We start from the raw sequence: 82,365 nt of genomic DNA, 5'->3' as shown, positions 1-82,365 counted from the left end.
TGCACGGGTCGTTCCCACGCGAGCGTGGGAACGACCACTATCAGGCCCTGCGGCTCTGCTGATACTCCGCCAGCGCGGGCAGCAATTGTTTGTCGATGGCCTGGCGCACGGCCGGCAGAATGGTCGCGCTGCTGGTGTACATCTGCTTGACCATGGTCCGCAGTGTCATCGCCCGTTCATCGTTCAAGCCTCGCACTGCACATTCGCAAGCCTGCTCGGCGGTGGAGCCACTTGGTACTTGAAAGCCCAACGATTTCAGCTGGCCCAACAGGTCTTCCTGGTCAATTAAATCGGCGTGCATCATGACGCAATCCTTCTTCAGGGAACGGTGTCTTGGCTCGATTCTCGTAGGGGTATGGAGTGGCGGCAAGGACGATTTGTCGCCATGGCCGCAATACCTATGAACAGGTCGTTTTCGGCTAACTTGGGCGCAAGCAGAGTGGGCACACTGGGATCAGCTGGCTTCACGAAGGTTTGGTCACCCTCGCGCAACGGCTCCTCAACAGTACCCACTTCTGCCCCGATCCTGTCACGGCTTGATCGGGGTTTTTTTTGCCTGTGAATCAGCGACTTTTGTGTTGCCGGGCCAGACGCCGTCGCGGTTTAACGTTGAAGAACGAGCACGCGCGACAACAATTCATCACGGTCGACATAGCAGCCCTGAAAATGCCGGGCGCCGGTGGCGGGGTCGAAGGCGTTGCGGGCGTGGAGGGTGCGGCGGTTGTCGAAACACCACATTTCGCCGGGGTTTAACCGCGTCATCACCCGGAATCGCGATTCCCGGGTCATCGCAATAAAGCGGCGGTAGGCGTGATAAAGCGCGGGCATCTGTTCGACCGATGCATCGAATGGACCACGCAGGAAATTCGCCATGCGGATTTCCGAAACCTGCCCAAAGGCATTCAGCGCGATGATCGGCGCGAGACAGCGGTAGTCGCTGTGGCGGTCTTTATTACGGAACTCCACCGGGATGTCGCAAAGGCTTTTAAACGCCTCGGGAGCTTCCTGGCGCAAGGCTTCGGCAATGGCAAAGCCGTCGACGAAAATACTCTCGCCACCCTCGGCGTCATTGACCAGGCAATGCAGAAACTGCAGCCCTGGTTGTAACTCCCGGGTCGGCAGGTCGCTGTGCAGCGGCAGGTTGAAAGCGGTGTAGGCATTGCTGTCGGCATCAGCCTTGGATTGCACGTTGAACAGCACGCCAAAATTGCTCTCGCGGATGAAGGAAATCCGCTGGGCAATCAACTTCAATGAGCCTGGCTCGGTGGGCACGCCGCGAACCTGGGTCAGGCCGATATCGCGCACGGCCAGCAGCCATTGCAGCAAGGCGTCGTTGTCGTTCATCAACGCCTGGTAGTCGAATACCGGCAGCGTCAGGTTGCTGTTCCACAGCTGGCTTTTTGGCTTGGATGCCCGGCGTTCGGCGCGGGACTCGTCATCGTAGGCGTGGGCCCGTAACCAGCCAGGATCGAAACGGCTGAGATGGCCGTCCTGCCAATCGACACGCAGGCAGCCTTGGGCATCAACGCTGACGTCCGAGGGCTTCAGGTTTTCGGCGACGTCGACGATTTCCAGCACTTGCTCGCGGGTTATGGTGTAGACGCACAGCGGGCATGGGCAGTTGTCCCGCAACCACTGATGATGAAAGGGACTGACACGGTCATCGGCCCACTTCACTTGAATTCGGTCCGCCAGGGTGTGTACGGCGGTCAACGCGCTGATCAACGGGTAGGTACGGAAGTCGGCAAAAGCGGCGGCGGTGTTCAATGGCGATCTCCTTGTTATTTTTTAGGGGGTAACGCGATCATTCGGCCAATGTAGGCAGGGGCGGGCAGGTCTGCTTGCTCGGCGACGATGGCTTGCAGCTTGCCCAAGGTGTCGTCGCTGAACGGCGCGGAGCGCGGTCCGGCAAGATCGACGTGCAGCAGCATTTGCTCGTTGCCCGCCAATTCCTTCTCATCACCCGCCAGGTGCAGGCTGTGATAGAGATGCAGGCGTTTGCTGTCGTGGCCGATGATTTGGGTGCGCACGTCGACGTCGGCGTCGAGCTTCACTTCGTGCAGGTAATTGAGGTGCAGTTCGAGGGTAAACAGCGAGTTGCCGCTGGCTTCGCGGTTGTTGCTGTCCATGCCCAGACGATCCATCAGCGCGTCGGTGGCGTAGCTGAAAATCAGCAGGTAGAAGGCGTCGCGCAGGTGGCCGTTGTAGTCGACCCAGTCGGGGATGATTTTGGTTTGGTAGGTGGTCAGGGAGGGCATGATTCTCTCCAGGCATGATCGGGGATGATCGTTCCGACGCAGGGCGAGGGAACGATCAGTGGGAAGCGTTATTCGCTGAAGGCCATCCCATGCTTCTCTTTGGTGGTCTTCACCGCCTCCAGCACCGCCAGCAAGCAATCATCACGATAGCGCTCCAGCGCTGAAATGCTGTGTGTACCCAACTGATCACGGGTGCCATCCACCACATCATCGATCAACTTGTCCGTCAGCTCCGGTGCCGGCAGATACGTCCACGGCAACTGCAACGCTGGCCCGAATTGCGCCATGAAGTGCCGCATGCCGGCATCGCCCCCCGCGAGCGTGTAGGTCAAAAACGTGCCCATGAATGACCAGCGCAGACCCGCGCCAAAACGGATCGCATCGTCGATCTCACCGGTGGTTGCCACACCGTCGTTGACCAGGTGCAGCGCCTCACGCCACAGCGCTTCGAGCAAGCGGTCGGCGATAAAACCGGGTACTTCCTTGCGCACATGCAACGGACGCATGCCCAACGATTCGTAGACTTTCATCGCCGCTTGAACCGCTTCCGGAGCGGTGTTTTTGCCGCCAACCACTTCCACCAGCGGTAGCAGGTAAACCGGGTTGAACGGGTGCCCGACCACGCAGCGTTCTGGATGCGTCGAACTCTCGTAGAACTCGCTCGGCAACAGGCCGGAAGTGCTGGAGCCGATCAAGGCATTGGGCTTGGCCGCCGCGCTGATTTTGCTGTGCAGTTCCAGTTTCAGGTCCAGACGCTCGGGGGCACTTTCCTGAATGAAATCCGCCTCGCGAACGCATTCTTCAATGGTTGCGACAAAGCGCAACCGATCCTGCGATGCACCGGGCGCAAGGCCCTGTTTCTCCAAAGCGCCCCAGGCATTGGCGACGCGTTTGCGCAGCGCCGCTTCGGCACCGGGCGCCGGGTCCCAGGCCACCACGTCGAGGCCGTGGGCGAGGGCGCGGGAGACCCAGCCGCTGCCGATGACACCGCTGCCCAAGGCGGCGAAGGTTTTGATTTCGGTGATAAAAGTCATGGCAATTCCAGAGTTTGAAAAAGTCGATTAGCCGCGCTTGGTCAGGCCCATTTTTGCCCGGCCTTGCGCCGGTGTCAGAACACGGGCGCCGAGACGGCTGAGGATTTCCGAGGCACGCTCGACCAGTTGGCCGTTGGTTGCCAGTACGCCCTTGTCCAGCCAGATGTTGTCTTCCAGACCGACCCGCACGTTGCCACCGAGCAGCACCGCTTGCGCAGCCATCGGCATCTGCATGCGACCGATACCGAACCCGGCCCACACCGCATTGGCTGGCAGGTTGTCGACCATGGCTTTCATGGTGGTGGTGTCGGCCGGTGCGCCCCACGGGATGCCCAGGCAGAGCTGGAACAGCGGGTCGTCGAGCAGGCCTTCCTTGATCATCTGCTTGGCGAACCACAGGTGACCGGTGTCGAAAATTTCCAGCTCGGCCTTCACGCCCAGCTCTTGAATGCGTTTGGCGCCAGCGCGTAGCTGGGCCGGGGTGGACACGTAAATGGTGTCGCCGTCACCGAAGTTCAGGGTGCCGCAATCGAGGGTGCAGATTTCCGGCAGCAGTTCTTCAACGTGGGCCAGGCGGGTCAGCGGGCCGACCAGGTCGGTGTTCGGGCCGAACTCCATCGGGTTCTCGCCCGCGCCGATTTCCAGGTCGCCGCCCATGCCGGCGGTGAGGTTGACGATGATGTCGACGTCCGCTTCGCGGATACGCTCCATCACTTCGCGGTACAGGGCTACATCACGGCTGAATTTGCCGGTTTCGGGGTTGCGAACGTGGCAGTGAACGACCGTGGCGCCGGCCTTGGCGGCTTCCACGGCGGCCGCGGCGATTTGTTTCGGGGTGACCGGCACGTGTGGGCTTTTGCTGGTCGTGTCGCCAGCACCGGTGAGTGCGCAGGTGATGATGACGTCGTGGTTCATGAGGCGGGTTCCTGTTCTTTATGGGAATGGCGGGCGTGATGATTCCGTTCGCAGCCCGGTCGGGCTGCGAGTCGGTGGTTCAATCGGGTTTATTTGGTGGTCAGTTGCAGGTGTTCAGCGGCTGGTTTGCCATCGAACGTGGTCACACCTTCGAGCCAGCGTTGTTTGTCTTGTGGGTGATCTTTCAGCCATAGCTTGGCCGATTCGAAGGCGTCCTTGTGATCCAGCAGCGGCTGCATCATCCGGCTCTCGTCTTCGGCGGTGTACGTCAGGTTGCTTAGCAAGCGACCGATGTTCGGGCATTGCTCGGCGTAGTTCGGCGCGGTGACAGTCCAGACCGTGGCCATGCCTTCGTTCGGGCCCAGAGCGTCGTCGCTGCCGGTGAGGTACGTCATCTCCACGTTGACGTTCATCGGGTGCGGCGCCCAGCCGAAGAACACCACGGCTTCATTGCGCCGTACAGCGCGATCCACCGCCGCGAGCATGCCGGCCTCGCTCGACTCGACCAACTGGAACTTGCCGAGGTCGAACTGGTTTTTGGCGATCATCGCCTTGATCTGGGTATTAGCCCCCGAGCCAGGTTCGATACCGTAGATCTTGCCGCCCAGTTCTTTCTTGAACTTGGCGATGTCGGCGAAGGTTTTCAGGCCTTTGTCGGCGAGATACGTTGGCACGGCGAGGGTGGCGCGGGCGTCTTTGAGGCTGGGCGCCTCAAGCACCTTGACCTGTTTGGCCGCGACGAACGGGGTGATGGTCTGGGTCATCAGCGGGTTCCAGTAGCCGAGGAACAAGTCCAGGCGCTGGTCACGGATCCCGGCAAAGATGATTTGCTGGGAAGCGCTGGTTTGTTTGGTTTTATAGCCGAGGCCGTCGAGCAGGACCTGGGTCATGGCGCTGGTGGCGATTACGTCGGTCCAGTTCACTACGCCCATGCGCACGTTCTGGCATGAAGCAGGTTCGGCCGCCATGACGCTGGCGCTCAGGAAAGCGGTACCGCTGAGTGCAAGAACACAGCTGCTGATCAGTCGTTTCATCTCAGGTTCCTCGGCAGATCGTTATTGTGGGTTCCGGCATCTTCGTGCGCCGGTGATGCCCAAGTTACGCAGCTTGAGGCCCGCTCAAGCGCACTGCGGCGACCAGCACTTGCACTGCAGCGACCTGCGCGCTTGAATGCCTCTTGCAAGTGGCGTATCAACGTCCATACGCTTCCCGCCCTCTCGTTACCTGCCAGTCGAGTGCGCTCCATGTCCCAGGATTTCTACTTCTTGTTGATGCCGGGTTTTTCGGCCATCGGTTTCATCTCGGCCATCGAGCCGCTGCGAGTCGCCAATCGCTTTCGTGGCGAGCTGTACCGCTGGCATGTGCTCAGCGCGGACGGCGGGGCGGTATTGGCCAGCAATGGCATGTCGGTCAACGCCGATGCGGCGCTGGAACCACTGAAGAAAGGCGCAACATTATTGGTAGTCGCCGGCTTCGAACCCCTGAAGTTCGCCACCCCGGCGCTGGAGTACTGGCTGCGCCGCCTGGACAACGAAGGCGTGACCCTCGGCGCCATCGACACCGGCAGTTTCGTCCTCGCCCAAGCCGGCCTGCTCGACGGCCATCGCCTGACCCTGCATTGGGAAGCCATCGACGCCTTCAAGGAGTCCTATCCGCAACTCAGCGTCACTCAGGAGCTGTTCGAGATCGACCGCCGGCGCATCACCTCTGCCGGTGGCACCGCGTCCATCGACCTGATGCTCGACCTCATCAGCCAGGCCCACGGCCCGAAACTGGCGGTCCAGGTCAGCGAGCAATTTGTGCTCGGCCGCATTCGCCCGCGCAAAGACCACCAGCGTATGGAAGTCGCCACGCGTTATGGCATCAGCAACAAGAAGCTCGTACACGTGATCGGCGAGATGGAGCAGCACAGCGAACCGCCGCTGAGCACGCTGGAATTGGCCGAATCGATCAAGGTGACGCGGCGGCAGTTGGAGCGCTTGTTTCGGTTGCACCTGAATGAGACGCCAAGCAATTTTTACCTGCGCTTGCGGCTGGAGAAGGCCCAGCAACTGTTGCGGCAGACGGACATGAGTGTGCTGGAGGTGAGTATCGCGTGCGGGTTTGAATCGCCGTCGTATTTCACCCGCAGTTACCGGGCAAGATTTGCCCGCTGCCCACGGGAGGACCGACGTACCGCCCAAGCATGATCATTACTTCTTCATCAACGCCGAGCAAGCCGCCTTAAACGCCTCATGCTGATACTTGTTCAGCGTGGCCGGCAGTTCAAAGTCAAACTTCTTGTTCTGCGCATTGATAGTCTGTGGCGACAGTAGTGTGACCTCGCAATTTTCCAGCAACTGGAAAACGCCCTCGATCTTGAACGTGGTCGGCCCGCCGGCGAACTCACCTTTCTTGCTGCGCTTTTTGATCGCGATACGGTCGATGGAATTCTCGCGCACAAACGACGCCACCTGAGCGGCAAAGGCTTTGACGTTCGCGGCTTCGTCGTCATCGTCGAGGGCAATTTTCTTGGTGGGTAGAGCGATGTGGCTCAGCGCCTGACCGTCGAGGGAGGCCACGGCGATGATCGCTTCGCTGCCTTTGATTTCGATGCCGCAGATTTTCATGTGAGTCCCTTTCCCGAATGGTGGCCTGCAGCTTACAGCTCAAGTTGATTGACGTTTGCGCTTACTCCTGCCCAATCGACTCCAAAAACTCCGACCGCTCGTCACTCATCCGCGCCACGCAATCATTTTGCGCAATGGTGAACGCCTTGCTACCGGCTGTCGCCGGGAATGCTTCAACCGCGCAATCCGCCTCCCGGGTCTTCAGCCATTGCTGTTGAGCGGCCTTGAGCTTGGCGGTGATGTCGGTCAGTCGCGCCGGGTTCTTGCCGTAGAGCGTTCGCATGCGCTCGGTCAGGCTGTTGTCGTTGTCTTTGAGCAGGTCTTCGGCGGTGGTTCTGCTGTAGGCCGAGCATTCCAGGGTCTGGACCTCGTTTTCGACTTTGTCGCAGGGGTTGTCGTCAGACTCCTGCGCCGCGTGTGCGCCGGTCGCTATCAGTACTAACGCCAGGGAGATCGATTTCATTGCGCCGCAGCCCCTTATTCCAGTAATGCATCCAGTAGTGGCGCGAATTCTGGCTCATGCGCAGGCCCTTGAACAGGTGACCCATGACGTCCGGCAACGACCCTTTGTCGCGGATTGACGCTTTCGGCAAACCCCTTGTCGTTTTTGCACCCGGCTGCCCCCTCCCTCAGGCATATGCTGGCCCCAAAGCGCCGACACACGATTCGGCGCATGAATCGCTAATAGGGGACAGCCTGATGAGCCCAGCCGAATTGCACGCCGACAGCATCGTTATCGACGGCCTGATTATTGCCAAGTGGAACCGTGAGCTGTTCGAAGACATGCGCAAGGGCGGCCTGACGGCGGCCAACTGCACCGTGTCGGTATGGGAGGGCTTCCAGGCCACCGTCAACAATATCGCCGCCAGCCAGAAGCTGATCCGCGAAAACAGCGACCTGGTGATTCCGGTACGCACCACCGCCGATATCCGCAAGGCCAAGGAGCAGGGCAAGACCGGCATCCTCTTCGGCTTCCAGAATGCTCACGCCTTTGAAGACCAGATCGGCTACGTCGAGGTGTTCAAGCAGCTGGGCGTCGGTATCGTGCAGATGTGCTACAACACCCAAAACCTGGTCGGTACCGGTTGCTATGAGCGCGATGGCGGCCTGTCGGGCTTCGGTCGTGAAATCGTTGCCGAGATGAACCGCGTCGGCGTCATGTGCGACCTTTCCCACGTCGGCTCCAAGACTTCCGAAGAAGTCATCCTCGAATCCAAGAAGCCGGTGTGCTACTCCCATTGCCTGCCGTCGGGCCTGAAAGTCCACCCGCGCAACAAATCCGATGAAGAACTGAAGTTCATCGCCGATCACGGCGGTTTCGTCGGTGTGACCATGTTTGCGCCATTCCTGGCCAAGGGCATTGATTCGACCATCGACGATTACGCCGAAGCCATCGAATACACCATGAATATCGTCGGTGAAGACGCCATCGGTATCGGCACCGACTTCACCCAGGGTCATGGCCAGGACTTCTTCGAATACCTGACCCACGACAAGGGCTACGCCCGCCGGCTGACCAGCTTCGGCAAGATCATCAACCCGCTGGGCATCCGCACCGTCGGCGAGTTCCCGAACCTGACCGAAACCCTGCTCAAGCGCGGCCATTGCGAGCGCGTGGTCCGCAAGATCATGGGCGAGAACTGGGTCAACGTTCTCAAGGACGTCTGGGGCGAGTAAGCCGCAGCGCCTGACGAATCTTTTCCCTCGGCCGTCCGCGCCGGGGGCAACACCAAAATTTTCTGGAGTTAAGTTTCCATGGCCAAGATCGCCCCGCAATTGCCAATCGAAGTCGACAGCGAAACCGGTGTCTGGACCTCCGACGCCCTGCCAATGCTGTATGTACCGCGTCACTTCTTCGTCAACAACCACATGGGCATCGAGGAAGTGCTGGGCGCCGACGCCTACGCCGAAATCCTCTACAAGGCCGGCTACAAGTCCGCCTGGCACTGGTGTGAAAAAGAAGCTGAATGCCACGGCCTGGAAGGCGTTGCGGTGTTCGAGCACTACATGAAGCGTCTGTCGCAGCGCGGCTGGGGCCTGTTCAAGACCCAGGACATCGACCTCGACAAAGGCACTGCCAGCGTCAAGCTCGAACACTCGGCGTTCGTCTACGTGTACGGCAAGGTCGGGCGCAAGGTCGATTACATGTTCACCGGCTGGTTTGCCGGTGCCATGGACCAGATTCTGCAAGCCCGTGGCAGCAAGATCCGCACCGTTGCCGAACAGGTTTACGGTGGCTCCGAAGAAGGCCACGACGACGGCCTGTTCACCGTCAAGCCGTTGTAAGTCGAGGAACCCGCCATGGCTTTCGAAGCAATGTTTCAGCCGATCCAGATCGGCAAACTGACCATCCGCAACCGCGTGCTCAGCACTGCGCACGCCGAGGTTTATGCCACTGACGGTGGCATGACCACCGATCGGTACGTCAAGTATTACGAAGAGAAAGCCAAGGGCGGGATCGGCCTGGCGATTTGCGGCGGCTCGTCCGTCGTGGCCGTCGATAGCCCGCAGGAATGGTGGAGTTCGGTCAACCTGTCCACCGACCGCATTATTCCGCACTTCCAGAATCTGGCCGACGCCATGCACAAGCACGGCGCCAAGATCATGATCCAGATTACCCACATGGGCCGTCGCTCCCGTTGGGATGGCTTCAACTGGCCTACGCTGATGTCGCCGTCCGGCGTGCGCGAGCCGGTGCACCGTGCGACCTGCAAGACCATCGAGCCGGAAGAAATCTGGCGCGTGATCGGCAACTACGCGCAAGCGGCGCGGCGCGCCAAGGCCGGTGGCCTGGATGGCGTCGAGCTGTCAGCGGTGCACCAGCACATGATCGATCAATTCTGGAGCCCGCGAGTCAACAAGCGGACCGACGAATGGGGCGGTAGCTTTGAAAACCGCATGCGTTTCGGCCTCGAAGTGCTCAAGGCCGTGCGGGCCGAAGTCGGACCGGATTTCTGTGTCGGCATCCGCCTGTGCGGTGACGAGTTCCATCCGGATGGCTTGTCCCACGAGGACATGAAGCAGATTGCCAAGTACTACGACGACACCGGCATGCTCGATTTCATCGGCGTCGTGGGTTCGGGTTGCGACACTCACAACACCCTGGCCAACGTTATCCCGAACATGAGTTATCCACCGGAGCCATTCCTGCATTTGGCTGCCGGGATCAAGGAAGTGGTCAAGTCCCCTGTCCTGCACGCGCAGAACATCAAGGACCCGAACCAGGCGACGCGTATTCTCGAAGGCGGCTATGTAGACATGGTCGGTATGACCCGTGCCCACATCGCCGATCCCCACCTGATCGCCAAGATCAAAATGGGCCAGATCGACCAGATCAAACAGTGCGTCGGCGCCAACTACTGCATCGACCGTCAATATCAGGGTCTGGACGTGTTGTGCATCCAGAACGCTGCGACCTCCCGTGAATACATGGGCGTGCCGCACATCATCGAGAAGTCGACGGGTGTGAAGCGCAAAGTCGTGGTGGTGGGTGCCGGTCCTGCCGGGATGGAAGCGGCTCGTGTATCGGCCGAGCGGGGTCACGACGTGACCCTGTTAGAGAAGAAAGAATTCATTGGTGGGCAGATCACTACGGCTTCGAAAGCCCCGCAACGCGATCAGATCGCCGGTATCACGCGCTGGTACCAGTTGGAGTTGGCCCGTCTGAAAGTCGATCTGCGCCTGGGCGTCTCGGCCGACGCGGCGACCATTCTGGATCTACGTCCAGACGTGGTGGTGCTCGCCGTCGGTGGTCATCCATTCATCGAGCAGAACGAACACTGGGGCGCGGCTGAAGGCCTGGTTGTCAGCAGCTGGGACATTCTCGATGGCAAGGTCGCACCGGGCAAAAACGTGCTGGTCTACGACACCATTTGCGAGTTCACCGGGATGTCGACCGCCGACTTCCTCGCCGACAAGGGCAGCCAGGTCGAGATCGTCACTGACGACATCAAGCCGGGCGTGGCGATTGGCGGCACCTCGTTCCCGACCTACTACCGCAGCATGTACCCCAAAGAAGTGATCATGACCGGGGACATGATGCTGGAGAAGGTCTACCGCGAAGGCGACAAGCTGGTGGCGGTGCTGGAAAACGAATACACCGGCGCCAAAGAGGAACGGGTGGTGGACCAGGTAGTCGTCGAGAACGGCGTGCGTCCGGACGAAGAAATCTACTACGGGCTGAAGGAAGGCTCGCGCAACAAAGGCCAGATGGACATCGAAGCCCTGTTCGCGATCAAGCCGCAACCTTCGCTGAGCCAGCCGGGCGACGGTTACCTGCTGTTCCGCATCGGCGACTGCGTGGCGCAGCGCAACACCCACGCGGCGATCTATGACGCGTTGCGGTTGTGCAAGGATTTCTAAGAGCTTGTGGATAACCCTGTGGGAGCGAGCCTGCTCGCGAATGCAATCGGTCAGCCAACAGTGATGTCGACTGACCCACCGCTTTCGCGAGCAGGCTGGCTCCCACGGGAATCGAGCAAGGCATCCAGCTAGTTAAGCCTGCAAGACCCCGAGGTCTTTGGGAGCTCCACCATGTTGAACACCCTTCTTCCAATCCTGTTGTTCGCAGCCCTGGGCCTTGCTGTCCTGGGCGCGTTGCGGCGGGTGGCTATGTGGCGCCGGGGCCGGGCTTCGAAAGTCGACCTGATCGGTGGCCTGTTCGCCATGCCCAAGCGTTACATGGTTGATTTGCACCATGTCGTCGCGCGGGACAAATACATCGCCAACACCCACGTCGCCACGGCTGGCGGCGCGGTGGCGTCCATTGTGCTGGCGATCCTGGTTCACGGTTTCGGCCTGCACAATCGCATGCTCGGTGTTGCCCTGTTGCTTGCCTCGGCGGTGATGTTCGGCGGTGCGATTTTCATGTTCCTGCGTCGTCGCAACCCACCGGCTCGTCTTTCCAAAGGGCCATGGATGCGTCTGCCGAAAAGCCTGTTGGCGTTCTCGGCGAGCTTCTTCCTGTTGACCCTGCCGGTCGCCGGCATCCTCCCGGAAAACTTCGGCGGTTGGGTGGTCGCTGCGATCCTCGGCGTCGGTGTGCTGTGGGGCGTTAGCGAACTGTTCTTCGGCATGACCTGGGGCGGGCCGATGAAGCACGCCTTCGCCGGTGCTTTGCACCTGGCCTGGCACCGTCGCGCCGAGCGTTTTGGCGGCGGCCGTTCCACCGGTTTGAAACCGCTGGACCTGAGCGATCCAAACGCGCCACTGGGCGTGGAAAAGCCTAAGGATTTCACCTGGAACCAACTGCTCGGCTTCGACGCCTGCGTGCAGTGCGGTAAGTGCGAAGCCGCGTGCCCGGCGTTCGCCGCCGGCCAGCCGCTGAACCCGAAAAAGCTGATTCAAGACATGGTCGTCGGCCTTGCCGGTGGCACGGATGCCCAATTCGCCGGCAGCCCGTATCCATCGCTAGACGGCGAAGGCAAGGCCATCGGCGAACACGCCGGCAACCCGCATCAACCGATCGTCAATGGCCTGGTGGACGCTGAAACCTTGTGGTCCTGCACCACTTGCCGCGCCTGTGTCGAGGAGTGCCCGATGATGATCGAGCACGTCGACGCCATCGTTGACATGCGCCGCCATCTGACCCTGGAAAGAGGCGCGACCCCGAACAAGGGCGCCGAGGTCCTCGAAAACCTCATCGCCACCGACAACCCTGGCGGCTTCGCCCCGGGTGGGCGGATGAACTGGGCGGCGGACTTGAACCTCGATCTGATGAGCGAGAGGCAATCGGTCGACGTGCTGTTCTGGGTTGGCGACGGTGCCTTTGACATGCGCAACCAACGCACCTTGCGCGCCTTCGTCAAAGTGCTGAAAGCCGCCAAGATCGACTTCGCGGTGTTGGGTCTTGAAGAGCGCGACAGTGGTGACGTGGCCCGGCGTCTGGGCGACGAAGCAACCTTCCAGTTGTTGGCCAAACGCAACATCCAGACCCTGGCCAAGTACAGCTTCAACCGCATCGTCACCTGCGACCCGCACAGCTTCCACGTGCTGAAAAACGAGTACAACGCCTTCGACGGCAATTACGTCGTGCAGCACCACAGCACCTATATGGCGGAAATCATTGGCGCCGGTGCCCTGAACCTTGGCCAGCACAAAGGCAGCAGCGTGACCTATCACGATCCGTGCTACCTCGGCCGTTACAACGGCGAATACGAGGCGCCGCGTGAAGTGCTGCGCGCCCTGGGGATCGAGATCAAAGAAATGCAACGCTCCGGTTTCCGCTCGCGCTGCTGCGGCGGTGGCGGCGGTGCGCCGATCACCGACATCCCGGGCAAACAACGGATCCCCGACATGCGCATGGAAGACATCCGCGAAACCGGCGCCGAACTGGTGGCCGTGGGTTGTCCACAGTGCACCGCGATGCTCGAAGGCGTGGTCGAACCCCGGCCGCTGATCAAGGACATCGCCGAACTGGTGGCGGACGCGTTGCTCGAAGACGCAGCCCCGAGCAAGCCGACCAAACCGGCCCAACGTGAACCTGCGGAGGCCCACTGATGAGCGACATTATCCGCCGCGACCCACGCGCCGAATGGATCGCCCGTAACCGCTTGCACCCGCTGCACGCGGCCATGCAACCGGCGCAACACAGCTGGATGGGGCCTAACGGCGTCATCCGCAAAAATCCCCATGGCATCGGTTTTATCGGTCCCAACGGCATCAAACGCATTGACCGCAGCGGCGCTCAACAGGGCGGGGCGAGCAAGCGCTCGGCGGCGGTTGAAGTGCAATTGCCACTGCATCAAGTGCCTGCACCTGCGTTTTACATCAGTGTGGTGCCAGACATGGTCGGCGGCCGCTTGAGCAGTCACGACCGCGATCTGCTGGGCTTGGCTCATCAGTTGGCCGGCAAGGACGGCGCGGTGTTGGCCGTGGTCTTCGGCGAACACAAAGAAAGCGCCTTCGCCACCGCTGGCGTCGATCGCTTGCTGGTGCTGGAGGGTGAAGAGTTCAGCGGTTATGCACCGGAACAACGGGTCCAGGGGCTGCGGGCTGTGGATAACCAATTCAGCCCGCATCACTGGTTGCTGCCTGACAGCCGTAGCGGTGGTGGTGAGTTGGGCCGACGCTTTGCCGCTGCACTGGGCGAACGCCCGGCCACACGGGTCTGGCAGGTCAAGGATCAGGCATGCATCGGCCGAGCCGGCGCCGGTTTGCAAGACCTTGCGCGCCCGGTGGGACGCTTGATTCTGGCCGCCGTCGAATGCGCCGAACCGGTCAGCGAAACCCGTCACGAAGCCTTGCCGGTGGAGTTATCCACAGTCGTGGCGCGCAGCTTGTCGCGCATCGAGGATATGGGCGCGGTAGCGGTGGACCCGGCGGCAATTCCGATGGCCGAAGCCGAGTTCATCTTCTCCGGCGGCAACGGGGTCAAGGACTGGGGACTTTTCCACAGGACCGCCGAAGCGTTGGGTGCTACCGAAGGCGCCTCCCGAGTGGCGGTGGACGATGGCTTCATGGCCCGCGACCGTCAGGTCGGTGCGTCCGGCACCTGGGTCACCGCACGTGTTTACGTGGCGGTGGGGATTTCCGGGGCGATCCAGCACCTGCAAGGCATCGGTGTCTGCGACAAGGTGGTGGCGATCAACCTCGACCCTGGCTGCGACATGATCAAACGGGCCGACCTGTCGGTGATCGGCGAGAGCGCCGAGATTCTTCAAGCCTTGATCGATGCGGTAGAGGCTTACCGCAATGAAGCCAAGCGCGATGCGGCTTAAGGGAAGGAAAGGGTTATGAGCACGAAAATCATCAGCCTGGTGTCCATCGGCGCCCACCCCACCTCCGGCCGGCCACGTCGTGCGGAGCAGGATGCGCGGGCGGTAGAGCTGGGCCTGCAACTCGCGGGGGATAACCTGCAAGTGTTGCATGCCGGCGACGTTGCGGAACCAGCGCTGCGCGCGTATCTGGGCATGGGCCTGGAACAACTGCACGTGCTTGAACAACCGTCCGGCGCCGATGCACTGCCGGCATTGACCGCGTATTTGCGTGACGCCGGGGCTCAGGTCGTGCTGACCGGTAGCCAGGCGGAAACCGGTGAAGGCTCGGGCATGCTGCCGTTCTTGCTGGCCGAAAGCCTGGGCTGGCCGCTGGTTGTGGGGTTGGCTCAAGTTGAATCCATCGACGGGAATTCAGCACTGGTGCTGCAAGCCTTGCCTCGTGGTCAGCGCCGTCGCTTGAAAGTACGGCTACCGTTTCTCGCCACTGTGGATAACGCAGCGCCTAAGCCTCGGCAGAGTGCTTACGGCCCGGCCCGACGCGGGGTACTGCAGGCGGATGAAGTCGAAGTGATCGACGATGAACTGCTGGCGGTCGCCACGCTGCAGCCGGCCAAACCACGGCCTAAACGCTTGAAGGTGATCAAGGCCAAGAGCGGCGCGGACCGGATGAAAGCCGCGACGGCCAAGGCCAGTGGCGGTGGCGGGCAGGTGCTAAAAGGGTTGAGTGCCGAGGCGGGAGCTGAGGCGATTCTCAAGTTACTGATCGAAGAAGGCGTGGTCCGCTAGCGGTCCCGTGGGGGGTAGGTAAATGGCAGTAGAATTTCGTTCGGCTCTGCGCAGTGATGCGCGAGAGATTGCCCGCTTGTTCCGGATTTCGTCAGAAGGGGCCGCAGATTACATCTGGAGCCAACTGATGCAACCCGGCCAGGATCTACTGGACGTGGGCGCCAGTCGGTATGCCCGTGAAGACGTGGATTTTTCCTGGCAGAACTGCCTCATTGCCGAGGCTCAGGGAAACGTCATTGGCATGATGCACAGCTACGTGATGCGTCACGATCCGCTGGCGGCTCCAGTGACCGACCCCGTCCTGGCGCCGTATGCCAAGATGGAAATCCCCGACACCCTCTACATTTCCAGCCTGGCGCTGCATGAAGGGTGGCGAAACCAGGGCCTGGGCAAGCAATTCCTCGCCTACGCTTACGACCGTGCCAACCAGCTGGGGCTCAATGGCATAAGCCTGATCGACTACGCCGAGAACACCGGCGCCCGTCGGTTTTACGAGCGACATGGCTTTCGTATCGTCGATACCTGCCAGATCATTCCCCATCCGATGATTCGGGTCACGGGGGAGGCCTATCTGATGTATCGGCCCTAGTTCACAAGCATCATTTTCAAGAATGGGTTGAACATAAACACGCTCAGTCGGCACCAGACATGCCCGATCTGCGGCGTAATGGTTGGTCGTGTTTCAACAAGACCTGATCGTGGTTACCCACAATCCCTGTTAGCGCTTCTGTGGATAACATGTTCGCCCTTCGCTGCACCCCCTACAGATCAAGCCCTGCAACCCATCGTACAAAAAGTAACCAGCCTAACCCACGGTTTTTTCAAGCTTTTTCCAGAGGATAACTTTAGGGGCGAGCCAAGACTTGCCCCCAATCTCTGTTAGCGTATCTGTGGATAAGATGTTCGCTGTCCTCTGCAGGCCATGTAAAACGGGCTTCTCAGGCAAATGATCAAAAAATGATCAATTCGGTGTTTTAAACCGATAATCTTCGTGAAAACCCCGATTTATCACGGCTTCCAGCGGTTTTCCACAGATCCGTCCAAGTTGCCCCCAAAGTCTGTTGGCGCTTCTGTGGATAAGGTGTTCGCGATCCTCTGTAAGCCACGGATAACGTGACTGACAGGCTTGTGATCAAAAAACAACCAATTGTTGCTTGAAGCCCTGTTTCTGGATAAGTCACGGATTTTCTTCAATTTCTGTGGAGAAAGTTTTCCGTAAGTCCGCACTTGTCCCCATTTACTGTGGGCGAAGGTGTGGATAACTTGTTCGCGAACCTCTACAGCCCCATGCCAGTCGCCGCTCTAAAGCGATTGATCGAAATGTGAGCAATAAAAAACCGCGAAACGTGTTCGCGGTTTTTTGTCGTAGCGGATCGGTCAGCCTTGAACCGGAACCCCTTTGAGGTAAGGCGCAGGTTCCGCCCCCAGATTGTTCAGCAAACGCTCGCTGTACCAGTCCACGAAGTTCACCACGCCAAACTCATAGGTCTGGGAGTAAGGCCCTGGCTGGTAAGCCGTGGAGTTGATGCCGCGCTGGTTCTCTTCGGCCAGGCGACGGTCCTGGTCGTTGGTCGCATCCCAGACCTGGCGCATGCGCTCCACGTCGTAGTCCACGCCTTCGACCGCGTCCTTGTGGACGATCCACTTGGTGGTGACCATGGTTTCCTGCGCGCTGATCGGCCACACGGTGAACACGATGATGTGGTCGCCCATGCAGTGGTTCCAGGAGTGCGGCAGGTGCAGGATGCGCATCGAGCCCAGTTCCGGGTTTTTGATCCGGCCCATGAGTTTGGCGCAGCCTTGTTTGCCGTCCAGGGTCATCGACACGGTGCCTTTGAGCAGCGGCATGCGCACGATGCGGTTGCGCAGGCCGAAGCTGGCGTGGGCGTAAGGAATCTTCTCGGCATCCCAGGCGGCGGCGGAGGCCGCAACGTGGTCCTTGAAGGCCTGGTCGGCTCGTGGGTCGGTGACATCGTCCCATTCCAGCAGGCTTTTCAGCAGTTCCGGGTGCGCCGCGTTGCAGTGGTAGCACTCGCGGTTGTTTTCCAGCACCAGTTTCCAGTTGGCTTTTTCGAACAAGGTGGTCTGGATCGCCACCTTGGTGTTCGCCATGTCGTACGGTTCCATGTAATGGTCCAGCGTCGACAGGAAGTCATCAATGGCTGGCGGGTTCTCCGACAGGCTGATGAAGATGTAGCCGCCCGCGGACTTCACGTTTACCGGTTTGAGGCCGTACTGCTTCATGTCGAAGTCGTCGCCCATTTCGCTACCGGCGAACAGCAGACGGCCGTCCAGTTCGTACGTCCACTGGTGGTAGTGGCAGACCAGTTTGGCGACCTTGCCTTTTTCACTGGTGCACAGCCGCGAACCACGGTGACGGCAGACGTTGTGGAACGCATGTATCACGCCTTCGGCGCCGCGAATCACGATGATCGGGTTCTTGCCGACTTGCAGGGTCAGGTAGTTGCCCTTGGTCGGGATTTCGCAGGTCATGCCGGCGATCAACCATTCTTTCTGGAAGATCTCCTGCATATCGATATCAAACAGCCGCTCGTCAGAGTAAAACGGCTGCGGCAGTGAGAAAGTGCGCTCGCGCTCTTGCAGCATCTGCGCAGTAGCCTTGCGTGCGGGTTCCAGCGGATCGCCCAGGCTGATTTTTGCGGTGACGTCCATCGATTTGATCCTCATGGCCATTCTGTGTGGCCGGCGAAAGTGGCTGATACGGTTTGCTACGCAAGGTGTAAAGAATCTGTCGTTGTAAGGAGCGAGTGTGGGGCCGGCGCTGCTCAGAACCTTATCCATGGGCGACATGGCCCAATCTGTTCCCGACGCGCCACCGCTGGTCGTTGGGGGCTGGTCGCGATAAGTATGTGAATGTCGCAGATAGGTAAATGCGAGACTCGCGCTATACGCAGAATCGCCAACATAAGGCCGACCATCGGCGGTGGAGAACAGCATGTCCAACAGCTTCCTGAATCCGGTAACCACCCAGACCTGGGCCAATGGTCGACACACCGTCCGTTGCGTCAAAGTCATCCAGGAAACCTGGGATGTGCGCACCTTCTGCTTTATGGCTGATCAGCCGATCCTGTTCTTTTTCAAGCCGGGGCAGTTTGTCACCCTGGAGCTGGAAATCGAAGGCGTGCCGATCATGCGCTCCTACACCATTTCCAGCTCACCGTCGGTGCCATACAGCTTTTCGGTAACCATTAAGCGCGTTCCGGGTGGCAAGGTCTCCAACTGGCTCCACGACACCCTGAGCGAAGGCCAGGAGCTGGCGGTGCACGGGCCGGTCGGGTTGTTCAATGCCATGGATTTCACCGCGCTGAAAGTGCTGTACCTCAGCGGCGGCGTCGGTATCACCCCGGTCATGTCGATGGCGCGTTGGTTCTACGACACTAACGCCAACGTCGACATGGTGTTTATCCACAGCGCCCGTTCGCCAAAAGACATCATTTACCACCGCGAACTGGAGCACATGGCATCGCGGATCGACAACTTCAGTCTGCACCTGATCTGCGAGAAGCATGGTCTGGGCGAGCCGTGGGCCGGTTACCGCGGTTACCTGAACCACAAAATGCTCGAACTGATGGCGCCGGACTTCATGGAGCGCGAAGTGTTCTGCTGCGGACCGACGCCGTACATGAATGCGGTCAAGCGCATGCTAGAAGCGGTCGGCTTCGACATGAGCCGTTATCACGAGGAGTCCTTCGGCGCGACGCCACCGGAAGCCCGGGCCGATGCAGTGGAACAAGCCGAAATCGCCGCCGACGCCCCGGACATTGATGTTGCGGACCTGCACCAGGTGGAATTCACCGCGTCGGGCAAGAGCATTCGTGTGGCGCCGGGCGAGACCGTACACGCGGCAGCGGCCAAGCTTGGCCTGTTGATTCCGAAGGCGTGCGGGATGGGGATCTGTGGGACGTGCAAGGTAATGAAGCTGGGTGGTGAGGTCGAAATGGACCACAACGGCGGGATCACCGAGGAAGACGAAGCGGAAGGGTTTATTCTTTCGTGCTGCAGCGTGCCGAAGGGCGATGTGCGCATCGAGTTTTAAGCAACATCGTGCCCATCCCGAGATCGGGATGGGCATCTTCCAGTCAGTCGGCAAACAGGTCCGGCATCAGCGGGTCGGCAGCTTTTAGCTGCAATCACAATGTTGGCCCCATCACGCGCCGCGCGATCTCACGGCCGATCCCGCGGCTGGCGCCCAAGCGTTGCGGCGCGATTGGAGTCCCTGTTGTATCGGGCGTGTGTCGCTGCAGACTGATCTGGGAATTAGCGGGACATGACTTCGCGAATATCCGCCGCCAATTCCCGTACGCGTTCTTCTTCGGTGTCCCACGAGCACATGAAGCGTGCGCCGCCGTTGCCAATGAAGGTGTAGAAGCGCCAGCCCTTGGCCGTCAGTGCGGCGATGGCCGGTTCCGAGAGTTGCAGGAACACGCCGTTGGCCTGCACCGGGAACATCAGTTCCACGCCTGGAATGTCGCTCACCAGCTCAACCAACAGCTGCGCGCAGTGGTTGGCGTGGCGGGCGTATTTGAGCCAAGCGTCGTTTTCCAGAATCCCGACCCACGGCGCCGACAGGAAACGCATTTTTGAGGCCAGTTGCCCGGCCTGCTTGCAGCGGTAGTCGAAGTCTTCGGCCAGTGTGTGGTTGAAGAACAGAATCGCTTCCCCCACCGCCATGCCGTTTTTCGTGCCGCCGAAGCACAACACGTCGACGCCGGCCTTCCAGGTCAGGTCGGCCGGCGAGCAGCCAAGGAAAGCGCAGGCGTTGGAGAAACGTGCGCCATCCATGTGCAGGTTCAGGCCCAGTTCTTTGCACGTGGCGCTGATGGCGCGGATTTCTTCCGGGGTGTAGACGCTGCCGACCTCGGTGGCCTGGGTCAGGGTCACGACGCGCGGTTTGGGGTAGTGGATGTCCTGGCGCTTGAGCGCTATTTCGCGGATCGATTCCGGGGTCAGCTTGCCGTTTTCAGTGCGGGCGACGAGTAACTTGGAGCCGTTGGAAAAGAATTCCGGTGCGCCGCATTCGTCGGTTTCGACGTGGGCGGTTTCCGAGCAGATCACGCTGTGGTAACTCTGGCACAGCGACGACAGGGCCAGGGAGTTGGCGGCGGTGCCGTTGAAGGCGAAGAATACTTCGCAGTCGGTTTCGAACAGTTTGCGGAAATCGTCGGACGCGCGTGCGGTCCATTCGTCGTCGCCATAGGCGCGTTGGTGGCCGTGGTTGGCCTGTTCCATGGCGGCCCAGGCTTCAGGGCAGATACCGGAATAGTTGTCGCTGGCGAATTGTTGGCTCTTATCGGTCATGGCCGGCTTCCGTGTTCGGGGGGCTCTTATGGTGAAGAGTTCCGTGGTCAATGAGGGTGCGCACTTTACCCAAGATCGTCAGGGGAGCACACGCGATGATGCTGTCAGAAAAATACAAAGACGACGGGCAATTATGCACATGAGGCAAAGGGATGGGGCGCTGGATCTGCTCAAGTGGCTGGCGCTGTTGAGTATGGTGTTCGATCACCTGCGATATGTCGGTTATTCCGTCGATCTGCTGTATGTGCCGGGGCGGTTGGCGTTCCCGTGGTTCTGTCTGGCGATGGCTGCAAACCTGGCGCGGGCCCGCGCGGTGACGACGGACGGCCAGTGGCGTTATCTGGGGTGGTTGCTGCTGTTTAGCGCCATCAGCGAAGTTCCCTACCGGATGTACATGCCTGATCCCGACACCTTGAACGTGCTGCCCACGTTGGTGCTGGGATTGCTGGTGGTCCGTGGCTGGCAGGGCCGAACCCTGCAAGCGCGGCTATTAGCAGCAGGCGCCTTGCTGCTGGCGGCGCTGTTCGCGGAGCGCCTGATGTTCGGCTTCTTCGGGGTGTTGTTGCCGCTGGCGATGTTGCTGGTGATCGGGCGGCCCTGGCACTTCAGCCTGTTGCCGGGATTGGTCTGTCTGGCAGCCAATCAGTGGGCAGTGCTGTATTCCTCCGCGCGGTTTCACAACAGTGAAGCCATCCTCGGTATCGCCGCTTGTCTGATCGCGCCCCTGGCCGGCCTGCTTTTGCTGCGCCACGCCGGTCAGCTTAAGCCGCCACCCCCGATGCGCCGCTGGGCGTATATGCTCTATCCCGGGCATTTCCTGCTATTGCTGGGGTTGCGCGAAGGGTTGGCGCGGGTGTTCGGTTGAGTCGATTTATCCCTGTGCGCCTGCCCATGTCGTAAACGCACCTTTGCGTGGCGTCCGTAGGCATTTGGCCTGTCTGCGCCGGTCATACCATCGCATTCAAAGGGCACGGCCGAAAGGTACGTGCCTTACCGAGACGAATGGCGCACCGCCGCCGCTGGGAGAGACGCGATGTTCAGCAAGCAAGACCAGATCCAGGGTTACGACGATGCACTGCTGGCGGCGATGAATGCCGAGGAGCAACGCCAGGAAGATCACATCGAGCTGATCGCGTCAGAGAACTACACCAGCAAACGCGTCATGGAAGCGCAAGGCAGTGGCCTGACCAACAAATACGCCGAAGGTTATCCGGGCAAGCGCTACTACGGTGGCTGTGAGCACGTCGATAAAGTTGAAGCGCTGGCCATCGACCGCGCCAAGCAACTGTTCGGCGCCGACTACGCCAACGTGCAGCCGCACTCCGGCAGCCAGGCCAACGCCGCGGTATTCCTTGCGTTGCTGCAGGCCGGCGACACCGTGCTGGGCATGAGCCTGGCTCACGGCGGTCACTTGACCCACGGCGCCAAAGTCAGTTTCTCCGGCAAGCTCTATAACGCTGTGCAGTACGGCATCGACACCGACACCGGCCTGATCGATTACGACGAAGTCGAACGTATGGCGGTCGAGCACCAGCCAAAAATGATCATCGCCGGGTTCTCCGCTTACTCCAAGACCCTGGACTTCCCGCGCTTCCGTCAGATTGCTGACAAAGTCGGCGCTTACCTGTTTGTCGACATGGCTCACGTAGCCGGTCTGGTCGCTGCTGGCCTGTACCCGAACCCGCTGCCGTACGCTGATGTGGTCACCACCACCACTCACAAAACCCTGCGCGGTCCACGTGGCGGTCTGATCCTGGCCAAGGCCAACGAAGCGCTGGAAAAGAAACTCAACGCGGCCGTGTTCCCCGGCGGTCAAGGCGGCCCGCTGATGCACGTCATCGCGGGTAAAGCAGTGTGCTTCAAGGAAGCGCTGGAGCCAGGTTTCAAGGCTTACCAGCAACAAGTGATCGACAATGCTCAGGCCATGGCCAGCGTATTTATCAAACGCGGCTACGATGTAGTGTCCGGCGGTACCGATAACCACCTGTTCCTGGTCAGCCTGATCCGTCAGGGCCTCACCGGCAAAGAGGCGGATGCAGCACTCGGTCGCGCCCACATCACCGTGAACAAGAACGCTGTCCCGAACGATCCACAGTCGCCGTTCGTGACCTCGGGCCTGCGTATCGGCACCCCGGCGGTGACCACGCGCGGCTTCAAGGTTACCCAGTGCGTTGAGTTGGCCGGCTGGATCTGCGACATCCTCGACAACCTCGGCGACGCCGATGTCGAGGCCAATGTTGCGCAGCAAGTTTCGGCACTGTGCGCGGACTTCCCGGTTTATCGCTGAGCGCGGTTTTGGAGTAAATGACTATGCAACGCTACTCGGGCTTCGGCCTCTTCAAGCACTCCCTCAGCCATCACGAAAACTGGCAGAAAATGTGGCGCACGCCGACCCCTAAAAAGGTCTATGACGTGGTCATCGTCGGCGGTGGCGGGCATGGTCTGGCGACCGCCTACTCCCTGGCCAAAGAGCACGGCATCACCAACGTGGCCGTGGTCGAGAAAGGCTGGCTGGGCGGCGGTAACACCGCGCGCAACACCACCATCGTTCGCTCCAACTACCTGTGGGACGAGTCGGCGCACCTGTACGAACACGCGATGAAGTTGTGGGAAGGCCTGTCCCAGGACCTGAACTACAACGTGATGTTCTCCCAGCGTGGCGTCTACAACCTGTGCCACACCCTGCAGGACATCCGTGATTCCGAGCGTCGGGTCAGCGCCAACCGCCTCAACGGCGTGGACGGCGAACTGCTCGATGCCAAACAAGTGGCCGACGAGATTCCGTACCTCGACTGCTCGAAGAACACCCGCTACCCGGTGCTGGGCGCTACCGTCCAGCGCCGTGGCGGCGTGGCCCGTCACGATGCCGTGGCCTGGGGCTTTGCCCGTGCCGCCGACGCCTTGGGCGTGGACCTGATTCAACAAACCGAAGTGATCGGTTTCCGCAAGGAAAACGGCGTGTGCATCGGCGTTGAAACCAACAAAGGCTTCATCGGCGCCAAACGCGTCGGTGTGGTGACCGCCGGTAACTCCGGGCACATGGCCAAACTCGCCGGTTTCCGTCTGCCGATCGAATCCCACCCGCTGCAAGCGCTGGTGTCCGAGCCGATCAAGCCGATTATCGACAGCGTGATCATGTCCAACGCCGTACACGGTTACATCAGCCAGTCCGACAAGGGCGACCTGGTGATCGGCGCCGGCATCGACGGCTACAACGGCTACGGCCAGCGTGGTTCTTACCCGGTAATCGAGCACACCGTTCAGGCCATTGTCGAAATGTTCCCGGTATTGTCGCGCGTGCGCATGAACCGTCAGTGGGGCGGCATCGTCGACACCACGCCGGACGCATGCCCGATCATCTCGAAAACCCCGGTACCGAACATGTTCTTCAACTGCGGTTGGGGCACCGGTGGGTTCAAGGCAACACCTGGCTCGGGCAACGTATTTGCCGCGAGTCTGGCCAAGGGTGAAATGCACCCGTTGGCTGCACCTTTCTCCATCGACCGTTTCCACAACGGTGCGTTGATCGATGAACACGGCGCTGCTGCGGTTGCCCACTAACAGGAGAAATCCCCATGTTGCATATCTTCTGTCCTCACTGCTTTGAGCTGCGCTCCGAAGAGGAATTCCACGCATCCGGCCAGGCGCACATCCCGCGTCCACTGGATCCGACCAACTGCACCGACGAGGAGTGGGGCGACTACATGTTCTTCCGCGATAACCCTCGTGGTCTGCACCACGAACTGTGGGATCACGTCGCCGGTTGCCGTCAGTACTTCAATGCCACCCGTGACACCGTGACCTACGAGATTCTCGAAACCTACAAGATCGGCGCCAAGCCGCAGTTCACCGACAAGACCGATAGCCCGAAAGCGGCCACGACGGCTCTGGGAGAGAAGGTATGAGCCAGATCAATCGCCTGTCCAACGGCGGACGGATCGACCGCAACAAAGTGCTGAGCTTCACCTTCAACGGCCAGACCTACAAAGGCTTTGAGGGCGATTCCCTGGCCGCGGCCCTGCTGGCCAACGGTGTGGATATCATCGGTCGCAGCTTCAAGTATTCCCGTCCGCGCGGCATCTTCGCCGCCGGTGCCGAAGAGCCGAACGCGGTGCTGCAGATCGGTGCGACCGAAGCCACGCAGATTCCGAACGTGCGCGCCACGCAACAAGCGCTGTATCAAGGCCTGGTCGCTACCAGCACCAACGGTTGGCCGAGCGTGAACAACGACATGATGGGGATTCTCGGCAAGGTCGGCGGCAAGCTGATGCCGCCGGGCTTCTACTACAAAACCTTCATGTACCCGCAATCGTTCTGGATGACTTACGAGAAGTACATTCGTAAAGCCGCTGGTCTTGGCCGCTCGCCGACCGAGAACGATCCGGACACCTATGACTACATGAACCAGCACTGCGACGTGCTGATCGTCGGCGGTGGCCCTGCTGGCCTGGCCGCTGCATTGGCGGCCGCCCGCAGCGGTGCCCGTGTGATCCTCGCCGATGAACAGGAAGAGTTCGGCGGCAGCCTGCTCGATTCCCGCGAAAGCCTCGACGGCAAACCAGCGGCCGAGTGGATCGCCAGCGTGATCGCCGAGCTTAAAGACACCCCGGACGTGCTGCTGTTGCCGCGCGCCACCGTCAACGGCTACCACGACCATAACTTCCTGACCATTCACGAGCGCTTGACCGATCACCTCGGCGACCGCGCACCGATTGGCCAGGTCCGTCAGCGCATTCACCGTGTTCGCGCCACGCGTGTGGTGTTGGCGACCGGTGCTCATGAGCGTCCACTGGTTTACGGCAACAACGACGTGCCGGGCAACATGCTCGCCGGTGCTGTGTCGACTTACGTGCGTCGTTACGGCGTGGCTCCGGGCAAAAAACTGGTGCTGTCGACCAACAACGATCACGCCTACCGCGTTGCTCTGGATTGGCTCGACGCCAGTCTGCAAGTCGTCGCTATCGCCGATGTTCGCAGCAATCCGCGCGGTGCGCTGGTTGAAGAAGCACGCGCCAAAGGCATCCGCATCCTGACAGGCAGCGCCGTGATCGAGGCGCGTGGCAGCAAGCACGTAACCGCCGTTCGCGTTGCCGCGATCGATGTCAAAGCACACACCGTGACCAGCCCAGGTGAGTGGCTTGAATGCGACCTGGTTGCCAGCTCCGGCGGTTACAGCCCGGTGGTTCACCTGGCCTCGCACTTGGGTGGCAAGCCGATCTGGCGTGAAGACATCCTCGGTTTCGTACCGGGCGAAGCACCGCAGAAGCGCGTGTGTGTCGGTGGCATCAACGGCGTCTACGGTCTCGGCGATTCCCTGGCCGATGGTTTTGAAGGTGGCGGTCGCGCAGCCAGCGAAGCCGGTTTCAGCGTGGTCGAGGGCACCTTGCCCAAAGCCCTGAGCCGTCTGGAAGAGCCAACACTGGCGCTGTTCCAGGTGCCACACGAAAAGAGCACCGCACGTGCGCCGAAGCAATTCGTCGACCTGCAAAACGACGTCACTGCGGCCGCCATCGAACTGGCGACCCGCGAAGGCTTCGAGTCGGTCGAGCACGTCAAACGCTACACCGCACTGGGCTTCGGCACTGACCAGGGCAAGCTCGGCAACGTCAACGGTCTGGCCATCGCCGCCCGTTCGCTGAACGTGACCATCCCGCAGATGGGCACCACCATGTTCCGTCCGAACTACACGCCGGTCACCTTCGGCGCCATAGCCGGTCGTCACTGTGGGCACATCTTTGAGCCTGTGCGTTTCACAGCGCTGCATCACTGGCACGTGAAGAACGGCGCGGAGTTCGAAGACGTCGGTCAATGGAAGCGTCCGTGGTACTTCCCGAAAAACGGTGAAGACCTGCACGCTGCCGTGAAACGCGAATGCAAAGCCGTGCGCGACAGCGTCGGCCTGCTGGACGCTTCGACGCTGGGCAAAATCGACATCCAGGGCCCGGACGCGCGTGAGTTCCTCAACCGCATCTACACCAACGCCTGGACCAAGCTCGACGTGGGCAAGGCCCGCTACGGCCTGATGTGCAAAGAAGACGGAATGGTCTTCGACGACGGCGTCACCGCCTGCCTCGCCGACAACCACTTCGTGATGACCACCACCACCGGTGGCGCTGCACGCGTGCTGCAATGGCTGGAAATCTACTCCCAGACCGAATGGCCAGACCTGAAGGTGTACTTCACTTCCGTGACGGATCACTGGGCAACCATGACCCTGTCCGGGCCGAACAGCCGCAAGCTGCTCAGCGAAGTCACCGACATCGACCTGAGCAACGAAGCCTTCCCGTTCATGACCTGGAAAGAAGGTCTGGTCGGCGGTGTTCCGGCGCGGGTGTTCCGGATTTCGTTTACCGGTGAACTGTCGTACGAAGTCAACGTTCAGGCCGACTACGCCATGGGCGTGCTCGAGAAAATCGTCGAGGCTGGCAAGCAATACAACCTGACCCCGTACGGCACCGAGACCATGCACGTGCTGCGGGCCGAGAAGGGCTTCATCATCGTCGGCCAGGACACCGACAGCTCGATGACCCCGGACGACCTGAACATGGGTTGGTGTGTTGGTCGCACTAAACCTTTCTCATGGATCGGCCAGCGTGGCATGAACCGCGAAGACTGCGTGCGTGATCAGCGCAAACAGTTGGTCGGCCTGAAGCCGATCGATCCGACCAAATGGCTGCCGGAAGGGGCGCAACTGGTGTTCAACACCAAGCAAGCGATTCCGATGACGATGGTCGGTCACGTGACCTCCAGCTACTTGCACAACTCCCTCGGCTATTCGTTTGCCATGGGTGTGGTCAAGGGCGGCTTGAAGCGTATCGGTGAGCGCGTGTTCGCACCGCTGGCCGATGGCAGCGTGATCGAGGCGGAAATCGTTTCTTCGGTGTTCTTCGATCCAAAGGGTGATCGCCAGAACGTCTGACACAGTGATTCCCTGTGGGAGCGTGCTTGCTCGCGATGGCGGCAACGCTGCTTCCACAGGGAGTACAAAAAGAATTCAGGACAGGTGCTTTATGACCGCAGCCAATGTTTACCAACAACGCCCAACCACTGGGGCCAAGGCCGAGTCGTCGCTGCATCACGCCGACCTGCCAAGCCTGGTGGGCAAGGGTCGCAAAAGCGCCGGCGTGATCGTGCGTGAGAAAAAACTCCTCGGCCACCTGACCATTCGTGGTGATGGCCACGATGCCGCGTTCGCTGCCGGTGTGCACAAAGCCCTCGGTATCGAACTGCCGGGCGCGCTGACCGTCGTCGTCAAAGGCGAAACCAGCCTGCAATGGATGGGGCCGGATGAATGGCTGCTGATCGTGCCGACCGGTGAAGAATTCGCCGCCGAGCAAAAACTGCGTGAAGCGCTGGGCGACCTGCACATCGCGATCACCAACGTCAGCGGCGGCCAGCAGCTCCTTGAACTGAGCGGCCCGAACGTGCGCCAGGTGTTGATGAAGTCCACCAGCTACGACGTGCACCCCAACAGTTTTCCGGTGGGCAAGGCGGTGGGTACCGTGTTTGCCAAGTCGCAACTGGTGATCCGCCATACCGGCGAAGACACCTGGGAACTGCTGATTCGTCGCAGCTTCTCGGATTACTGGTGGTTGTGGTTGCAGGATGCTGCCGCCGAATACGGCCTGAGCGTTCAGGCTTGATGAGCCACTGAGGTCCCTGTAGCCGCTGCCAAACGCAGCCTTCGGCAGCGGTTATACAAAGCGGCGTTGCTGCTACTTTCGAACAGGAGTCACCGCACTATGAGCCGCGCCCCAGACACATGGATTCTGACCGCCGACTGCCCAAGCGTTCTCGGCACCGTGGACGCGGTGACCCGCTTTCTGTTCGAGCAGGGCTGCTACGTCACCGAGCACCATTCCTTCGATGATCGGCTTTCGGGCCGTTTCTTCATTCGTGTGGAATTCCGCCAGCCTGTCGGCTTCGACGAACAAGCCTTTCGCGCAGAGCTCGAGGAACGCGGCCAAGCCTTCGGCATGATCTTCGAACTCACGGTGCCGAACTACCGCCCGAAAGTGGTGATCATGGTTTCCAAGGCCGATCACTGCCTCAACGATTTGCTCTATCGCCAGCGCATCGGCCAATTGTCGATGGACGTGGCCGCCGTGGTCTCCAACCACCCGGACCTCAAGCCGTTGGCGGACTGGCACCAGATTCCGTACTACCACTTCCCGCTGGACCCAAACGACAAACCGTCCCAGGAACGTCAGGTCTGGCAGGTGATTGAAGAGTCCGGCGCCGAGCTGGTGATCCTTGCCCGTTACATGCAAGTCCTGTCGCCCGAGCTGTGCCGCAAACTCGACGGCAAGGCGATCAACATCCATCACTCCCTGCTGCCGGGTTTCAAGGGCGCCAAGCCCTATCACCAGGCCTACAACAAGGGCGTGAAACTGGTTGGCGCCACGGCGCATTACATCAACAACGACCTGGACGAAGGCCCGATCATCGCCCAGGGCGTAGAGGCTGTGGACCACAGTCATTACCCCGAAGACCTGATCGCCAAAGGGCGGGATATCGAAGGGCTGACGTTGGCCCGGGCCGTTGGTTATCACATTGAAAGACGAGTGTTTTTGAACGCGAACAGAACGGTTGTTCTTTAACTGCCAAGTGATCTGCCCGAGCAATCAACGCGCCGCCGATCCATGGCGACGCGACCGTTACATAAAAACAACAGCGAGGTGAAAGCATGTCTGGTAATCGTGGTGTCGTGTATCTCGGCAATGGCCAGGTCGAAGTACAGAAAATCGACTATCCCAAAATGCAGGACCCGCGCGGCAGGAAGATCGAACACGCTGTCATCCTGCGCGTGGTCTCCACCAACATCTGTGGTTCCGACCAGCACATGGTGCGTGGCCGTACTACCGCTCAAACCGGCCTGGTACTGGGTCACGAGATCACCGGTGAAGTGATCGAGAAAGGCCGCGACGTTGAAAACCTGCAAATCGGCGACCTGGTCTCCGTGCCGTTCAACGTTGCTTGCGGACGCTGCCGTTCCTGCAAGGAAATGCACACCGGTGTTTGCCTGAGCGTTAACCCGGCGCGTCCGGGCGGTGCCTATGGTTATGTCGACATGGGCGACTGGACCGGTGGTCAGGCTGAATACGCGCTGGTGCCGTACGCCGACTTCAACCTGCTGAAGCTTCCGGATCGCGATCGTGCGATGGAAAAAATCCGCGACCTGACCTGCCTCTCCGACATCCTGCCGACCGGTTACCACGGCGCAGTGACGGCGGGCGTTGGTCCAGGCAGCACCGTGTACATCGCGGGTGCTGGCCCGGTCGGTCTGGCGGCGGCCGCTTCCGCCCGCCTGCTGGGCGCGGCGGTGGTGATCATCGGTGACGTCAACACTGTCCGCCTGGCGCACGCCAAGGCTCAGGGGTTCGAAATTGCCGACCTGTCCCTGGACACCCCGCTGCACGAACAAATCGCTGCACTGCTGGGCGAGCCAGAAGTGGATTGTGCCGTCGACGCCGTGGGCTTCGAAGCGCGTGGTCACGGCCATGACGGCGTGAAACACGAGGCTCCGGCCACCGTGCTCAACTCGCTGATGGGCGTGGTTCGGGTTGCCGGCAAAATCGGTATCCCAGGCTTGTACGTGACTGAAGATCCGGGAGCCGCCGACGCCGCCGCGAAGATGGGCAGCCTGAGCATCCGCTTCGGTCTGGGCTGGGCCAAATCCCACAGCTTCCACACGGGCCAGACGCCAGTGATGAAGTACAACCGCCAGCTGATGCAGGCGATCATGTGGGACCGTATCCATATTGCTGACATCGTCGGTGTGGAAGTCATCAGCCTGGATGACGCGCCACGCGGTTACGGCGAGTTCGATGCAGGCGTGCCGAAGAAGTTTGTGATTGATCCGCACAAGTTGTTTAGTGCGGCGTAAGGCTTCAGGCAAAACAAAACGGCGACCTTCGGGTCGCCGTTTTTTTGTCGAATCGTTGGTTTGCGAGTGATGGTAATTACATTTTTTTCTAATGAACTGTCAGATATGACAGGTGTTAATGGGCTTGGTTGTTATTACGATGGACTTGCGGTTGACATGCGCTATGTCAACCGCAAGGTTCGCCTTGAACCAATGATTTTTATTTCAGGGAGTGATGATAATGAACATTGTTAAGAAAGTACTGTTGCCGAGCGCATCGATATTACTGCTCTTGGTCAGTGTTCAGGGGTTTGCCGATGATGAATGTGCGAGGGCATTCATGAACAGTTCAGCAGCCGCTACTTGCTCGGGTAAAGAAGTGACAACTCAGTCCCCACAGGGTACGTGTAATCTGAACCAGGAGTGCATGGGAACAGGCGCCTTCACGGATGGCTCTGCTGGATGGCGTCGTGTTTCGGCGGATAAAGCAAGAAATATCATTTCAGTTCCATTGAGTGATGTAGGGAAACTGTCCAACTGTAATAGCAAGTTAACTGTTGGCGGTTGTTAGTTGCAGAAAGTGTTCGGCGCGTGCGGAACAAAGTAAAAGGGCGGCCCTCAGGTCGCCTTTCAATTCAACTACTTGCTGGCCGGTTTCAAGTAAGGGGCTGAAGTGAAGCCCCGCTCGGGGACTTTGGTACCGCCATAATTGCAGACACTTTCCCGCTCTGAAAGCCTACCCGGACGTTCCTGCGCCTCAACGTCGATCGTCAGCAGTGTGGTGTTGTAACGCGCGCTGTCGCGGTTATAAATCACGCCCACGTCACGGCGATCACCAGCGAGCAAACCGCAGCGGTCACTCGCAACCAACTCCAGAACCGACGTTTTCCGGCATGTGCAGCATTTGTGGCTCAATCCGTGCCATACCGCGGCGGGTCCAGGGGGCCAGGATGTGATCGATCCGCACAAACTGTTCAGTGCGGCGTAAATAAAAAAGGGCGACTCTTGAGTCGCCCGTTTTTCATTTGAATCAAGCCATTTCGCCTTAGCTTGCCTTGAGCTTCAAGTAAGGTACTGTCGTCTCGCCGTTCTCTACTACCTTCGTGCCACCGTAGCTGCAGATGGAGCCATCAAAGCTTTCGGCTGTCAGGTTGTATTTCTTTGCCAGATAGTCGTCGTCGGTACCCATCGTGACGCCCGCCCATGTTTTGCCATTGGCGGTCGCCGTGTATTTGTAACCCTCATTGAAAGGGGCAGGAATGTTTTTGTCGTCGCTTGTATAAGCCGACGATCTGATGTCGCTTACTTTGGGGCACACCTCCGTGCCTGCTGCATAAGCATTGCCTGCCAAGGCGCCAAAAATCAAAAAAGCCATCCCGATAGTGTTGCGCATGAATCACACTCCGTTGTGTTGTTTGAGCGCTCAGGGTGAGGATTTTCGAAGGGGTCGCCTACTGTCAAATCTGACAGTTTTTTAAATCATTTTGATATGGGTTTGCATTTTTTAATTCCTGTTAAATCGTCAGTGGCTCATTTACAGGGCAGCCAACGCCCCTTGATACAACACCGGCCCAGTCGGTTGCCCTGTCGGCGAACCTCCCTTCGGTTCAAGACTGACCGCCAGCGCAATCGGCTTACCGATCAACGTCTTCTGCGTATCGCTCAGCTCTACACGGCCCTTACCGTCAGCCGGAATCACACCCAGGGAAATTGGCTTGCCATCCGCCGGAATCGCCCACAATTCCAGACTTCGCCCCGGATCAACCGCCGCCAACGTCAGCGGCTCGACCTTCAGATAATGCTCATGCGCTTCAACCTTCAGCGCAGGTTGTGCGTCGGCGGTCAGTAACGTGGCGCTGTAACGCGCACTGTCGCGGTTGTAGAGCACGCCCAAGGTTACGGCGAGCACCAGCGAGCAAACCGCAGCCGTCACCCGCAACCTGTTCCAGAACCCACGCTTCTCTGGCAGATGAAGCACTTGCGGTTCGATTCGCGCGGTGATGCCTTTCCACACGCGGTCCGGCACCGGCTGTTCCGGCAGCGCTTCGGTCAGGCTCGCGAGGCTTTCCTGCCATTTCGCCAATTCGGCACGAAGCGCCGCATCTTCCAGCAACAACTGTTCAAACCGCCGACGAGCAGCCGAAGGCATCAAGCCAATGGCGTAATCGGCGGCGAGCGCGCGGCGCAAGGTTGGGGTTTGATAGTTCATGATTCAAGGCACCTGCGCAGTCGCTCCATACCGCGGCGGATCCAGGATTTCACCGAGCCCAAGGGCGCGGCCAGGTGTTCGGCAAGCTCAGCGCAGGACAACCCCTGAAAGTAAGCCACAGTGATCGATTGACGCTGCATGCCCTCGAGGCTTTCCAGGCAGCGGTTCAAGGCGTTGGCCTCACGGGCACTGCTGAGTTGTTCGTGAGCCGATGGGCTCTCGTCCACCAGCGCCTGTTCTTCAAGGTCGCTTAAAGGCCGCTCGCGATGTTTGCGCAACTGGTCGATGGCTTGGTTACGGGTGATGTTGATCATCCAGGTCAGCGGTGCCGACAAATGCGCCTCATAGCGCGAGGCGTTGTTCCAAATGCGCACGAAGCTTTCCTGTAGCACTTCTTCTGCCAGATCCGGTCGCCCCATGAAACGCAGCGCTACGCCATGCAGCCGCGGGCCGACGCGGCGGTAAAGCGTCTCGAAAGCGCGGCGGTCGCCCAGTGAACATTGGGCCAGAAGCTGCCTGAGCTGATCGGTGTCGGCGATGGGAATGGCCGTTCTCCAGGCAATCGAGGTGGGGGGAGTGAGCTGTCGGTTGCAGGCAGAGGTTAGTTCATGGTGTGCGGTTGTTCCATTCATGGGCGGCCACCTCGAAAAACCGCCGACCCCGATGCGCAGGATCGGCGGCATCCTTCAGCTTTTGGGCATCAGCACTTTGTCGATGACCTGAATCACGCCGTTGGACTGGTACACGTCATAGGTGGTGATGTCGGCGACGTCACCTTTTTCATCCTTGATGGTGATGTTGTGCGGGCCGTTCATCATCGCCCACAGCTTGCCGCCTGCGACGGTGGTCAGTTCGGCTTTGCCGCCACCGGCCTTGATCTTCTCGGCCAGGGTCATCATGTCGAGTTTTCCGGCGACCACGTGGTAGGTGAGGATGTGAGTCAGGGTCGCCTTGTTGGCGGGTTTGAGCAGGGTCTCGACAGTGCCGGCCGGCAGGGCGGCGAAGGCCGAGTTGACCGGGGCGAACACGGTGAACGGGCCTTTGCCCTTGAGGGTGTCCACCAGGCCTGCGGCTTTCACGGCGGCGACCAGGGTGGTGTGGTCGGCGGAGTTCACCGCGTTATCGATGATGTCCTTGCTCGGCATCATGCTCTGGCCGCCGACGATGACAGCATGGCTCGTGTCTGCCGCTTGCGCGGTGTTCAGGGCGAATCCACCGCCAAGGGCCAGGGTCAGCAGGCTGGCAATCAACGGCGTTTTGATCGAAGTGCGTGTCATGGTGATGATCCTCGTGCAGGGAATCGGCCAGGAATGTCTGTCCGTGCTTGATATACGTGGGAGGGACCAGACTGGATGCAGTGTCGGTAAATTCTTTTTTGACTGTCCGTCAGGCGGGTCGCCAAGGCTGGGAACAATCCCCCGGGTTACCAGTCCAACACACAGTTTTTCGCCGCCCGTTGCCGGGCGGTTTTCATGGCCCATGAGGATGTCTGGATGAAGATTTCACGCGGTTTTGCACTGGCTTCGCTGATGTGTCTGGCGGCCAGCCCGGTCTTTGCTCAGTTCAGCCTGAACGATGCGGCCAATGCCATCTCCGGTATGAAGGGCGATGACGCCGCCGTCGCGGCCGCTCCGACCTCGCAGACGGCCGGCCTGCTGAGTGCGCTCAGCCAATTGAACGTGACACCACAACAAGCCGTTGGCGGCACTGGGGCGATGCTTGGGCTGGCCAAGAATCAGTTGAGTTCGACCGACTATTCAGCGTTGGCCAAAAGCGTACCGGGGATCGACAAATTGTCTGGCGGTGGTGAGCTGGGCGCCCTTAGCGGTTTGCTCGGTTCGTCCGGTAAAGCGGCAGGTCTGGACAACGCCTTGGGCAACGTGAAGAACGCCAACGACTTGAACAACGCGTTCAGCGCGTTGGGCATGGACAGCGGCATGATCGGCCAGTTTGCCCCGTTGCTTCTGCAATACCTCGGTCAGCAGGGCGTCGGTGGTTCATTGCTGGAAAACCTGGGCGGAATCTGGGGCGCAGGGACTGGTAGTTGATTCAGCGGTGACGACGAATGTTTCACCTTGGGATCGTTAACCTTGTGGAAACGATCAACACCACAACGGTCTAAAATTCCGCTGCCCACTCCTCAAGGAAGCCCATTACGTGAAATCCCTCCTTGCGCTGCTTTCCCTCGTGGCCTTGCCGGTCCTGGCTGCTGAGCCGACCCTGTACGGGCGCTACGAATACATCGCGCTGCCGGAAATCGGCGGTGAAGTCCTCAAGGCCAAGATGGACACCGGCGCCCTGACCGCGTCGCTGTCGGCCAAAGACATCGAAACCTTTACCCGCGACGGCGACGAGTGGGTACGCTTCCGCCTCGCCACCAAAGGCGCGAGCAACAAGGTCTACGAACACAAGGTCGCGCGGATCAGCAAGATCAAGACCCGCGCCGAAGAAGATGAGGATGACAAGGAAACCATTGAGCCGACCAAGCGTCCGGTGGTTGATCTGGAACTGTGCCTGGGCAACGTCAAGCGCACGGTGGAGGTCAACCTCACCGACCGCAGCAGCTTCAACTACCCGTTGTTGATCGGCGCCAAAGCCTTGCGTGAGTTCGGTGCGGCGGTGAACCCGGCACGGCGCTTTACGGCGGACAAACCCGACTGCTGATTTCAAGTGGTCTCATTGACGTGACGTGAGCCTTGGGGCACCGTTCGCCCTCTTAACTCCCGGGCTCGGACGCCATGCCTCATATCCTGATTGTCGAAGACGAAGCGGCGATAGCCGACACCCTGATTTTCGCCTTGCAGGGCGAGGGCTTCACCACCACATGGCTGAGCCTTGGCGCCGCTGCACTTGAGCATCAGCGCCAGACTCCGGCCGACCTGATCATTCTCGACATTGGTCTGCCGGACATCAGCGGCTTCGAGACCTGCAAGCAATTGCGGCGTTTCAGCGAGGTGCCGGTGATCTTCCTCAGCGCCCGCGATGCCGAAATCGATCGTATCGTGGGCCTGGAAATCGGTGCCGACGATTACGTGGTCAAGCCGTTCAGCCCACGGGAAGTGGCGGCGCGGGTCCGGGCGATTCTCAAACGCATGGCGCCGCGAGCGAGCGCCGAGGGGTCATCGGCGCTGTTTCGCATTGACAGCGAGCGGGTGCAGATCAGCTACCGCGGTCAGCTTTTGAGCCTGACCCGCCATGAGTTCCGTCTGCTGCAATGCCTGCTGGACCAACCCGAACGCGTCTTCAGCCGCGAGCAACTGCTCGACGCGCTGGGCGTCGCCACCGATGCCGGTTACGAGCGCAGCATCGACAGCCACATCAAGAGCGTGCGCGCCAAATTACGCCAGGTGAAAGCCGACGCAGAACCGATCCAGACCCATCGCGGTCTCGGTTACAGCTACAGTCCGGGGCGTAGCTGATGCCTTTGGGCATTCGGATTTTTCTGGTCTATGTGCTGTTTATCGGCCTGACCGGTTACTTCGTGCTGAACACCGTGATGGAAGAAATCCGTCCCGGCGTGCGCCAGTCCACCGAAGAAACGCTGGTCGACACCGCCAATCTCATGGCCGAAATCCTGCGCGACGACTTCAAGGCCGGCACCCTCAATCAGAACCGTTGGCCCGAGCTGCTCAAGGCTTATGGCGAACGGCAACCGAAGGCGAGTATCTGGGGATTGCCGAAGAATCAGGTCAACCACCGCATCTACGTCACCGATGCCAACGGCGTCGTGGTGCTGGACTCCAGCGGTGCGGCAGTGGGGCAGGATTACTCGCGCTGGAACGATGTTTTACTGACCCTGCGAGGCGAATACGGCGCTCGTTCCAGCCGCAGCGATCCGAACGATCCGAACTCCTCAGTGATGCACGTCGGCGCCCCGATTCGCGACAACGGCCAAATCATCGGCGTGGTTACCGTGGCCAAACCCAACAGCTCGTTGCAGCCATACGTTGATCGCACCGAACGGCGATTGCTTGTCTGGGGGGCCGGGTTGATCGGCCTCGGTTTGCTCTTTGGCGCGCTGTTGTCCTGGTGGTTGAGCGCGGCGCTGCGGCGATTGACGGCTTATGCACAGGCAGTGAGTGAAGGCCGACGGGTCGAGGTTCCGCACTACCGTGGCGGCGAATTGGAGCAACTGGCGACGGCGGTGGAGCAGATGCGCACGCAACTCGAAGGCAAAGCCTACGTCGAGCGTTACGTGCACACATTGACCCACGAACTGAAAAGCCCGCTGGCGGCGATTCGTGGTGCGGCGGAGTTGCTGCAAGGCGAGATGCCGCTGGCTCAGCAGCAGCGTTTTGTCCGCAACATCGACAGCGAAAGCGCGCGGATGCAGCAGTTGATCGAGCGCCTGTTGAATCTGGCCCTGGTCGAGCAACGCCAAGGGCTGGAGGAGCGGGTGGCGGTACCGCTGGCGAAGTTGGTCGATGAATTGCTGAACGCTCAGGCGGCGCGCATCCAAGGCAAGCAGTTGCGCGTGGAACACACCCTTGCAACGGATCTGGTGCTGACCGGTGAACCGTTCCTGTTGCGTCAGGCACTGGGCAATCTGCTGGAGAACGCTTTGGATTTCACCCCGGCTCAGGGCTTGCTGCGATTCAGCGCCGAGCGCATTGGGGCGCAAATTGAGTTCACGTTGTTCAACCAGGCTGAGGCCATTCCCGGCTATGCGTTGCCCCGGCTGAGCGAGCGCTTCTATTCACTGCCGCGACCGGACAGCGGGCGCAAGAGCACGGGGTTGGGGCTTAATTTTGTTGAAGAAGTGGTCAAGTTGCATGGCGGAACGGTGAGCATCGGTAATGTCGACGACGGCGTAGAGGTCATGTTGCACCTGCCTTAACCTCCGTCTCCACACACTCTCCACATTTCTCCCATAAATCCCCCACACACCCCTTTCAGACTCGCCCCATCCAAACAGGGAGAGTCCCATGAACCGCAGCCTGACCCTAAAACTCGGGGCAATTGCCCTTCTGATTTTGTTGTTGCTGATCCCGCTCCTGATGATCAACGGCGTGATCCAGGACCGCCAGCAACTGCGCGACGGCGTGCTCGAAGACATCGCCCGCAGTTCCAGTTACAGCCAGCAACTGAGCGGGCCGCTGATGGTGGTGCCGTATCGCAAAGTGGTACGCACCTGGAAGCTCAATGAAAAAACCAACCAGCGTTACCAGGAAGTGGGTGAAGAGCGCGGCCGTTTGTATTTCCTCCCGGAGCGCTTCGAACTCGACGGCCAGGTTCAGACCGAGCTGCGTTCCCGGGGCATCTATGAGGCGCGACTGTTTCATGCGGACAACCGCATCAGCGGGCATTTTTCGGTCCCGGCTCAATTGGGTATCAAGGAGGATTTCGCCGATTACCAGTTCGCTCAGCCATTTTTGGCGGTCGGGATCAGCGACATTCGCGGCATCGAAAACGCCCTGAAACTCGAGCTCAATGGTCTGAAACTCGACTTCGTTCCCGGGAGCCAGGTGGGTTGGTTGGGGGAGGGTGTGCATGTGACGTTGCCGGCGCTCGACGCCAAGCAAGCCACGGAACTGGCCTTCGGTTTCGACCTGCGACTGCAAGGCACTGGCCAGTTGCAGATTCTTCCGGTGGGCAAAACCAGCAACGTATCGCTGGCCGCCAATTGGCCGCATCCGAGTTTCATCGGCAACTACCTGCCGGCTCAACGTGAAGTCAGCGATCAGGGTTTCACCGCCAACTGGCAGACCTCGTTTTTCTCCACCAATTTGCAAGAGGCCTTGAGCAGCTGCGTGTCCGGCGACGGTTGCGAAGCCTACACCGGCCGCAGTTTCGGGGTGAGTTTCATCGACCCGGTGGATCAGTACCTGAAAACTGATCGGGCCATCAAATATGCGTTGCTGTTTATCGTCCTGACCTTCGCCGGTTTCTTCCTCTTCGAAGTGCTGAAAAGCCTGGCGGTACACCCGGTGCAATACGCGCTGGTGGGCGTGGCCCTGGCGTTTTTCTACCTGTTGTTGCTGTCGCTGTCCGAGCACATCGGCTTTGCCCTGGCGTACTTGTTGTCGGCGAGCGGCTGTGTGTTGTTGATCGGTTTTTATGTCTGCCATGTGCTGCGCAGCGTGCGTCACGGCTTGAGTTTTTCGGCAGGATTGGCGGCGTTGTATGGCTTGCTCTATGGCTTGCTGAGTGCCGAGGATTACGCGCTGTTGATGGGTTCGCTGTTGTTGTTCGGGTTGCTGGGCGTGTTCATGGTGCTGACCCGCAAGCTGGACTGGTATGGGGTTGGGCAGAAGTCGGCCAAGCCGTTGGCGTTTGATATCGGAGCGGTGGAATGAGCCGGTCGTTGGGGTTGCGCGAGGACCAGCGGGAGGGGCAGGTGTTGGCGACGTTGATAGTCGGGCTGTTTCAGTTGGAGTGGGGGGGTGCCATCGCGGGCAAACCTTGCGCCTACGGACCGCGCGGGCCTGTAGGCGCAAGGCTTGTTCGCGATGACGGCAGAACGGTCAACGCAAAGATCAGCCCTTCGGCATCGTTGCCAGCATCGAAGCCCGCTGACTCACCTCAAAGTACCAATTGGCCAGCTTCGGATTCGTCGTGCGCCATTCCAGATCCGGATGGCGCAAATCGAGGTAACCCAACGCACAAGCAACACTGATCGCCGCCACATCGAAATGGCTGGTCAGCTCGGCAATCGCGTCCATTTCCAGCAGTGCCAGGCCGCGACGAATCTTCTCGCGCTGGCCATCGAGCCATGCTTGCCAGTGTTTTTCCGGGGCACGCAGGGCGACTTCATAACGAATCAGCACAGCGGCATCCATGATCCCGTCGGCCAGCGAGGCCAGGGTCAGGCGCCGCCAGCGGGCCGAACCGTCGCGCGGTATCAGTGGGTTGCCGACGTGCTGGTGGTCGAGGTAATCGAGGATCACCCGGCTGTCATGGATGACGTTGCCATCGGCCAGACGCAGGGCCGGGATTTTACCCAGCGGGTTGTCTTCGTTGAGCGTCAGGTCCGGGCTGACCGGTGTGAGCACGCAATCTTGCAGCGCCACGCGGTCCTGTTGACCGGTTTCGTGCAGCAGCACCATGACTTTGCGAACGAAGGGCGACAAAGGGTTGTGGAACAGGGTCATGCTGGGGGCGGACATGGCAGCGTCTCGGTATGGGCAGTGCTGGGCAGCATAACGCGTTAATCCGGGAGCTCAAGATCGACGTCAATACCTAAACCCTGCGGGAGCGGCGTTGCAGCAGGCCGCGCAAGGCGAGGATTGCGGGGATGCCCAACCCGAGCCAACTCAAACCGTCCCAAACGCCATCCCCCAGCAGTGCGGCAAACAACCCGGCGGCACTCAGCAGCGCGATCACCGTCGGGGTGGCGAAGACTTTCCAGAAATTCGACTGCCTCGGCTTCATGCCGTTTGCTCCACTTTTTCCGGCAGCGGTTTCGCCGCTTTGCGTCGTACTACCCACAGGTAAACGCCGCTGCCGAGCACAATTATCGTCAGCACATCCAGCACCGCCCAGAGGATCTTCATCGGCATGCCGCCGTAATCACCGAAGTGCAACGGTTGAGACATGCCCATGGCGTCCATGTACCACGGGCGTTCGGCCACGGCAGTGACTTGCAGGGTGCTGGCGTCGATCAGCACCGGTGTCAGCAGGTGCGAGGTCAGGTGAGTGCTGCCTTTCATGAACACCGCGTAATGGTGTTCGCTGGAGAAGCGGGTGCCGGGGAAGGCGATGAAGTCCGGTTGCATGCCCGGTGCGACTTCCTTGGCGATGTCGAGCAAACGAGTCGCGGGCGCCAGTTGGGTCAGGGGTGGCGCGTCGCGGTACGGCGCGACCATCGCGCTCAGACTATCGTTGCGCCAGGCGGCGATCAGCAGGTCGGCGCAGGCGCTGATGACGCCGGTGACGCCGACCACCAAGGCCCAGCTCAGCGTCACCACACCGATCAAATTGTGCAGGTCGAGCCAGCGCAGGCGGGTGGATTTGTCCTGGCGCACGGTGGCGAACTTCAAACGGCGCATGAACGGCAGGTACAGCACCGTCCCGGAGACAATCGCCACCACGAACAGAAGGCCCATGAACGCCAGCAGCAACTTGCCCGGCAGACCGGCGAACATGTCCACGTGCAGGCGCAGCATGATCATCATGAAGCCGCCGTTGGCCGACGGCATCTCCAGTGCTTCACCGGTGCGGGCGTCGAGCATGAAGGTGTGAGACGAATTCGGTTCAGTGCCAGCGGTGGCCGCCATGATCGTAATCGCGGCATTGGGCTCTTCTTCGTCAAAGCCGAAATACTGCATGACCTCACCGGGACGATGCTGTTCAGCCGCCTGCACCAACTGCTGCAAATTCAACAGCGGGGTGTCCGCCGGCATTGCCTTCAATTCAGCGGCATCGCCCAGCAAGTGGTCGATCTCGTGATGGAAGATCAATGGCAGGCCGGTCAGCGCGAGCATCAGCAGGAACACGGTGCAGATCAGGCTGGTCCAGGTGTGGATGAAGGACCAGCGGCGAATTGTTTTGCTTTTCATTTCATAGCCTTCAGCAATACCCAAGCCGTCCATGTCGGACGGCTCGGGACTTGGGCGTGTCAGGTCAGGCCATTACCACGCGTAAGTGGCACTGGCGACGACGCTGCGTTGGTCGCCGTAGTAGCAGTAGAAACTGTCGCACGTGGAGATGTAGTCCTTGTCGAGCAGGTTGGTGGCGTTCAGTGCCAGGGAGGCGCCTTTGAGGCTGTTGTCCAGGCGGCCCAGGTCGTAATGAACCGCGGCGTCGAACACGGTGTAGGCGTCAGCCTTGCCGAGCGAGGTATTGCCCTGGTCGCCGTAGGTATTGCCGGTGTAGCGAGCGCCGGCGCCGATGCCGAAACCGTCCAGCACGCCGTTGTGCCAGGTGTAATCGGCCCACAGCGAAGCCTGTTGGTTGGGCATCAGTTGCAGGCGATTGCCTTTGAAATCGCCTTTCTGCACGTCGGATTTGGCCAGGGTGTAAGCAGCGATCACCTTGAGGTTGTCGGTGACGTCGGAGACGGCTTCCAGTTCCAGACCTTTGACGTTCACTTCACCGGTCTGGCTGGTGATCGAAACGTTGTCCGAGTTGGTCGTGGTGACGGAGACGTTTTTCTGGGTCAGGGTGTAGACCGCGGCGGTCAGCAGGGTGCTGCTGCCAGGCGGTTGGTACTTGATGCCCAGTTCCCACTGCTTGCCTTCGGTCGGCTTGAACGAATCGGTCGGCGATGCCGTGGCGTTGCTGGTCGGCTGGAATGACTCGGCGTAGGACAGGTAGGGCACGAAGCCCGACTCGAACACGTAGCTGATCGCCGCGTTGCCGCTGAAGTTCTTGTTCCGTTCGGTGTTGGTGGCATCGCCCTTGTTGAAGAACTGGGTGCCGGTGTGGACCCAGTCTTCACGACCCCCCAGCGTCAGACGCCATTGGTCGAGGGCCATCTGGTCCTGGACGTACAGGCCGGTCTGGTAAGTCTTCTGGTCGTAGTCATAGAACGCCGTCGAACGTGGCGGACGAACGATGGGCTGGCCATAGATCGGGTTGTTGACGTTGGTGGTCAGACCGTCGCCGAAGATTGAGGTGTAGTGGGTGTTGGTGCGCTGGTGATCGAGGCCGATCAACAGGGTGTGGTGGATGTCGCCGGTTGCGAAGTCGCCCTGGAAGTTGTTGTCCACGGCGAACTGGCTGATGTCTTCGTCGACACTGGTACTCGAGCGGCCAACGTTGCCTTCGGCATCGACCTGGGTGAACGGGTAGGCGCCGGGGGTGAGGGCCTGGAAGGACAGGTCCGATTTGGTGTAGCGCAGGTTCTGCTTGAACTGCCAGACATCGTTCAAACGATGTTCAAAGGCGTAGCCCAGTGCGTAGTAGGTGCGGTCGTAGAATTCCCAGTCCGGATCGCCGAGGTTCTTGTGATGGGAAATCTTGCCGAGCGGCGAGTGGATCCTGGTGCCTTGCACCGGCAAGAACTGGCTGGTGATGCCGGTATCGTCGCGGGTGAATTGCGTCAGCAGGGTGAATTTGGTGTCTTCGTCGATGTTCCAGGTCAGGCTCGGCGCGATGTTGTAGCGCTTGTTGTCGACGTGGTCGATCTGCGTGCCGCTGTCGCGCACCACACCGCTTAACCCGTAGAGAAACTGGCCTTCGTCATCGATCTTGCCGGTGCTGGCGAAGTTGATCTGACGATGGTTGTCGCTGCCGTATTGCACCTGGATTTCGCTGCTCGATTCGGCGCTGGGGCGACGGCTGACCATGTCCAGCAAGCCACCTGGCGGGGTCTGGCCGTAAACCGACGAGGCCGGGCCGCGCAGCAGGGCGAGGCGGTCGAGGTTCCAGGTTTCCTGTTTCGGGTTGGCGTACACGCCTTTTGGCAGTGGCAGGCCGTCGAGGAATTGCGTCGGTTCGAAACCGCGCACACGCAACCAATCGGCGCGGGTGTCGCTGCCGTAGCTGCTGGCGGTGATGCCGGGCATGTAGCGCACCGCGTCATCGAGGCTATGCACATTGCGGTCGTCCATTTGCTCGCGGGTGGCGATCGAAATCGAGCGCGGTGCTTCGACCAGCGCGGTATCGGTCTTGGTGCCGGCGGCGGTGCGGGTCGCCAGGTAACCTTGCACCGGTCCCCAGGCACTTTCGGTGTTTTTCACGCCAATGATGGCGGTTTCCGGCAGGGCCATCACCCCTTCAGGCACGGCCACCAGGCTATAAGTGCCGGCGCTGCTTTGTTCCAGTTGCAGACCGCTGCCGCGCAAGGCTTCGCGCAGGGCTCCGGCAGCGTCGAACTGGCCTTTGACCGGCGCCGAGGTCTTGCCTGCCGCCAGCGCAGGATTCAACGACAGCGCCAGGCCGGCCTGGCTGGCGATCTGGTTCAGGGTATTGGCCAATGGCGCGGCCGACAGGGTGTAGGCGCGAACGCTGGACGCCTGTTCAGCGGCAATCAGCTGACTGCTGGCCAGAGGGGCGCAAAGGGCAATGGCGACTGCCAGCAAACTGGGGCGCAACAAGGTGTCTAGCGAACGGGACATACGGCGGCTCCTGAATGAAAATATTTCTCAATTGCTTAGGTGCCGAACGAGAATTCAAAAGTGATAGCGCTGATTGAAAATAATTTCGATTCAGTCAGTGATCGTTTGGGGCGCGATCACTTGACCTCAGTCTTCGCCGCCACCGTCACCCACCACGGCGTGTGCTGTTCGATCTGCACCGGCAGGGTCGGCAGCAGGGCGCTGAGGGCCAGATCGGTGTCATGCAGCGGGAAGCTGCCGGTGATGCGCAGGTCGGCGATTTCTGGCGCAACGCCAAGATGTCCGTGTCGATAACGACCGAGTTCATGGACCAGGTCTTCCAGCCGTGTGTTGTCCACCACCAGCATGCCGCGGGTCCAGGCATCGGCGCCGAGGTTGATCGCGACGATCGGCCCCAGACCATTGCTGCGCATCAGGACTTGCTGGCCTTCACGCAGAATCTGCTCTTCAGGGCTAGACTCGGGATGAACGGCCACCGCCGATTTCAGCACGCTCAGGCGCGTGCCTTCCTCGTCACGCTTGACCAGGAACCTTGTCCCCAGTGCCTGCATGCTGCCTTCGCGGGTTTCGACGATAAACGGACGAGCGTCGCCATGGCCGGTTTCGACGAGGATTTCCCCGTCCTGTAGGATGATCAGCCGTTGTTTTTCATCGAAACGCACATCCACGGCACTGTGGGTGTTGAGGTTGATCAACGTGCCGTCGGTCAGGCGCAGGGTGCGTTGCTCACCGGTGGCGGTGCGCTGGTCGGCTAGCCAATAGTCGATCGGCAGATAACGATCACCGGCGAACAACGCCAATCCGATCACCGCGACGATACTGGCCACGCCGCTGCCGAGTTTGCGCACACGCCGGCGAATGCTTTCGCGCGATTGCAGTAACGCGGTGCGTGCCGGGCCGCTGGCAACGCTGAAGCGCTGGTCGAGCATGCCCAGTTGGCGCCAGGCCCGCGCATGTTCTTCGTGGGCAGCGTGCCATTTGGCGAACTCTTCGCGCTCCACCGGGTTGCCGGACTCCAGGGACAACTGCCAGGCAATCGCGGCATCCAGCACCTGCGCCGAGACGGGTTTGGAGCTGACCGGACTCATACCGGCTCACCGTACAAGGCGATGTAGCACTGACGAATGCCTTGGGCCAGATACTGCCGCACCCGCGGTACTGACACACCCAGGCGCTCGGCGATTTCGGCGTGGCCGAGGCCGTCGAGACGGTTATAGAGAAACGCTGCCCGGGCTTTGCTTGAGAGGTTGCCGAGTAGGCGGTCGATGGCTTTGAGGTCTTCGAGAATCAGTTGCTGTTCCTCCACCGACGGTTGTTCACCCGCTGGGATCAGCATCAGTTCGGTAAGGTAGGCCTGTTCCAGCGCGGCGCGGCGGAAATAGTCGAACAGCAGACCCTTGGCAATCGCCACCAAAAACGCGCGCGGTTCGCGCGGCGCCTTCAGTTCTTCACGACCCAGCAAACGCACGAAGGTGTCCTGACTCAGGTCTTCAGCCCGTTGCGGGCAGGCCACATTGCGTCGCAGCCAGGCCAATAGCCAACCGCGATGGTCGCGATACAACGCACCAACGAGCTCACTTTGAGGGCTTTGGACTGACGACACGCAACCTCACCGATTGGGAAATATTAACTAACGAGAATTGTTCGCGATTGTGGCAGAGGCGGGGGAGGTAAGCAATTGGCGCTGGTCGGGTCGGGGGCAGAAGGGGATTGTGGGGCTGTTAGAAAGAAGGCGCTTGCTGCCGCCGCTTCCACTGATTCATCCGCTGCTGCAGGTCCAACGGGCTATTAATCTGTAACTGCCGCGCCCGGCTGAACAAAATCAACGCAAGTTCAGCGGTGGCCAACGCATCGGCACTGGCATTGTGGCGCTCGAATATTTCCAGTTTGAACCAGTCGATCCACTCGTCCAGCCCGGCATCGCGAATGTGCGCCTGAGGGCAAAGCAACGGGGCAATATCAGCCACATCCAGAAATGGATGCTGCAACTTGTAGCCCAGATGATCTTTCAAGGCGCGCCCGAGCATGTGCTGATCGAACGGCGCGTGAAACGCCAGCACCGGGCTGTCGCCAACAAACTCCATGAACTCGACCCAGGCCTGAGCAGGGTCGCTGCCCGCGGCAATTGCACTCGGCCCCAGGCCATGGATCAACACGCTGGGAGCCAACTTCATGTCGGCGCATTGCAACGTGCGTTCGAACTGCTGGCTGAAGTCGATCGCCCCGTCCTCGATCACTACCGCGCCGATGGACAGCACCCGATCCTTGTTCAGGTTCAATCCGGTGGTTTCCAGGTCGAGCACCACCCAGCGCTGTTCGCGCAGGCTGCATTCGCCGAGCTCTGCCGCCGAGGGTAAGCGTTGCAGACGTTGTTGGAGTTCGCCGGGAAGGCTCGGACCTGCCGGGCGCAGCCATGAAAACAGACTCATAGTTGATACCGCAGGGCCAGGCTGCTTTGCAGGCGTTGTGCCTGGCGCAGGGCTTCACGCAGGATCCGTCGATCCAGATGATTGAGGCTGTCTGGATCGACCCGGTTGGAGTAGGGCAAGTTCTCCCGGGTCTGTAGCTGATGTTGCTGCATGCGGGTTTGCTGGATGAAGTGATAGGCCTCTTCGTACGCCGCACCGTCCAGCCGTTCGATGACGTCTTTGTCCACCAGTTGGCGAAAGCGCTCCAGCGTGTTGTTCGCCTCGATCCCATGAGCCAACGCGAGCAGTCGGGCAGCGTCGACAAATGGCGTCAGCCCCTGGACCTTCAAATCCAGGGTGGCTTTCTCGCCATTCTTGCGAGCCAGTACGAACTCGCGGAAACGTCCCACGGGCGGACGGTTACGCAGGGCGTTCTCGGCCATCATCCGTTGGAACAGTCGGTTGTCATTCGCCTGGTCGAGAATGCCCTGACGCAGCTGCTCGCAGCTTCGCTCGTCGCCCCAAACCACGCGCAAGTCGAAATAGATGCTCGAACCCAACAGGTTCTCCGGCGTGGCCTCGCGGATAAACGCGGAAAAGCGTCGTGACCACTCGGCCCGGGACAGACACAGCTGCGGGTTGCCGGCCATGATATTGCCCTTGCACAGGGTGAAACCGCAGAGCGCCAGGCTCTGGTTGATCTGCTGGGCAATGGGCAGCAATTTGCCGCGAATCTCGGCGGCGTGGGCCGCGTCCCGGGCTTCAAACAGAATGCCGTTGTCCTGATCGGTGTGCAGCGTCTGTTCGCGACGGCCTTCGCTACCGAAGCACAGCCAACTGAACGCAATGGCGGGGTCACCTTTCTCGGCGAGGGTCAGTTCGATCACCCGGCATACGGTGTGGTCGTTGAGCAGGGTGATGATGTGCGTGATCTGAGTTGAAGACGCACCGTGGGCCAGCATGCGCTCCACCAGTTGGCCGATCTCGCCGCGCATCGCGACCAGGTTTTCCACTTTCTGGGCGCTGCGGATAGTCCGCGCCAGATGCACCAGATCGACCCGTTGCAGGGAAAACAGATCACGCTCCGAGACCACGCCACACAGGCGATGATCCTTCACCAGGCAGACGTGGGCGATGTGCCGCTCGGTCATGGCAATTGCCGCATCGAAAGCGCTGTGGTCCGGCGACAGGTAAAACGGCGCCTGGGTCATGTGGCGCTCGATAGCTTCGTTGAAGTCGTTAGTGCCGTCGGCCACCACATGACGCAGGTCGCGCAGGGTGAAAATCCCCAGCGGCGCTTTATGTTCGTCGACCACCACAATGCTGCCGACTTGCTGCTCATGCATCAGGGTCACGGCTTCACGCAGTGGCGTGGTCGGGCTGCAGGTTACCGGATGACGCATGGCCAATTCGCCCAAGCGGGTATTGAGCGAGTACTGGGTACCGAGCGTTTCCACGGCTTTTTGCTGGACTTGCTGGTTGACCTGATCCAATAAGCTGCTCACGCCGCGTAGGGAAAAGTCGCGAAACGCGTTGGAAAGAGCAAACAGTTTGATGAACGCCAGCTTGTTCAGCTGTAGGCAAAAGGTGTCTTCGGCCGCGAGGTGTTCGGTGCGGGTTGCACGCTCCCCCAACAGCGCGGCGAGGGGAAAACACTCGCCGGTGGTGATTTCGAAGGTGGTTTCGGTCCCGCCCTTGGCCGTGTGGGGACGTTCACCCACGACCCGCCCTTGTTTGACGATGTAGAAATGCTCAACCGGGCCGTCGGCGGGCTTGATGATGCTCTCGCCGGGCGCAAAAAAACGCAGCTGACACTGTTCGACCAGATACGCCAGGTGGGCGTGTTCCATTTGATTGAAGGGCGGGAAGCGCTGAAGGAATTGCAAAGTGCCCTGGATGTTCTGCAACACCGCGGTTTTCCCTGCCTGTGTGAAGGCGTCCGCTTTACTCATAACTAATACCGCAGTCTTTTTTGAATTGTTGTTGTCGGATGACTTTGCCATGGTCGGCCCCTGCGCGCGGGGTGCCCATTGGACGTAAGTCTAGGTAAGCAATGAAGCTGTCGGTATTTGGGAAATGTCTGACGCAACTGTCGGAAAAACCCCCTACATTGGCTATAGGAAACTTCTCTGACGAAGTGCACATTGAAGGTGTGCTTAGCGGTGTCTGACGGATGTGCTAGGGAATAGAAATGAAAACGTAGAGTAAGCCATGTCCGACCACGATATTTTGAGTGACGCCGAGCGCAAGGCGCTGAGTGACGTCATGCTGAAACCTGACCTGCCGTCTCAGCGAGTGCTGATTGTTGACGACGATAAAGACGCGCGCGAGTTGCTGTCGCAGATTCTGGCGCTGGACGGGGTGCGCTGCATGACTGCCGCCAGTGGCGAAACGGCACTCAAGATGTTGGCGACGATGCCATCGATTGGACTGGTGATTACCGATCTGCGGATGGGAAATGTCGATGGTCTGGACCTGATCCGACAGGTCCGTGAATCGGCTCGGGCGGCAATGCCGTTCATCATTGTTTCCGGTGACGCCGACGTGAAAGATGCGATCGCTGCGATGCACTTGAGCGTGGTCGACTTCCTGCTCAAGCCTGTCGATACCGGCAAGCTGTTGAAGTTGGTCAAGCATGAGTTGGGAATGGATGTGTAGGTACCGATTTGAAACAAAAAAGCCCTGATCTTTCGATCAGGGCTTTTTTTGTCCGGCGTCAACGCCTAGTTACAGGCCATTGGCAGCCTTGAACTCGCGGCGGCGACGGTGCAGAACCGGCTCGGTGTAGCCGTTCGGCTGCTTCGTGCCTTCGACCACCAGTTCGACCGCTGCCTGGAAGGCGATGTTGCTGTCGAAGTCAGGTGCCAGCGGGCGATACAGCGGGTCATTGGCGTTCTGACGGTCAACCACTGGCGCCATGCGCTTGAGGCTTTCCATGACCTGATCTTCGGTGACGATGCCGTGACGCAGCCAGTTGGCGATGTGCTGGCTGGAAATCCGCAGCGTCGCACGGTCTTCCATCAAGCCGACGTCATTGATGTCCGGTACTTTCGAACAGCCCACACCCTGGTCGATCCAGCGCACCACATAACCGAGAATGCCTTGGGCGTTGTTGTCCAGTTCATTCTTGATCTGTTCCGCGGTCCAGTCTGGATTGACGGCCAGCGGGACGGTCAGGATGTCGTCCACCGAGGCGTGCGCGCGTTTGGCCAGTTCGGCCTGACGGGCGAACACGTCAACCTTGTGGTAGTGCAGCGCGTGCAGCGCGGCGGCGGTCGGCGATGGAACCCACGCCGTGTTGGCACCGGCCATCGGGTGAGCGATTTTCTGTTCGAGCATCGCAGCCATCAGGTCGGGCATCGCCCACATGCCTTTACCGATCTGCGCGCGACCTTGCAGGCCGGTGCTCAAGCCGATATCGACGTTCCAGTTCTCGTAGGCGCCGATCCACTTCTCAGCCTTCATGTCCGCCTTGCGCACCATCGGGCCGGCCTCCATGGAGGTGTGGATTTCATCGCCAGTGCGATCGAGGAATCCGGTGTTGATGAACACTACACGCTCGCTGGCAGCCTTGATGCAGGCCTTGAGGTTGACCGTGGTACGGCGCTCCTCGTCCATGATCCCGACTTTCAGCGTGTTACGTGGCAAGCCAAGTACTTCTTCGATGCGACCGAACAGCTCGTTGGTGAACGCTGCTTCTTCCGGGCCGTGCATCTTCGGTTTCACGATGTAGACCGAGCCAGTTCGGCTGTTCTTGCGCGCATTGTTGCCGTTGAGGCTGTGGATAGCCGCGAGGCTGGTGACCAGCCCGTCGAGGATGCCTTCCGGCACTTCGTTGCCATCTTTATCGAGGATCGCGTCGATGGTCATCAGGTGACCGACGTTGCGCACGAACAACAGCGAGCGACCGTGCAGGCTCAATTCGCTGCCATCGAGGGCGGTGTAGGTGCGGTCGGCGTTCATGGTGCGGGTAAAAGTCTGACCGCCCTTGGAGACTTCTTCCGACAGGTCGCCCTTCATCAGGCCGAGCCAGTTGCGGTAGATCACCACTTTGTCATCGGCATCGACGGCGGCGACCGAGTCTTCGCAGTCCATGATGGTGGTCAGCGCGGCTTCCATCAGGATGTCTTTGAGGCCGGCAGCGTCGGTCTGGCCGACCGGGGTGCTGGCATCGATCTGGATTTCGAAGTGCAGGCCGTTGTTTTTCAGCAGGATCGCGGTCGGTGCGGCGGCATCGCCGTGGAAACCGATCAGCTGTGCATCGTTGCGCAGGCCGGTATTGCTGCCGCCTTTAAGAGCGACCACCAGTTTGCCGTCAACGATCTTGTAGCCGGTGGAGTCGACGTGAGTGCCGGCAGCCAATGGCGCCGCTTCGTCGAGGAAGGCACGGGCGAAGGCGATGACCTTGCCGCCGCGAACCTTGTTGTAGCCTTTGCCTTTTTCCGCGCCGTCAGCTTCGCTGATGGCATCGGTGCCGTAGAGCGCGTCATAAAGCGAACCCCAACGGGCGTTCGAGGCGTTGAGCGCGAAACGGGCGTTCATCACCGGAACCACAAGCTGTGGGCCGGCCATGCGGGCGATTTCGTCATCGACGTTTTGTGTCGTTGCCTGGAAATCAGCCGCTTCTGGCAGCAGATAACCGATGTCTTGCAGGAAGGCTTTATAGGCCACGGCGTCATGCACCTGACCGGCACGGGATTGGTGCCAGCCATCGATACGAGCCTGGAAATCATCGCGTTTGGCGAGTAGGGCTTTGTTCTTCGGCGCCAGGTCATGAATGACCTTGTCGGCACCGGCCCAGAACTTATCGGCGGTGAGGCCGGTACCGGGAATGGCTTCGTTGTTTACGAAGTCGAACAGGACTTTGGCGACCTGCAGGCCACCGACTTGAACGTGTTCAGTCATTGCTTGCCTCACTCTGCTCAGCTATTTCGCTTTTCAGCTCTTCAATTTAACAATGAAGCCTCTGGCATTTAAACCACAAACCTTTTGACCAGTACATGCCATTGCGGGCGGCTGGGTTATGACCAATCAACGGCGGTTAGGCCTTGCTGACGGGGCTTTCAGGGTTGTGGCTGCACCTGCGGCAGACATCGATCCAGCGTCATGTAGTGCGCGCTGCGGCATACTACATGATGAATTGCGCTTGTGAAAATTAGACTAATTACGTCGTTCTGCGACGCCATGACGCATTGCGGTCACGTCGGGGTACGGGATGTTCTCAAAAAACTATTGGATTGTTCCAGTTAAATATAAAAACTTGTACACGATTTGTTCTCGGCAGGTTCATTGCTCACGATGGCGTCAGACGTTTCAGCGAAGGTCCGGCCCTTGCCTATACTTGGTCTTCTATAACAAAAGTCATGACAAGAGGGCTGCGCCATGGACCACCTCGTACTCACTGTATTCGCTGCGGACAAGCCAGGGCAGGTCGAGCGCATTGCCCAATGCATCGCCGAGCACGGCGGCAACTGGCTGGAGAGCCGTATGTCGCGCATGGCCGGGCAGTTCGCCGGGATTCTTCGGGTGGGCGTGCCGGCTGAGGCCTACGATGAATTGGTGGATGCCCTACAGGCGTTGTCCGTCCATGGCATTCGCGTACTGATTGCCGAAAGCGGCATCGAGCAATCCTGCACCTGGAAACCGATAGCCATGGAATTGGTGGGCAATGACCGCCCGGGGATCGTACGCGACATCACGCGTCTGCTGAGTGAGCAGGGGGTGAACCTGGAACGTCTGGTGACCGAAGTACGTCCGGCGCCGATGAGCAGCGAGCCTTTGTTTCACGCTGAAGCGATTCTGGCCGTGCCGCTGACGTTGTCCCTGGACGTGCTGCAATCGCGCCTGGAAACCCTGGCGGATGATTTGATGGTCGAATTGGTGCTGCGCAGTGAACCCTGAACAGGTTATCCAAGTTATACGTGCACCTGCCTGTGGATAACCTTGGGAAAAATCGAGGCAGGCCACGGTAGCCGTGGCCTGCATGAACTTGTGCGTTTTTTGATCAGCTGCGGCGGCGCAGACTTATCCACGCGTCGACGCTGTAAACCGCCAGCCCCGCCCAGATAAAGATGAACGCTACCAATGTACTTGACGACAAATGTTCGCCAAACAGCAGAACGGCCTGTAACAGCACCAGCGTCGGTGCCAGGTACTGGAGAAATCCCAACGTCGTGTAGGGCAAATGCCGTGCAGCGGCGTTGAAACACACCAGCGGCACCAGCGTCACCGGACCGGCGGCCACCAACCACCAGGCTTCGGACGTGGTCCAGAATTCCGCTTGAGCGCTGCTTGCGGTGGGGTTGAACAGCAACCACGCAACGGCAATCGGCACCAGCATCCAGGTTTCCACCACCAGTCCAGGTAACGCCTTGACCGGTGCCTGCTTGCGAATCAGCCCGTAGAAACCGAAGGTCAGCGCCAGCACCAACGACACCCACGGCAGACTGCCGACTTGCCAGACCTGCTGCGCGACGCCGGCCGCCGCCAGGCCAACCGCCAGCCATTGCATGCGCCGCAGTCGTTCGCCAAGGATCAGCATGCCCAACAACACGTTCACCAGCGGGTTGATGTAGTAACCAAGACTGGCTTCGAGCATGCGCCCGTTGTTCACCGACCAAACGTAGGTCAGCCAGTTGGCCGCGATCAGCGTGCCGCTCAGGGCCAGGATCGCCAGGCGTTTCGGGTTATCACGCAACTCGCGCCACCAGCCCGGATGTTTCCACACCATCAGCAGCAAGGCGCCGAACAGCGCGGACCAGAGCACTCGGTGGATGATGATCTCCACGGCGGGCACGTTGGCGATGGCTTTGAAGTAGAGCGGGAAAAGTCCCCAGATGATGTAGGCACTCAGGCCCAGAATGTACCCGCGACGCGGGTTGGCGGCTTGCATGCAGAATCCTTGCTTAGGCAGCTAACAAAGAGGGGATTGTATAGACATGTCGAGTTTTTTGTAGGAGCGAGGCAAGCCTCGCTCCTACAGGGGTTAGAACAATTTCAGTGGCTCTTCGTTTAGCGCAGCCAACTGTTCACGCAACGCCAACACCTGATCCCCCCAATACCGCTCCGTACCAAACCACGGAAAACTGTGCGGGAACGCCGGATCGTCCCAGCGGCGGGCGAGCCAGGCGCTGTAGTGCATCAGGCGCAAAGCGCGCAGCGGTTCGATCAACGCCAGTTCCCGCGGATCGAAGTCGTGGAACTCACTGTAGCCGTCCATCAATTCCGATAACTGACCGAGACATTCCTGACGATCACCCGCCAGCATCATCCAGATGTCCTGCACCGCCGGGCCCATGCGGCAGTCGTCGAGGTCGACGATGTGGAACATCTCGTCGCGGCACATCATGTTGCCGGGGTGGCAGTCGCCGTGCATGCGGATGTTTTTGTGCGGCGTAACGCTGTAGACCTCTTCCACCCGCTTGAGCAGGTCGCGGGCCACGGACTCGTAGGCGGGCAGCAGGCTTTTGGGTACGAAATTGCCTTCAAGCAATGTCGTCAACGAGGCATGACCGAAGTTCTTCACACCCAGCGCTTCACGGTGTTCGAAAGGTTTTGTACTGCCGACGGCGTGCAGGCGACCGAGCAGTTGCCCCAGGCGATACAGCTGATCGAGATTGCCGGGCTCCGGCGCACGGCCACCCCGGCGGGGGAACAGGGTGAAGCGGAAACCGTTGTGTTCGTGCAGGCTGGCACCGTTGTGAATCATCGGCGCGACCACCGGCACCTCGCACTCGGCGAGTTCGAAGGTGAATTGGTGTTCTTCGAGAATCGCTTCGTTGGTCCAGCGCTGCGGACGGTAGAACTTGGCGATCAGCGGCTCGGAGTCTTCGATACCAACCTGATAGACACGGTTCTCGTAGCTGTTGAGCGCCAGAATGCGCGCGTCGCTGAGAAAACCGATGCTTTCGACGGCATCGAGCACGAGGTCTGGGGTGAGGGTTGCAAACGGGTGGGCCATGCTGACTCCTGCGCGCAGCAGGCTGCCGCGTCCGGCCAAGCATGGTAGCGCAGACGGGGTGTCTTTAGGGGTAACGCTTGAGATGAGTGTTTATCGGGATGACGCCCTCGCGAGCAGGCTCGCTTCCACATGGGATGTGTGAACCCATTACCTTGTGGGAGCCTGATCGCGAAGAGGCCCGATCAGGCGCCGACGATCCCGCCATCTTCCCTGGAAATCGCCATCACCGAAGACCGCGGTTTGCCATTCGGCAAATGCTCAGGGAACGTCGACCCGCCGTTCTCCCCGGGATGCTGAATCCCGACAAACAAGGTCTTGTGGTCTGGCGAGAAGCTGATTCCTGTCACCTCGCAGCCCACTGGCCCGACCATGAAACGACGAATCTCCCCGGTGACCGGATCAGCGCAGAGCATCTGATTGTTGCCCATGCCCGCGAAGTCGCCGGCGTTGCTCGAATCGCCATCGGTGAGAATCCACAACCGCCCAGCCTTGTCGAAACCCAAGCCGTCCGGACTGTTGAACATGTTTTGCGGCGTGATGTTCGATGAGCCACCCTTCGGTGTTCCAGCGTGGACGCCCGGGTTGCCGGCGACCACAAACAGATCCCAGGCGAAGCTTTTCGAGCCGTGATCGTCCCGGTCAGTGCGCCAGCGCAAAATCTGCCCGTAGACGTTCTTCTCGCGCGGGTTCGGCCCGCCCACGGGTTGCCCGTCCTCGCCGCGCTTGGCGTTGTTGGTCAGCGTGCAATAGACCTGGCCATCCTTGGGGCTGACGACGATCCATTCCGGACGGTCCATGCGTGTGGCTTTGACCACGCTGGCCGCGAGGCGAGCGTGAATCAATACTTCGGCCTGATCGGCGAAACCGCTGCTGGCGTCGATGCCGTTTTTGCCATGGGTCAGTTCGACCCACTCACCCTGGCCTTTTGGGTGATCGGCATTGCCGTCGCCCGCGTCGAAGCGCGCCACGTACAAGGTGCCGTGGTCCAGCAGGTCGCGATTGGCCTTGGGGGTTTTGTGGTTGATCTTGTCGCGGCTGACGAATTTGTAGATGAACTCGCCGCGCTCATCGTCGCCCATGTACACCACCGCGTGACCGTCACTGGTTTCAGCCAGGGCGGCGTTTTCATGTTTGAAGCGGCCCAGCGCGGTGCGTTTGACTGGCGTCGATTGCGGGTCGAACGGGTCGATTTCCACGACCCAACCGTGACGGTTGAGTTCGTTGGGATTTTTCGCCAGGTCGAAACGCTCGTCGTGTGGGTGCCAGTTGATCTCTTTGCTGGCCGCCACCGCGCCGTAGCGTTTCTGTGCGGCGTCGAATGCCTGCTCGGCATTGCTGCTGCCGAAGCAGTCAGTGAAGTTTTCTTCGCAGGTCAGATAAGTGCCCCACGGCGTCTTGCCGTTGGCGCAGTTCTGGAAGGTGCCCAGTACATTTTTGCCGTGCGGATCAGCGCTGGTTTTTAGCAGTTCGTGGCCGGCGGCCGGGCCGCTCAGGCTGATCGGCGCGTTGCCGTGAATGCGCCGGTTGTAGCGCGAGCCCTGGACGAACTGCCATTGGCCGTTCTTGCGCTGCACTTCGATCACCGACACGCCTTCACAGGCCAGTGCCTTGCGCACGTCAGCAGCCGATTGCGGCATGCCGCCGTGGGCGTAGAGGTAGCGATAGTTGGTGTATTCGTTGTTGATTGCCATCAGCGCCCGGTTTTTATCACCGGGAAATTCGAACAGGCTCATGCCGTCGTTGTTGTCGCCAAACTGGACTTCCTGATGTTCGGCGGAGCCGTTGCCGCTCGGGTCGAACGCCGGGCCGTTCTTCTGCAGGGGCTGGCCCCAACTGATCAATACCGACGATGTGTAGCCTGGCGGCAGGGTAATGGCGTCGCGGGTGGCGGCGGCAATACTGTCAAAACCCAACAGTTTGCTGGAGCCGGCGCTGACGCTGGCGGCCAGCACGCTGCGGCTCAGCAGGTTGCCGCCCAGGAACATTGCTGCACCGCAAAGGGCGCCCGCGCTGATGAAACCACGACGGCTGAGGCCGACCATTTTCTCAAGATCGGTGGATTGGTTGTCTTCTAATAGGCTCACATCAGGCTCCCTGCGGGTTTTTGCAGTCACCTTAATGAGCGTTAATGACACTTGTGTTTCAAAGCGGTGTACCGAGTAAAACGTTGGATGGCGCGAACTGCACCCGCACCGGTTTATCGGCGATCAGACCGAGGGTTTTTAAATGCAACGGTTCGGCCAGCGCGCAGAGTGTCTGGCCATTGGGCAGGCCGATGCGCACTTCGCTGGGGCCGTCCTCGGCGTCGAGAACTTCCTCGATGATCCCCTTCAGGCAATTATTGCCGGGTGTTGCTCCTTGATCGATGCCCAGCAACTCCAGCCAACCGGCCTTGATCAGTGCGACCACTTCGGTGCCAGTTTCGAGGTCCAGGCGCAGGGTGCTGTCGTGAGTGATCTGCGCATCGATGCTCAAGCCTTCGGCCAGTTCAAGGCGAATCCGGTCGTTGTGCCCTTGGTTATCAACCGCCACGACTTTGCCGTGCAGTTGATTGCGCGCGCTGGTTCGGAGCATCAGTCGGCCGAGCAGGTCGAGATCGCTGGCATCTTCGGCGGCTTCCAGCACCTGAGCCTGCAAGGCTTGCAGCTTTAGATACAGGCGCAATACGCGCTCGCCTTCGCAGGAGAGTTTGGCGCCACCGCCGCCCTTGCCGCCGACACTGCGCTCCACCAACGGTTTTTGCGCGAGGTTGTTCAGCTCGTCGATGGCGTCCCAGGCCGCTTTGTAACTCAGCCCTGCGCTTTTCGCGGCGCGGGTGATCGAACCCTGTTCGGCGATGTGTTGCAGCAACGCGATGCGCTGCGGACGACGGACAATGTGCTGGGACAACAACGTAGGCAAGGACATGGCGAGACGCTTTGGGCTATGGCGATGGGAAGGACGTTGGCGGCTTGGGGCTCGGGAGTCAAGTCAGGGCGCATCGCCGGGTTTGGGGGTGCGAGCCAGACAATAGACGTCGACACGTGTGGCGCCGGCGTCCATCAACAGACGAGCCAGCGCCTGGGCCGTGGCGCCGGTGGTCAGTACGTCATCCACTAGCGCCAGGTGACGACCATTGATGAGCGCATCGGGTGCCAGAGCGAAGGCGTTGCGCAGGTTTTTTTTGCGGGCCTCGGCATTCAGGTCCTGTTGTGCGCGGGTGTCCTGAATCCTCAGCAACAATGTTTCATCGCACGGAATGTCGAGGCGGGTGCTCAGCCAGCGGGCGAGCATGGCGGCCTGGTTGAAGCCCCGTTTACGCAGTCGTTTGGAGGTCAGCGGAACCGGGATGAGCGCGTCGGGTCGATGCAGGTCTTCATCGAAGCGATGTTGCAGGAACTGAGCAAGAAGTTCGGCGAGCAGGCGACCAAGCGGCCACTTCGCAGAGTGTTTGAAGCGTGTGATCAAGGTGTCCACCGGAAAGCCGTAAGTCCAGGGCGTAGCGACCTGTTCAAAGGCTGGCGGTTGTTTCAGGCATTGGCCGCAGGTCAGGCCAGCAATGGGCAACGGCAGGGCGCAGGTTTGGCATTGATCGCCGATCCAGGGCAACTCTGTTTCACAGGCCATGCAGATGGGCGTGCTGTCATCGGCGGGTTCTGCACAAAGCAAACAGGGTTGGTTGTTTTTTAACCAGATGTAAACCGGTCCTTCGTATCGTGGTTGACAGCGCATGAGTCTTCCTTAAATATGCCGAACATCCGTGTCGCGTCTGTGGGTATTCCATTCCCCAGCCGCTTGCCAAGCATAAAACAAAGGAAACACCCATGAGCGCCAGCACCACTGCAACCCTGCGTCATGACTGGTCTTTGGCCGAAGTCAAAGCACTCTTCGTTCAGCCATTCAACGACCTGTTGTTCCAGGCGCAGACGGTGCACCGCGCGCATTTCGACGCCAATCGGGTCCAGGTCTCGACGCTGCTGTCGATCAAAACCGGTGCCTGCCCGGAAGATTGCAAATATTGTCCGCAGTCCGGTCACTACAACACCGGCCTGGAAAAAGAAAAACTGATGGAAGTGCAGAAGGTCCTCGAAGAGGCCGCTCGCGCCAAGGCCATCGGTTCGACCCGTTTCTGCATGGGCGCGGCGTGGAAACATCCGTCGGCCAAAGACATGCCTTACGTGCTGGAAATGGTCAAAGGCGTGAAAGCCATGGGCCTGGAAACCTGCATGACTCTGGGTCGTCTTGATCAGGACCAGAGCGTCGCTCTGGCTGACGCTGGCCTCGACTACTACAACCACAACCTCGATACCTCGCCCGAGTTCTACGGCAGCATCATTACCACCCGCACTTACAGCGAGCGCCTACAAACGCTGGCCTACGTGCGTGAGTCCGGGATGAAGATCTGCTCGGGCGGCATCCTTGGCATGGGTGAGTCGCTTGATGATCGCGCCAATCTGCTGATCCAGCTGGCCAACCTGCCAGAGCATCCAGAGTCGGTGCCGATCAACATGCTGGTGAAAGTCGCCGGTACACCGCTGGAAAATGCTGACGATATCGACCCGTTCGACTTCATCCGCATGCTGGCTGTCGCACGTATCCTGATGCCGCAATCCCACGTGCGCCTGTCCGCCGGCCGCGAAGCGATGAACGAGCAGATGCAGGCCCTGGCGTTCTTCGCCGGCGCCAACTCGATTTTCTACGGCGACAAACTGTTGACCACCGCCAACCCGCAGGCTGACAAGGACATGCAACTGTTTTCGCGCCTGGGCATCCTGCCGGAAGCGCGCGAAGAGCACGCGGACGAAGTGCATCAGGCCGCGATCGAACAAGCGCTGGTTGAGCAGAAGAGCAGCGAGCAGTTCTATAACGCTGCCGTCTGAAGCCTCCACGGATTCCTCTGAAGGAATGCAAAACACTGTGGGAGCGACATCGATTTTGAGTTCTGATCCATGAGGCCTGCATGACTTTCGATCTCAGCGCACGCCTTGCTGCCCGCCGTGCCGAAAATCTCTACCGCCAACGCCCATTGCTCGAAAGCCCTCAAGGCCCTGAAGTGGTGGTCGATGGTCAGCCGTTGCTGGCGTTCTGTAACAACGACTACCTGGGCCTGGCCAATCACCCGCAAGTGATTGAAGCCTGGCGCGCCGGTGCGGCCCGTTGGGGCGTCGGCGGCGGGGCGTCGCATTTGGTCATCGGCCACAGCAGCCCGCATCACGCACTGGAAGAGGCCTTGGCCGATTTCACCGGTCGCCCACGCGCGCTGTTGTTCACCACTGGTTACATGGCCAACCTCGGCGCAGTCACCGCGCTGGTCGGACAGGGCGATACGGTGCTGGAAGACCGGCTCAATCATGCGTCCCTGCTGGATGCGGGTCTGTTGTCCGGAGCGCGCTTCAATCGCTATCTGCACAACGATGCGACGAGTCTGGCCAAGCGTCTTGAGAAGGCGAGCGGCAATACCCTGGTGGTCACCGACGGCGTGTTCAGCATGGACGGCGACATCGCCGACTTGCCGGCGCTGGCGCGTGAGGCCAGGGCCAAAGGCGCGTGGTTGATGGTCGATGACGCGCACGGCTTCGGTCCGCTGGGTGCCAATGGCGGCGGGATTGTCGAGCATTTCGGCCTGAGCCAGGAAGACGTGCCGGTTTTGGTCGGCACTCTCGGCAAAGCGTTCGGTACCGCCGGGGCCTTTGTGGCGGGCAGCGAAGAGCTGATCGAGAGCCTGATCCAGTTCGCCCGTCCCTACATTTACACCACCAGCCAGCCGCCGGCGCTGGCCTGCGCGACGCTGAAAAGCCTTGAGTTGCTGCGTACTGAGCACTGGCGACGTGAGCATCTGAAAACGTTGATCCGCCAGTTCCGCCACGGTGCCGAGCAGATCGGCCTGACGTTGATGGACAGCTTCACGCCGATCCAGCCGATCATGATCGGCGATGCCGGGCGCGCGGTTCGACTGTCGCAGAGGCTGCGTGAGCGCGGTCTGATGGTCACTGCGATCCGTCCACCGACCGTGCCCGCCGGCAGCGCCCGACTGCGGGTGACCCTGACCGCTGCGCACAGCGAGGCGCAGGTACAGCTATTGTTAAATGGACTGGCCGATTGTGTTCAACAACTGGGAGCGGAGCCAAGCCATGCGTGATCGTCTGATTCTGCTGCCCGGCTGGGGCCTCGGGATTTCTCCACTGGAGCCTTTGGCGGCAGCGTTACAAGGGCTGGATGAACACTTGCGGGTCGAAATTGAACCGTTACCGGAACTGGAATCGAGCGATCTTGAGGCGTGGCTCGATGAGCTGGATTCGACGTTGCCTCAGGACGCCTGGCTCGGCGGCTGGTCGCTCGGCGGCATGCTCGCTTCAGCGTTGGCCGCCCGGCGCGGCGATCGTTGTTGCGGCTTGCTGACCCTGGCGAGCAATCCTTCTTTTGTCGCCCATGAGCAATGGCCGAGCGCGATGCCTGCCGAAGTTTTCGATGCGTTTCTGGCCGGTTGCAAGTCTGATCCTCGCATGACGTTGAAACGTTTCTCGCTGCTCTGCGCTCAGGGGGCCGAAGACCCGCGTGGGTTGTCTCGGCTGTTGCTCGGTGGCGCGCCACACACTTCGGCAGAGGTATTGATGAGCGGCCTGGAGTTGCTCGCACAGCTGGATGCCCGCCAGGCTTTGCAGGCGTTTGGCGGTCCGCAACTGCACTTGTTCGCCGGCCTCGACGGACTGGTTCCAGCTGAAGCGGCGGGGGACCTGCTGACGTTGCTGCCGGATGTTGAAATCGGTCTGATCGAGCAGGCCAGTCACGCGTTTCTTCTGGAAGACCCTCACGGTGTGGCGGGGGCAATTCAGGCCTTTTTGCATGAGTCCGGTGATGACTGATTTATCCCTTCCCAGCCTGTCTGGCGGTTTGCCCGACAAACGCCAGGTGGCGGCATCTTTTTCCCGTGCGGCAGCCAGCTACGACAGCGTGGCCGAATTGCAGCGCGACGTTGGCAGTGAATTGTCGAGTCGTTTGCCCAAGGACTTCACGCCGGGTGTGTGGCTGGATCTGGGCTGCGGCACCGGGCATTTCAGCCGTGCGTTGGGCGAGCGATTTTCCGCCAGTCACGGCCTGGCACTGGACATCGCCGAAGGCATGCTCAGCCACGCCCGGCCGTTGGGTGGTGCAACGCATTTCATCGCGGGCGATGCCGAGCGGTTGCCCTTGCAGGATTCGACCTGCGATTTGATCTTCTCCAGCCTGGCGGTGCAGTGGTGCGCGGACTTTACCTCGGTGCTCAGTGAGGCACATCGGGTGCTGAAACCGGGTGGGATTTTCGCGTTTGCCAGTCTGTGCGTAGGCACGTTGTTTGAACTGCGTGACAGTTGGCGTCAGGTGGATGGCATGGTGCACGTCAACCGCTTCCGCGAGTTCGGGGTTTATCAACAGTTGTGTGCGGACAGTGGGTTGAGCGTCGCGAGTCTGCAAACCCGACCTCACGTGTTGCATTACCCGGATGTGCGTAGCCTGACCCATGAGCTGAAGGCACTGGGAGCCCACAACTTGAACCCCGGTCGCCCGGGTGGGTTGACCGGCAGGGCGCGGATCCTCGGTTTGATCGAGGCCTATGAGCAGTTTCGTCAGGCCGAAGGATTGCCGGCGACTTATCAAGTGGTCTACGCCGTTTTGGAGAAACCTTTATGAGCGCAGCCTATTTCATCACCGGCACTGACACCGATGTCGGCAAGACCACCATTGCCGCAGGTTTACTGTATGCCGCGCGGTCAGCCGGTTTGAGCACGGCGGCGGGCAAACCGGTCGCCTCCGGTTGCGAGGTGACGCCCAAGGGCTTGCGCAACGCCGATGCATTGGCGCTGTTGGCGCAGTGTTCGTTGCCTTTGACTTATGCGCAGGTCAACCCAGTGGCATTCGAACCACCGATCGCACCGCATCTGGCAGCGCGGGAGGCCGGCGTGGCATTGACGGTGCAATCACTGTTGACGCCCATGCAGGTAATTCTCGATAGGCAAGCGGACTTCACCTTGATCGAAGGTGCAGGAGGCTGGCGAGTGCCTTTGGCGGGTCAGGACAATCTGTCGGACCTGGCGATGGCGCTGGATCTGCCGGTGATCCTGGTGGTGGGCGTGCGGCTGGGTTGCATCAACCATGCGCTGTTGACCGCCGAGGCGATTGCTCAGGACGGTTTGCAGTTGGCGGGGTGGGTGGCCAATATCATCGATGCGAAGACTTCGCGCCTGGAAGAAAACCTTGCGACGCTCGCTGAGCGGATCCCGGCACCGTGCCTTGGACGGGTGCCGAAACTCAAGTTAGTGACGGCTGAAGCGGTGGCGGAGTATCTGCAGCTGGACCTACTGGACTGAATTTTCTGGCAAGGGTTTTAACTATGGCAAGGCACTGTGCCATTAGTGTTTTTGTCGGGCCTTTTGTCGATGGGTCTGGTTCAATGGCCGCTGTTGATCCTTTGTAGGACGAGTTCTCCCATGGAAATCTCAGGAAACACCGCTTTTTATGCCGGTCTGAGCACTATTCAGACAGGGCAGAACCGTGTCGATCAGGCTTCCGGCCAGATCGCCAACACGACGATCGAGCGTTCGGTGACGAGCCAGTCTTCCGAGGCTCAGGTTGATCGTCTGCGCTCGGTAGATCGCAGTCAGCAGTCAGCAGTCAGACCTGGCCAGCAATATGGTCGAGATGTCACAGGGCAAATTTCAGGTTGAACTGGGCGTCAAGGTCGCCAAGGCATCCGATGAAATGCTCGGTACGTTGATTGATACCTACGCTTGAACCCTCGCTGACCCCGCTCCCTCAACGCCGCGACTATTCGCGGCGTTTTTCTGCGTGAATCCTTCTCCCTCAACTAATCTTTCCTCCACCGCGTATTGCTCAGGCGACGGTGTTGCGTTGCTGTGGGTCTGGTATTGGCCTCAGATGATGACGAACGGCAAAAGATCGGTGCTTGACAAGATTTGGGCGTAAACGTATGTTTCAAACAACTGTTTGACCGTCACAACAAATCAACACGGTCGTTCATTCCCGGTTACATCAGCAGAGGTTTATCGCTATGCCTGACTACAAGGCCCCCTTGCGTGATATTCGCTTCGTACGTGACGAACTGCTCGGCTACGAAGCGCACTATCAGAGCCTTCCGGCTTGTGCAGACGCAACTCCAGACATGGTTGACGCCATTCTCGAAGAAGGCGCCAAGTTTTGTGAGCAGGTGCTGGCTCCGCTGAACCGCGTGGGTGACACCGAAGGCTGCACCTGGAGCGAGTCCGGCGTTAAAACCCCGACGGGCTTCAAAGAAGCCTACAAACAATTCGTCGAAGGCGGCTGGCCAAGCCTGGCCCATGACGTAGAGCACGGCGGCCAAGGTCTGCCGGAATCTCTGGGTCTGGCCGTCAGCGAAATGGTTGGCGAAGCCAACTGGTCGTGGGGCATGTACCCAGGCCTGTCCCACGGCGCGATGAACACCATTTCCGAGCACGGCACGCCTGAGCAGCAAGAGGCTTACCTGACCAAGCTGGTTTCCGGCGAATGGACCGGCACCATGTGCCTGACCGAACCGCACTGCGGCACCGACCTGGGCATGCTGCGCACCAAGGCTGAACCTCAGGCCGACGGTTCCTACAAAGTATCCGGCACCAAGATCTTCATCTCGGCTGGCGAACACGACATGGCCGACAACATCGTCCACATCGTGCTGGCACGTCTGCCGGATGCACCCGCTGGCACCAAAGGCATTTCGCTGTTCATCGTTCCCAAGTTCATGCCGAACGAAGACGGCTCGATCGGCGCACGCAACGCGGTGACCTGTGGTTCCCTGGAACACAAGATGGGCATCCACGGTAACGCCACCTGCGTGATGAACTTCGACGCGGCCACCGGTTTCCTGATCGGCCCGGCGAACAAAGGCCTGAACTGCATGTTCACCTTCATGAACACCGCACGTCTGGGTACTGCGCTGCAGGGTCTGGCTCACGCCGAAATCGGCTTCCAGGGCGGTCTGAAGTACGCTCGTGATCGTCTGCAAATGCGCTCCCTGACTGGCCCGAAAGCGCCAGAAAAAGCCGCTGACCCGATCATCGTTCACCCTGACGTACGTCGCATGTTGTTGACCATGAAGGCCTTCGCCGAAGGTAACCGCGCGATGGTTTACTTCACCGCCAAGCAAGTCGACATCGTCAAGTACGGCGTGGACGAAGAAGAGAAGAAGAAGGCCGACGCACTGCTGGCGTTCATGACGCCGATCGCCAAAGCCTTCATGACTGAAGTCGGCTTCGAGTCCGCCAACCACGGCGTACAAATCTACGGCGGCCACGGCTTCATCGCTGAGTGGGGCATGGAGCAGAACGTTCGCGACAGCCGTATTTCGATGCTGTACGAAGGCACCACCGGTATTCAGGCACTCGATCTGCTGGGCCGTAAAGTGCTGATGACCCAAGGCGAAGCCCTGAAAAGCTTCACCAAGATCGTCCACAAGTTCTGCCAGACCAACGAAGGTAACGACGCGGTCAAAGAGTTCGTTGAGCCATTGGCTGCGCTGAACAAAGAGTGGGGCGAGCTAACCATGAAGGTCGGTATGGCGGCCATGAAGGATCGCGAAGAAGTCGGCGCGGCGTCGGTGGATTATCTGATGTACTCCGGTTACGCCTGCCTGGCTTACTTCTGGGCGGACATGGCGCGTCTGGCTGCCGAAAAACTGGCTGCCGGCACCACCGAAACGGCGTTCTACACCGCCAAGCTGCAGACTGCGCGCTTCTACTTCCAGCGCATCCTGCCGCGTACCCGCACTCACGTTGTCACCATGCTGTCGGGCGCTAACAATCTGATGGACATGAAAGAAGAAGACTTCGCGCGGGGTTACTAAGCCCCACGCTGTCGCTTCATAAAGCCGCTGCTTCTTCGGGAGCAGCGGCTTTTTTGTGCGCGATATCTACGCGTAAATATTCCTGACTAAAACGCTAAGAAGAATGCCTTCGCTGCCGTTAAAGAAGATGGCGATGTGATATGTCGCTCGAAAAGAAGGCACAATGCCATCTTTGTTTGCCGGGTCGGAGCTTTACCCTTGCCACGTTCTTCCGCTGTACGTTTCAGCCATTTCCTACCGTCATTAGTGCTTTTGCTCGCGGGGCTTGCTGCTGCGTATGTGAAGGATCTGAACGTGTTTTTCACCTCGCTGTTTAACGTGCTGCCCACGCTGGTGCTGTTGCTCGGCGGTGCGTACTGCGCGGTTTACCGACGCCAGCGTGAGCTGTTTCTGATGGTCACGGTGTACATCGCCTACTTCCTGCTCGACACCCAGACTGACTATTACCGCGACAACGGTAACGTCCGAGAAGACGCGGCAGTGGTTTTTCATTTGTGTTGTCTGTTGCTGCCACTGATGTTCGGGGTGTTCGCTGCCTGGCAGGAACGCACTCACCTGTTTCAGGACATGGTGGCGCGCTTCGCAGTCTTGCTGGCCGTTGGCAGTGTGGCGTTGGGGCTGGAGCAAAGTTACCCACAGGCGTTGTTGATGTGGCTGTCGGAGATCCGCTGGCCAGCGTTGCATGGCGCCTGGATGAGCCTGATCCAGCTGTCCTATCCCGTGTTCGTTGCTTCGTTTGGGTTACTGGCCTGGCAATACTGGCGCAACCCTAGACCCTTGCATGCTGCCCAATTGGTGGGCCTGCTCGGGTTGTTCTGGATGTTGCCGAAAACCTTCATCCTGCCGTTCACCTTGAACATCATGTGCAGTCAGGTGATGTTGATGATTGCCGCAGCGGTCGCCCATGAGGCCTATCAAATGGCCTTCCGCGACGAACTCACCGGCCTGCCGGGCCGCCGCGCCTTGAACGAGCGGATGCAGCGGTTGGGGCGCAATTACGTGCTGGCGATGAGCGATGTCGATCACTTCAAGAAATTCAACGACACCCACGGTCACGATGTCGGCGACCAGGTATTGCGACTTGTCGCCAGCAAGCTGGCGAAAATCGGCGGAGGCGGTAGGGCGTATCGCTACGGCGGTGAGGAATTCGCTCTGGTGTTCGCAGGCAAGACCCTCGAAGAGTGCATGCCGCACCTGGAAGTCATCCGCGAGTCCATCGCCACCTACAACATTCAACTGCGCAATCAGGACAGCCGTCCTCAGGATGACCAGCAAGGTCGTCAACGTCGCGCGGGCTCGGGCGTCTCAAGTGTGTCGGTCACCGTCAGCATTGGCGTGGCCGAGCGACTGGAGCAACGCACCCCCGAAAAAGTGCTCAAGTCCGCTGACGAGGCGCTCTACAGTGCCAAGGGGGCGGGGCGAAACTGTGTGGTGGCTTTTGGTCAAAACCGTCGTGGCGCAGTGCGCATGGATGCCGTGACTGATTGAGTGATGATGGCGCATTCAGCGTCTGGACTGTGATTGTGCGGCGGGTGCGCGGCAGTAGGTTTGGGGCATCTGCGGCAACTTGCCAGCTGCGTGGCGCAGCTCAACGGCCTGAATCAGCAGTGGGGAGAGGTGACCACCGGATGAAGTCGGCGCGGGCTTCTTTAATGTTTGCCTGTCAGTGACTACAAATAACAAAGTAGTCATGAGCTGACCCTATGTGTCGTAAAAGTTGTTGGGTTACACTCGAACCCCACGAAAGCACCACTCCTACGAATCACCTGTTTAGATCTTGCGAGGTTTGCCATGGCTGACTACAAAGCGCCCCTGCGCGATATGCGCTTCGTCCTCAATGAAGTTTTCGAGGTCGCCAAACTCTGGGCCGAGCTGCCTGCGCTGGCCGAGACTGTCGATGCTGAAACCGTCGAAGCCATTCTTGAAGAAGCCGGCAAGGTCACCAGCAAAAGCATCGCGCCCCTGAGCCGCGCGGCTGACGAAGAAGGTTGTCACTGGGCCGACGGTGCCGTCACCACGCCGGCAGGTTTCCCACAGGCTTATCAGACTTATGCGCAAGGCGGTTGGGTCGGTGTCGGCGGCGATCCGACCTACGGCGGGATGGGCATGCCCAAGGCTGTTTCGGCGCAGGTTGAAGAAATGGTCAACTCCGCCAGCCTGTCGTTCGGCCTGTACCCGATGCTGACCGCAGGCGCCTGCCTGTCGATCAACGCCCACGCCAGCGAAGAGCTGAAAGCCGCGTACCTGCCGAACATGTACGCCGGCGTCTGGGCCGGCTCCATGTGCCTGACCGAGCCACACGCCGGTACTGACCTGGGCATCATTCGCACCAAGGCCGATCCTCAGGCCGACGGTTCCTACAAAGTAAGCGGTACCAAGATCTTCATCACCGGTGGTGAGCACGATCTGACCGAAAACATCATCCATCTGGTGCTGGCCAAACTTCCGGATGCTCCCGCAGGTCCGAAAGGCATCTCGTTGTTCCTGGTGCCCAAGTTCATGGTCAATGCCGATGGCAGTCTGGGCGCACGCAACCCGGCGACCTGCGGTTCGATCGAACACAAGATGGGCATCCAGGCGTCCGCGACCTGTGTGATGAACTTCGACGAGGCAGTGGGTTATCTGGTCGGCGAGCCGAACAAAGGCCTGGCCGCGATGTTCACCATGATGAACTACGAACGTCTGGGGGTTGGTATCCAGGGCCTGGCCACCGGCGAGCGCTCGTACCAGAACGCCGTCGAATACGCTCGCGACCGTCTGCAAAGCCGTTCGCCGACCGGTGCGCAGAACAAGGACAAGGTCGCTGACCCGATCATCGTCCACCCGGACGTGCGTCGCATGTTGCTGACCATGAAAGCCTCGAACGAGGGTGGTCGTGCCTTCTCGACGTACGTGGCCATGCAACTGGACACCGCCAAGTTCAGCGAAGACGCCACGACCCGCAAACGCGCGGAAGATTTGGTGGCCTTGCTGACCCCGGTGGCCAAGGCGTTCCTCACCGACCTCGGGTTGGAAACCACCATTCACGGCCAGCAGATTTTCGGCGGCCACGGTTACATCCGTGAGTGGGGCCAGGAGCAATTGGTGCGCGACGTGCGCATCACCCAGATCTACGAAGGCACCAACGGCATTCAGGCGCTTGACCTGGTAGGACGCAAGATCGTCGGCACGGGCGGGGCGTTCTACACCCTGTTCGCCGACGAAATTCGTCATTTCACCGCGACTGCCAGTGCTGATCTGGCTGAGTTCACCAAACCGCTGAACGATGCCGTGACCACCCTCGACGAACTGACCGCGTGGCTGCTCGACCGGGCGAAAAACAACCCGAATGAAATTGGCGCAGCCTCGGTTGAGTATCTGCAAGCATTCGGTTACGTGGCGTATGCGTACATGTGGGCGCTGATGGCGAAGGCTGCTTTTGGCAAAGAAACGCAGGACGATTTCTATGCCAGTAAATTGGGCACCGCGCGGTTCTATTTCGCACGTCTGTTGCCGCGTATTCACTCATTGAGCGCGTCGGTGACGGCCGGCAGCGAGTCACTATTCCTGCTGGAAGCGGGGCAGTTCTGACAATGTAACGTCATGTAAGCATTCTCTTACATGACGTGCTGCTCTTTTCCCATAGATGCAGATTGGATCCACAGTTAATCTACTTCACATGGACGTCGCGCAGGAAGCGCAAAGCAACAACACGGACACGTAGGAGTCTGCCAGGATGGCGGAGTGAAAAGGATGTCAGGGAAACAGTCTGCAAAGCCCCGCTTCGGCGGGGTTTTCTTTCGTCTGCAGAAAAGTGCTCAGCTCATTTCATCCAGTGTCGCCGGGCGGCTCAAACGCCCCTGCGAGCTATTCATCACTTCTTCCAGCAACGTACGCAATAAGGCCAGCGAGGCCTGTTGTCGCTGCACATCCCGACACACCAATCCGACTTTCAGCGGCACCCTCGGTTCGCTCAGTGGTTTCCACAACAGTTCCTTGTTGCCGTGTGCCTGTTGTGAACGTCCGGGCAGCACTGTCGCCAGTCGTGTGTGCGGCAGGCTGTCGAGAATCCCCGCCATGTTGTTCAGTTCTGCCTGTACCTGCGGACGTCGTCCCAGATTGGCCAGATGTGCCTGCCAGATCTGCCGTACTTGAAACTCTTCACCCAGCAGCAACATCGGCAAATCGGCGGCCTGACTCATCGAGACTTTCTTGAACTCCCGCAACGGGTGATCCGCCGGGATGACCAGGTTCAGCTCGTCTTCGTACAGCATCACGCCGTGCAACCCCGGCTGACGAGGTGGCAGATAGCTGATGCCGATGTCCAGCGAGCCATTGAGCAAGCGCCGCTCGATTTCCAGTCCCGTCAGTTCATAGATCTGCACCACCAGATGCGGCTGCGCCTTGCGCACGCGTTCGAGCATCTGCGGCACCAGGCTGGTATGGACGGTTTGCAATACACCGATGGCCAGTGCGCGCAGGGCTTGACCCTTGAAGTTGCCTAAGGCTTCCCGTGCCCGCTGCAATCCATCCAGCAAGGGCAGGGCATGGTTGTACAACGTATGAGCAGCCAGCGTTGGCAGCAGACGTTTGCTGCTGCGTTCGAACAGGCTCACATCGAGGTTTTGTTCGAGGTGGCGGATCTGCTGGGACAGGGCCGGTTGCGAGATTGAAAGCCGCTCGGCAGCCCGGCCCACATGACCTTCTTCGTAGACCGCGACGAAATAACGCAGTTGCTTGAAATCCATAAGGTGTGCTTATCGAAAATGCTGGGAAATCGAAATGGTTCAAAGCCGTGGCAGGGCCTAGTCTAACCGCATTCACAAGGCTTACAGGGCCACAGAGCGCGATGAATACCGTTTGCTTCGATGGTGTTTACATAGGTAAGGCAAAAAACCTCGCACGAGGTTTGATCCGATGAACTTGTTCAGCTTGCGGCGCAATCCTGCGAGTCTTGATGACTTGGCCGTGGACGCCTTCTTGCCGTCCAAGGACGACAATTTTTCCAGCGAGTGCCTGATGCCCAGTGTCGCGCGACCGAAACAGATATTCGTGCGCGGCCAGGGCTCATGGTTGTGGGACAGCGATGACCGCGCGTATCTGGATTTCTCACAGGGTGGTGGGGCCAATAGCCTCGGACACAGCCCTTCGGTACTGGTCAACGCCATGGCGATGCAAGCTCAGTCGCTGATCAATCCCGGTTTCGGCCTGCATAACCGCGGCCTGCTCAATCTTGCTGAGCGCTTGTGTTCCAGCACTGGCAGTGATCAGGCGTATCTGCTCAACAGTGGCAGCGAAGCCTGTGAAGCGGCGATCAAACTGGCGCGCAAATGGGGCCAACGGCATCGCGGTGGGGCTTCGCGGATTATCGTTGCCAACAACGGCTGTCATGGTCGTAGTCTGGGGACGATTTCGGCGTCGGACTGTTCGAATATGGCTAACCGATTTGAGCCGCTGCTTCCGGGCTTCAGTCACGTGCCGTTCAATGACCTTCCGGCCTTGCATGCGGCCGTCGACGCCCAGACCGTGGCGATCATGCTCGAACCGATCCAGAGCGAAGCCGGAGTGATACCGGCCACCGAGCATTACCTCAAAGGCGTCGAGCGCCTGTGTCGGGAACTGGGCATTCTGCTGATCTTCGACGAAGTGCAAACCGGTATCGGTCGTTGCGGCACGTTGCTTGCCGAACAATCCTACGGCGTGCGGGCAGATATCGTCGTTCTCGGTAAAGGGCTGGGCGGTGGCGTGCCATTGGCGGCGTTGCTGGCGCGGGGTAAAGCCTGCTGTTTCGAGGTCGGCGAAGTGACGGGTACTCATCATGGCAATGCGCTGATGACGGCTGCGGGGCTTGCCGTGCTCGACAGCGTGCAGGACAAGGGGTTTCTCGATCATGTCGGGAAAATCGGTCAGCACCTGCGTGAAGGTTTGCAGCGTTTATCCCATCGCTATGGTCACGGCGAGTTGCGCGGGCAAGGTCTGTTCTGGGGGCTTACCTTGTCCGACGAATCGGCTGACGCCGTCGTCAAAGCAGCGTTGTACGAAGGCTTGCTGCTCAACGCTGCGCAGCCCGATTGCCTACGCTTTACCCCGGCCTTGACCGTCAGCAAAGCCAACATCGACGAAATGCTCCTGCGCCTGGCCCGTGCCTTCTCCCGCGTGCGCACTGCGCAATTGCAGTGCCGCAAAGGGATTGCCGTCTGATCAAACCCGCTCTACACGAATTCCCGAACCGTCTCGCGGTATAACGCATCGCCCCATGCCTGACTCTTTTGGCGTGGGGCGTTTTTTTGTCTGCGAAATTCACCGCGATGGTTGGGTGCTCGCAAGTCACAGAACTGAACCCTGACGAACGGCAAAGGTCGATTAGCTGTGTGGCTCATGCGAGCCAACTTCAATCAGGAGCTGACCCCATGGACTTTATTCGCATTATCATCGCCATTCTCTTGCCGCCACTGGGCGTGTTTTTGCAAGTCGGTTTCGCCGGGGCGTTCTGGCTGAATATTCTGCTGACGCTGTGCGGTTACATCCCCGGAATCGTGCACGCGGTGTACATCATCGCCAAGCGCTGAGTTTCGCGGCGTCAGATAGATTGCATTCGCGGGCAAGCCTGCCCGCGAATGGAACCTGCAATCTCAGTCCACCAACGCCATCACCCTTCGATAAAACAACCACTCCTGCTCCAGCGCATGGGCCTGATTGCCGGCCTTGCGAAAGCCATGGCGTTCGTCGGCGTAGTAGTGCGCTTCGACCAGAATGCCGTTGTCCTGCAACGCCGTGACCATGTCGCGAGTCTGTTGCGGCACCACTACGGCGTCCCGTTCACCCTGAAAGAAAATCACCGGTTTACTGATGTTGCTCGCGTGCAGCAACGGCGTTCGGGCGGCGTAGCGTTCGGCATCCCGCACCGGATCACCGATCAGCCAATCCAGATAATCGCCTTCGAATTTGTGAGTCGTCCGGCCCAGCGCCACAGGATCACTGACGCCATACAGGCTGGCGCCTGCGCGAAAGACGTTGTGGAAGGCCAAGGCGCAAAGGGTGGTGTAACCACCGGCACTGCCACCGCGAATAAACGCCTTGTTGCCGTCGATCAGCCCGCGTTCGGCAAGGTGAGCGACGACGGCGCAGGCGTCCTCCACGTCCACTTCACCCCAGCTCAAATGCAGTGCTTGTCGATAAGCCCGGCCATAGCCACTGCTGCCGCGGTAGTTGAGGTCGGCCACGGCGAAGCCGCGTTGCGCCCAATACTGGATACGCGGATCGAGCATGGGGTAACAGGCCGATGTCGGGCCGCCGTGGATGAACACCACCAGAGGCGGTTTCGCATCACCGGTCATCGCTGGATAGAAGAAGCCGTGTGCCTCGCCCGAACCGCTCGGGTAGCGCAGGGTTTGCGGGACGCTGATCTGCTCGCCGGGCAACGGTGCAATACCGCCAGCCAGTGTTTTGACCTGCCGGGTCTGGCGGTCGATGGCAATGACTGAAGACGAACTGACTGGTGAAGCGGCAATGCAGTAAATGAACTGCTCATCGAGTGCGAGATGGCGGAAGCGGCTGTAATCACCCGTGAAGTCTTCACAGGCGTCACCACAAAGCCCCAATTTGCCAAACCCGTCCTCGGTCCAGCTCGCCAGATAGCGGCCTTCGCTCAGCGGCAACCACGTGCTGCCACCCAGCTGCCACGGCGCTGGCCCATGATCCGCTGCGGCACTTGGCAGCGGGATCAAACCGTCTGCCGATTCCATCCAAGGCTGCCAATAGCCGCTGCGATCCGTCAGGCAAAACAGACGGCCGCTGGTATCGAACCTCGGTTGTTGCAGTGATTCCTCAGCCTCTTCGCCCGCCACGCAACGTGGCGGAGCAAAACGGCCATCGCTCTGGCGTTCGGCAACCATCAGGCGAGTCGCGGTCCATGGCTGATCCGGGCGGCTCCACTCGATCCACGCCAGTCGTTGCGCGTCGGGACTCAACGTCGGCGCGGCATAGAAATCAGCGCCTTCGGCCAGCAGGTGACGTACTCCGTCAGCCACATCGATAGCCACCAGACGATGCCGATCGCGGTTTTCTTCAACCGCCAATATCTGCCCGTTAGCGAACTGCAGATCGCCATATCGGCATTCGCCTGAACTCAGCAGCTCAGGTGTCTCGCCGGCCAGTGACTGCCGATACAGCTGTTGGTCCGCCTCGTTGACGAACACTATGCCGTCATCGGTCAGACAGAACGCGCCGCCGCCATATTCGTACACGCGACTGCGCACGCTGAAGCCCGCTGGCGTCAGGTAGTGCGCCTGGCCGTCACGCCAATGCCAGATTCGGCAGGCGGCGTCCTCGGGCCGGTACTCGTTCCAGAACAAACCATGTGGGCCGACCTGCAACTCGGCGAAGTCGATGCCGGCCGCAACAGCCTTGGCAGCGCTGAAGGGTTCAGCTTTTAGCGATGAGTCGTGAATTTCGTTCATTGCGAAAGGCCAGTTGTTCAATGGTCTGGGTGGCGTGTTCGGCTTCTTCGCGAGCCTTGAGGATCACGCGGTGATGTTCCGACTTGCTGCACACCGGGTCGGCGTTACTCGCGTCCCCCGTGAGCATGAATGCCTGGCAGCGACAGCCGCCGAAGTCTTTTTCTTTCTCGTCGCAGGAACGGCACGGCTCGGGCATCCAGTCGTAACCGCGGAAGCGGTTGAAGCCGAATGAGTCGTACCAGATGTGCTGCATGCTGTGGTCGCGAACGTTGGGAAACTGCACCGGCATCTGTCGGGCTCCGTGACAGGGCAGGGCGGTTCCGTCCGGTGTGACTGTCAGAAAGATACTGCCCCAGCCATTCATGCAGGCTTTCGGGCGTTCTTCGTAATAGTCCGGGGTGACGAAGATCAGCTTGCAGGGATGCCCTTCGGCTGCAAGTTTTGCGCGGTATTCGTTGGTGATGCGTTCGGCACGGACCAGTTGTTCCTTGGTCGGCAACAGACCGACCCGGTTGAGCTGCGCCCAACCATAGAACTGGCAAGTGGCGAGTTCCACAAAGTCCGCCTCAAGGGCGATGCACAGCTCGATGATCCGGTCGATCTTGTCGATGTTGTGCCGATGAGTCACGAAGTTCAGCACCATCGGATAACCGTGGGCTTTCACTGCGCGGGCCATTTCCAGCTTCTGGGCGAAGGCTTTTTTCGAGCCGGCCAGCAAGTTGTTCACCTGCTCGTCGCTGGCCTGAAAGCTGATCTGAATGTGGTCCAGGCCGGCCTTCTTGAAGTCGCTGATTTTCTGCTCGGTCAAGCCGATGCCCGAGGTGATCAGGTTGGTGTAGAAACCCAGCTTGCGCGCCTCGGTAATCAGCTCGGCGAGGTCCTGGCGCACCAGCGGTTCACCGCCGGAAAAACCCAGCTGCGCCGCGCCCATTTCCCGCGCTTCGCGGAACACGTTGATCCACTGTTCGGTGCTCAGCTCTTTGCCTTGCTCGGCGAAGTCCAGCGGATTGGAACAGTACGGGCATTGCAGCGGGCAGCGATACGTCAGTTCGGCCAGCAGCCACAGTGGCAGGCCGATTTGCGGTTTGGGCGGTAAATTGTCTGACGCGGAATCAGGCAAGTTCAATCCAGTGCTGAGCACGGGCGACCTCCATGAATTGCTCGACGTCGTCACCGAGTTCGGTCACACCGGGAAATTGCGCGTCCAGTTCGGCGATGATCGTCGCGACGTCACGCTCGCCGTCGATCAAACCACCGATCAGCGCGGCGCTTTCGTTGAGTTTGATCATGCCTTCCGGATAGAGCAGCACATGACCTTTCTGCGCCGGTTCGTACTGGAAGCGGTAGCCGGGACGCCAGGTCGGGGCCTTGCTGCGATCAAAACTCATAAGGTGATTCCTTTGTGCCAGACCCGTTGCTCGGTCACGCTGTGATACGGCGGGCGTTTCAGTTCGTAGGCCATGCTCATGGCATCGAGCATGCTCCAAAGAATGTCCAGTTTGAACTGGAGAATTTCCAGCATGCGCTCTTGGCCTTGCCGTGTCGTGTAGTGCTGCAAGGTGATCGCCAGACCGTGTTCGACGTCTCGGCGCGCCTGACCGAGACGTGTGCGGAAATACTCGTAACCGGCCGGTTCGATCCACGGGTAATGCTGCGGCCAACTGTCGAGGCGCGACTGGTGGATCTGCGGCGCAAACAGTTCGGTCAGCGAGCTGCTGGCGGCTTCCTGCCAACGGGCACGGCGGGCGAAGTTGACGTAGGCATCGACGGCAAATCGCACGCCGGGCAGTACCAATTCCTGCGAGCGTAGCTGATCCGGATCGAGACCGACGGCTTGGCCCAGGCGCAGCCAGGCTTCGATGCCACCGTCTTCGCCGGGGGCGCCGTCATGGTCGAGCAGGCGCTGAATCCACTCACGCCGGATCTCGCGGTCCGGGCAGTTGGCCAGGATCGCGGCGTCCTTGAGTGGGATGTTCACCTGATAGTAGAAGCGGTTGGCCACCCAGCCCTGGATTTGCTCGCGGCTTGCCCGGCCTTCATACATCGCCACGTGGTACGGGTGATGGATGTGGTAGTAGGCGCCTTTGGCGCGCAGGGCTGCTTCGAATTCGGCAGGGGACATTGCGGTGTCAGTCATTTCGGTTCTCCGGGCACTGTGGGAGCAAATCCCTACAGCACAATACTCATGCCGTCGTAAGCCACTTCAACATTGCGCCGAGCCAGTTCTTCACGCTCTGGCGAGTCCTCATCAAGAATCGGGTTGGTATTGTTGATGTGGATAAGCACTTTGCGCTGCTTGGGCAGTTGTTCCAGCACTTCCAGCATGCCGCCGGGGCCGTTCTGCGCCAGGTGGCCCATTTCACGACCGGTGCGGGTGCCGACGCCACGGCGCTGCATTTCGTCGTCATCCCACATCGTGCCGTCCACCAGCAGGCAATCGCTGCCGGCCATGATCTCCAGCAGCGATGCGTCGACCTTGCCCAGGCCCGGTGCGTAGAACAGTTTGCCACCGGTGTTGAGGTCCTCAACGATCAAGCCGATGTTGTCGCCCGGGTGCGGGTTGAAACGGTGTGGCGAGTACGGCGGTGCAGCGCTGCGCAGCGGCAATGGGGTGAAGCGCAGGCTGGGGCAGGCCGCAATGGTGAAACTGCGGTCGAGCTCGATCTGGTTCCAGGTCAGCCCGCCGTTCCAGTGGGTCAGCATGGTGAACAGCGGGAAACCGGTGCTCAGGTCTTCGTGGACCATGTCGGTGCACCAGACCTGGTGCGGGCAACCTTCGCGCAGGCTGAGCAGGCCGGTGGTGTGGTCGATCTGGCTGTCCATCAGGATGATCGCTTTGATGCCGGTATCGCGCAGGGCGCGGCCCGGTTGCATCGGGGTGAAGCTCTGGAGTTGGGCGCGGATATCCGGCGATGCGTTGCACAACACCCAGTTCACGCCGTTATCGGAGATCGCGATGGATGACTGGGTCCGCGCTTTGGCGTTCAGGCTGCCATCGCGAAAACCGGCGCAGTTCACGCAGTTGCAGTTCCACTGGGGGAAACCACCGCCGGCGGCGGAACCTAGAATCTGGACAAACATGGCCGCTCCATCATTTTGAAAACTGGAAATAAAAACGCCTCGGCGAGCCGAGGCGTTGCACTGCGCTATAAAAAAATTAGCGGCTTGCGATGTACATGGTGACTTCAAAGCCAATACGCAGGTCGGTGTAAGCAGGTTTGGACCAGGACATAGAATCGCTCCTTCAGGTGATGGGACAGTTGAGACCTATACATATAGTCCACCTCCAGCCGGAGATGTTCAGTTAGTTAGGTGGCTATGTTACTCAAAATTACAGGACGACTGGCCGGGAATCTTTGAGAAAGCTAATTGCAGCACCGGTAATGATCATTTTGCCGCTTGCCAAGGCGAGCCCGGGCACGGTGCGCTGGCCAGGCAGCGCCAGCCGCCTTCAGCCTGATTCAGTCGTTGTGCTGCGGCCAGTAACGTTTCGCGGTCGATCATCAGAATTGCCTGAGGCAGTTGAGTCAAATATTCCGACGAGTGGCCGGCGAGTTTGCCCTGCCAGAGCAGTTCGGCGGCTTGCGCATTGGGCAGCGCCGCGCTATCGAACTGATCAGCCAGCGCCTGGCGCTGCTCGATGAAAGTCTGATCATCGATATCGCCGATCAACCCGGCCAATCCACACAGGAAATGTTCGATGTGTTCCAGCAGGTCCAGAGCAGCGACGCTGGGTGATTGCACGCCGAACAGCAGCCCGGTCTGCCCATGGATCTGACGCAGGGCGCTGAACACCGCATAACCGAGCTGCAGTTCTACCCGCAGGCGTTGGTAAAACGGCGTCTGGCAGACGTGAGCAAGCAAGCGCCAGACGGCTTCGTCAGCGATGTTTGCAGTTGCGGTCGGGCAGAAGAGCAACAACGCGTGTTCGCTGGACCCGGTGTCGACAGTGCTCCACAAATGCTGCGCGTTTATCGGCGAGGGCGGCGCGAGTTGATTGTCCGCAGTGCCAGGCACACGATTCAAGGCAAGGCCCATCGCCGCGTGTGTCTGGATGGACAGCCCGGTCGCCAGACCATCCCAGCGTGCGCTCGACCAAAGAAGCATCAAATCGTGCGAGTCAACGCTGTGCTCAAAGCAGTGATCGGGCAGCGCTTTAAGCAGCTGTCGAATCGGCATCAACGCAACATTCGGTTTTTCCTGCGAGAAATTGTCACCCGGTTTTGTCAGTTCTTTCAGCGCGTGCTCGAGAATGGTCGGCATCGGCTCCTGTAGCCCGGTCATTTTCAGCAGCCATTCATTGCCCGATGCGGCGAAGGAAAAATCGACCCCTGCCTGACGAGCGTCTTCACGCAACGGCTGAAGGCGGTGTTCCAGGCTTGCCTGAAGGTTGCTATGGGGTGCAGCGTCCAGGCGCCAGCGCAGGTAAACGGCGCCTTCGGCACTGCTATCGGGTAACGCCTGACTGAACTGCATGGATGACCGTTCGCGACGACCGCGCGAACGATCCTGGGCAAAGGTTCGCAGGCCTCGGTGTTTGCTGGTCTGGCCGCGGATCAGTCCGGTATTCGGGGGCGGAGTCTCGGCGTATAAAAACGGATTAGGTGTTGGCCGTTGCCATTGGCCGGTGAAGTTATCCACAGCGTCGATGTGTTTCAGGACTTCTTTGAGGGCTGCAATGCCCGATTCGGCTAACTCTGTTTCACGCTGTTCGCTGTCCAGGCGGGCCAGTTGAAGGGCGCTGCTGACTTGCTGCTGACGCAGCAGCAGGGTGCCGTATTCTTCGTGCAACCCGGTCCAGGGTTGCTGTGAGGCAAAGAATCCAAGCCAATCCAGTAGCCGCTCGCGGATCCCGTTGGGCGTCGCGTCGGCAGGCAACGTGAACTCGATGTGCAACAGAGCCTGGCCGGCGAATTGATACAGGGGCGCAGCTTTCAGGCTGTCAGCCAGCCCGCGCTCGCGCAAATGCGCCAGCAGACCACCGGGTTTCGTGACGTTCAGCCAATGACACAGGAACGCTAGCGCCTTGGGCGATGAATCGGGCAACGCTTCGAAGGCAAATAGCAGATCCAGTCGACGCGCGGCAGCTTGTTGATAACTTTTGTCCGAAGAGTCCATCAGTGATGTAGGCGCCTGTTGCGAGACTTTTCCCCCTGCGGGAATCGCAGCGCTAAAGTGCAGCGCCATCGCCCTCAACTCATCGACACTCTGCGGCCCAGTCAGGCTCAAAGTCATCTGTCCGGTCTGATAAAACCGCTGATAGAAACCCTGCAAGGCTTGCTGGAACTCAGGTTGCGGCACCGGCAGGCTGTAGCGGTTGCCGGCATGAAACGCCCGCAGCGGATGCGCCGCTGAAAGACCATCGAACAGCGCGAATTGCTGCTGAGCGGCCGTGTCCCGAGACCAGGCGACGAATTCTGCGTGCAGCACTTCCCGTTCCCGCCGCTGATCGTCCGGATTCATGCGCGGATGAGCGAGCATGTCCGACAGGCGCTCCAGTCCCCCGGTAAACGCCTGCGGCGGTAACTCGAAAAAGTAGTCGGTGGTGCGATCGCTGGTCCGCGCATTCACCTGACCGCCATGGCCCTGGACGTAGGCCATCAGCCCTTGGCTTGCGGGAAAGCGCTCGGTATCAAGAAACAGCAGATGCTCAAGAAAATGCGCCAGGCCGGGCCACGCCAGAGGCACATCATGGCTACCGGCGGCGACCCGCAACGCAGCAGCACTGCGCTTCAAATCGGGAGCATGACGCAGCGTCACCCGCAGGCCGTTGGCCAGGGTTTCGGTGTGAGGGCGAGGGTGATTCAGCGCAGGCATGAGCACTTCCAGAGCAGAGAAGTGCCAATGCTAGCGGATAACGATGGATCAGCGCTTGTTCAGCGCGCTGTAAAGCGCTGGGCGGCGATCGAGGAAGTAGCGATTGGCGGCGCGGGAATCGACCATCAGCTGACGATCCAGCTCGCCGACAATCAGTGCTTCATCGAGGCCCGCCTGGGCGATGCGATTGCCATCCGGCGCGGCGATGCTGCTCTGGCCGCAATACTGGATCTCGCCTTCGTTACCGCAATAGTTGGCATAAGCCACATAGCATTGGTTTTCAAAGGCCCGGGCGCGGACGGTGACGTCGGCAATGAAATCGTAAGGAATCATGTTCGCCGTCGGCACCAGGATCAGCTCGGCGCCGGCGAGGGCCAGGCGTCGGGCGTTTTCCGGGAACTCCAGGTCGTAGCAGATCAGGAAACCGAGCTTCCAGCCATTGAGTTCAACCAGCGGAAACTCATCCGCCCCGGCGCTGAACATCGAGTGATCGAGGTCGCCGAACAGGTGCGTCTTGCGGTAGTTGCACAGGCGTTCGCCATTGGCGTCGATCAACTGCACGGCGTTGTAAATCCGCCCATCCTCGGTGCGTTCGGGATAGCCATACAAAATGGCGATTCCGGCCGTGTTGGCAATGCGAGCGATCTGCTGCGCCGACTCACCGTTGTGCACTTCCGCCAACACGCTGACGGCATCGAGGCCGATATTGTAGCCGGTCAAAAACATCTCCGGCAGCACCAGCAAATCGGCGCCCTTGGCCTCCAGCGCCAATTGATGCAGGCGTTGCAGATTGCCTGCGACATCCAGGGGCAGCGGTGGACATTGGTAAAGGGCTACGCGCATTTCGGATTCCTCTTACTCGGGCAAGGCGATCGGACCGATCTCGTTGAACACATCTCCTGGACCCGGGTTCTCGGCGTGAGTTTCACCGCCGAAGTGTTTGATGATGCCCCACACCGCATTGAGCGAAGTCTGCACCGCGCCTTCGACCCAGGCCGGCGTCCAAGAAACATCGTCGCCGGCGATGAAAATCCCGCGTTGCTCGGCCGGCATGTCGGCCTGCATGAAGTGTGCGTACATGCGCTGGTTGTAGCGGTAATGGCCGGGCAGGGCGCCCTTGAAAGCACCGAGAAAATGCGGGTCGGCTTCCCAGGACACGGTGATCGGATCGCCGATGATCCGCGCCGCGATGTCGACTTTCGGGTAGATCTTCTTCAACGCGTCCAGTGCCAGCTTCACGCGCTTTTCCACCGGGTGCGGGAGCATTTTCAGCGCGTCGCTCATCCACGAGTACGACAGGCAAATCACGCCCGGTTTGTCGTCGCCGTTGTCGAAGAGGTAGGTGCCGCGGGTCAGGCGATCGGTGAGGGTCATGCTCATCAAGTCGCGGCCGGTTTCTGGATCCTTGTCCTTCCAGAATGGCCGGTCGACCATCACGAAGGTTTTCGACGACTGCATGTAGCGGGTGCGGTCGAGGGCCATCCACATTTTTTGCGAGAACAGGGTTTCGTCGCATTCGATCTGGGTGGTCAGCAGCCAGCTCTGGCAGGTGGTCAGTACCGCCGCATATTCGCGGGTGTCGCCGTAGTTGTCAGTGACCGTAAAACGGCCGTTCGGTGCGTGGGCGATTTTTTTCACACCGGAACGCGGGGCGCCGCTGTGCAACGAGCTGAGGCTGGTGCCTTCAGGCCAATGCACGCAACGCTCCGGCACATGACGCCAGATGCCCAATGGCACTTGTTCGACGCCGCCGACCACCAAGTGTTGGTGATCGTCGCAGTTGGTCATGACCACACGGAAGATTTCCAGCATCGAGTTCGGGAAGTCCGAGTCCCAGCCGCCGGTACCGAAACCGACCTGACCAAACACTTCGCGGTGATGGAACGAAAGCTTGGCGAAGGCTTTGGAGGTGGCCACGAAGTCATAGAACGTGCGGTCGTCCCACAGCGGAACGAGGGTGTTCCACAGCTCTTTGAGGCGTGGCACATCCCGGTCGCGGATCGCTTGCTGGATGTCAGAGAACTGCGAACCGGCTTCCAGCGCATCGGCCCAGGCGTCGGCGACTTCCTGGAACAGTGCAGGAAGATCCGCCAGCTTCTGTGCGTAATGAGTCTGCCCTTCGAGGTCGATCACCGTGCTGCCCGAGGCAGGTGTCAGCGGGTTCGGGAACGGTTTGGTTTCAAGGCCGAGCTTGTCGACGTAGTGATAAAACGCGGTGGAGGACACCGGGAAACGCATGCCGCCGAGCTCGGCGATGATGCCTTCGGCGCCATTGAACGCCTGGGAGCGCAGACGACCGCCCATTTTAGAGGCTTCGTAGACGACGGGTTTTAGACCCAGCTTCATCAATTCGTACGCTGCCACCAGACCGGCGATGCCAGCACCGACGATCGCAACCTCAGCGCCTTGGTTGTGCGCAGGGATGCTGCCCAGGCCGGCCGGGTGCTCGATCCAGTCGTCGAAGGCGAAGGGAAAGTCCGGACCAAAAATGGTGACTGGTTTTTTACCGTCTGCAGGATGGCGATTGTTCTTGTTCATGGCTGACCTTGCTGGCGACCGGACGCAGAGTGCGCGTCTGAGTATAGGAAAAGACGGCAGCCATTCTAGAGCGCGTAGAACACGTTAATAAGACGCAATGTGTCGTCGTTATGCTCGTTGGCACGACAATTTGACGAGCTCGACGAACACATTGGATTAAACCGGCTGGCCCCGATCAATCTTGCTGCTGAGAATGATCGAGGTCGTGGTCTTCTCCACCCCATCCACACTGCCGATCTGATCCAGCAACTGATCCAGCTGCTCAGGTGAATCGGTACGCAACCACGCCACGTAGTCAAATTCGCCACTGACTGCACATAACTGCTGCACCTGAGCCATTGCGCTGAGGCGTCGCAACACTTCCTTGCCCGAGCGCGGTTGCACCGTGATCCCGACATACGCCTGCAATCCACCCTCCACTACGCGTTGACCCAAACGCACGCCGTAACCAGTGATCACTTTGGCTTTTTCCAGCCGGGCCAATCGCGAAGTGACGGTGGTGCGAGCGATGCCCAGTTGCCGAGCAAGCATGGCGACACTTTCGCGCGCATTGATTTGCAGGGCTGCGATCAATTGGCGGTCGATTTCGTCAAGAACGGGCGGGCGAGTGTCAGGCAAAGGTTGTCTCCAGCGGCACAGATCAATGGGTTGGCATGTTAC

74 protein-coding genes and 2 pseudogenes are annotated in these 82,365 nt (G+C 59.9%); 36 read left to right on the top strand and 40 right to left on the bottom strand.

What is annotated here, in order from left to right:
• Window positions 1-40: 40 nt before the first annotated feature.
• The 6 genes from ACXPVS_RS03230 to choX all read right to left on the bottom strand — a co-directional run bounded on the left by ACXPVS_RS03230 (window position 41) and on the right by choX (window position 5,241).
• A complete protein-coding gene (locus tag ACXPVS_RS03230) occupies window positions 41-304 on the bottom strand; it encodes a hypothetical protein (protein WP_458508636.1) in 264 nt (87 codons plus the stop codon).
• A 299-nt stretch (window positions 305-603) separates the two neighbouring features.
• Window positions 604-1,767 carry a gamma-butyrobetaine dioxygenase gene (locus ACXPVS_RS03225; protein WP_458508635.1) on the bottom strand — a complete coding sequence of 388 codons (1,164 nt, stop codon included), beginning with the start codon at window positions 1,765-1,767 and terminating at the stop codon, window positions 604-606.
• Window positions 1,768-1,781: 14 nt separating this feature from the next.
• Window positions 1,782-2,258 carry a thioesterase family protein gene (locus tag ACXPVS_RS03220; RefSeq protein WP_458508634.1) on the bottom strand — a complete coding sequence of 159 codons (477 nt, stop codon included), beginning with the start codon at window positions 2,256-2,258 and terminating at the stop codon, window positions 1,782-1,784.
• 68 nt (window positions 2,259-2,326) lie between these two features.
• On the bottom strand, window positions 2,327-3,292 hold the full coding sequence (locus ACXPVS_RS03215) for an L-carnitine dehydrogenase (protein WP_458508633.1): 966 nt from the start codon (window positions 3,290-3,292) through the stop codon (window positions 2,327-2,329).
• A gap of 27 nt (window positions 3,293-3,319) precedes the next feature.
• The gene (locus ACXPVS_RS03210) at window positions 3,320-4,207 is read right to left on the bottom strand and encodes a 3-keto-5-aminohexanoate cleavage protein (RefSeq protein ID WP_458508632.1); all 888 of its coding nucleotides are present in this window, start codon (window positions 4,205-4,207) and stop codon (window positions 3,320-3,322) included.
• A gap of 89 nt (window positions 4,208-4,296) precedes the next feature.
• On the bottom strand, window positions 4,297-5,241 hold the full coding sequence (choX, locus tag ACXPVS_RS03205; RefSeq protein WP_458508631.1) for a choline ABC transporter substrate-binding protein: 945 nt from the start codon (window positions 5,239-5,241) through the stop codon (window positions 4,297-4,299).
• A 210-nt stretch (window positions 5,242-5,451) separates the two neighbouring features.
• Here choX and ACXPVS_RS03200 point away from each other — a divergent pair, with 210 nt between their 5' ends.
• Complete coding sequence (locus tag ACXPVS_RS03200; protein ID WP_458508630.1) at window positions 5,452-6,396, top strand: GlxA family transcriptional regulator; 945 nt, start codon at window positions 5,452-5,454, stop codon at window positions 6,394-6,396.
• Window positions 6,397-6,399: 3 nt separating this feature from the next.
• On the opposite strand, the gene ACXPVS_RS03195 is transcribed toward ACXPVS_RS03200, so the two are convergent.
• A complete protein-coding gene (locus ACXPVS_RS03195; RefSeq protein WP_458508629.1) occupies window positions 6,400-6,816 on the bottom strand; it encodes a DUF3010 family protein in 417 nt (138 codons plus the stop codon).
• 61 nt (window positions 6,817-6,877) lie between these two features.
• Window positions 6,878-7,279: a lysozyme inhibitor LprI family protein gene (locus tag ACXPVS_RS03190; RefSeq protein WP_458508628.1), complete on the bottom strand. Its 402-nt coding sequence runs from the start codon at window positions 7,277-7,279 to the stop codon at window positions 6,878-6,880.
• A gap of 236 nt (window positions 7,280-7,515) precedes the next feature.
• On the opposite strand from ACXPVS_RS03190, the gene ACXPVS_RS03185 reads away from it, so the two are divergent.
• The 7 genes from ACXPVS_RS03185 to ACXPVS_RS03155 all read left to right on the top strand — a co-directional run bounded on the left by ACXPVS_RS03185 (window position 7,516) and on the right by ACXPVS_RS03155 (window position 15,909).
• The gene (locus ACXPVS_RS03185) at window positions 7,516-8,493 is read left to right on the top strand and encodes a dipeptidase (protein WP_458508627.1); all 978 of its coding nucleotides are present in this window, start codon (window positions 7,516-7,518) and stop codon (window positions 8,491-8,493) included.
• Window positions 8,494-8,571: 78 nt separating this feature from the next.
• Window positions 8,572-9,102 (top strand): DUF5943 domain-containing protein, encoded by a 531-nt coding sequence (locus ACXPVS_RS03180; RefSeq protein WP_458508626.1) that lies wholly within the window; start codon window positions 8,572-8,574, stop codon window positions 9,100-9,102.
• Between the two features lie 15 nt (window positions 9,103-9,117).
• Window positions 9,118-11,178, top strand: coding sequence for a dimethylglycine demethylation protein DgcA (gene dgcA / locus ACXPVS_RS03175; RefSeq protein WP_458508625.1), 2,061 nt, complete (start codon window positions 9,118-9,120; stop codon window positions 11,176-11,178).
• A gap of 171 nt (window positions 11,179-11,349) precedes the next feature.
• Window positions 11,350-13,314, top strand: coding sequence for a dimethylglycine demethylation protein DgcB (gene dgcB, locus ACXPVS_RS03170; protein WP_458508624.1), 1,965 nt, complete (start codon window positions 11,350-11,352; stop codon window positions 13,312-13,314).
• A complete protein-coding gene (gene etfA / locus ACXPVS_RS03165; RefSeq protein WP_458508623.1) occupies window positions 13,314-14,534 on the top strand; it encodes an electron transfer flavoprotein subunit alpha in 1,221 nt (406 codons plus the stop codon). Before dgcB ends, etfA begins: the two co-directional genes overlap by 1 nt.
• A 15-nt stretch (window positions 14,535-14,549) precedes the next feature.
• Complete coding sequence (gene etfB / locus ACXPVS_RS03160; RefSeq protein WP_123368597.1) at window positions 14,550-15,320, top strand: electron transfer flavoprotein subunit beta; 771 nt, start codon at window positions 14,550-14,552, stop codon at window positions 15,318-15,320.
• Between the two features lie 22 nt (window positions 15,321-15,342).
• Window positions 15,343-15,909: an N-acetyltransferase family protein gene (locus tag ACXPVS_RS03155; RefSeq protein WP_458508622.1), complete on the top strand. Its 567-nt coding sequence runs from the start codon at window positions 15,343-15,345 to the stop codon at window positions 15,907-15,909.
• Window positions 15,910-16,697: 788 nt separating this feature from the next.
• Here the strand turns inward: ACXPVS_RS03155 and gbcA are convergent.
• Complete coding sequence (gene gbcA, locus ACXPVS_RS03150) at window positions 16,698-17,993, bottom strand: glycine-betaine demethylase subunit GbcA (protein ID WP_458508621.1); 1,296 nt, start codon at window positions 17,991-17,993, stop codon at window positions 16,698-16,700.
• A 283-nt stretch (window positions 17,994-18,276) separates the two neighbouring features.
• Here gbcA and gbcB point away from each other — a divergent pair, with 283 nt between their 5' ends.
• Complete coding sequence (gene gbcB / locus ACXPVS_RS03145; RefSeq protein WP_458508620.1) at window positions 18,277-19,377, top strand: glycine-betaine demethylase subunit GbcB; 1,101 nt, start codon at window positions 18,277-18,279, stop codon at window positions 19,375-19,377.
• Between the two features lie 71 nt (window positions 19,378-19,448).
• Here the strand turns inward: gbcB and ACXPVS_RS03140 are convergent.
• Both ACXPVS_RS03140 and ACXPVS_RS03135 read right to left on the bottom strand, forming a co-directional pair.
• Window positions 19,449-19,549, bottom strand: a pseudogene (locus ACXPVS_RS03140) (hypothetical protein); the annotation flags it as partial.
• 49 nt (window positions 19,550-19,598) lie between these two features.
• Window positions 19,599-20,639, bottom strand: a complete 1,041-nt coding sequence (locus ACXPVS_RS03135; RefSeq protein ID WP_458508619.1) for a threonine aldolase family protein — start codon at window positions 20,637-20,639, stop codon at window positions 19,599-19,601.
• 133 nt (window positions 20,640-20,772) lie between these two features.
• Here ACXPVS_RS03135 and ACXPVS_RS03130 point away from each other — a divergent pair, with 133 nt between their 5' ends.
• From ACXPVS_RS03130 to ACXPVS_RS03090, 9 genes are all read left to right on the top strand, one after another.
• Window positions 20,773-21,504 (top strand): TraX family protein, encoded by a 732-nt coding sequence (locus ACXPVS_RS03130; protein ID WP_458508618.1) that lies wholly within the window; start codon window positions 20,773-20,775, stop codon window positions 21,502-21,504.
• A gap of 168 nt (window positions 21,505-21,672) precedes the next feature.
• Window positions 21,673-22,926, top strand: coding sequence for a serine hydroxymethyltransferase (gene glyA / locus ACXPVS_RS03125; RefSeq protein WP_458508617.1), 1,254 nt, complete (start codon window positions 21,673-21,675; stop codon window positions 22,924-22,926).
• A 23-nt stretch (window positions 22,927-22,949) separates the two neighbouring features.
• Window positions 22,950-24,200 (top strand): sarcosine oxidase subunit beta family protein, encoded by a 1,251-nt coding sequence (locus ACXPVS_RS03120; RefSeq protein WP_458508616.1) that lies wholly within the window; start codon window positions 22,950-22,952, stop codon window positions 24,198-24,200.
• A gap of 14 nt (window positions 24,201-24,214) precedes the next feature.
• Window positions 24,215-24,544: a sarcosine oxidase subunit delta gene (locus ACXPVS_RS03115; protein WP_458508615.1), complete on the top strand. Its 330-nt coding sequence runs from the start codon at window positions 24,215-24,217 to the stop codon at window positions 24,542-24,544.
• Window positions 24,541-27,558 carry a sarcosine oxidase subunit alpha gene (locus ACXPVS_RS03110; RefSeq protein ID WP_458508614.1) on the top strand — a complete coding sequence of 1,006 codons (3,018 nt, stop codon included), beginning with the start codon at window positions 24,541-24,543 and terminating at the stop codon, window positions 27,556-27,558. The genes ACXPVS_RS03115 and ACXPVS_RS03110 overlap by 4 nt, the downstream gene beginning before the upstream one ends.
• Window positions 27,559-27,649: 91 nt before the next feature.
• Window positions 27,650-28,282, top strand: coding sequence for a sarcosine oxidase subunit gamma (locus ACXPVS_RS03105; RefSeq protein WP_458508613.1), 633 nt, complete (start codon window positions 27,650-27,652; stop codon window positions 28,280-28,282).
• Window positions 28,283-28,381: 99 nt separating this feature from the next.
• On the top strand, window positions 28,382-29,239 hold the full coding sequence (gene purU / locus ACXPVS_RS03100; protein ID WP_458508612.1) for a formyltetrahydrofolate deformylase: 858 nt from the start codon (window positions 28,382-28,384) through the stop codon (window positions 29,237-29,239).
• Window positions 29,240-29,325: 86 nt separating this feature from the next.
• A complete protein-coding gene (fdhA, locus tag ACXPVS_RS03095) occupies window positions 29,326-30,525 on the top strand; it encodes a formaldehyde dehydrogenase, glutathione-independent (protein WP_458508611.1) in 1,200 nt (399 codons plus the stop codon).
• A gap of 220 nt (window positions 30,526-30,745) precedes the next feature.
• Window positions 30,746-31,075, top strand: coding sequence for a hypothetical protein (locus ACXPVS_RS03090; RefSeq protein WP_458508610.1), 330 nt, complete (start codon window positions 30,746-30,748; stop codon window positions 31,073-31,075).
• A 474-nt stretch (window positions 31,076-31,549) separates the two neighbouring features.
• Here ACXPVS_RS03090 and ACXPVS_RS03085 read toward each other — a convergent pair whose 3' ends face one another.
• The 4 genes from ACXPVS_RS03085 to ACXPVS_RS03070 form a co-directional block, all read right to left on the bottom strand.
• A complete protein-coding gene (locus ACXPVS_RS03085; protein WP_458508609.1) occupies window positions 31,550-31,897 on the bottom strand; it encodes a hypothetical protein in 348 nt (115 codons plus the stop codon).
• Between the two features lie 141 nt (window positions 31,898-32,038).
• Window positions 32,039-32,713 carry an anti-sigma factor gene (locus ACXPVS_RS03080; protein WP_458508608.1) on the bottom strand — a complete coding sequence of 225 codons (675 nt, stop codon included), beginning with the start codon at window positions 32,711-32,713 and terminating at the stop codon, window positions 32,039-32,041.
• Window positions 32,710-33,345, bottom strand: a complete 636-nt coding sequence (locus ACXPVS_RS03075; protein WP_458508607.1) for a sigma-70 family RNA polymerase sigma factor — start codon at window positions 33,343-33,345, stop codon at window positions 32,710-32,712. Before ACXPVS_RS03075 ends, ACXPVS_RS03080 begins: the two co-directional genes overlap by 4 nt.
• A gap of 54 nt (window positions 33,346-33,399) precedes the next feature.
• Window positions 33,400-33,990 (bottom strand): fasciclin domain-containing protein, encoded by a 591-nt coding sequence (locus ACXPVS_RS03070; RefSeq protein WP_458508606.1) that lies wholly within the window; start codon window positions 33,988-33,990, stop codon window positions 33,400-33,402.
• 216 nt (window positions 33,991-34,206) lie between these two features.
• On the opposite strand from ACXPVS_RS03070, the gene ACXPVS_RS03065 reads away from it, so the two are divergent.
• The 5 genes from ACXPVS_RS03065 (at window position 34,207) to creD (ending at window position 39,009) form a co-directional block, all read left to right on the top strand.
• A complete protein-coding gene (locus ACXPVS_RS03065) occupies window positions 34,207-34,761 on the top strand; it encodes a DUF2780 domain-containing protein (RefSeq protein WP_458508605.1) in 555 nt (184 codons plus the stop codon).
• 109 nt (window positions 34,762-34,870) lie between these two features.
• Window positions 34,871-35,377 carry a retropepsin-like aspartic peptidase RloA2 gene (rloA2, locus tag ACXPVS_RS03060; RefSeq protein ID WP_458508604.1) on the top strand — a complete coding sequence of 169 codons (507 nt, stop codon included), beginning with the start codon at window positions 34,871-34,873 and terminating at the stop codon, window positions 35,375-35,377.
• 74 nt (window positions 35,378-35,451) lie between these two features.
• Window positions 35,452-36,132, top strand: coding sequence for a two-component system response regulator CreB (creB, locus tag ACXPVS_RS03055; RefSeq protein ID WP_458508603.1), 681 nt, complete (start codon window positions 35,452-35,454; stop codon window positions 36,130-36,132).
• The gene (gene creC / locus ACXPVS_RS03050) at window positions 36,132-37,550 is read left to right on the top strand and encodes a two-component system sensor histidine kinase CreC (RefSeq protein WP_458508602.1); all 1,419 of its coding nucleotides are present in this window, start codon (window positions 36,132-36,134) and stop codon (window positions 37,548-37,550) included. Before creB ends, creC begins: the two co-directional genes overlap by 1 nt.
• 88 nt (window positions 37,551-37,638) lie before the next feature.
• The gene (creD, locus tag ACXPVS_RS03045) at window positions 37,639-39,009 is read left to right on the top strand and encodes a cell envelope integrity protein CreD (RefSeq protein WP_458508601.1); all 1,371 of its coding nucleotides are present in this window, start codon (window positions 37,639-37,641) and stop codon (window positions 39,007-39,009) included.
• A 180-nt stretch (window positions 39,010-39,189) separates the two neighbouring features.
• Here creD and ACXPVS_RS03040 read toward each other — a convergent pair whose 3' ends face one another.
• From ACXPVS_RS03040 to ACXPVS_RS03005, 8 genes are all read right to left on the bottom strand, one after another.
• On the bottom strand, window positions 39,190-39,819 hold the full coding sequence (locus ACXPVS_RS03040) for a glutathione S-transferase (RefSeq protein ID WP_458508600.1): 630 nt from the start codon (window positions 39,817-39,819) through the stop codon (window positions 39,190-39,192).
• Between the two features lie 73 nt (window positions 39,820-39,892).
• The gene (locus ACXPVS_RS03035) at window positions 39,893-40,084 is read right to left on the bottom strand and encodes a hypothetical protein (protein ID WP_458508599.1); all 192 of its coding nucleotides are present in this window, start codon (window positions 40,082-40,084) and stop codon (window positions 39,893-39,895) included.
• The gene (locus ACXPVS_RS03030; RefSeq protein ID WP_458508598.1) at window positions 40,081-41,211 is read right to left on the bottom strand and encodes a PepSY-associated TM helix domain-containing protein; all 1,131 of its coding nucleotides are present in this window, start codon (window positions 41,209-41,211) and stop codon (window positions 40,081-40,083) included. The genes ACXPVS_RS03035 and ACXPVS_RS03030 overlap by 4 nt, the downstream gene beginning before the upstream one ends.
• A 72-nt stretch (window positions 41,212-41,283) precedes the next feature.
• A complete protein-coding gene (locus ACXPVS_RS03025) occupies window positions 41,284-43,713 on the bottom strand; it encodes a TonB-dependent siderophore receptor (protein ID WP_458508597.1) in 2,430 nt (809 codons plus the stop codon).
• Window positions 43,714-43,829: 116 nt separating this feature from the next.
• Entirely contained in the window at window positions 43,830-44,801 is a 972-nt protein-coding gene (locus tag ACXPVS_RS03020) for a FecR domain-containing protein (protein ID WP_458508596.1), read from the bottom strand.
• Window positions 44,798-45,316, bottom strand: a complete 519-nt coding sequence (locus tag ACXPVS_RS03015; RefSeq protein ID WP_458508595.1) for an RNA polymerase sigma factor — start codon at window positions 45,314-45,316, stop codon at window positions 44,798-44,800. Before ACXPVS_RS03015 ends, ACXPVS_RS03020 begins: the two co-directional genes overlap by 4 nt.
• A 118-nt stretch (window positions 45,317-45,434) precedes the next feature.
• On the bottom strand, window positions 45,435-46,142 hold the full coding sequence (locus ACXPVS_RS03010; RefSeq protein WP_458508594.1) for a 3'-5' exonuclease: 708 nt from the start codon (window positions 46,140-46,142) through the stop codon (window positions 45,435-45,437).
• Window positions 46,139-48,073 carry a putative nucleotidyltransferase substrate binding domain-containing protein gene (locus ACXPVS_RS03005; RefSeq protein ID WP_458508593.1) on the bottom strand — a complete coding sequence of 645 codons (1,935 nt, stop codon included), beginning with the start codon at window positions 48,071-48,073 and terminating at the stop codon, window positions 46,139-46,141. Before ACXPVS_RS03005 ends, ACXPVS_RS03010 begins: the two co-directional genes overlap by 4 nt.
• A 259-nt stretch (window positions 48,074-48,332) precedes the next feature.
• On the opposite strand from ACXPVS_RS03005, the gene ACXPVS_RS03000 reads away from it, so the two are divergent.
• Complete coding sequence (locus ACXPVS_RS03000) at window positions 48,333-48,779, top strand: response regulator (protein ID WP_458508592.1); 447 nt, start codon at window positions 48,333-48,335, stop codon at window positions 48,777-48,779.
• A 69-nt stretch (window positions 48,780-48,848) separates the two neighbouring features.
• Here ACXPVS_RS03000 and ACXPVS_RS02995 read toward each other — a convergent pair whose 3' ends face one another.
• Entirely contained in the window at window positions 48,849-51,026 is a 2,178-nt protein-coding gene (locus tag ACXPVS_RS02995; RefSeq protein WP_458508591.1) for a malate synthase G, read from the bottom strand.
• Between the two features lie 477 nt (window positions 51,027-51,503).
• Between ACXPVS_RS02995 and ACXPVS_RS02990 the strand changes: the two genes are divergently transcribed.
• A complete protein-coding gene (locus ACXPVS_RS02990) occupies window positions 51,504-52,022 on the top strand; it encodes a glycine cleavage system protein R (protein WP_458508590.1) in 519 nt (172 codons plus the stop codon).
• Between the two features lie 103 nt (window positions 52,023-52,125).
• Here ACXPVS_RS02990 and rarD read toward each other — a convergent pair whose 3' ends face one another.
• The 5 genes from rarD to ACXPVS_RS02965 all read right to left on the bottom strand — a co-directional run bounded on the left by rarD (window position 52,126) and on the right by ACXPVS_RS02965 (window position 57,792).
• Window positions 52,126-53,013, bottom strand: a complete 888-nt coding sequence (gene rarD, locus ACXPVS_RS02985; RefSeq protein WP_458508589.1) for an EamA family transporter RarD — start codon at window positions 53,011-53,013, stop codon at window positions 52,126-52,128.
• Between the two features lie 93 nt (window positions 53,014-53,106).
• Window positions 53,107-54,081 carry a serine/threonine protein kinase gene (locus ACXPVS_RS02980; protein WP_458508588.1) on the bottom strand — a complete coding sequence of 325 codons (975 nt, stop codon included), beginning with the start codon at window positions 54,079-54,081 and terminating at the stop codon, window positions 53,107-53,109.
• Window positions 54,082-54,263: 182 nt separating this feature from the next.
• Window positions 54,264-56,165 (bottom strand): PhoX family protein, encoded by a 1,902-nt coding sequence (locus ACXPVS_RS02975; RefSeq protein WP_458508587.1) that lies wholly within the window; start codon window positions 56,163-56,165, stop codon window positions 54,264-54,266.
• A 58-nt stretch (window positions 56,166-56,223) separates the two neighbouring features.
• A complete protein-coding gene (locus ACXPVS_RS02970; RefSeq protein ID WP_458508586.1) occupies window positions 56,224-56,988 on the bottom strand; it encodes a TOBE domain-containing protein in 765 nt (254 codons plus the stop codon).
• Between the two features lie 63 nt (window positions 56,989-57,051).
• Window positions 57,052-57,792, bottom strand: coding sequence for a ComF family protein (locus tag ACXPVS_RS02965; protein ID WP_458508585.1), 741 nt, complete (start codon window positions 57,790-57,792; stop codon window positions 57,052-57,054).
• A 92-nt stretch (window positions 57,793-57,884) separates the two neighbouring features.
• Between ACXPVS_RS02965 and bioB the strand changes: the two genes are divergently transcribed.
• The 9 genes and pseudogenes from bioB (at window position 57,885) to ACXPVS_RS02920 (ending at window position 68,482) form a co-directional block, all read left to right on the top strand.
• Window positions 57,885-58,940 (top strand): biotin synthase BioB, encoded by a 1,056-nt coding sequence (bioB, locus tag ACXPVS_RS02960; protein WP_458508584.1) that lies wholly within the window; start codon window positions 57,885-57,887, stop codon window positions 58,938-58,940.
• A gap of 80 nt (window positions 58,941-59,020) precedes the next feature.
• Window positions 59,021-60,199, top strand: a complete 1,179-nt coding sequence (bioF, locus tag ACXPVS_RS02955; protein ID WP_458508583.1) for an 8-amino-7-oxononanoate synthase — start codon at window positions 59,021-59,023, stop codon at window positions 60,197-60,199.
• Window positions 60,192-60,923, top strand: coding sequence for an alpha/beta fold hydrolase (locus ACXPVS_RS02950; protein WP_458508582.1), 732 nt, complete (start codon window positions 60,192-60,194; stop codon window positions 60,921-60,923). Before bioF ends, ACXPVS_RS02950 begins: the two co-directional genes overlap by 8 nt.
• On the top strand, window positions 60,916-61,728 hold the full coding sequence (gene bioC / locus ACXPVS_RS02945; RefSeq protein ID WP_458508581.1) for a malonyl-ACP O-methyltransferase BioC: 813 nt from the start codon (window positions 60,916-60,918) through the stop codon (window positions 61,726-61,728). Before ACXPVS_RS02950 ends, bioC begins: the two co-directional genes overlap by 8 nt.
• A complete protein-coding gene (gene bioD, locus ACXPVS_RS02940) occupies window positions 61,725-62,405 on the top strand; it encodes a dethiobiotin synthase (protein WP_458508580.1) in 681 nt (226 codons plus the stop codon). Before bioC ends, bioD begins: the two co-directional genes overlap by 4 nt.
• Before the next feature lie 120 nt (window positions 62,406-62,525).
• Window positions 62,526-62,829, top strand: a pseudogene (locus ACXPVS_RS02935) (pyrroloquinoline quinone biosynthesis protein PqqE).
• 277 nt (window positions 62,830-63,106) lie between these two features.
• On the top strand, window positions 63,107-64,912 hold the full coding sequence (locus tag ACXPVS_RS02930; RefSeq protein WP_458508579.1) for a phenylacyl-CoA dehydrogenase: 1,806 nt from the start codon (window positions 63,107-63,109) through the stop codon (window positions 64,910-64,912).
• Between the two features lie 198 nt (window positions 64,913-65,110).
• Entirely contained in the window at window positions 65,111-66,400 is a 1,290-nt protein-coding gene (locus ACXPVS_RS02925) for a GGDEF domain-containing protein (RefSeq protein ID WP_458508578.1), read from the top strand.
• Between the two features lie 303 nt (window positions 66,401-66,703).
• Window positions 66,704-68,482, top strand: coding sequence for an acyl-CoA dehydrogenase C-terminal domain-containing protein (locus tag ACXPVS_RS02920; RefSeq protein ID WP_458508577.1), 1,779 nt, complete (start codon window positions 66,704-66,706; stop codon window positions 68,480-68,482).
• 227 nt (window positions 68,483-68,709) lie between these two features.
• Here the strand turns inward: ACXPVS_RS02920 and ACXPVS_RS02915 are convergent, their stop codons facing one another.
• A complete protein-coding gene (locus tag ACXPVS_RS02915) occupies window positions 68,710-69,639 on the bottom strand; it encodes a LysR family transcriptional regulator (protein ID WP_458508576.1) in 930 nt (309 codons plus the stop codon).
• A 169-nt stretch (window positions 69,640-69,808) separates the two neighbouring features.
• On the opposite strand from ACXPVS_RS02915, the gene ACXPVS_RS02910 reads away from it, so the two are divergent.
• The gene (locus ACXPVS_RS02910) at window positions 69,809-71,092 is read left to right on the top strand and encodes an aspartate aminotransferase family protein (RefSeq protein WP_458508575.1); all 1,284 of its coding nucleotides are present in this window, start codon (window positions 69,809-69,811) and stop codon (window positions 71,090-71,092) included.
• Between the two features lie 209 nt (window positions 71,093-71,301).
• A complete protein-coding gene (locus ACXPVS_RS02905; protein ID WP_007904205.1) occupies window positions 71,302-71,460 on the top strand; it encodes a YqaE/Pmp3 family membrane protein in 159 nt (52 codons plus the stop codon).
• A 63-nt stretch (window positions 71,461-71,523) separates the two neighbouring features.
• On the opposite strand, the gene ACXPVS_RS02900 is transcribed toward ACXPVS_RS02905, so the two are convergent.
• The 10 genes from ACXPVS_RS02900 to ACXPVS_RS02855 all read right to left on the bottom strand — a co-directional run bounded on the left by ACXPVS_RS02900 (window position 71,524) and on the right by ACXPVS_RS02855 (window position 82,323).
• Window positions 71,524-73,350, bottom strand: a complete 1,827-nt coding sequence (locus ACXPVS_RS02900) for a S9 family peptidase (RefSeq protein ID WP_458508574.1) — start codon at window positions 73,348-73,350, stop codon at window positions 71,524-71,526.
• The gene (gene pqqE / locus ACXPVS_RS02895) at window positions 73,316-74,470 is read right to left on the bottom strand and encodes a pyrroloquinoline quinone biosynthesis protein PqqE (RefSeq protein ID WP_458508937.1); all 1,155 of its coding nucleotides are present in this window, start codon (window positions 74,468-74,470) and stop codon (window positions 73,316-73,318) included. Before pqqE ends, ACXPVS_RS02900 begins: the two co-directional genes overlap by 35 nt.
• Window positions 74,463-74,738: a pyrroloquinoline quinone biosynthesis peptide chaperone PqqD gene (gene pqqD, locus ACXPVS_RS02890; protein ID WP_458508573.1), complete on the bottom strand. Its 276-nt coding sequence runs from the start codon at window positions 74,736-74,738 to the stop codon at window positions 74,463-74,465. Before pqqD ends, pqqE begins: the two co-directional genes overlap by 8 nt.
• The gene (pqqC, locus tag ACXPVS_RS02885) at window positions 74,735-75,487 is read right to left on the bottom strand and encodes a pyrroloquinoline-quinone synthase PqqC (RefSeq protein ID WP_458508572.1); all 753 of its coding nucleotides are present in this window, start codon (window positions 75,485-75,487) and stop codon (window positions 74,735-74,737) included. Before pqqC ends, pqqD begins: the two co-directional genes overlap by 4 nt.
• A 32-nt stretch (window positions 75,488-75,519) precedes the next feature.
• Complete coding sequence (gene pqqB / locus ACXPVS_RS02880) at window positions 75,520-76,431, bottom strand: pyrroloquinoline quinone biosynthesis protein PqqB (protein WP_458508571.1); 912 nt, start codon at window positions 76,429-76,431, stop codon at window positions 75,520-75,522.
• A gap of 76 nt (window positions 76,432-76,507) precedes the next feature.
• A complete protein-coding gene (pqqA, locus tag ACXPVS_RS02875) occupies window positions 76,508-76,582 on the bottom strand; it encodes a pyrroloquinoline quinone precursor peptide PqqA (RefSeq protein WP_458508936.1) in 75 nt (24 codons plus the stop codon).
• Window positions 76,583-76,737: 155 nt separating this feature from the next.
• Window positions 76,738-79,167: a pyrroloquinoline quinone biosynthesis protein PqqF gene (gene pqqF, locus ACXPVS_RS02870; RefSeq protein ID WP_458508570.1), complete on the bottom strand. Its 2,430-nt coding sequence runs from the start codon at window positions 79,165-79,167 to the stop codon at window positions 76,738-76,740.
• 48 nt (window positions 79,168-79,215) lie between these two features.
• Entirely contained in the window at window positions 79,216-80,010 is a 795-nt protein-coding gene (locus tag ACXPVS_RS02865) for a carbon-nitrogen hydrolase family protein (RefSeq protein ID WP_458508569.1), read from the bottom strand.
• A gap of 12 nt (window positions 80,011-80,022) precedes the next feature.
• Window positions 80,023-81,705 carry a flavin monoamine oxidase family protein gene (locus ACXPVS_RS02860; protein ID WP_458508568.1) on the bottom strand — a complete coding sequence of 561 codons (1,683 nt, stop codon included), beginning with the start codon at window positions 81,703-81,705 and terminating at the stop codon, window positions 80,023-80,025.
• Window positions 81,706-81,861: 156 nt separating this feature from the next.
• Entirely contained in the window at window positions 81,862-82,323 is a 462-nt protein-coding gene (locus ACXPVS_RS02855) for an Lrp/AsnC family transcriptional regulator (RefSeq protein ID WP_458508567.1), read from the bottom strand.
• Between the last annotated feature and the right edge of the window lie 42 nt (window positions 82,324-82,365).

This window comes from Pseudomonas sp. Ma2-10 (assembly GCF_054330215.1).
Note: the sequence above shows the minus strand (reverse complement) of the source record. Positions and strands in the feature narration are given on the sequence as shown.

Coding starts and splice junctions, on each gene's coding strand:
- ACXPVS_RS03090 (WP_458508610.1), top strand. CDS start 30,746: ATGAACATTGTTAAGAAAGTACTGTTGCCGAGCGCATCGATATTACTG.
- ACXPVS_RS02930 (WP_458508579.1), top strand. CDS start 63,107: ATGCCTGACTACAAGGCCCCCTTGCGTGATATTCGCTTCGTACGTGAC.
- pqqB (WP_458508571.1), bottom strand. CDS start 76,431: ATGTTTGTCCAGATTCTAGGTTCCGCCGCCGGCGGTGGTTTCCCCCAG.
- ACXPVS_RS03020 (WP_458508596.1), bottom strand. CDS start 44,801: ATGAGTCCGGTCAGCTCCAAACCCGTCTCGGCGCAGGTGCTGGATGCC.
- dgcB (WP_458508624.1), top strand. CDS start 11,350: ATGTTGAACACCCTTCTTCCAATCCTGTTGTTCGCAGCCCTGGGCCTT.
- ACXPVS_RS03010 (WP_458508594.1), bottom strand. CDS start 46,142: ATGAGTCTGTTTTCATGGCTGCGCCCGGCAGGTCCGAGCCTTCCCGGC.
- ACXPVS_RS03075 (WP_458508607.1), bottom strand. CDS start 33,345: ATGAATGGAACAACCGCACACCATGAACTAACCTCTGCCTGCAACCGA.
- glyA (WP_458508617.1), top strand. CDS start 21,673: ATGTTCAGCAAGCAAGACCAGATCCAGGGTTACGACGATGCACTGCTG.
- ACXPVS_RS03120 (WP_458508616.1), top strand. CDS start 22,950: ATGCAACGCTACTCGGGCTTCGGCCTCTTCAAGCACTCCCTCAGCCAT.
- ACXPVS_RS02970 (WP_458508586.1), bottom strand. CDS start 56,988: ATGTCCTTGCCTACGTTGTTGTCCCAGCACATTGTCCGTCGTCCGCAG.
- creD (WP_458508601.1), top strand. CDS start 37,639: ATGAACCGCAGCCTGACCCTAAAACTCGGGGCAATTGCCCTTCTGATT.
- creC (WP_458508602.1), top strand. CDS start 36,132: ATGCCTTTGGGCATTCGGATTTTTCTGGTCTATGTGCTGTTTATCGGC.
- ACXPVS_RS03070 (WP_458508606.1), bottom strand. CDS start 33,990: ATGACACGCACTTCGATCAAAACGCCGTTGATTGCCAGCCTGCTGACC.
- ACXPVS_RS02965 (WP_458508585.1), bottom strand. CDS start 57,792: ATGCGCTGTCAACCACGATACGAAGGACCGGTTTACATCTGGTTAAAA.
- pqqC (WP_458508572.1), bottom strand. CDS start 75,487: ATGACTGACACCGCAATGTCCCCTGCCGAATTCGAAGCAGCCCTGCGC.
- ACXPVS_RS03000 (WP_458508592.1), top strand. CDS start 48,333: ATGTCCGACCACGATATTTTGAGTGACGCCGAGCGCAAGGCGCTGAGT.
- bioC (WP_458508581.1), top strand. CDS start 60,916: ATGACTGATTTATCCCTTCCCAGCCTGTCTGGCGGTTTGCCCGACAAA.
- ACXPVS_RS03130 (WP_458508618.1), top strand. CDS start 20,773: ATGCACATGAGGCAAAGGGATGGGGCGCTGGATCTGCTCAAGTGGCTG.
- bioF (WP_458508583.1), top strand. CDS start 59,021: ATGACTTTCGATCTCAGCGCACGCCTTGCTGCCCGCCGTGCCGAAAAT.
- gbcB (WP_458508620.1), top strand. CDS start 18,277: ATGTCCAACAGCTTCCTGAATCCGGTAACCACCCAGACCTGGGCCAAT.
- rarD (WP_458508589.1), bottom strand. CDS start 53,013: ATGCAAGCCGCCAACCCGCGTCGCGGGTACATTCTGGGCCTGAGTGCC.
- ACXPVS_RS02900 (WP_458508574.1), bottom strand. CDS start 73,350: ATGAACGAAATTCACGACTCATCGCTAAAAGCTGAACCCTTCAGCGCT.
- ACXPVS_RS03085 (WP_458508609.1), bottom strand. CDS start 31,897: ATGCGCAACACTATCGGGATGGCTTTTTTGATTTTTGGCGCCTTGGCA.
- dgcA (WP_458508625.1), top strand. CDS start 9,118: ATGGCTTTCGAAGCAATGTTTCAGCCGATCCAGATCGGCAAACTGACC.
- ACXPVS_RS02980 (WP_458508588.1), bottom strand. CDS start 54,081: ATGGCCCACCCGTTTGCAACCCTCACCCCAGACCTCGTGCTCGATGCC.
- purU (WP_458508612.1), top strand. CDS start 28,382: ATGAGCCGCGCCCCAGACACATGGATTCTGACCGCCGACTGCCCAAGC.
- ACXPVS_RS03190 (WP_458508628.1), bottom strand. CDS start 7,279: ATGAAATCGATCTCCCTGGCGTTAGTACTGATAGCGACCGGCGCACAC.
- pqqF (WP_458508570.1), bottom strand. CDS start 79,167: ATGCCTGCGCTGAATCACCCTCGCCCTCACACCGAAACCCTGGCCAAC.
- ACXPVS_RS02860 (WP_458508568.1), bottom strand. CDS start 81,705: ATGAACAAGAACAATCGCCATCCTGCAGACGGTAAAAAACCAGTCACC.
- ACXPVS_RS03220 (WP_458508634.1), bottom strand. CDS start 2,258: ATGCCCTCCCTGACCACCTACCAAACCAAAATCATCCCCGACTGGGTC.
- ACXPVS_RS02950 (WP_458508582.1), top strand. CDS start 60,192: ATGCGTGATCGTCTGATTCTGCTGCCCGGCTGGGGCCTCGGGATTTCT.
- ACXPVS_RS03185 (WP_458508627.1), top strand. CDS start 7,516: ATGAGCCCAGCCGAATTGCACGCCGACAGCATCGTTATCGACGGCCTG.
- ACXPVS_RS03080 (WP_458508608.1), bottom strand. CDS start 32,713: ATGAACTATCAAACCCCAACCTTGCGCCGCGCGCTCGCCGCCGATTAC.
- ACXPVS_RS03210 (WP_458508632.1), bottom strand. CDS start 4,207: ATGAACCACGACGTCATCATCACCTGCGCACTCACCGGTGCTGGCGAC.
- ACXPVS_RS02905 (WP_007904205.1), top strand. CDS start 71,302: ATGGACTTTATTCGCATTATCATCGCCATTCTCTTGCCGCCACTGGGC.
- ACXPVS_RS03030 (WP_458508598.1), bottom strand. CDS start 41,211: ATGAAAAGCAAAACAATTCGCCGCTGGTCCTTCATCCACACCTGGACC.
- ACXPVS_RS02865 (WP_458508569.1), bottom strand. CDS start 80,010: ATGCGCGTAGCCCTTTACCAATGTCCACCGCTGCCCCTGGATGTCGCA.
- choX (WP_458508631.1), bottom strand. CDS start 5,241: ATGAAACGACTGATCAGCAGCTGTGTTCTTGCACTCAGCGGTACCGCT.
- ACXPVS_RS03005 (WP_458508593.1), bottom strand. CDS start 48,073: ATGAGTAAAGCGGACGCCTTCACACAGGCAGGGAAAACCGCGGTGTTG.
- ACXPVS_RS03115 (WP_458508615.1), top strand. CDS start 24,215: ATGTTGCATATCTTCTGTCCTCACTGCTTTGAGCTGCGCTCCGAAGAG.
- ACXPVS_RS02915 (WP_458508576.1), bottom strand. CDS start 69,639: ATGGATTTCAAGCAACTGCGTTATTTCGTCGCGGTCTACGAAGAAGGT.
- ACXPVS_RS03230 (WP_458508636.1), bottom strand. CDS start 304: ATGATGCACGCCGATTTAATTGACCAGGAAGACCTGTTGGGCCAGCTG.
- fdhA (WP_458508611.1), top strand. CDS start 29,326: ATGTCTGGTAATCGTGGTGTCGTGTATCTCGGCAATGGCCAGGTCGAA.
- creB (WP_458508603.1), top strand. CDS start 35,452: ATGCCTCATATCCTGATTGTCGAAGACGAAGCGGCGATAGCCGACACC.
- ACXPVS_RS03155 (WP_458508622.1), top strand. CDS start 15,343: ATGGCAGTAGAATTTCGTTCGGCTCTGCGCAGTGATGCGCGAGAGATT.
- ACXPVS_RS02990 (WP_458508590.1), top strand. CDS start 51,504: ATGGACCACCTCGTACTCACTGTATTCGCTGCGGACAAGCCAGGGCAG.
- ACXPVS_RS03025 (WP_458508597.1), bottom strand. CDS start 43,713: ATGTCCCGTTCGCTAGACACCTTGTTGCGCCCCAGTTTGCTGGCAGTC.
- ACXPVS_RS03215 (WP_458508633.1), bottom strand. CDS start 3,292: ATGACTTTTATCACCGAAATCAAAACCTTCGCCGCCTTGGGCAGCGGT.
- ACXPVS_RS03200 (WP_458508630.1), top strand. CDS start 5,452: ATGTCCCAGGATTTCTACTTCTTGTTGATGCCGGGTTTTTCGGCCATC.
- bioD (WP_458508580.1), top strand. CDS start 61,725: ATGAGCGCAGCCTATTTCATCACCGGCACTGACACCGATGTCGGCAAG.
- ACXPVS_RS03180 (WP_458508626.1), top strand. CDS start 8,572: ATGGCCAAGATCGCCCCGCAATTGCCAATCGAAGTCGACAGCGAAACC.
- gbcA (WP_458508621.1), bottom strand. CDS start 17,993: ATGGACGTCACCGCAAAAATCAGCCTGGGCGATCCGCTGGAACCCGCA.
- ACXPVS_RS03105 (WP_458508613.1), top strand. CDS start 27,650: ATGACCGCAGCCAATGTTTACCAACAACGCCCAACCACTGGGGCCAAG.
- ACXPVS_RS03040 (WP_458508600.1), bottom strand. CDS start 39,819: ATGTCCGCCCCCAGCATGACCCTGTTCCACAACCCTTTGTCGCCCTTC.
- bioB (WP_458508584.1), top strand. CDS start 57,885: ATGAGCGCCAGCACCACTGCAACCCTGCGTCATGACTGGTCTTTGGCC.
- ACXPVS_RS03135 (WP_458508619.1), bottom strand. CDS start 20,639: ATGACCGATAAGAGCCAACAATTCGCCAGCGACAACTATTCCGGTATC.
- etfB (WP_123368597.1), top strand. CDS start 14,550: ATGAGCACGAAAATCATCAGCCTGGTGTCCATCGGCGCCCACCCCACC.
- ACXPVS_RS02920 (WP_458508577.1), top strand. CDS start 66,704: ATGGCTGACTACAAAGCGCCCCTGCGCGATATGCGCTTCGTCCTCAAT.
- ACXPVS_RS03035 (WP_458508599.1), bottom strand. CDS start 40,084: ATGAAGCCGAGGCAGTCGAATTTCTGGAAAGTCTTCGCCACCCCGACG.
- ACXPVS_RS02995 (WP_458508591.1), bottom strand. CDS start 51,026: ATGACTGAACACGTTCAAGTCGGTGGCCTGCAGGTCGCCAAAGTCCTG.
- ACXPVS_RS03110 (WP_458508614.1), top strand. CDS start 24,541: ATGAGCCAGATCAATCGCCTGTCCAACGGCGGACGGATCGACCGCAAC.
- pqqD (WP_458508573.1), bottom strand. CDS start 74,738: ATGAGTTTTGATCGCAGCAAGGCCCCGACCTGGCGTCCCGGCTACCGC.
- etfA (WP_458508623.1), top strand. CDS start 13,314: ATGAGCGACATTATCCGCCGCGACCCACGCGCCGAATGGATCGCCCGT.
- ACXPVS_RS03065 (WP_458508605.1), top strand. CDS start 34,207: ATGAAGATTTCACGCGGTTTTGCACTGGCTTCGCTGATGTGTCTGGCG.
- ACXPVS_RS02910 (WP_458508575.1), top strand. CDS start 69,809: ATGAACTTGTTCAGCTTGCGGCGCAATCCTGCGAGTCTTGATGACTTG.
- ACXPVS_RS03195 (WP_458508629.1), bottom strand. CDS start 6,816: ATGAAAATCTGCGGCATCGAAATCAAAGGCAGCGAAGCGATCATCGCC.